This is a genomic window from Subtercola boreus (genome assembly GCF_003399645.1).
In the GTDB taxonomy this organism is placed as follows: Bacteria; Actinomycetota; Actinomycetes; order Actinomycetales; family Microbacteriaceae; genus Subtercola; species Subtercola boreus_A.
The window spans coordinates 55,691-145,146 of sequence record NZ_NBXD01000025.1; the positions used below are offsets into that span (position 1 = coordinate 55,691).

An 89,456-nucleotide genomic window follows, 5' to 3' on the forward strand; every position below is an offset into this window, starting at 1 on the left:
CGTTTCGCGGCGGCGGTGACCGCGGTCCTGCAGAGTCACCGCCTGCTGGCTGCGGCGCAGGCGGAGCACGCGGCGCTGGTCGAGGAGGCACGCCTGGCGGGTGTGGGTCTGCACTCGCACGACACGTTCCGTGGCGGCCCGCAGTGGTCGAGCCAGATGGTCGCAGAGCGCGAAGTCACCACCGAGCTCGCAGTCGCCCTGCACCTCAGCGAGGGCGACGCCCGCCGACTCCTGCACACCAGCGAAGGCCTCACCGGTATCTTCGCGTCGACCATGACCGCTCTCCGCTCCGGTGCGATTCCCTACCGCCACGCTGAGAAGATCGTGCAGCACTCCCACACCCTGCCCGCCGCCTGCCTACCCGCCTACGAGGCCGAACTCCTCCCCGCCGCCAAGAAGGTCTCCGTGCAGCGCCTCGAACGACTCGCGCGCTCAGCGGTCGAGCACGCGCAACCGGATACCGCGATCCAGCGCCACACCGACGCCGCAGCATGCCGGCGCCTCTACCTCGAACCCGCCTCCGACGGTATGGCCTACCTGTCGCTGTATCTCCCCGCGGTCGAAGCGGTCGCGATCCACACCCGCGCAACCGAAATGGGACGTTCCGCGACGAACTCGGGCGACCCCCGCACCCTGAGCCAGTTGCGCGTGGACACCCTCACCGACCTGATGCTCAACGCCGAGACCCAGATCCCCACCGTCACCCCCGGCATCCGCGCCCGCGTCAACATCACCGTGCCCGTCCTCACCCTCCTCACCACCCACCCCGAAGCGCCGGCAGGCCACGGGACGGCACCCGCCGCCCACGGCGTCCTCCCGACCTGCGACCCTTCCTCCGCAATCGCCGAAGGCACCACCCCCACACCAACCACCCCCGCGCCGGGCGCCGCGCCAGCCACTCCTGCGCCAGCCACCCCGCCGGGCACCGCTGCGCCAGCCACTCCTGCGCCCGGCACCGCCGCGCCAGCCACTCCTGCGCCGACCACCCCGAACTCCTCCCCAGATGACAGCGGGACCGATGACCGGTTCGCTGAGCTGATTGCCGGGCTCGATACCGGGCGGTGGGCCGCACTCGAAGGATACGGACCCATCGACCAGCACACCGCACTCATACTCACCCGCGACGCGCCCTCGCTCCGGCGGATCCTCACCGACCCCATCACCGGAACCACCCTCGCCTACGGACGAGAACGCTATAAACCCCCCGCCGACCTCGACGAACTCGTTCGACTCACCCACACCGAATGCAGCTTCCCCCTCGACTGCACACCCTCCACCGCCGCAGACCTCGACCACACCATCGCCTGGAACGACGGCGGCACAACCGAACTCCTCAACCTGAGCCCCCTCTGCACCAGCCACCACACCGCCAAACACCACACCAGCTGGACCATCCGACAAACCGACGACGGCACCATCACCTGGACATCCCCGGCCGGCTTCGAATACACCGTCGAACGCACACCCCTCACCCCACCGACCCGCCCCAGGCCACACTTCGTGGAGAACAGAATCGAAACATCGGTGGCCCGACCACCCTTCTGACCGAACTCAGCGCTGGTCGGCGCGCGCGAGATGCAGCGCCCAGGCGATCAGCGGGAGCTGCAGGGGCAGACGCACCGCCGCGATACGGCGGGCGGCGGGGTTTCGGGCGTCGCGGAACATCTGAACGTTGGCGGGAAAGACGGCGACGAACAGAGCGGCGGCCGCCAGGGCACCGTGCCGGCGCGTGGTGGGGCTCAGCAGGGCCGTTCCGACGAGCAGCTCGGCTGCGCCCGAGACGTACACCCAGCCGCGCCGCGACCCGGGCAGCTGGGGCGGGATGGCCGCCTCGAAGGTGGCCGGTCGCACGAAGTGGATGACTGTCGATCCGAGCACGAGGGCGGCCAGCGCTGTGACAGAGGGTTTCATCGGCCCAGTCAACCACGCGTGGCCGGTCAGCGACCGAGGGTGGGCTGCAGGGCCTCTGCCGCCGCCTCGTGCACGGCGACGGTGAGGGCGTCGAGGAGCCGCGAGTCGAGGTTCCAGCGCTGCCAGAAGAGCGGCACGTCGGTCGGGTCATCCGGTGCCAGCGTGACAAGAGTCCCCTGTGCCAGGTCGTCGAGGCACTGCCGTTCGGGCAGCATTCCCCAGCCGAGGCCCAGGACGACAGCGCGCGCGAAGTCGGCCGATGTCGGAACGACGTTGCGTGGGCTGTCACGGGCATCCATTCCCCGTCGTTCGAGGAAGCCCCGCTGGAGGCCGTCTTTGTGATCGAAGTCCACAAGCGGGGCCGAAGCCAGCCACGACGACAGGATGCCCGCCCCACCCCAGCGTGCGACGAACGCCGGGCTCGCGACGGCGAAGTAGCGCATCGTGCCGAGCCCGGTCACCGAGCATCCCTGCACCGGCTCGGGAATGCTCGTCACCGCCGCCATCACTGTGCCCGACCTCAGTAGCCCCGCCGTGTACTCCTGGTCGTCGGCATGCACGTCGAAGACCACATCCAGTTGCTGGGCCGCCGACGCGAGCGCTCGGAGGAACCAGGTCGCCAGCGAGTCGGAGTTCACGGCCACCGCCACGGTTGCGCGCCCGGCCCCCGTGCCGGACTGGCCGAGTTCGGCGAGCGCCTCGTTCTCGACGAGCTGCACCTGACGCGCGAGCCGCAGCACCACGTCGCCGGCCGCGGTGGGTCGCACGGGATTGGTGCGCTCGACGAGAATCTGCCCGGCCGCCTGCTCCATCGTCTTGATGCGCTGCGAAACGGCCGATGCGGTCACCTGCAGCCGCGCCGCCGCGCGCTCGAAGGTGCCCTCGTCGGCAAGCACGAGCAGAGTGCCGAGATGATCACGAGCAAATCCTGTCATAAGCAGATCTTAGGTCGCTTGAGAATGTTTAGCTGGTCTTATGACTCGATCGGCTCTACCGTCGAACCGTGCCTCTCTCCCAGACTCTCCTCCCCGCTCTGCTCGGACTGCTGACCGGGCTCTCTCTGATCATCGCGATCGGGGCGCAGAATGCCTTCGTGCTCCGACTCGGCATCGATGGGGAGCGCCGGATGATCGCCCTGGTCGTCTCGATCTGCGCCGTCTCCGATGCGGTGCTGATCACCGCGGGGGCACTGGGCATCGGAGCGCTGATCGAGGCGGCTCCTGTGGCGCTCATCGCGATCCGCATCGTGGGGTCAGGGTTTCTCATCGTGTACGGGCTACTCGCGGCACGGCGGGCCTTCCACCCGGCGGCGCTCGTTCCGGCGGCGCTCCCGCCGGCCGCTCCCCCGCAGGCCGGAACGGCGGCGGGCGGCGCTGGGCGCACCGGCACAAGCACAAGCACCGGCACCGGCACCAGCACCAGCAGCAGCAGCAGCAGCAGCAGCTCCATCACCGATACGCGTACCCACACCAGCTCCAGCACCGCTGCGGCAGCCCTGACCGCCGTCGCCCTGACCTGGCTGAACCCCCACGTCTACCTCGACACCGTCGTCTTCCTCGGCTCTGTCGCGAACCAGCAGGGCCCGGCCGAGCGGTGGTGGTGGGTGGGCGGCGCCATCCTCGCCAGCTTCCTGTGGTTCTTCGGATTGGGCTTCGGTGCGAGGCTGCTCCGCCCGGTGTTCGCCCGGCCCCGCTCGTGGCAGGTGCTCGATGCACTGATCGCCGCCGTGATGCTCGTGCTGGGCATCCGTCTCGCCCTCGGCGGGTGAGCCGGATAGCGTGAGACCATGCAGCCGACCAGCCCCGCACAGTTCGCCGCCACCGAGAGCGGCAGCGTGCCGGGCCTCGAGCAGGTCTGCGACGGTGTCTGGGCGCTCGGGCAGCCGATGCCCAACCCGCAGCTCCCCTATACGCTGAGCTACCTCATCGTCGACTCGCACGATGCTGTGCACATCATCGACCCGGCCTGGAACTCCGAGGAGAACTTCGCCATTCTCGAACGCGCCCTGGTCGAGCTGGGCAGTTCGGTCAGCCGCGTCGCCTCGGCCACAATGACCCACCTCCACCTCGACCACACGGGCCTGGCCGGGCGCCTGCGCTCGGCCTCCGGGGCGAGCATCGGCATCAGCCGTATCGACCACGACACGCTCGAGCGTCAGGCGCATGTTCCGAGCACAATCCACACCGATGACGAGGTTCTCGCCTGGGGCGTGCCCGAGCAGCGGGTCGCCGAACTGCAGGAGAGGTTCATGCCCGACATCGGCACGGTGGAGGTCGGGGCCGATGTGCTGCTCGAACCGGGCGACCAGCTCGACATTCCCGGCCGGCGCATCTCGGTGCTCGCCACACCGGGCCACACTGCCGGGAGCGTGTGTTTCCTCGACAGGGATGCCCGGCTGCTGTTCACGGGCGATCACCTGCTGCCGATGATCTTTCCCGGCATCGGGCTCGGCGGCACGACGGTCGAAAACCCCGTCACGACCTACGTCGACTCGCTCGACGCTCTCGCCCCGTTCGACGGGTGGCAGGTGCTGCCCGGCCACGGATACCGCTTCACCGGGCTCGCCGAACGCCGCGCCGCGTCGGCCGAGCACCACAACCGCCGCACCCGGGAGGCCGCGGCGGTGCTGGGCGGGCATCCGGAGGCGACGACCTACGAGATCGCGTCGCAGCTGCACTGGACGGCCGGGTGGGCCGGCCTCGAAGGGCCCTACCTGCGCTCGGCACTCGCCCAGACCTCCATGCACGCGGATCGCGTGCGGCGCGGGGACTGGGCGGAGTATCTGGCCGCGCACGCAGGCTAGGGCCGCACGGCCGCGCGCGCGGTCAGCTCAGAGGTGTCGCTCGTCGACACCGTTGTAGGCGCTCAGCGGTGTCGCTCGTCGACACCGTTGTAGGCGCTCAGCGGACGGATCAGCGAGTTGGCGGCGAGCTGCTCCATGATGTGGGCCGTCCAGCCCGTTATCCGGGCCGCCACGAACAGCGGCGTGAAGGTCGCGGTGTCGAAGCCCATCAGGTGGTAGGCCGGGCCCGAGGGGTAGTCGAGGTTCGGCTTGATGTTCTTGCCACCCGTCATCGCCCGCTCGAGGCTGTCGTAGAGCTCGGCCAGGTCGGGCCGCCCGTAGTACTCCACCAGGGTGTCGAGTGAGGCCTTCATGGTGGGCACCCGGGAGTCGCCGTTCTTGTAGACCCGGTGACCGAAACCCATGATCTTGCGCTTCTCGGCGAGCGCTGACGCAAGCCAGCTCTCTGTGTTCGACGCGGAGCCGATCTCGTCGAAGATGTGCATCACCGCCTCGTTCGCGCCGCCGTGCAGCGGGCCCTTCAGCGCCCCGATGCCACCGACGACCGCCGAGTAGAGGTCGGAGAGTGTCGACGTGATGACGCGGGCCGTGAAGGTCGAGGCGTTGAAGCTGTGCTCGGCGTAGAGGATGAGGGAGACGTTGAACGCGTCGACGACGACCTTCTCGGGCACCTCGCCGAAGGTGATGTAGAGGAAGTTCTCGGCGTAACTCAGCTCGTCGTTGGGCTCGATGATGTCGAGGCCGTGGCGGCGGCGCTGGTCATAGGCGACGACCGCCGGAATCTGCGCGAAGAGCTGCACCGATTTCGCGAGGTTGGCCTCGACGCTGGAGTCGTCGGCACCCGGGTCGAGGGCACCGATGGCGCTCACTGCGGTTCGCAACACATCCATCGGGTGGGCCCCGGTCGGCAGTACGTCGATGATCTGCTTGATCTCGGGGTCGAGCGAGCGGAACGACCGCTCGACGTTCTGCAGCTCCTCGAGCTGGGCGCTCGTCGGCAGCTCGCCCTGCCAGAGCAGGTACGCGACCTGCTCGAATGAACAGTTCGCCGCGAGCTCCTGCACGGGATAGCCCCGGTACAGCAGCGAGTTGGTCTCTGCGTTGACCTTCGAGACGGCGGTGTGGTCGGCGTAGACGCCCGCGAGGCCCTTGCGGATCTCGGGCTCGGCGGCGGGTAAAGCGGTGGTCGGGGTGGTGTCGCCCATGACAGCTCCTTGGTTTTCTCTGGTGCGCTAGCGCGTGATCTGGAAGGTGAAGACCGACGAGTCGAAGGCGTTGTACGCCTCGTAGTCGAGCAGTTCGTAGAGGTCAGCTCGGTGCTGCATCTCACCGACGACGCTGTTCAGCGACCCTTCGGCGTTCAGCACATCGAGCGCCCGGTCCGCCGCACCCATCGCGAGGCGCAACAGCGAGACCGGGTAGATGACGATGTTGATGCCGACGCTCTCGAGCTGGCTGGTGCTGAACAGCTCACTCTTGCCGAACTCCGTCATGTTCGCCAGCACCGGCACGTCGACGACCGCCCTGATCGCCTCGAACTCGGTCAGGTCGGCCATGGCCTCGGGGAAGATGGCGTCGGCGCCGGCGTCGACCAGAGCGCGTGCCCGGTCCTGGGCGGCTGCGAGGCCCTCGATGGCCCGAACATCGGTGCGCGCCATGATGAGCAGGTTCGGGTCGCGCCGGGCGTCGGCGGCCGCGCGGATGCGCTTGAGCGCGACATCCAGCTCGACCACCTGTTTGCCGTCGAGGTGCCCACAGCGTTTCGGGTTGACCTGGTCTTCGATGTGCAGGCCCGCGACGCCGGCGTCTTCGAGGGTCTGGATGCTGCGGGCCACGTTCATGGGTTCACCGAACCCGGTGTCGGCGTCGACCAGTACGGGCAGGTCGGTCATGCGGGCGATCTGCTGGGTACGACCGGCCACCTCGGTGAGCGTGGTGAGCCCGATGTCGGGCAGCCCCAGGTCGGCGGAGAGCACTGCGCCCGAGACGTAGACGCCCTCGAAGCCCTTGGCCTGGATCATCTTGGCCGAGAGGGGGTTGAACGCACCAGGGAGCCGGTGCAACTTTCCGGTGGCCAGCGATGCGCGGAAGTCGGCGCGCTTGGCGGCCGGGGTCTTGGTGGCGTACAGCATCAGAACAGTCCCTTCGGTGTTTCGACGGAGGCCAGGAGACCGGGCTTCGCGACGATGGTGAGCTGGCGCACTTCGTCGGCGGTCAGCTCGTAGGTGCGCTCGGCGAGCGCGAGGAAGCGCTCGATCTCGGTGTCTTCCAGAACGCCCGCCGCGAGGGTGCGGAACTTGTCGACGTAGTCCGCTCTCTGGAACGGCCTCGCGCCCAGCGGGTGCGCATCCGCCACGGCGATCTCATCGACGATGCGTTCGCCGTTCGCGAGCTCGATCTCGACGCGGCCGCCGAACGCCTTCTCGGTGACGTCGTTGGAATGGTAGCGACGGGTCCACTCCGCGTCTTCGACGGTGGTGACCTTGTTCCAGAGGGCGACCGTGTCTTCGCGTGCGGCCCGGGACGGCAGGTACGACGCTTCGTGGTTCCACGATCCATCCTGCAGCGCGACCGTGAAGATGTAGGGAATCGAGTGGTCGAGCGTCTCGCGCGAGGCGGTGGGGTCGTACTTCTGCGGGTCGCCGGCGCCCGATCCGATCACGAAGTGGGTGTGGTGCGACGTGTGCAGCACGATCCTGGTGACGTTCGCCGGGTCGACGAGTTCCGGATGCTCGGAGTGCAGTCTTCGGGCCAGGTCGATCCACGCCTGAGCCTGGTACTCGGCCGAGTGCTCCTTCGTGTAGCTGTCGAGAATGGCGCGCTTGGGCTCGCCCTTCGCGGGCAGGGAGACCTCGTAGACGCGGCCCGGGCCACCGAGCAGCCAGGCGATCACGCCGTCTTCGCCCTCGTAGATGGGCGTCGGGCTGGTCTCGCCGCGCATCGCCCGGTCGACCGCCTCGACGGCCATCTTGCCGGCGAAGGCCGGGGCGTGCGCCTTCCAACTGGAGATCTCGCCCTTGCGGGACTGGCGGGTGGCCGTGGTCACGTGCAGTGCCTGGCCGACGGCCTGGAAGATGGTCTCGATATCCAGGCTCAGCAGGGTGCCGATGCCGGCGGCGGCACTCGGGCCGAGGTGGGCGACATGGTCGATCTTGAACTCGTGCAGGCTGATGGCCTTGACCAGGTCGATCTGGATCTCGTAACCGGTCGCGATGCCGCGCACGAGGTCGGCGCCGGTCTTTCCGGCGTGCTGGGCGACCGCGAGGATCGGCGGGATGTTGTCGCCCGGGTGCGAGTACTCGGCGGCGAGGAAGGTGTCGTGGAAGTCGAGTTCCCGCACGGCGACGCCGTTCGCCCAGGCGGCCCACTCGGGGCTCGAGGCCTGGTCGGCGGGCAGCCCGAACACGGTGGCGCCCGGGGCGTAGGGGTGCGCCTCGGCCTGCGAGCGCGCAGACACGACGGGCCGGCGGGTGAGGGAGGCTGCGGCGACGCTGGCGTTGTCGATGATGCGGTTGATCACCATGTCGATCACCTCGGGGGTGACCTCGACGGGGTCGGCGGCGACACGGGCGATGCGGTGGGCGAGCTGGTTCTCACGGGGCAGGGGTTCGTCGCTCCTGTGGGTTCGCACGTTCAGGGATTCGACCATGGCGGGTCCTCTCGGGTCAGGGCTGGGGCGGGTCAGGGCTGGGCGGGCGCGGCGGCTTCGACGATCGCGTGGAACGACTTGGCGAGGTGCACGTGCGTGGCGTGGGAGGCGAGCTCGGCGTCGCCGTCGTGGATGGCCTGCACGATCATCCGGTGTTCGGCGGCAGCTTCGAGCAGGCGCTCGGGGTTGTCCTTCGACAGACGCCGCACGCGGGCGAGGTGGATGCGGAGGCCGGCGAGGGCGGCAACGAGATAGGAGCTCTGCACGGCTTCGTCGACGGCCCGGTCGAACTCGCGCACCAGGTCGTAGTAGGCATGGCGGCCGGGATCGTCGGCGCCGAGCAGCGCAGGGGCCTCGCGAAAGCCATCGAGCAGCGCCTTGAAGACCTGCGGATCGCGCCGCGCCGCGGCGAGCCGCGCTGCCTGCTGTTCGAGGGCCTGGCGCAGTTCGAACAGCTCTGCGACGTTCTCGGTCGAGACCGCGGTGACGACGAGCCCGCGGCCGGACTCTGCGCTCAGCAGCCCGTCGGCCTGCAGCCGACCGAGCGCCGCGCGAAGCGGAGTTCGCGAGATACCGAGTCGCGCGGCGGTCTCGACCTCGCCCAGAGTCGTGCCGGGCCCGAGCTGCCAGTCGAGGATCTCGTCGCGGAGGAGCTCGTATGCCCGGTCGCTCGCTCGTGACGCCATTCGCACCTCCACCGCCTCGCTGCCTCGCTGCCCCCTCAAATGTACACAAAGGGCGCCCGATAGTGAAGCCGGGTGCCCCCGAGGGCTCGATCGGAGCGTTTGTGTGTACAAAGCCGGTACAGAGATGCCCGCCGGGTAGCGTGTACCTGTGCGCCCTGTCCCCGCCTCACGCTCGTCGTTCCGAACCAGCCGGTGGTTCAGGCTCGTCTGGATCGTGCCGGCCGTGCTGGTCGGTGCCCTTCTCCTCGTGCTGCTCGCTGTGGCGATCCGTTCCTCCGATGGCGGGCAGCGGTTTCTGGCCTCCTACCCCGGCCAGTCGGTGCTGCCCTCGTTCGTGCCCGTCGGCCTTCCCTGGTGGCTGAACGGGCTGCACGCGACCAACACTTTCTTCCTGCTGCTCATCGTGCGCACCGGCTGGGTGCTGCGGGCGAAGAAGCGGCCAGCCGTGCGCTGGGCGCGGCGCGTCGGGCCGTTCCGGCAGAACGGGGTGCAGAAGATCTCGCTCACCTCGTGGTTCCACCTCACCCTGACCGCCCTCTGGGTGCTGAACGGCATCATCCCGTACGTGCTGCTCTTCGCCACGGGGCAGTGGGCCCGCATCGTCCCGACCTCGTGGGACATCGTTCCGAACGCCGTGTCGGCCGCCCTGCAGTACGCCTCGCTGAACTGGCCCACCGAGAACGGCTGGGTCGACTACAACGCCCTGCAGGTTTTGTCGTACTTCGCGATCACGTTCGTCGCCGCTCCGCTGGCGATCATCACAGGGCTTCGGATGTCGCCGGCCTGGGCCACCCGCATGCGACGGTTCGACACGCGGTTCACCCTCCGCACGGCGCGTTCGCTGCACGTGGCCACCATGTACTTCTTCATCGGCTTCGTGATCGTGCACGTCACGCTGGTGCTCGCGACCGGCGCGCTCCGCAACCTGAACCATATGTACGCCGGGCGCGACGATCAGACGTGGGCGGGGTTCTGGCTCTTCGTGCTGTCGATCCTGGTGATGATCGCCGGGTGGATCGCGGCCCGACCTCCGCTGCTGAAACCGGTCGCCGCACTGACCGGAACCCTGTCGCGGTAAAGTCGTCCCTGTTCGATTCGACACTGCTGACGAAAGCGATCCCCCGTGATCCAGAACTCCCCCACCCGCGGTACCGACGCTGTGATCGTCGCCGGAGCCCGCACTCCCTTCGGCCGGCTCCTCGGCCAGCTCGCCTCGCTCAGTGCGGTGCAGCTCGGCGCGGCGGCCATCCGCGGAGCCCTCGACCGCGCCGGAGTCGATGCGGCCGATGTCGACGTCGTCATCATGGGCCAGGTACTGCAGGCCGGCCAGGGCCAGAACCCGGCACGGCAGAGCGCACTCAGCGCCGGCATCGGCTGGAACGTTCCGGCCGTCACCCTGAACAAGGTCTGCCTGTCGGGGCTCGAAGCCATCATCGACGCGGCGCGCCTCATTCAGACGGGCGAGGCATCCGTCGTTGTCGCGGGCGGGCAGGAGTCGATGACCAACGCTCCACACGTGCTGCCCACCGGGCGAACGGGCCAGAAGTTCGGCAACGTGACCCTCATCGACACCGCCGCCTTCGACGGGTTGACGGATGCCTACGACGGCGAGTCGATGGGCCTCTCGACCGAGAAGGGCAACGGCCGGCTCACGATCGAACGACCCGAACAGGACGCCGTGGCGCTGCAGTCGCACCTGCGGGCGGCGGCAGCGCAGGCCTCCGGGGTCTTCGACGACGAGATCGTGCCGGTGGAGGTACCGAGCCGGCGCGGGGCGCCGACCGTGCTGTCGGTCGACGAGGGCGTGCGCGGCGAATCGACGCTGGAGTCGCTGTCGGCGCTGAGGCCGGCGTTCTCGCCCGAGGGCACCATCACCGCAGGAAACTCCTCGCCGCTGAGCGATGGCGCAGCGGCGGTGGTCGTGACCAGCCGTGCGTACGCCGAAGCGCACGGGCTGACGTGGCTCGCGGTCGTCGGCGCAGCGGGCCAGGTCGCGGGACCCGACAACTCACTGCAGTCGCAGCCGTCGAGGGCCATCGCGGCGGCGCTGGCCCGCTCCGCGCGCCTCGCGGCGGAGCGTGGCGGCCAAGGTTCCGCCACTCCCGACGCCGCCCCGTCAGCCACCGAGGTCACCGACCTCGACTTCATCGAAATCAACGAAGCCTTCGCCGCCGTCAGCGTGCAGTCGATGCGCGACCTCGGAATCGACGACACCACCGTCAACCTGCACGGAGGCGCCATCGCCCTCGGCCACCCCATCGGAGCCTCCGGCGCCCGCATCGCCCTGCACGCCGCCCTCGAACTCTCCCGCCGCGGCACCGGCCACGCGGCCGTCGCCATGTGCGGCGGAGGCGGCCAGGGCGACGCCCTCCTCCTCTCCCTCTGACCCGCACCGACAGCCCGCCGGCGCTCATTCCATCTGTCGCCATCGGCGGAGCCTGCCCGCGGCACGCCTCCGCAGTCGGTCGTGCGGCGTGCCGAGCGGATTGTCGGAGACCATGTAGGTCCACGTCGTGGCCGGGCGCCGGAGGCCGAGGTCGTCCAGCGGACGAAGAAGGCCGCCGACCGCCAGGCCCTCGACGGTCGCGGCTGCAGCATCATGCACGACCTTCCAGAAGTGTTCGAACTCGCCGAGGGCAATTCGGTGGAACTCCTCGAACGGCACGTCACCTGACAACGCCCGAAGGTGGATGCCGTCCCGCAGCTCCGTGAGCCGACCCAGGTGATCCTGCCAAGCGACATCGAAATGGAATACCAGGATGTTCCGCAACGCGGCATCGATCACCGCGAGGTCGAGACCACGAGCGATGGTGTCGAGGTGCTGGGCGGTTCGCTCACGCAACAGCAGAACTTCCCCCTCCCCGGCGGCCAGTCCTTCCCTCCGTCGAAGAACCGCAGCCCGTTGCAGGGAGATCGCGCGGTTGTAGTTCCAGGTGGATTGTTGCCTGTCGAGGTGCACGCCCTCGGCGATGTTCTGGCAGTCGTCGACGATGTCGAGCCGTGACCGGGCATCCATTCTCGCCCCCTTCCGCGCGATCCTGTTCTTCACGAAGACAGGCGCGTTGCGCTGCACGAGGTCGTCTTCGAGGCTGGCGAAGATGACGCTGCTGCCGGGATCGCCCTGGCGACCCGCACGACCACGCAGCTGAGCGTCGAGACGCCGGCTCGCGTACCTGCCCGAAGCAACGACCGCCAGGCCACCGATGGCGGCAACATCGTCATCGACACCGTGTGCGCCCAGCACGATGTCGACGCCCCGTCCAGACATCTGGGTCGAGATGGTCACCGCCCCGCGCCGGCCGGCGGCGGCGATGACGTCGGCCTCATCAGCGTCGTTCCGCGCGTTGAGCACGGCCGCCACGATTCCCCTCTCAGCGAGGCGGGCCGCGAGGTCGTCCGACTCCGCGACGCTCTGTGTTCCGACGAGAATGGGCCGCTGTTCCCGGTGGAGCCGTTGGACCTCATCGAGGAGGGCCTCGTTCGCCTCGTGCCTGCTCAGAGAGACAGGTCGGGATTCATCGATGCGGCGGTTCGGCAGACGACGCTCAATGCGTCCCGTCTGCACGCCGTAGAACTCGTGGAGTTCGGCCGCCACCGCTACGGCCGTGCCTGTCATTCCCGACAGCAGTGGGTAGGAGACCAACAGTTCCTGCACCGTGAGGGTGTCGAGCACGATACCCGACGGGCTCGGCTCGAGCTGTTCCTGCGCTTCGATGGCGGCGTGCAGGCCATCGGGCCAACGCTGCGCGTCGGCGACCCGGCCCCTCGCGGTATTGACCAGCTGAACCGCCCCATCGGTGATCAGATAGTCGACGTCGCGCCGAACCAGATGGGCAGCGTGCAGAGCCAGATTGATCTGGATCAGCAGATCGAGGTTCTCTTCGTCGTGCAGATTGATGCCGCCCAGCGTCGACTCAACGAGGTCGTAACCCGCATCGCTGAGGGCGATGGTGGTGCGTTCGGAGTCGATCTCGACGTGTGTCGCCCCATCGAGGCCTGCGACCAGAGCGGCGGCCTGCTTCGCATAGGTGACTACTGTCGCCGACTCGCCGGCGAGCACAAGTGGGGTCGTTGCCTCGTCGATCATCACCGAGTCCGCCTCGTCGACGATCGCCACATCGAATCGCGGAGACACCCGGCCGTCGGGTGCAGTGGCCAGCCGATCGCGCAGGACATCGAAACCCAGCTCGCTCACCGAGACGTAGACGACGTCACGGGTGTAGGCCTCGCGGCGTGCGGGCATCGAGGAGGCCTGACCGATCCAGCCGACGCTGATTCCGAGCAGGGCATAGAGGCTGGACATCCACCGGGCGTCACGCTCGGCGAGGTAGTCGTTGACGGAGAGGACGTGCACATGGCGCCCGCTCAGAACCTGCACCGATGCGGCGAGCGCTCCAGCGAGGGTCTTGCCCTCTCCGGTATCCATTTCGACAATCAGTCCGGAGACGAGGGCGGCCGCCGCGGCCAGCTGGGTATCGTGGGGTGCGATGCACAGCTGCCGACGGGCCGCCTCAGCTGCCCGGGCGAGAAACTCGACCACATCGGGTTGCGGTTCAAATGCCCGGGCCGCGAGGTCCGCATCCGATGACGACCGGTGCCCCTCAGTCGCGATTCGGGCGGCGATCGCTGTGGTCTGATGACGCTCCATCGACACCCAGCCCGGTCGGCCCAACAGGCTGTTGGCACGGGCGAGCAGCCACGGTCTCATCGGAACATCCGAGTATTCATCATTTCACCCTAGCGCCCGCGGGCGGCGCGGGGAAGCGTATTCGCAAGGGGGTTGAGCAGAGTGGGGCTGTGCGGAACAGTCGGAGCATGAGCGAACAGATCGAACGACCGGGTGCCGCCGCGTGGGTGCCGGCGAGGGCGGATGCGGGCCGGCTGCGGGCGGCAGCAGCCGAGTGCCGGGGCTGCGAACTCTGGCATGACGCGACGCAGGTGGTGTTCTCGGCGGGCCCCGCGTCTGCTCCCCTGATGCTCGTGGGCGAGCAGCCCGGCGACCGTGAGGATCTCGAAGGGCGCCCGTTCGTGGGGCCTGCCGGGCGACTGCTCGCCGACGCAGTGACGGAGGCGGGCATCGACCGCAAATCGCTGTACGTGACGAATGCGGTCAAACACTTCCGCTTCGAAGAGCGGGGGCAGCGGCGCATCCACAAGACGCCGGGCGTGGGCCACGTGGTGGCGTGTCACCCCTGGCTCGAGGCGGAGGTCGCCGCTGTGGCTCCGCAGGTCATCCTGTGCCTGGGTGCGACCGCAGCGCGCTCGGTGCTCGGGCGCCCGGCCTCGGTCACGAAGGAGCGCGGGAGGGTACTCGACGCTCCGGCCGCCCTGGGCCCCGGCGTGAAGGTGCTTGTCACGAATCACCCGTCGGCCGTGCTCAGAATGCGTGGCGAAGCGGGCTTCGACGACGCCCTGGCCGGCCTCGTCGCCGACCTCAGGCTCGCCGCCTCACATGTCGGCGAATAGCCACCGCACCCGCGGGTGCGGGAGTGCTACTTGACCGCTGCCAGCACGTCGTCGAGCAACAGTGATGCCTTCTCGTCGGTGAGCGACTGGGCGAGCGCGAGCTCGGAAACGAGGATCTGCCGGGCCTTCTCGAGCATGCGCTTCTCACCGGCGGAGACGCCCTTGTCTTCGTTGCGGCGCCACAGGTCGCGCACGACCTCGCCCACGCGGTTGACGTCACCCGAGGCCATCTTCTCCTGGTTGGCCTTGTAGCGACGCGACCAGTTGCCCGGCTCCTCGACGAACGGGTTCTGCAGCACGTCGTAGACGGCCTGCACACCGGCGTCGTCGATGACGTCGCGCACGCCGACCAGGTCGATGTTGTCGACCGGGATCTTGATGGTCAGCTCGCTGGTGTGCACGTTCAGCGTGATGAACTGCTTTTCGGTGCCCTTGACGTCACGCGACTCGATGGCCGTGATGGTGACCGCGCCGTGGTGGGGGTAGACGAGTGTCTCGCCGACTTCAATCTTCAATTACTACAGCCTCTGTTCAAAAATAGCTTGCGCAGTGAGCACAGAGTGCTATTGTACTCGACCCCGAGCCCACCTCCGGCCGTCGGCGTCAGAGCCGACCATTCGTGGGCGTGGGCTGGGGCTGCCAGCCGTGCTCGCCGAGCATCCGCCAGACCGTCTTCGTCAGATCGGGGTGCTGCAGGGCGATCTGTCGGAGCACCCGGTATTCCCGGGCACTGGATGCCCGTTGTTCGCCGTTCGCGACGATGGCCTCCGCGCGGAGCAGGTAGACGACGAGCTCATCGACGGTCGGAAGCTGCTCCATGAACTCCCACGGGTCTTCACCGCCCAGCAACCGCTCGTGCACGACGGTCTCGAGTTCCTCGCGAGCCTCGGCGCGCAGAACCTCGAGGCTCGCGCGCTGGCGCGGGAACGCGTGTGCTGAATCGGGGCCGGTTGGCGTCAAGCGAAGATCTCGTCGAAGAAGGCGCGCATCGCCACCCAGGAGCGAGCATTGGCCGTGGCGTCGAACTGGGCGCCGAAGTCGGGTGCATTCGCGTCGGGCATGGTGAACGCGTGCATGGCTCCGCTGTAGCTGACGATCTGCCAGTCGGGCGCCTCAGCGTCTCGCAGTTCGTTCTCGAAAGCGATGACCTGGTCGTCGGGCACGACGGGGTCAGCCGCTCCGGTCAGCACGAGCAGCGGAGCCGTGACGGCACCCTTGCCCGCAGGCGCACCCGAGCCGAGAGCACCGTGGAACGACACTGCGCCCGCCAGGTCTGCCCCCGAGCGAGCGAGCTCGAGCGCTCCGGAGCCACCGAAGCAGTAGCCCATCACGGCAATGCGTTCGGGATCGACGCCCGGTTCGGCGCGCAGGCGCTCGAGGTTCGCGGCGAGGTGAGCACGGAAGAGATCGGTGTCGCCGTAGTACTTGCCCGCCATCGTGGGCGCCACATCCTGGGAGACCTCCTCGCCGCCGCCGTACACGTCACCCGCGAGCGCCACGTAGCCGAGCCGGGCGAGCATCTGGGCACGCACCCGGGCGTGGTTGTTGAGCCCCGACCAGTCGCTGATGATCAGCACGGCGGGGCGGAGAGCATCCGTCGCCGGCTTCGCAACGAAACCCCCGAATTCGACGCCGGCGCCTTCGAAGGTGACGGCCTCGGTTTCGACAGGGCCCGTTTCGGGAACGGAGGCGAGCAGGTCGACGAGCGCGTCGCTGAGCGGGGTGGGGTACGTGACAGTCATTTCTCAAGGGTAAGCACGAACAATGGATGCTCGCTGGATTCTTCGCTCCCCCTTGCGCGTCGCCCCGTGCGGGGTCAGACGGCGGCCAGCGTCAGCCCCCGGCCCCGGCCCCGCCCCCGCCCCCGGCCCCGGCAGTGGATGTGGCGTACCCTCGGCCCATGGGCCCCTCCGCATCCGACGCCACCGATTCCGCCACTGCCACCTCCGTCGCCTCCGCGACCGCCGCGAGCGCCGCGACCTCCGCGACCGCTGCGAGCGCCGCGAGCTCCGCTCGAGCGCCGCTGCTGCGTCTGGGAGTGCTGGCGACGTCACGCAAGGTCGACGAGCGGCGGCTGCCGCTTCATCCGGCTCATTTCGAACGCATCGATGATGATCTGCGGGCGAACATGGTGCTGGAGTACGGGTACGGCGAGCGCTTCGGGATCACGGATGACCAGCTCGCCCCGCTCGTGGGGGCACTCGGCACGCGCGCCGACATCATCGCGTCGACCGACGTCGTTCTGCTGCCGAAACCGCAGGCGAGCGATCTCGAAGACCTGCGCGACGGGCAGGTTCTGTGGGGCTGGCCGCACTGCGTGCAAGATCGGGAGATCACCCAGCTGGCAATCGACAAGAGCCTGACGCTGATCGCCTGGGAGGCGATGAACCACTGGAACAGCGACGGGAGCTACGGGCTACACGTGTTCCACAAGAACAACGAGCTCGCCGGGTACTGCTCGGTGCTGCACTCCCTGCAGCTGTGCGGGTCGACGGGTGACTACGGCCGGCGCCTGACCGCCATCGTGATCGGGTTCGGGGCGACCGCGCGGGGTGCAGTGACCGCGCTGAACGCCCACGGCATCCACGATGTGCAGGTGCTGACCAACCGCAGTATCGCGGCGGTGGGGTCTCCGATACCGTCGGTCGACATCATCCAGTTCGAGCACAATGACGAAGCGCCCTTCGAGAGCATCGTGAATACGGAAGACGGCCCTGTGCTGCTCGCGCCGTTCCTCGCCGAGCGTGACGTGGTGGTGAACTGCACGCTGCAGGACCCGAATGCGCCGCTGACGTACCTGCGGGAGTCCGACCTCGACGCGTTCCGCCCCGGCAGCCTGATCGTCGACGTGTCGGTCGACGCGGGCATGGGGTTCAGCTGGGCCCGGCCCACCACCTTCGCCGACCCGATGTTCACGGTCGGCGCGGCGACGAACTACTACGCGGTCGACCACAGTCCGTCGTTCCTCTGGAATTCGACCACCTGGGAGATCAGCGAGGCGCTGATGCCGTTCCTCCGCACCGTGATGGAGGGGCCCTCGTCGTGGGCCGACTCCGACACGATCACCCGCGCCATCGAGATCGACGGCGGCCGCGTGCAGAACGCCGCCATCCTCGAGTTCCAACACCGCTCCCCCGAGTACCCCTACCCGTAGGCAGCCTGACCCGGAACGACACGTTCTGCGGCATCCGCCCCGCTCTGTGGCGAGGATGCCCGCAATCGTGTCCGTTCGAGGGCCCGACGGGCGCGACGGGCGCGGGGGGCCGACGGGCGCGGGGCGCGACGGGGGCGCGGGGGGCGCGGGGCGCGACGGGGGCGCGGGGGGCGCGGGGGCGCGGGGGCGCGGGTCAGACCGCCTGGAGGAAGGGCTCGGGTTCGGTGGCGAAATGGGCGAGGGCGGAGGGGAGCGTGCGGCCCTTCGTGCGCATCGACTGCGCCCAGAGGCGGCCGGCGCGGTACGAGGAGCGCACGAGCGGACCGGCGAGCACCCCGAGGAAGCCGATCTCCTCGGCCTCCTCCTTCAGCTCGACGAACTCCGACGGGTGCACCCAGCGCGAGACCGGCAGGTGCCGGGGCGACGGGCGCAGGTACTGCGTCAGCGTGATGATGTCGGTGCCGGCATCGTGCAGGTCGTGGAGGGCCTGGCTGATCTCCGCCCTCTCTTCCCCCATGCCCAGGATGAGGTTCGACTTCGTGATGAGCGACGCCGCCCGCGCCTGGCTGAGCACGTCGAGCGACCGTTCGTACCGGAACGCCGGTCGAATGCGCTTGAAGATGCGCGGTACCGTCTCGACGTTGTGGGCGAACACTTCGGGGCGCGCGGCGAACACCTCGCCGAGCAGCGCGGGGTTGCCCGAGAAGTCGGTCGCGAGAATCTCGACCCCGGTGCCGGGATTCGAGGCGTGGATCTGCCGAACCGTCTCGGCGTGCAGCCACGCCCCCTCGTCGGGCAGGTCGTCCCGCGCCACCCCGGTCACCGTGGCGTAGCGCAGCTTCATCGAGGCGACGGATGCTGCGACCCGGCGTGGCTCGTCGGTGTCGTAGTCCGCGGGCTTACCGGTGTCGATCTGGCAGAAGTCACAGCGCCGGGTGCACTGCGACCCCCCGATGAGGAAGGTGGCCTCACGGTCCTCCCAGCACTCGAAGATGTTCGGGCAGGCGGCCTCCTGGCACACCGTGTGCAGGTCTTCGCTCTTCACGAGCTCCTGCAGCTGCCGATATTCGGGGCCGAACCGGGCCGTGGTCTTGATCCACTCCGGCTTCTTCTCGATTGGGGTCGAAGCGTTCCGCACCTCGAGTCGCAGGAGCTTCCGGCCCGAGGGCCCCTCGGCGCTCACGCGGCCACCACCCCGACGCGGGCGTGCGGCACGGCCGGGCCCCGGTCATCCGTTCGCCCCTCGAAGAGCTGCGCCAGGCGTTCCTGAACGAAGGGCAGCGCCTCGGCGGGCGTCACCTCGCGGCCGAGCACCGCGCTGACGGTGGTCACCCCTGCATCACGGATGCCGCAGGCCACGATGCGCGCATACGGCTCGAGACTGTTGCTGCAGTTGAGGGCGAAGCCGTGCATGGTGACTCCGTCGGCGACACGGATGCCGATGGCCGCGATCTTCGACTCGAGCCCCGGTTGCCCCACCCACGCTCCCGAACGCCCCACGACCCGGTGTGCGCTCACCCCGAGGTCGGCGAGCGCAGCGATCAACGCGGATTCGAGGTCGCGCACGTAGCGAACGACATCGATCGGCTCGGCGAGCCTGACGATCGGGTAACCCACGAGCTGGCCGGGGCCGTGCCAGGTGATCTTGCCGCCGCGGTCGACGTCGATGACGGGAGTGCCGTCGGCGGGCCGCTCGGAGGGCTCCGTGCGCCGGCCCGCGGTGTAGACCGACGGATGTTCGAGCAGGAGCACGGTGTCGCCCGTCTCCCGCGCCGCCACCCGCGCGTGCATTCTGCGCTGCAGCTCCCAGCCGTCGAGGTATTCCACCATCCGCCGGCCCACACCCTCGTCCCTGAAATCGACCATATCGGCAGCATACCTTTTCTGGACTCAGTTCATCAATTATTGTGCAGCGGTCGGGACGGTCGCCGGTACAGCTCGCGGCTAGCATCGGAGAACAGCTCCGCCCACCCTGAGATTCCGGAGGCCGCATGTCGCTCTCGATGGCCGTCACGCGTCTGCTTCTGCGCCTCCAGCCCACCCGCACGAAAGACGCATCGAGCCTGGTCGCGAGAGTGAGCGCCCGCACGCCGGCCGCTCCGATCAGCAGGGAGATTCTGCGCCTCGCAACGGTCGAGGAACTCCGTGTCGGGGGCCAGCGCGTCATACGACTCACCCCGAGAACGGGCGCGACGGGGGCCCAGCTCGTCTATCTGCACGGCGGCGCATACGTGTACTCCCTGGTCACGCCGCACTGGCAGATCCTCGCCCGGCTGATCGCCTTGAGCGGTGTCACCGTCACCGTGCCGTTCTACGGTCTCGCCCCCGAGCACAGCGCGAAGGACGCGTACGAGCTGCTCGACGAGGTGTGGGCCGATACCGCCCGGCGCTCCGACGGCCCGGTCTTCGTGGGGGGCGACTCGGCCGGGGGCGCGCTTGCGCTCGGGCTCGCGATGCGGCTGCGGGATGCACAGCAGCCGCAGCCCCGGGCTGTCATCCTCTTCTCGCCCTGGCTCGACATCACCCTGGGGAACCCCGAGGTACCCGGGCTCGCGAAGCGCGATCCGATGCTGGCTCGCGCCGGTCTGGTCACGGCAGGCCAGTGGTGGGCCGACGACCTCGACCTCCGCTCGCCGCTCGTGAGCCCCCTGTTCGGCGACCTCACCGGGTTGCCGCCGCTGTTCGTCTACCAGGGTGGGCGAGATCTGCTCGCCGCCGACGCCCAGGAGCTGGCCCGGAAGGTGTCGGCCGCAGGCGGTCGCATCGAGCTGCGGTTCTACACGAACGCCTTCCACGTTTTCGTGGGAGCCCCGTGGACCCCGGAGGCGAAGCGCGCTCTCGCGCACGTCGGCAGCGTGCTGCGCGGCGACAAGGCGCCCCGCGACCGTAAGCTCAGAACCATGACCCCGCCGCCCGCAACGCCCCCGTCTTCACGGCCCCCTTCGTCTTCGTCCGGAGCCTCCGGCGCACCCGCCACCCTCACCCAGCTGTCGGGCGAGAAGTTCGCCTCGCTGACGACGTTCCGCAAGACCGGCGTCGGTGTACCGACCCCGGTCTGGGTGGCGCGCGACGGCGATGCGCTCATCGTCGTGACGCCGTCGGAGAGCGGTAAGGTCAAGCGCCTCCGCAACAACTCCCGCGTCGAACTGGCACCGTGCAACAGAACGGGGAAGGTGCCCGAGGGAGCGCTGCCGACGGAGGGCGTCGCCGAGATCCTCGACGCGCCGGCCGACGTCGAGCGGTTGACCCGGGCGTTCCGCGAGAAGTACGGCCTTGAGTACCGCGTCGTGATGCTCGTCGAGCGCATCGCGGCCCGCCGGCAGAAGCCGCGCGTGATGCTGCGCATCACCCCGCCCGCCGCCTGACCCTCCCCGAGCATCCCGCGCACGCGCCGGGGCGTCAGCCGCGCAGGGCGTCGCGCAGCTTGACGCGGGCGCCCGTACGGAGCAGCGAGTTGCTGTAGATGCGCGACCCGAGCACGATCACGCCCGCCGTCACGATCACGAGCACCACGAGCGCCAGCAGGGGCTCCCACCACTGGGCTGTTCCGAGGAACAGTCGCATGGGCATCCCGACCGGTGCCGAGAACGGTACGTACGACATGATGCCGAGCACCAGCGGATTGTCGTTGAAGAAGATCACCAGGAAGTACGGGATCATCACGAGCATCGTCACGGGTGCGGTGACCGACCCGATGTCCTCCTGGCGGGAGACGAGCGCCGCGGTTGCCGCGTAGAGCGAGGCCAGCAGCACGAAACCGAAGGCGAAGAACACCACGAACCAGATGATCGACGGCCCGAGGCTCGCGAGCAGCGTGCTCTGGCCGGTCGCGAGCAACCCGATGCCGGCGAGCACCGCGATGGCCGCGATCTGCCCGAACGCGAGCAGGCTGTTGCCGAGCACCTTTCCGGCCAGCAGGGCCCGGACGGGGATGGTCGACAGCAGGATCTCGACGACCCGGGTCTGCTTCTCCTCCACCACGCTCTGGGCGATCGTCGACCCGAACGTGATCGCCGACATGAAGAACACCAGCCCGAAGGCGAGCGCCACGAAGTACACGATCAGGGGGTTCTGGTCGCTGGGCTCGAGCAGCTGAACGGTCGGAGCAACGCTGAGCGCCTGAACCACAGCCGTCGGGGCCGAGTCGAGGGCTATGACGGTGTACCCAGAGGGCGCAGAACCGCCCGTACCCGAAGCCCCGTCGGCCCCGAGCACCGCTGCATCGACTGTGCCGTCGCGCACCAGCGCCTCCGCGGCATCCGTCGACGGCGCCAGCCGCACGTCGAGACCCTCGACCGCCTGGACGCTCGCCGCCACCGGCGACCCCTCGACGACGCTGACCTTCGGCAGCGAGCCCATGCCTCCGACGAGACCGCCGATCACGACAGAGGCGAGCACGGCGAGCATCAGGATGCCCGTGGAGATGAGGAATGCCTTGCTGCGCAGCCGCATGGTGATTTCGCGCTGCGCGACGAGCCAGGTGCCGTTCACTGGATGACCTCCTTGAAGATCTGGGCGAGAGAGGGGTGTTCGGGGCTGAACCTCAGCACGCTGCCGCGCCGCAGCCCCTCGGTCAGAACCTGCTGGGCGGCGGCGACACCGGGCGCACCCGGCGTGACGTCGAACCGCGCGTACCCGCCGTCGAAGTCGACCACCGTGATGCCCTCGAGGTCACGGATCCAGCCGGCATCGACCGAGAGCTCGATCTCGTACCGCGACCCGCCGTGCTGCGACTGCAGGGTCGCCTTCGACCCGCTCGCCCGGATCGTTCCGCCCGCGATGACGACGAGGTCGTCGCAGATGCGCTCGACGATGTCGAGCTGGTGCGAGGAGAAGAGCACGGGCACCCCCCGGGCCGCGTGTTCCGCCAGAACGCCCTGCACCGACTCGACGGCCAGCGGATCGAGCCCCGAGAACGGCTCGTCGAGCACGAGCACCTCGGGGTCGTGCACGAGCGCGGCGGCGATCTGCGCACGCTGCTGGTTGCCGAGCGAGAGGCTCTCGACCGTCGTATTGGCGCGTTCGGTGAGGGCCAGTCGTTCGAGCAACCGGTCGGTGCTCGCCTTCGCAGCGGCCGGCGACATGCCGTGCAGCCGGCCGAGGTACACGATCTGTTCGGCGACCTTCATCTTGGGGTAGAGGCCGCGCTCCTCCGGCATGTAGCCGAAGAGGGCCCGGTCGGCGCTCGAGAGCGCCCGGCCATCGAGCGAGACCTGCCCGGAGTCGCTCGAGAGCACCCCGAGAATGATGCGCATGGTGGTCGTCTTGCCGGCTCCGTTGCCGCCGACGAACCCGGTCATCCGACCCGCCCCGACGGTGAAACTGACGTCGTCGAGGGCTTTCAGGCCCCCGAACGACCGGGAGACATGGGCTACGTCGAGCATGGTTCCTCCGATCTCTGCACGGTCTGCGTGCGCGATGACCCCACGCTACGAGAGACTGCAGCGCGCCCGCATCAGCCGCACGGTGGGCCGCTCTCAGCCGGGCGGAGGAGCCCCGGGAACGACGATGCCGTTCTCGTAGCCGAAGACGACGGCCTGGATGCGGTCACGCAGGCCCAGCTTCGCCAGGATCTTCGAGACGTGCGACTTCACGGTGGCCTCGCCGAGGTACAGCACTCGGGCGATCTCGGCGTTCGAGCGACCGGCGGCGAGCAGCCCGAGCACCTCGCGCTCCCGCCCGGTGAGGTCGTCGAGCCCGGGAGCCGGCACGGGCCGCACGCGGGCGTTGTCCGCGGGGTCTGCGGTGCCGGGCGCCGCCATGAGGCGCTCGATCACCGACCGTGTGACGCCGGGCGAGAGCAGCGCCTCACCCCGGGCGATCACCTGCACCGCCTCGACGATTGCTTCGGGGGTCGCGTTCTTCAGCACGAAACCGCTCGCCCCCGCCTTCAGGGCGTCGAACAGGTAGTCGTCGCGGTTGAAGGTCGTCAGAATCAGGATGCCCGAGTGCGAGCCGCTCGCAACAATGCGTCTGGTCGCCTCCAGTCCGTCGGTGCCGGGCATCTGTACGTCCATGCAGATGACGTCGGGCCGAAGCGACGCGGCCATCGTGATCGCCTCAGCCCCATCGACGGCCTCGCCGACCACCTCGATGCCGTCTTCGGTCTCGAGGATCATCCGCAGCCCGACCCGCACGAGCTGCTGGTCGTCGACGAGCAGTACCCGGATGGCGGGCGCAGCCGCCTGCACCCCGGATGCCGCGGCCGTCGTCACTGCGGCACCCTGGCCGGTGTCACCGGGAATCGCGCCCGCACGACATATCCCCCGCGGGCCCTCGGTCCGGCCTCCAGTACGCCTCCAGCGGCATCCACCCGCTCGCGCATACCGAGCTGGCCGAGGCCGCCCGGCTCGACATCCGGGTTCGCGCCCGGGCGCGAACCACCGCCGCGCCCGTTGTCGCTCACCTCGATCTCGACGGCGCCGTCGAGGTAGCGCAGCCGGGCATCCACTCGCGCCGCCGGCCCCGCGTGCTTGCGGGCGTTGGTCAGCGCCTCCTGCGCGATGCGGTAGACGTTGAGGCTGGTGGCGGGTGAGAGCGCCCCCGGAGTTCCGACGACCCAGAAGTCGACCTCCGTGCCGAGCAACCGGGTCTCGTCGATCAGAGCCTCGAGCTGGGGGACCCCCAGGCTGCTGGCGTCGTCGAGAGTGAGGGGTGGGGCTGACTGGCGCAGGGCGCCGAGCAGGTGATGGAGGTCGTTGACGGCGACCCGCGCGTTCTCCTCGATGGCTGCGACGGCGGTCACCGCCTTGTCGAGCAGTTCACCGTCGCTGTCGCTGTCGACCTTCGCCAGCACCCGCCTGGCGGCCCCGGCCTGCACCCCCATCACCGACACGTGGTGAGCGACCACGTCGTGCAGCTCGCGGGCGATGCGGATCCGCTCCAGCACGACAGCCTGGCGCTGGCTGCGCTCGCGCTCGGCCTGCAGTTCTCTGGTGCGCTCCTCGAGCAGCTCGCGGGCACGGGCCGACGACCACGCGCTGTTGCCGAAGTAGTAGGCCGCGGCGAAGTAGAGCAGGTTCTGCAGCACCTGGATGGACGCCAGGGCGATGTACGGATCGAGCGCTCCATGCCCGGCACCCAACTCGCCGAGCCCCGGGCTCGAGGCGTTCACGACCAGGGTCGAGAACAGCCAGAGGAACATCCCGACGATGATCGCGAGCCGCACGAGCTTCGCCACCGTGCGATTCACCCCCCAGGCCCCGAGCGAATACAGGGCGACGAAGAGACAGATGTTGCTGAATAGCACCTCGGGCACGAAGAGCAGCTGGCCCGCGACGAACGCAGCCGCGACGACCAGCGCCACAACGGCGGGAAGACGACGACGAAACGCCAGCGGCGCCGCGATCACAACGGCCCAGAGCGCCGAGACCCACCACGCCGGTGGGGTGAAGCTCGTGATCGACGCGTAGACGAAGGCGCTTCCGACCGTGGCGACAACCAGTACCGCCGCAACCGCGGCATCCCTGCCGAGGGCGGCCGGTGAGGGACGCTGCCGCTGCCAGGCGCCGGCCGTCGGGGTGCTTTCAGCCATGGCCCCACGGTACCAAGCACGGTGGGCCCGGTCATCCCCCGCCAGACGGATACCCGAGTCGTACACTGGGCCTGACGGGATCCGGAGCGCCCATGAGGGCACGGTCCCCCGTCTTCACAGGAGATGACGAGACATGGGCGAGACCCGCAACACCGCGAACATCCGCGCGGCCCGAGACCAGCTCGTCCGACTGGCGAGCGAGTACGACCGCGCCGTCGACGAGTTCCGCTGGCCCGAGATCGGGCCCACCTTCAACTGGGCGACGGAGTGGTTCGACGTCATCGCGGAGAAGAACGACAGACCCGCCCTGCGGATCGTCGAGGAAGACGGCAGCGAGGCGACGTACAGTTTCAGCGACCTGTCGAGTCGTTCCGACGTCGTCGCCGGGCGACTGTCGGCCCACGGCATCCAGCAGGGCGACCGGGTCATGGTGATGCTCGGAAACCAGGTCGAGCTGTGGGAGAGCGTTCTGGCTCTCAGCAAGATCGGGGCGGTGATCGTCCCCGGCGCCGTCGCACTCGGCCCGGCCGAACTCCGGGATCGCATCGCGCGCGCGCGGATCTCCCACGTCATCGCGAACGCTACAGACACCGGCAAGTTCGACTCCGTCGACGGTGACTACACCCGCATCAGCGTGCACGGGACCGAGACGGGCGCGGCGGGCGTCGACGCACCGGCGGGCTGGGCGTCGTACAGCGAGTCGCCGGCGGCTGGAGCGGACTACATCGCCGCCGCCCCGGCGGCCGCCGATCCGCTGCTCGTCTACTTCACCTCGGGCACGACCAACAAGCCCAAGATGGTCGAGCACACCCAGACCTCCTACCCGGTGGGCCACCTCAGCACGATGTACTGGCTGGGCGTACGGCCCGGCGATGTTCACCTGGCGATCAGCTCACCGGGCTGGGCAAAGCACGCGTGGAGCCTGATCTTCGCACCCTGGATCGCCGAGGCCACGGTGTTCGTCTACAACTACACGAAGTTCGATGCGGCGACGCTCGCGCGCGAGCTCGACCGGGCCGGGGTGAACACCTTCTGCGCTCCTCCGACGGTGTGGCGGATGCTCATCCAGGCGCACGATGTCGTGCGGCCCCGCGCGCTTCGCGAAGTACTCTCGGCCGGGGAGCCGCTCAACCCGGAGGTGATCTCGCGCATCGAGGAGATGTGGGGGTTGACCATCCGCGACGGCTACGGACAGACCGAGATGACCGCCTCCGTCGCCAACACGCCCGGCACCGTGGTGAAGCCGGGTTCGATGGGGCGGCCGCTGCCCGGCGTTCCGGTGGTTTTGGTGGATCCGGCGACGGGCGCGCTCGGTGACGAGGGCGAGATCTGTCTCGACCTCGCCGCGCATCCGTTCACCCTGATGACGCAGTACCTCGACGACCCCGAACGGAACGACGAGGTGATGCGCGGCGGGTTCTACCACACGGGCGATCTGGCCTCCCGGGACGAGCGGGGCGACATCACCTACATCGGCCGCACCGACGACGTGTTCAAGTCGTCGGACTACAAGGTCTCGCCGTTCGAGGTCGAGAGCCTGCTGATCGAGCATCCGGCCGTCGTCGAAGCGGCCGTCGTGCCGGCGCCGCACGAGACCCGGCTGACGACGCCCAAAGCGTACATCGTGCTGGCCGAGGGCTGGGCGCCCGACGAGCAGACCGCCAGAGCGCTCTTCGAGCATTCGGCAGCGACCATGCCGTCGTACATGCGTGTGCGACGGATCGAGTTCGCGGAGCTGCCGAAGACGGTCTCGGGAAAGATCCGCCGTGTCGACCTGCGGCTGCGCGAAGAAGCGGCCCATCGCGACGGGATCGTGCGGGACGGTGAATGGCGCGTCGAGCAGATGACCGCCCCGAACGCCGGGGCCGCCGGGCGATGAGTGCAGCGAGGTTTCCGCGCCGGGTCTTCACACAGGGGTCCGAGCCCGACCCGCGCTTCACCCTGGCGAATGAGAGAACGTTCCTGGCGTGGATCCGTACGTCGCTGGCTCTGATCGCCGGCGGAGTCGCCCTCGAGGCGCTGCAGCTGCCTGTGCAACCGGGCCTTCGCCTCGCGGCGGCCCTCGTGCTGGTGCTGGCGGGCATCGCCGCGCCACTCCAGGCCTGGTTCGGCTGGGCGCGGGTGGAGCAGGCGATGCGGGCCGGGCGGGCACTGCCGGGGTCGGTGCTGGCGGCACCCCTGGCGGTGGTGGTCAGCGTGGTGGGCGTGCTGCTGCTTCTCGGGTATGCGCTGAGATGAGCGGTGGCGACGGGAACGACGTCTTCGACCCGGGCCTGCAGGTGGAGCGCACCGCTCTCGCCTGGCAGCGCACCGCACTGGCCCTCATCGCCGGCTCGCTCGTGGGAGCGCGGGTGCTCGCCCCCACGACCGGCTGGGGGGGCATCGGGCTCGGTGTCCTGGGGGCGCTGCTCGGGCTGTTCGTGCTCGCTCGGTCGGGCATCCGCTACCGTCACACCCATGGGGCACTGACGACGAACCGGCGGGCGCCGGGCCCCCTGCCGGGCGCGCTGCTGATGGGCGTGCTCGCCGCGGCGGTGCTCGTGGCCGGCGTGGTTGCGCTGCTCTATGTCGCCCTGCACGCTGGCTGAGCTCGCTTATACCTCTTTGCGGTCGACGCCGCCAACCGCCTCGAAGAAACAGGTGACGACGTGGTTTAGGGTGGTTCACTGTGACCATGAGAGAGCTGCACTACGGATCAGGCGTGATGACGGTCAGCTTCGACGTCTGCTCAGCCGTTTTCGACTATGCCGTCGCGCTGGCCAACGCGGGCAAGACCGACCGCATCACCGTTCCGGTGCTCATCGACGGCCAGCGCGGTTTCTCCAACCTGCTGCTGGGTCCGAACACCCAGCTCTACTGCTCGGCCGTGCCCGATCGAGCGAAGACCGACGACACCGACCTCGACGACGCCGCCCTCGTGGGCGAACTCTCGCGCAAGGGCTCGCTGCTCGGCGCTCACCCGCAGGTGAGGCCCTCCAGCGGTGCACTCGGCATCGATCTGGCCGACCTCGACACCGCCGACCTGGACTGAGGCCGCCCAGCCCGCACCCTGCTCAGCCGAGCGCCCTGCTCTCGGCGATGAGTTCGAGCCCCGAAGAGCTGTTGGCGGCATTCATGAGCACCTCGACCCAGGCCCGGTTGAGCGGGATGCGCTTGGATCCCTGGTAGGTGAACTCCAGGTGCATGTACGGATGCATCCACAGCGTGCTGTGCCCGCTGCCGAAGTCGGATGACCTCTCCCAGCTGAACGAGAAGCTCTCCCCGCGTTTCAGCTTCGCCACCATGACGGCCTGCAGGTGCGCCAGATCACGGTCGTCGATGTTCACAGATTTGGCCGCGGGGCCATAGAGCAGTGTGCCCACAGTGGATACTCGATGTCTCGAAGGCGCGGCACTCGGTGAACGCGCGTGGCCGGGGGAACATCGCGCGACAGAACCGCACCGCTCGACAGGGCGATCCTACGCGACATCCGACAGCCGACACCCGACACCCGCGCCGGTGGCGCGATGACGCCACGTTCACCCCAAAGGGGACTGCCCGGCGCCGTGGCCCGCGCGGGAGAGTTGGCTCCGAGCGGCGCCGAAGACGGGGCATCGCGCCGACGAACAGAGCCGCCCGACCGAAGGATCGCCATGACCCGACACTCTTCCGCTGCTCCCCGGAGGCGCCCGCGGGTCGCCCTGGTGATGGGCGTCGCAGCCGCGCTCGCGACCAGCCTCGTCGGCGGGGTGCTTCTGGCCTCCCCCGCCAGCGCGGCGACCCCGAGCGCAGCGGCATCGGCAGCGGCATCGGCTGCGGCAGCGGCATCGGCATCGGGAGCCGACATCCCGCTGCTCGGCAACCCCGGCAGCGGTGTCAAGATCGAAGTGATGGGCCATCCGGCCGATTCCGTCGACGATGCCGGCTATCCCTCGATCAACATCGGTGTCTACGCCGACGGCCGGGTGAAGCTGATGAGCGGCGGACGGTGCCTCGACACCTGGGCGGCCGGCGGCTTCCAGATTTTCCGCGAGGTCGGCATCTTCGGAGACTGCATCGAAGACCCCTCCCAGGCCTTCTACTTCATTCCCGCGGTCGAGCGTCCCACGGCCGCACCCCATTCCGACTACAACGACCACGTGTTCCACATCGTCTCCGTGTCGGGGAAGAAGTGCCTGAGCAGTTTCAACCACGGCCTCGCACCGGAGGGAGACTTCGGCGCGCGCCTGCAACCCTGCGACGACAACACCAGCTTCCAGCAGTTCCGCATTCTGAACGACCCGCTCGACGCACTCGGCGTCAACCGCCAGTGGGAACACATTCTCGGTCTCTCCCTGAAGTACGCCACCAACCACTGCGCCGGGTACGACGGGCCCGACGAGAACTCCCCCTGTTCCGTCAGCACAGGCACAGATCCGGCCACCGCCACGTTCTCGGCTGCGGGCAGCGAGGCGGCCGCAGCGCTCGGCACCCTCACCACGCGGAGTGCGGGATGTGGCACGACCGTCTCGACCACGCTCCCCTCGATGCACAACGCCAGCAGCACACCGCTGCCGGTCAAGCTGGTCACCGCCGGCAGCTACGCGCACCAGGTGAGCATCTCCGACACCGAGACGACGTCGGCCGAGTACTCCCTCACGGTGGGCGTCAAAGACCTCTTCTCTGAGACGGGCAAGATCGGTTTCACCTGGCAGCACCAGAAGGTCACCGCCAACACCTCGACCGAGACGCGCACGACCGAGGTCGATCCGACGCTTGCGCCCGGCGAGTGGCTGATGGGAACGTGGGAGAGCCAGGTGCTGCAGTTCACCGGCCTCTGGAAGCTCGGCCTCGACGAGCCGACCACGCGCCCGGGGGCGTTCACCTGGTACATGCCGGCCACGAGCATCCTGCCCGCCGCCCTCACGGCCACGGGTTCCAGCCCGTTGACCTACACCGTCGTGCAGTCGTCGACGCAGAAGGACTGCGATGCCGTACCGCCCTCGATCAACGTCGCCCCGCCGACCCTCGCCGGAAGTGCCGCCTGCACCACGGCCGCCTCGGCTCGCGCCGGGAGCACGGTGTACGCATGCCCCGGAACGTGGAACATCCCCGGAGTGAACCCCACCCCGATCTATGCGTACCAGTGGTACACGATCGCCCAGGGCAGCACGACGCCGAGCGCCATCCCGGGAGCGACCGCGCCGAGCTACTCCGTTCCCGACCAGCTCGTTCCGCCGAGCCCCGCCTCCGCGTTCCTCGGCGTCGTCGTTCGGGAGATCGGCCCGGCGACCAGGCGCGAATCGGCCCCGGCCATCACGGTGGCCACCGCACAGCTGCAACCGCGCCTCGCCGGTTCGGCCCAGACGACGGCCACGAACTTCGTGGGCCTGGTACCCGACGCCTCCCTCGGTCAGCAGTACAGCACACCGCTCGTGGCGACCCCCGGAACCGGCATGAGCCTCTCCAGCGACGCCTCCGCGCTCGACGGGCTGAGCATCTCCGCAGATGGCGTGCTGAGCGGGGTTCCGGCCACGCCCGGTGACTACCCGTTCGAGGTGACCGACACCCCTCTGGGCGGAGGCTCCCCGCAGAAGGTGAGCTTCTCACTGCATGTCGCCGGCGAACCGACCACCTGGGCATCGACACCCGATCTGCAGGCGACCGTCGGCCAGGCATTCTCGACGGACACGGTGACATCGGCGCCCGACGGACTCGACCTGTCGATCGCCGGCCTCATTCCGGCAGGCCTCGACTTCGACACGAAGACCGGCGTTCTGAGCGGCACCCCGACTGCCGCGGGTGAGACGACCTTCACCGTCTCCACGGTGTGGTCGGCCCAGACGTTCACCGTGCATGTCGCCGACACGCCCACCGTGCTGAACCCGGATGCACTGCCCTCCGGCACCGTGGGAACACCGTACGACGCCCAGACGGTAACCGCAGCCGGAACGAACATCCAGATCGGCCTGGTGGGAAAGTCGCTGCCCGGCGGGGTGGACTACTCGCCGAACGCTCCGATCAACCAGCTCGGCCTGCCGGATCTGACCGGTGCCGGGCTCACTCTGAACGCCGACACCGGCGCCCTCACCGGAACGCCGACGAAAGCAGGAACGATCACCCTCACCGTGGCGAATCTGAGCGATCCCGCGCAGGCGCCGATGACGAAGACCATAACGATCGCCGATGCCGGATCCGGCACCGTGCCGGCAGAGCCGGGGCAGATCGCTCCGGCGGCGAAGCCCGGCCGCACCGGCCTGGCGGCGACGGGTTCGGACTCGGGACTCTACTTCCCCCTGGCGCTGGTGCTGCTCGCGATCGGGGCCGTGCTGACGATCATCCGTCACCGCCGGATCAGGGGCTGACCCGGGCCGGCCGCGTGCTCGGCGACACATCGACGGTCACCGAGGCGCGGTCGGCACCCAGCACGATGGTGTGGTGCCCGAGGCGGCTGAACAGCGGCCAGACACCGGGGTCGATGCCGCGGCGGCGCGTGCCGGTGATCGAGAACACCACCCGTGACGCGGCGCCCGGCGTGTGGCTGTGCGGAGCGTCGACGAAGGCGATGTCGAGGGCGGGGGCCGTGGCCTGCGCGACCGAGAGCCAGGCCAGGGCCAGAAGGTTCCTGCGCTGCGCGGGCTCGAGCCTCGCCGCGAGAACGGCCGGATCGTCGATCGTGACCGTGCGGCTGAGGTGGTCTGACTCCGCCACGGCGATCTGCAGCCAGGTCTGCTCGTGGTCGGCCACCAGCGCGAGGCGCAGTTCGTCGCTGAGCGTCTCGGCGCGAGCGGCGGTCTCATCGTCGATGGGCTCTGCAGCCGGCAGCTCGGCCACCAGTGAAAGCAACCGTTCGGCATCCCGGTCGAGGCGGCGGAGTTCGGATGCCGCGGCCACCCCGAGACCGAGGGCCGGAGCAGTCACGAGGCTCTCTGTCACCGCCTGGTCGATCTTCCGCGCGAGGTAGCGGTCCGCCGCACCGATCATGGTGATGCCGGCCACCACCGGTGTGAGTCCCAGCAGCAACCCTGTCACCGCCGAAGGAAGACTGGCCGGATCCAGGAGCAGACCCGCGAGCACCGACGCACTGCCGCTCACCGTGAGGGCGATCGAACCGGCGATACCGCGCCGCAGAGGCTGCAGCGGGAGGCAGGCGAACAGACAGGCCCCGAACCCGATCACAGCCGTCGGGTAGAACGGCGTGAGGGCGCCGTCGAGGGCGAACGCAGCGAAGTCCACCGCGACTGCGAGCACACCCGCGACCGTCAGCAGGCGCCAGAAGCGACCCGGGATGATGCCACCGCTCCGGCGCGCGACAACGACCGCCGCGATGAAGGTGGCCACGAGGATCGCCCAGGCGAGAAGCGAGATCCACCGCGACGGGCCGTTCGACCACGACCAGCCGAGGGAGAAGAGGCCGCGCACCATCAGCAGCCCGCCGAGCACCGTGAAACCGAGCCCCAGGTAGCCGGCGCTGACGTTGCGGTCCTGACGGATGCGGGTGCGCAGGCGGCTGATCGCGACCGGCCCGGCCCGGTTGGCCGCCACCAGTTGCGCGAGCGTGCCGAGATGGCTCCGTTCGCCGGCCCGAGGCTCCCGACGAACGCTCACCGCGGCACCTCGAGCAGCACCGTCGTGCCGTGGCCGGGCGAGGAGAAGACCCGCGCCGATCCGCCGACCGACGCAATCCGCGCCTCGATCGACTCCGCCACGCCCAGGCGGCCGCGCGGAATGAGATCGCGATCGAAACCCACGCCGGTGTCGGTCACGACCGCACGCACGAGCCGTGCATCCTGGCTGATCGTGACCTCGGCCCGGCATTCGCCCGAGTGCAGCCTGACGTTCTCCAGGCTCGCCCACACCGCGCGCACCAGGGCATCGAGCTCGGCCGGGGCAGCATCGACATGGTCGTCGCCGTGCCAGGCGATGTCGAAGTCGTGCGCGAAGCTCCAGGCGTCGATCGTGCTGTGCAGCTCACGGTTGGCAGTCACCTCCGCATTTCCCGTGGCATGCGACGGCCTCCCGCCGATGATGCCGCCCGTGCGGAGCTGGGCCAGCATCAGGGCGTCGGCCGCCGCCTGGGCGCGCAGTGACGACGGCAGCACCCCCACTCCCGAATGGGCCACGACCGTGAGCGTGGCGAGCACGGTGTCGTGCAGCACACGTGCGCCGTATCGCAGCTCGGCCTCGGTCTCGGTCGACCGCCGCTCGGCGGCGTAACCCTGACGCAGCCGGTCGAGCCCTGCCTCGGCACGCCGGGAGCTGCGCGCCAGCCACAGACCGGCGAAACTCATCGCCAGCCAGCCGCCGACGATGGCGATCGCCACGAAGACCTCCCGCCCGAACGGCGCAGAGACGACGACACCGAGCACCAGCACCGGAATGAGGGATGCGACGGCGATGACCGGGAGCGAGCGGCGGTGGCCGAACGCCACGAGGAGGGAGGGGATGGCCCATGACGCCAGGGCTGTCACCGTCGCCACCGTCGACGCGTTGTCGGCGCCCGAACCGGGCAGGAGGAATGTCGCGAGGGCACCAAGGCCCGCGCAGTAGGTCACGATCGCCGTGAGCACGCTGTGTCGGCCAGGCAGCAGGGCGAAACCCGTGATGACAGCGGCCATCCCGGCGAGGGCGGGCCCGAACGAGGCGATGCGGGCGAGTTCGGGCACCAGCAGGTTGAGCGCTGCGGAGAGCGCGAAGACAATGCCGAAACCCTGGGCGCAGATGTGTCCGAGCCGCAGGCGATCGGCGGGCAGCTGCGCCAGGCCCTCGGTGGCGGTGTCGAGGCCGTCCGCGACGCCAGAACTGTAGGTCACACCAGAAAGATAGCGCCTGCCTCCCTGTTCGGCGGCTCGAAAGACCCCCGAACGGGGCCGGGAATGACAAAATGGCAGGCATGGCTCCTGCACGCATCCGGCTCGCTGTCGTCGACGATCACCGCATGCTGCTCACCGCCCTCAGCGGATGGATCAGGAACGCGGCCGACGACATCGAGCTCGTCGCTGCCGTCTCGACCTGGCCCGACCTGTTGGCGCATCCGGAGTTCCCGGCCGACGTCGTGCTGCTCGACCTCGACCTGCGCGACGGGCTGCCCATCTCGGTGAAGCTCCGCGCCCTCGGCACCGTCGGTGTGGCGACCGTCGTCATGAGCACCTACTCCGACCCGGGCGTCGTTCGCGAGGCACTCGCCGCGGGAGCGCTGGGGTACATCGTCAAGAGCGAGCGGGCCGAGACCATCGTTCTCGCCGTCCACGCGGCGAGCCGGGGCGTCGGTTTCGTCTCACCGCGGCTGGTACCCCGAGAGGGCGACGGGGCCGAAGGGCCGACCCTGTCGTCACAGGAGGCGCGCATCATGGCCCTCTACAGCATGGGCGAATCGGCCAAACGCATGGCCGCCGTGCTGCACATCAGCGAGCACACCGCGAAGTCGCACCTGAAACGCATCCGCAGCAAGTACCGCCTGGCGGGGATCGACGTGAGCACCAAGGTCGCCATGCGCGACCAGGCCATCCGGAAGGGGCTCATCCTCGTCGACGGGTAGAGTTTCGACGGTGAACAGCTTCAGCCGTCCCTTCGCCACCCGCTGGAACGACAACGACGTCTTCGGCCATCTGAACAACACCGTCTACTACACGGCGATGGACACGACGATCACGGCCTGGCTCATCGGCGGGGGGCACTTCGACATCGAGACGTCTGACACGCTCGCGTTCTGCGTGTCATCCTCGTGCCGGTTCATCGAACCAGCGGCCTTTCCCGACACGGTCGAGGTCGTTCTGCGGGCGGGCCGGGTGGGCACGACGAGTATCGCGTGGCAACTCGAGCTGTTCAGGCAGAGCGACGGGACCCAGATCGCCGCCGGTGAGTTCGTTCATGTCTTCGTCGGGCGAGGCAGCAAACGGCCGGTACCGATCCCCGAAACGCTGAGGGCCGCAGCGCTGGCCGAGCTCACCGGCTGAGGCCGGTCGGCGAGCCGTCAGATGGCGACGGGCTCGTGAAACGCCGAGTTGTGGAAGATGAGCGGTGCGTACGCATCGTTCGTGTTCGTACCCACCACCTGCAGCACGATGATGCGGTGGTCTCCGGCCGGGTAGTCGTGCGCGATGGTGCACTCCAGCCAGACCGGGGCGTCATCCAGCAGGATCGCGCCCGAGGGCAGCACCAGCGTCGGAATGTTGTCCAAGCGCGCGGCCTTGTCTTTCGACGCCAGCTGGCGCACCGACGCTCCATGTCCCTTCGCGAGGATCGAGACGCCGATGCGCTCGGCCCGGGCGAGCTCGGGCCAGGTGGTCGACGTGTTCTGAACGGCGAACATGACCATCGGCGGCTCCATGCTCACGCCCGCCGAGAACGACGAGGCGATGAGAACGGTCGGTTCGCCATCGATCACCGCCGCCAGGGCCGCGACCCCCGACGGGAAGGCGCCGAACGTCTTGCGCAGAAGCATCGAGTCTGCGGTGTAGGGAAGAACTGACATCGGGTTTCCTTCGCGACGAGAAAGTGGTGAGGTTCGTACCCGAATCCTCGCACTGTGCAGATTTCGCCCGAATTGCGCCGCCCGAAACAATTTAAACCGCAGGTCACAGGCCCCGGATGCTCGACAACCGCCACCGGGCGAACACCTTTCGCCACCCCTCCCGCGGGCTCGCACGATGATTTCTGTATGCTCGCGCCATGACGAACCTGCTGACCCGCCTCGACCTGCGCCCCGTCAGGCCCCGCGACAAGGGGGAGCCGCACCGGGTCGCCTCGAGCCTGGAGCTGTTCTTCGACCTGGTCTTCGTGGTCGCGGTGTCGCTCGCCTCCCAGACGCTGCACCATCTCGAGACCGACCAGCAGGTCGCCGTCGGCGCCGGTGCGTACCTCATGGTGTTCTTCGCCATCTGGTGGGCGTGGATGAACTTCACCTGGTTCGCGACGGCCTTCGACAACGACGACTGGCTCTATCGTGTCACCACGATCGCCCAGATGGCCGGCGTCCTCGTTCTCGCCGCCGGAGTATCGGCCGCGATGGAACACGGCGACTTCGCCGCGGTGACGTACGGCTACGTCATCATGCGTCTGGCGATGGTGAGCCAGTGGCTGCGGCTCGCCGCGAACTCGCCGGAGTTCCGGCGCACGGCCCTGCGGTACGCCGGCGGCATCACCGTGGTGCAGGTGGCCTGGGTGCTGCGCCTGCTGCTGCCGGAGTCGCTCGGCGCGCCCAGCTTCGTCGTGCTCGCGATCGCCGAGCTGTGCGTGCCGGTCTGGGCCGAGCACCGACAGACGACGCCCTACCACAACCACCACATCGCCGAACGCTTCGGCCTGTTCACCCTGGTCGTGCTGGGCGAGGGCCTGCTCGGTTCTGCGAACGCCATCATCGACTCGCTGAAGGACTCCGAGCACATCGTTCCACTAGTCGTGCTCGCGATCTGCTCGCTCGCCATCGTGGCCTCGATGTGGTGGGTGTACTTCGCGACGCCGTTGCACAGCCGGTTCGGCAGCCTGCGCCAGTCGCTGACGCTCGGGTACACCCACTACGTGATCTTCGCTGCCGCCGCCGCGATGTCGGCCGGAATCGAGGTACTGGTCGACCTTCACGGCGGCGCGACCGGACTCCCGCCGGTCGTCGCGGCCGCGACCCTCACCGTTCCGGTCGCGGTCTTCGTGCTGGCGGTCTGGCTGCTGGCGATACGACCGACGGGTGCGCGAACGGCGAACACGATCATCCCGCTCGCCAGCCTGGCGATCGCCGCGAGCGCCCTGCTGCCCGCCGCCGAGGTGTTCACAGCGGCGCTGCTGGTCGTGATCGTGGCTACGCTGGTGGTGACGGGGCGTCGTTCGGGCACCGGGGCGAACATCGAGGAGTGACCATGAGGCTCGGCGTCACGATCGACTACTCCGAGGACTTCGCCGGCGCGGCCGCGGAGGCCGTGCACTTCGAGCGGGCGGGAATCGAGGTCGTCGCCGTCTCGGAGGCGTACTCGTTCGACGCGGTCAGCCGTCTCGGCTACCTCGCCGCGATCACCTCGACGGCGACGCTGATGTCGAGCATCCTGCCCCTGTATTCGCGCACCCCCACCCTGCTCGCGATGACCGCGGCGAGCCTCGACTCCCTGTCGGGCGGGCGCTTCGAGCTCGGCCTCGGCAGCTCGGGGCCGCAGGTGATCGAGGGATTCCACGGGGTGCCGTTCGCCCGACCGCTCGGGCACCTGCGCGAGACGGTCGAGATCTGCCGGGCGGTCTGGCGCCGCGAGCGGCTGGAGCACTCGGGGCAGAACTACACCATCCCGCTGCCGGAGGGGCAGGGAACGGGCCTCGGCAAGTCCCTCAAACTGATCAACAGACCCTTTCGTTCGGGGATACCCGTCGCGATAGCAGCTCTCACACCGCGTGCCGTCGAACAGACGGCGGAGATCGCCGACGGCTGGTTTCCGATGTTCTACCACCCCGAACGTGCGGCCGCGGCGTGGGGCGACTCCCTCGCGGCCGGGTCAGCACGGCGCGATCCTTCGCTCGGAGCGCTCGACGCGATCGTGAGCGTTCCCCTCTTCATCGGCGACGACGACGAACGGATGCTCGGGGCCTACCGCGAGCGCATGGCCCTCTACATCGGCGGCATGGGTGCGCCCGGTGCCAACTTCTACAACGAACTCGCCGTGCGCTACGGCTACGGCGGCGAGGCCGAGCGCGTGCAGGAGCTCTATCTGGCGGGCGAGAAGACGGCGGCGGCGGATGCCCTTCCCGACGACCTGGTGCTGGCGACGTCGCTCATCGGCACGGAGGCGCATGTGCGTGAACGCCTGGCGGCGTTCGAAGCCTCGGGCGCCACCACGCTGCTCGTGCAGCCGCTGGCGCCGACGGCGGCCGGCCGGGTGGAGTCGATCGAGGCCGTGCGGGCGATGCTGGGCTGACGCCGCGGGCGTGTCATTCTGCGCTGACGGCGCCGCCGAAGAGGGCGGTGAGCCGGGCATCCACGGTGCCCCGATCGTCGTCGAGGTAGGCGTTCACGGCGGCCCGCGCGTGGGCGGCCGCCGCGTCGAGCGGCACCTGGGCCTCGATGCGTCGCCCGAGGGTGTCGGCGGCGCGCACCCGCTGCACCTGCGAGGGGCTCGACAGGTCGGGCAGGTTCATCAGGTCATCCTGGGCGGTCTGTTCGAAGAGCCAGCACAGATCCCACAACAGGTTGAACGAGGGCTGCCTGAGGGCCTGCCGGATGACCGCCGTCTCGAGGTAGTACGACGAGACCGGAACACGGTTGTCATGCTTCCAGGCGAGCACGAGCCGGATGAGCGTTCTCAGGTGCGCATCACCGTCGTCGATGCGCGCGATGAGCTGCTCGCGGGCGCCCGGACGCGCCAGCACCCACCGTCGGGCGGCATCGGGAATCGCGACGATCGCACTCCCCCCGTCGCCCGGCGCCTCGTACGCGGGGATGAGGCGCAGGCGCGGCGCGACGATGGCGCCCGCGGCACCGTCTGCACCCGCGGCACCGTCCGCGCCCGCAGCGCCGTCCGAGCCCGCGGCGCCGTCTGCACCCGCTGCACCGTCGAGGGGCGTCGCGTCGACCAGCACCGAGTCAGACGTCGTCGTGACGAGCGCGTCGATCCCGGCATCCTGAACCGCCGACCGGATGCCCTGCAGCACCCGCGCGAGCGACTTCGGCCGCCCGCCGTCGAGTACGACGAACGCATCGAACCGGCTCGCGCCCCGAACCGCCGTGCCGTGCCGGAAGGCCCCCGCATCGACGACGCGCAGAACCCCCGCTGCGCCGACGCCTCCACCGCCCGGCGCCGTTGCACCCCCGCCGCATCCGGCACCCCCGCCGCGTCCGGCGCCCCCGCCGCGCATGGCACCCCCGCCGCGTGCCGCGCCACCGCCCGGCGCCGCCAGCGCATCGGCCACCGCATCCCGCAGCGCCACGTGGGCGCGCACCTCCGCCTCGGGCACCCGCGTCATCGCGGCCACCCTCTCGAGAACCTCTTCGTAACTCTCCACGCGTAACTCCCGGTCGTGCTCCCTGCTGAGCCTACGATCCGCACCCTCCCCCGTCACCCCCGGGTTTGGGCTCCCTCCTGCCCGGGCAGCTCACCCGGCGGCCGTCGGCGTGCGGGCAGCCCTGTATCGACACGCTTTCGCTCGTCCTCCGCGCCATCTGCAGCGGAGCGGGCATCCTGTGTCGATTCGGCGGCGCGGGCGTTACATCAGCGCGCCGATGTAGGAGTACTTGACGAAGACCTCGGCCGAGAGGCCGGCCTCGTCGAGCACGCCCTGCACGGCGGTCAGCATGTACTTCGAGTCCCAGCCCATGTAGAGGTAGTGCGACTCGTCGAGGGTGTCCCAGTGGCCGTTCCACGCCTGGGAATCATAGAGCGGGCCCCCGCGCTGGGCGCTGAACGCGACGACGCTCGGGCGGGCATCCGCCCACAGGCGTTTGAAGATGCGGTTGAAGAGATACTTCACGTCGTACACCTCCCAGTGTTCGCCGCGGTACTCGACATACTCGAACTCGCGCTCCCAGCCGCGGGGCCAGCCGCGACGGCGTTGGGCGTCGAGGATGGGGGTCAGGCCGTCGTCGTCGATGGCGGTTCCGGATGCCCGTCTCCACACTCTCAGAAACACGTCGGTCAGCTCGACCGTGCGGCGGGCGATCGCGGCGGTGCCCCACTCGGAGACCCCGGACAGCGCGGTGGTGGTCGGAACGGCACTGGAGGCGTAGAGCGCACGCTTGGCCGGGAACGACAGCCCGACGGCGCGCTCTGCGAGCGGCTGCTCCAGCAGGGCGAGGTTGCCGAGCGTCTGCGCGAGTGCGCGGTGACTGTTCTGCTGGTCGTCGCTGTACTCCGACCACGGGGTGTCGCCGCCGCCGCTCCAGGTGTCGGACGGGGCCAGCGGAAACACGTTCTCGACGTCGAGACCGGCGAGATCGACAGGAGTCTCGACGCCCGCGATGCGCCCCAGCACATACCCGGGGTGAGGGAGGTCGCTGAACTTCAGCGCCACGCGCACCCGCTCGTCTGAGGGGGTGATGCGGGCGATCGCGCGCCGCAGAGCATCCGTCCCCTCCTCGCGCGCCCGACAGAGCCGGGCCACCAGTCGGTCGACACCCACACCGACCACAGTGCGGCGCAGCACGAGCGACTGGATCTGCTCCAGCGTGTCGATCAGCGCCTCCCGCCCCAGCAACTTCTGCGAGTACTCGTGGTAGGCGCGCATGGCCAGGGGATACATCCCGCGCCCGAACGTGTTGAGGTACCCGAGCTGGCGACCGATCTCGGCGTCGGCCTCGCGGGCCGGCTCCAGCAGCATCCGGAAGACGCCCGAGAACTCGCGCCACTCGGTCGCTTGCGCGCGGAGCGTGTCGAGGTCGAGCCGGGGAAAGCGCTGCCGAAAGGCGTCGTACACCCCACGCTCCCCCGCCACGGCGACCTCGCGACCGGTCGTCATGACGAGGTAGTGTCGCCAGAAGCTGGCGATCGACTCCCCCGTGTTCTGCTCGATCGGCACCCAAAAGGTGTCTTCGATCTCGCTCTGCTCGGCGTGCGAGAGCCCCATCAGCACGTAGTTGTGAATGAGCTCGTGATCGCGAAGCGGCTCGCCGGTCGAGTTCAGGCTCTCGAAGATCTGCTGCGCGTTCGCGTCGGCGCCGAGCGTGATCGCGACGTGCTCGAGCTTCTGCAGTCCGCGCCAGACGCGGGCGACTTCGTTCGGCAGCACCTGGCTTCGAAAGAACGCGTAGTTGTCGTCGAAGCGCGAGTCGCGCGCCTCGTCGCCCGGCCCGCGGCGGTTCAGAACGACGCTCTCGAACACGTCGGCCCACGCCCGGTGCGGGCGGAGCTTCGTGCGGTTCGGGTCGGCCGAGCGCACGAGTACCTGCGCCAGTTCGGTGGCAAGGGAGGCGTGGGCGTCATCCTGCAGCACAGTGTGGTGCAGAGCCGCGATCAGCAGCATCAGCGTCGTGATGCGCTGCTGCCCGTCGATCAGCACGAGCTCGCCGGAGTCGTCGTCTGAGTCGTCACCGGAGTCGTCGCCGAAGCTCGTCGTCGAGAGGATGGAGCCGATGAAATGCCTCTGCCGATCATCCGAATCGGCCGCCGCACGGATGTCGCCCAGCAGTTGTTCGCAGCCGCCGATGTCCCACCGGTACTGGCGCTGGTACACCGGAACGACGATGGTGCTCGAGGGACGGGCCAGCCACTGGATGGTGTTGACAGCGGTCGCATCGACGTTCGTGGCAGAGACCATGGCTTCGATCGTACAGACACGCAGCCGTCTCCCCGCTCAGCAGAGAGCCGGATGTTAGGCTGTCCTAACCTGGACCTGTTAAAACGTGCTGGTCCAAGACGAAAGGGCATGATTCCACCATGGGATACATAAAATCTGCCGCTCTGGAAGAAACTGGCTACGTAGTGCTCGACCGCTACAACCAGGAGCTCGACCCCACAGAGTGGCTCGACATCGAGTACAACGACTGGAAGTCCTCCGGCGACACCCGCTTCGCGCCGCTGGCCAGCGCGTTCGGCGACATCGAGTGCAACGGCTTCTGGAACCACAAGCCGCCGCGCACCGACAAAGACGGTGTGTTCATCGACTCCCAGGTGGAGAAGGCCCCGAACCTGACGCGTCGCGCCCAGGAGCCGGGCGCCAACGTCGGCCGCTGCCGGGTCATCGAGCTGCAGCCGAACGAGTACGCAGACACCCTCTACAACCTGCACCAGGACGACAACAACCGCCTGAACCCCGACGGCACCGGGTGGGTCGTTCGCGGCTTCTTCAACCTGACCGACGACAAAGACAGCTACTTCGTGCTGCGGGAGAACCGCACCGACCCCATGGGCGAGACGCGTATCGCGCTGCCGGCCGGCGCGCAGCTCATCGTCGACACCCAGCGGCTCTGGCACGCGGCGACCCACCCGGGTGCCGAAGCGCGCTACTGCCTCATCACCTCGTGGACCTCGGGCCCCGAGCTCGACGCCTACATCGAGAAGTACAACGGCGTGAACCACGTCGAGAGCGTCGAGGTACCCCAGGATGTGCTCGACGCCGGCCAGGCCGAGCAGGCCCGTCGCCTCGCCGCCCGTGCCGCCGCCCTCGCCGCCCGCGGCCAGGCCGAGCAGCTCGTGATGAGCGAGGCCTGATCCTCGTTCCGTGAACGGAAGGCGCCCCGGTCGATTCGGCCGGGGCGCCTTCCGTTCGTTCGGGCTCCGGAAGGATCGTGGTCGTGGGTGGCGTTGGCGGCATCCGTCGGCCGTTTCGACGCCGCTCTCGAGGTGGAGGGCCCGCCCGAACTCGCGGCCGCCGTCAGCGAACTCGCCGTGCGCTTCAGCGCCGCGGCGGGCCGATAACGCTTCAGCGCTGCGGCAGGCCGATAAGGAGGGGGCACAGAACCGGGCATGCAGGGATGTGGGATGATCAGGTATGTTGCTCCCCTCGCCCGTGGCCCCCGATGCTCAGGCGATCGTGGTGCGCAACAACGTCACCGTGCACGGGCTCGTCGGTGCGCCGGTGATTGTGTTCGCACACGGATTCGGCTGCGACCAGGGAATGTTCCGCCGGATGTTGCCGTTCTTCGTCGACTCGTACTGCGTCGTGCTCTTCGATCACGTCGGCTCCGGCGGCTCGTCGCTCGCGTCGTACGACCCCGTCGAATACAGCTCGCTCGACCGCTACGCCGCCGATCTGGCCGAGCTCGTCGACGTGCTGGAGCTGGAGGATGTCACCATCGTGGCGCACAGCGTCTCGGCGATGATGGCCATAGCCGCCGCGGCTCGGAGACCGGCGCTGTTCAGCCGGCTGGTGCTCCTCGCCCCCTCTCCGTCGTACCTCGACGACCCAACGACCGGTTACGTCGGGGGTCTCTCGAAACCCGACGTGGCCGACCTCCTCCAGTCGCTCGACGAGAACCACATGGCCTGGTCGGCGGCCATGGCGCCGGTCGTCATGGGAAACACCGCCGAGCCGGTGTATGCCGACGAGCTCGAACGGAGCTTCTGCCTGGTCGACCCGATCGTGATCCGAACGTTCGCCCGGGTGTCCTTCCTCTCTGATGTGCGCGGACTGCTGGGCTCCGTCTCGGTGCCCAGCCTCATTCTGCAGTGCTCCGACGACGCACTCGCGCCGCCGGGCGTCGGGGAGTACCTTCACGAACGACTGTCGGGCAGCGAGCTGGTCGTGCTGAAGGCAACCGGCCACGTTCCGCACGTGAGCGCACCCGAAGAGACCTCGCAGGCCATTCTCCGATACCTCCGTGCACCGTGAACGCGCCAGACCTCGACTACGAGGCGCTGTTCCTCGGATCGCCTGCCGGAACCATCGTCACCGACGGTGAGGGCACGATCGTCGCGGTCAACGACGGGTTTCTCCTCTGGACCGGGTGGCAGCGCGAAGCTCTCGTCGGCACGCCGTTTCGGGCGTTGCTCCCCATCGGAGACCGTATTCTGTTCTCCACCCGCACGGCAGCCCAGCTCGATCTCTCGGGGCAGGTTCCGTACACCGTGATGACCATCTTCGGGCCCGACCGACAGCCGATTGCTGCCGCGATGATGGCCTCCCGCGTGAAGACAGATCCGCCCCTGTCGATGTTCACGATGGGTCAGCGCCGCCAGCAGTCCGCCGAGCAGACGCAGTTGATCTCTGCGGTTCGCCACGCCGAAGCGGCCATCGTCAGGAGCAAGGAGGCCGAGCAGGGTTTGGAGCAGCTCGCCCGGCATGACTCGCTCACCGGGCTTCTCAACCGTGACGGGTTCCTCGCCGATCTGACCGACCTCGTCTCGGCCAGCGGTCCGAATGACGACCTTGCGGTGTGCCAGCTGGGGCTCGACCACTTCCGCGCGATAAACGAAAGCCTCGGCACGGGGGCCGGCGACGTCATTCTGCGCACAGCGGCCGACCGCCTGCGGCACCTGCACCCCGACGCTCTGATGGCGCGGGTCGGCGAAGACAGTTTCGCCGTCGCCGTCCCCCGGGCCAGCCAGGGCCCGGGATTCGAAGACGACCTCCTGGCATCCGTCGCCGAACCGCTGACCGTCGAAGGCCTCGAGATTGTCATCACAGCCAGCCTCGGGGTCGATGTTCTCGATGCTCCGACCGTCTCCGGTGGGGAGTCGCCCACCTGGCCCTCCGAACAGGCCGGGTCGCTGCTTCGGAATGCAGGAACGGCGATGTACAACGCCAAGTCGGCGGGCCGCAACCGGTGGCGGCGGTTCACCACGAACGGCGCCTCGTCGGCGATCGACGAGATCAGGCTGCTGGGTGAGATCCGCGCCGGGATCGCCAAACGGGAGTTCCGCCTCGACTACCAGCCCCAGCTGAACCTCGCCACCGGGCGGCCTCTCGGCGTCGAAGCCCTGATCCGCTGGGATCATCCCCACCACGGCACGATCGCGCCCGGCAGGTTCATCGACATCGCCGAAAGGTCGGGCCTGATCAGCCATCTGGGGGCATGGGTCTGCGAGACGGCGATCGCGCACTGCGCCCATCTCAACGAAGACCCCACCCATGGCCCCTTCACGATGTCGGTCAACGTCTCGGCGCGGCAGTTCAGCGACTCCGACTTCGCGGGATCCGTCGCGGCGATGCTCCGCATCCAGAAGCTCGACCCGGCGCTCCTGACCGTCGAGCTGACCGAGACCGCCCTGATCACCGACACCGAACAGGCCCTCACGACGGTCAGAGCGCTCAAAGAACTGGGCGTTCGGCTCTCGATCGACGACTTCGGCACGGGCCACGCCGGGTTCGCCTACCTGCGGGACTTCCCGATCGACGAGATCAAGATCGACCGCTCGTACATCGCGCAACTCGACGTCACGGCCGAGGACACCGCGATCGTCGTGAGCTGCATCGAGCTCGCCCATGCGGTCGGTATCGTCGTCGTGGCGGAGGGTGTCGAGACGGCCGAGCAGCTTGCCCGTCTCACCGACCTCGGCTGCGACTACGTTCAGGGGTTCTACTACGCACGTCCGCTGAACGAGGGCATGCTGGAAACCTGGCTCTCGTCCCACCGCGCAGGCGGCTGACCCGGCGCGACTCGTCTCGCCGCGTCTCGTCCCGCCGCGTCTCGTCCGGCCGCGTCTCGTCTCGCCTGCGCTTCAGAGCCAGGGCACCGGCAGAGCAGAAACCCGCTCGCCGGCTGCGGCCCCCGCCTCGGGACAGATCAGGATGCCGTCGGCCTCGGCCAGGCCGCGCATCATGGCCGAGCCGCTCCAGTCGTTCAGAACAGCCCGGCCGTCGACGAGACGGTAGGGGCTGAGCAGAACGGCACCCGGGCGCCCGCTGAGCACGTCGCGGGTGATGACGGAGGTCTCAAGCGGAGCCGTGAGCCCGGCGAATGCCGCGAGGAGCGGGGGCCCGAATGAGAGGAGCCCCACCATCGCAGCAAGGGGGTTGCCGGGGAGCCCGAGCAGCAGACGACCGTCGGGCAGCCGCGCGAGCAACGACGGGCCGCCCGGCCGCATTGCGACACGGTCGACCAGCAGTTCGGCGCCGAGGGCCTCGAGCGCCGCGTGCAGGTGGTCGACCTGTGAGGTGCCGGTGCTGCCGGTCGTGATGATGAGGTCGGCGGATGTCGCGGCGGAGGGCAGCGCGGCGGGTATGGCACCGAGCGCAGCCACGAACGCCGCCAGCGTGTCGGGCACGCGGAGCGTGGCGATCACGTCGCCGCCGAGCGATGCGACCAGCGTCGGCAGGGTGACGCCGAAGCTGTCCCGCACGAAACCGGGCAGCGGAATGCCCGCGAGCTGCACCTCGTCGCCGGTCAGCACCAGCGCGACCCGCGCCCGGGCGACGACTGGCAGTGTGTCGTGTCCGCTCGCGGCGGCCACGGCGACGTGGGCCGGGTTCAGAACGGTGTGCGCCCGGAGCACAGTGGCGCCGAGGCGCGCCTCCTCCCCCGACGGCCGGATGTGACCGCGTCGGCGAGCCTGGTCGCCGACGGCATCCGGGGTCTCGGTCAGGAGCAGGCGCACCCCATCCTTCGTCGCACCGGTGGCCGATCCGGCGCTGGGCTCTGGGGTGGGCGCGGTGTGCACGCTGCCCTGCTCGCTGCGGACGACGCGGGTCGCGCCGGGGGGCACGAGTCCGCCGGTGACGATGACCTGCGCCTGTCCCGCCGTGAGGGGTTGGGCTGCGGAGGCGGCCGGAACGAGCATCCACGGTCCGTCGCCGGCGACCGCCCAGCCGTCCATCGCCGAGGAGGCGTAGTGGGGCACGTCGCTCAGGGCGACGACGTCGCGGGCGAGAGTGCGTCCTGCGGCGTGAAGCAACGGTACGTCGACCGACACGAGCGGTTCGGCCGCCTCCCAGGCGCGCTGTCGGGCCGCCGACCAGTCGGGTCTGACGAGGCGGTCGGTCACTCTCCGGCCGCTGGCGGGATGTCGGCGCGGTTCGAGTCTCCGGCCGAGGGCGCAGAGCGTGCGGCATCTCCGGCCGCAGGCGGGATGTCGGCGCCGACCGGGTGCGCAGGGCGGGCGGCCTCGCCGTACTCGCCGATCAGCGTCTGCGCGGTCTGGATGGCCTCCGCCACCGCGAGCTCCGGCGGGGCGGACGACGAGGACGCTCCGACCGCGCGCCCGGCCGCGAACCCGACGATGAACGTGGTGAGGGGCGCGGCCGGGCGCAGCACCGTGTGCGCGGCGTCGCCCGCCAGCGCGAGGATCGCGTCCACCTCGACCTCGACACCCACCTCCAGCCCCGCCAGGCGGAGCGCATCCGCCAGATCGGCACTCCAGTCGTCGAGTGTCTCGCGCTGGGCTTCGTCGTCGGTGCGGTTCATGGGTGCTCCAGGGGATGGCGGGCGTGGCTCCGGTCGGCGCCTGCGAGACGCACGGACGGATGATTCACGGTAACCCGATTCCGAACCGCGCGGCGTCGTCGGGGGTGTCGATGTCGTCGGTCGAACCCTCGGGAACGGTGACGAATTGCGTGTCGAGGGTCTCCAGCAGGGCGCGCACCGAGAGCCCGGCGAGCCTGCCGGCACGGCGATGCGGTTCTATGGCCTCACCGAGCGAGTGCGTTCGGTAGAGGGCGGCGAGGATCTGGCGCCGCCCGTCCACGCTCCGGGCCACGACGCCGTCTTCGCCGGCCACCCCGCCATCGGCGGAGACCATGCCTCCCGCACTGCCGGCATCCCACCCGGCCCGGGCCGCCAGCAGCGCAGTGACGGCAAACGCAACCCGCGGCATGTCGCAGGCGAGCACCAGCACGAAGTCGCTGGGAGCAGCGGACGCATCAGCCGCGCCGCGCGCCCCACCCGCAGCCGCACCCGCGTCCCCCTGCAGCGCGGCGTAGCCTGCCGCGATCCCCGCCGCCGGTCCCGCGAACGGCGGCTCCTCGCGGGCGAACAGCGGTGCGCGACCGCCCAGGGCTGAGCCGCCCAGGGCAGAGCCGCAGACGGCGGCGTCGCCGACGATCACCCTTCGCCGGGCATCCTGAACCGCGTCGAGGGAACGCTCGAGAAGGGTCCTGCCGTCGTACACCAGCAGCGCCTTCGGCACGCCCGACAGCCTCGAACTGCGCCCCCCGGCAAGAACGATGGCGTCGAAGATCATTCGGCAAGCCTAGGAGAGCACACACCGCAAGCCCGAGCACCCGCGTTGTAAACACAGGGTTTCGGTGATAGTCCTGAGCACATGGGAAGAATCACCGTGAGACGTCGGATCAAACGAGTGACGATCGGTGAACCCTCCCGGGCGCGGGAAGACCTTCTCGCCGCAGAGGAGCCACTCGAGATCCGCGTCGGTGGCACCGCACTCGCCATCACGATGCGAACGCCCGGCCACGATTTCGATCTCGCGGCAGGCTTCCTGGTCTCGGAGGGTGTCATCTCCCGCGCCGACGACTTCGCCACGGCCCGGTACTGCGCGGGCGCGACCGACGAGGGACTCAACACCTACAACGTGCTCGATGTCGTGCTCGCCGCCGGAGTCGCTCCACCCGACCCGAGTCTGGAACGGAACTTCTTCACCACCAGTTCCTGCGGCATCTGCGGCAAAGCGAGCATCGATGCCGTGCGAACGCTCTCGAAGTTCGAGACGGCGAGCGATGACGTGGTGGTGGATGCGGCCCTGCTCGCGACCCTCCCCGACCGGCTGCGGGCCGGCCAGGACGTTTTCGAGAAGACGGGTGGACTGCACGCCGCCGGACTGTTCGACGCCGCGACGGGCGAACTGCTGGTGCTTCGCGAAGACGTCGGCCGGCACAACGCTGTCGACAAAGTCATCGGCTGGGCGCTCACGGCTGGCCTGCTCCCTCTTCGGGGAATGGTGCTCATGGTGTCGGGGCGCGCCAGCTTCGAGCTGGTGCAGAAGGCTTCGATGGCCGGCATTCCCGTGCTCGCCGCTGTTTCGGCCCCGTCGTCGCTCGCCGCCGAACTCGCCGCCGAGGTGGGCATCACCCTCGTCGGGTTCCTCCGCGGGTCGTCGATGAACGTCTACACCCGCACAGAACGGGTGGATGACACGTTCGTCCTCGCCCCGACCCCCGCCCTCGAGAAAGAGACCGCCCGATGAGCCGCAAACCCCCCGTCGTCGACCCGAACTACGACGGTCTCACCGTGCATCCGCCCGAGAAGTGGGCCGTCGGGCTGCCCGCCATCTACTCGGCGAGCGAACCGGCCATCATCGAGATGGGCGTCGGTCGCAGCCTGAAGCTGCTCACCTCGGTGAACCAGAAAGACGGCTTCGACTGCATGAGCTGCGCCTGGCCCGACCCCGACCACCGCAAGGTGGCCGAGTTCTGCGAGAACGGTGCCCGGGCGATCACCTGGGAGGCCACTCCGGTCACTGTGCCCACCTCGTTCTGGGCCGAGCACTCCGTGACCGATCTGCTCGACAAGTCGGAGTACTGGCTGGGCATGCAGGGGCGACTCGTCGAGCCCGTCTACAAGCCGGCGGGGAGCGACCACTACGAGCCGGTCAGCTGGCAGAAGGCCTTCACGCTGATCGCCGACAAGCTGAAGGGGCTCGATTCGCCCGACGAAGCAGCGTTCTACACGAGTGGGCGTGCGGCGAACGAGACAGCCTTCGTCTACCAGCTCTTCGTGCGCGCCTTCGGCACGAACAATCTGCCCGACTGCTCGAACATGTGCCACGAATCCACCGGAACGGCTCTGAGCGAGACCATCGGTGTGGGCAAGTCGACGATCGCCTACGACGACTTCCTGGCCACCGACCTGATCATCATCATGGGCCAGAACCCGGGCACGAATCATCCGCGCATGTTGACCGCCCTCGAAGACGCCAAACGCAAAGGCGCGAAGATCGTTGCAGTGAACCCGCTGCCCGAGGCCGGGCTGCTGCGCTACAAGAACCCTCAGAATGCGCGCGGCATCGTGGGCCGCGGTACCGCCATCGCCGACCAGTTTCTGAAGATCCGGCTCGGGGGCGACATGGCGCTGCTGCAGGCCCTCTCGAAGCGCGTGCTCGAGGCCGAAGACGCACACCCCGGTACTGTGCTCGACCACGAGTTCCTGTCGACCTACACGGTCGGGCTGGATGCTCCGCGCACCCACCTCTCAACCCTCTCCGAAGACACCGTGCTTGAGGCCACTGGGTTGACCTCCGCCGAGATCGACGAGCTCGCCGCGCGTTACATCGCCTCGGAGCGCACGATCATCACCTGGGCGATGGGACTGACGCAGCACCGCAAGTCGGTCGACACCCTGCGCGACCTCATCAACCTGCTGCTGTTGCGCGGCAACATCGGCAAGCCGGGGGCCGGCGCCTCGCCGATCCGCGGTCACAGCAACGTGCAGGGCGACCGCACGATGGGCGTCTGGGAGCAGATGTCCGACACGTTCCTCGACGCGCTCGATGCGGAGTTCGGCATCACCTCGCCGCGCGAACACGGGGTGGACTCGGTCAAGGGCATCGAGGCCATGCAGCGCGGGGAGATCAAGTTCTGGTTCGGTCTCGGCGGCAACCTGGTCGCCGCCATCTCCGACACCGCCGCCGCAGAGGCGGCGATGCGCGGCACCGAGATGACGGTGCAGGTCTCGACGAAGCTCAACCGCTCGCACGCGGTGATCGGTGAGGAGGCGCTGATCCTGCCGACGATGGGGCGCACGGAGGTCGACCTGCAGAAGGCCGGTCCGCAGTTCCTCTCGGTCGAAGACACGGTCTGCGCCGTGCACGCGACGCACGGGGCGGTGCCCCCGGTCTCGACGAACCTCCTCTCAGAGGTGTCGATCGTGACGCGGCTCGCACGGGCCGTGCTGGGCGACGACGGGCCCATCGACTGGGAGGCCTTCGAGAGCGACTACGACACCATCCGCGACTCGATCTCGCGCGTCGTTCCGGGATTCGAGAACTTCAACACCGACGTTCGAAAGAAGGGTGGATTCGTTCTCCCCAACGGTCCCCGAGACTCCCGCACGTTCGATACGGCGACGGGCAAGGCGATGCTGACGGTCAACGAGCTCGAGCTGATCGAGCGGCCCGCGGGGCGGCTCATCCTGCAGACGATGCGCTCGCACGACCAGTTCAACACGACGATCTACAGCCTCAACGACCGCTATCGCGGAATCAAGAAGGGCCGCAACGTCGTCTTCGTGAACCCTGACGACCTCACCGAACTCGGACTGGCCGACGGTGACACGGTCGACATCTTCAGCGAGTGGAAAGACGAGCCCGACCGGGAGCTTCGCGGCTACCGGGTCGTGTCGTACCCGACAGCGAAGGGGTGCGCCGCGGCGTACTTCCCCGAGGCCAATGTGCTGATTCCGCTCGCCAGCGCCGCGCTCGAGAGCAACACGCCCGTGTCCAAAGCGGTCGTGGTGCGACTCGAGAAGGTGGCCGCGGGTGCGGCGTGACCACGATGGGCTGCGCGTGGGCGCGGCGTGACCGTGGTGGGCGGGATGTGCGCGCGGTATGACCGCGATGGGCGCGGCGTGACCGCGATGGGCGCCGTGGGCGGGGTTTGACGGTGGCGCGCGACCGCGGTGCGCGGGACGAGACCACCGTAGCCGCCGTCGACGCGGCAGGGCGACGCCTGGCCGCCGTCGCCGGAGTGCTGCTCGCCGTCGAGGCGGTCGTACTGACCGCTCTTCTGCAAACCGCGCACACCACGGTCGTGTTGCCGGTGACTGCCGCGTTCGCGGGTGGCGGCGCGCATGCAGCCGGGGAGCCCGTGCGGGTGACTCTGGCGCAGGTGGATGTCGGTTCCGCGGTCGTGGTGCTCTGTGCGCTGGTCGCGGTGGCCCGACTGGTTGCGGCTGGCCCGGCCCCTTCGGCAGCCGGCAGCTCGGGTCGCCCGCACACTGCCCGGTGGGTCGAATACTCCCTGACCGCGTCGATCACCGTCTTCCTCGTCGCGCAGCTGAACGGCGTCACCGACGTCGGAGCACTCGTCCTCAGCTACGCCGCGACCAGCGGAATGGTGCTCTTCACCCTGCTGGAGGAGCGGTCTGCAGTGGGGGCCGGGCATCCGAAGCTCGCGCTGTGCTTCGGCGCGGCCCTCGGAATCGTGCCGTGGGGCATCATCGCCTTCCAACAGATCGGAGCCGGCGTGGTGGGTGACCCACCGTCGGCGATCGTGCGGGTCATCACCCTCGTCATGCTCGCGTTCGCCGCCGCGTTCGCCATCATCCAGTGGCGCGGGTACGGCGAACGGATGCACACCCTGCTCAGCCTCGCCAGCACCTCCGTCTTCGCCTGGCTGGTCGTGCTCGCCGTCGTGCTCCCTGCCTGACCCGATCGCCCCTCTCCCTTTCGCCTCTCCCCCCTCCGCCTGTCTCCCTTTCGCCTTTCCCCTCTCCGCCTGTCTCCCTCCGCCCAGGAAGCGTGATCGATGGGCGCAGCGCGTCAGGGTGTGCGGCGCGCGCGGCGGCGATCGCGCCAGGAGAGGGCGCGGAATGCGGCCTCGTCTGCCGCGCGCTGTTCCTGAGCCGCGCGATAGCGCTCGTTGCGACGCTCGTGCCAGCGCTGCACTTCCGCCTCGACATCCCGAGGTGGCGTCACCACCGGTGGCCCGCCCTTGAGTTGCCGACGCGCCTCGACCACCCGTGCATTGAAGTCGGCCAGAAGCTCCCGCACCCGCTTCTCCGACGGAGCCGCATCGAGTCTTCCGTCAAGCTCGGCGTTCTCGCTCCGCAGCGTCAGGGCAGGGGGCCCGAGCCCGGTGATGTTCTCGCGCTCGATCTTCTGCTTGATCCACCAGTTCGGATCGTAGGCATCGTGCAGGTTACGAAGCGGCTTGCCCGCGCCCGGCAGGTTGTCGAACTCGCCTCGCCGCATCGCCTGCTGGATCGAGATCTCGACGAACTGCGCCCGGGCCTCCATGGACCGCTGGCCGGCGAGCGCGGTGTCGTCGTCGGCCGCTTCTGCGGACTCCGCGCCCTGTTCCCCGGCGGGCAGCGAACCATCGACACGGTACCGGGCCACGTTGAGGCGGGCGTCGCTCCGCTTCTTTCTCTCGCTCACAGTTTCCAGCCTAAGTTTCGGCACACCGATCGTCGAGACGCTTGACGACGAACGGCGAGTGGATGACCGGCTCCCGCCCAGCGGGTGCAGCCGGTCATCCACTCGCCGCCGGCTGCGTTCAGTAGAGCGTCGACTCGTGGCCCTTCTCGTACGCGCGGATGTCGGCGGCTCGACCCGTACGGATCTTCCCGGTGAACTCCGGGTCGGACATCACCGAACGGCCGAGGGCCACGAGATCGAACTCGCCCTGTTCGAACAGCTCGACGAGCGGGGCGATGCTGAGGGTCGACTGCGATTCTTCGTCGCCGCCGAGGAACGGTGCCGAGACACCGATGGAGCCGAGGGCGATAGTGGGCAGGCCGGTGAGGTGCTTCGTCCAGCCGGCGAGGGTGCGGGTCGAATCGTCGAACTCGGGCAGCCAGTAGCGGCGGGTCGAGGCGTGCAGCATCGAGACGCCGGCGTCGACGAGGGGGACGAGGATCTGGTCGAGCTCCTCGGGGGTCGAGGCGATGCGGGCGCCGTAGTCGTTGCCCTTCCACTGCGAGAAACGGAAGTCGATGGGAAAGTGGGGGCCCACCTCGGAGCGGATCGCCGAGACGACCTCGGCCGCGAGCTGCGAGCGGTTCGAAGTCGATCCGCCGAAACGGTCGCCGCGACGGTTCGTCTTCGACCAGAGGAACTGGTCGAGCAGGTAGCCGTGCGCTCCGTGCAGCTCGATACCGTCGAAGCCGATGCGCTGTGCGTCCAGAGCACCCTGCACGAACGCCGCGATGATGTCGTCGATGTCCTTCGTCGACGCGGCCTCGCCCTTGGCCGAACCATCGGAGCGCAGACCGGAGGGGCTGATCACGGGAGCCTCCGGATGCGGAGCGGCTCCCTCCGACCGCGTCACGCCCAGGTGCCAGAGCTGCGGAAAGATGCGCCCTCCCTCGGCGTGCACTGCGTCGACGACCCTCTTCCAGCCCGCAAGCGCCGCGTCGCCGTAGAAGAGCGGGATGCGGTCGCTCGATCCGGCGGACGGATGATCGATGTAGGTTCCCTCGGTGACGATCAGCCCGAGGCCGGCGGCCCGGCGCGCATAGTAGTCGCGCACATCGTCGCCCGGAACGCCGTCGGGTGAGAACGCCCGGGTCATCGGCGCCATCACGAACCTGTTCGACAGAGTCAGCTCGCCCGCGGTGAAGGGTGTGAAGAGAGGCGCGGGGTCGATGCCGTCGAGGAGGGTGCCGATGAGAGGGTCGGTGGTGGTGGTGGTCGCGTTCGTCATAGGGGGTCGAACGCGAGAGGGTTGCGGATGATTCCCCGGGCTGCAGGCGGCGGATGCGGGATCAAGGCTCGCGGGGGCGGGGCGGGCGGAGTGCGGGGCGGGTGCGGGGCGGCACTGCGGACGGGGTGCGGGGAGGGCGGGATACGGGCAGGGTGCGGGGGGTGCGGGGTGGGCGGGTCAGGCGGGCTGGCAGTGCGGGCACCACCAGGTCCGGCGCTGCTCGGGGTCGGCGCGCACCTCCTCCCTGACCCGGATGATCGTGCCGCAGCGCAGGCACGGCCGGCCGGCCCGACCCGCCACCCAGTGGCTCTCTCCGCGCACCTGTCGCCCGGTGGTGACCTGGTACATGCCCGGCACGGTCGCCGAGATGCGCAGGGCGCGCGCCGCCAGCGCGACCAGCGCATCGAGGTCGACATCACGGACGGGGGCGAACGGATGCACGCCCCGGAGGAACGCGACCTCGTTCACCCAGAGGTTTCCGAGCCCGGCGAGGTTTCGCTGATCGAGCAGCGCGACGACGAGTGCCCGGTCGGGCTCGCGTGCCAGTCGCCGGACGGCCTCCCGGGCATCCCAGTCGGCCCGCAGCGGATCAGGCCCCAGATGACCGATGACGTCACCCTCCCGCCGGGTGGGGAACAGCTCGACCACGGGCATGTCGATACCCCAGGCGGTGCGACCGTCTGCGAATCGCAGGCGCACGCGCACGGTCGCGACCACGTTCCGCGGGAGGGTGCGGCCGGGCCGCGTGATGCTCCAGCTGCCCTGCATGCGCAGATGGGTGTGCAGGGTGGTCGCGTCGTCGAAACGGGTGAGCAGATGCTTGCCGTGCGTATCGATCTCGGTCACCGTGACGCCTGTGAGGCGGTGGCCGGCCTGCGGGCCCGACCTCAGCTCTCCCTCGACGACCTGCCCGCCGACCAGGGCCGTGCGCAGCCGCGCGGCGAGGCGGTGAACGCTGTCTCCCTCGGGCACCCGAGAACCGTAACACCGGGCGCCGACACCGGATGCTGCGGGCCGCCGTCAGAGCGTACGGGGGTTGCCGTACTCGTAGAAACCGCCGCGCGTGACCGATTGCGTCAGCAGCTCCCAGGCCTCCCCCTGGAAGCGGAGGATGCGTTCGGGCTCACCGTCGCTGCCCCGGGGCAGCGCCACCTGCACGCCGTGCGCCGCGGTGTTCGTCCCCCGCAGCAGGAGCGCGTACGGCGCGGTGCCCGGGTCGCCGGAGGAATCGGGTCCCGGGGTGTCGGGCGGAAAGTCGGTCGCTGCAGTGTCGGTCATCGCGCCCACCCTACGCCGCACCGCTGGGCGCCAGGGCGGTCACTGCAGGTAGGCGTTCACGAACAGGTCGCCGCGGAGTTCCCGCAGCGTCTCGATGATGCGCTCGATCAGTGTTGCGGTCACTCCCCCGGCGACCAGATCATGGTCGCCGAGCGGTTGCAGCTTGCCGCAGCGCACCCGGATCACCTCCCACCCGACCTCCCGCAGCAAACGGTCCTTGCGGCGGTCGGCAGCCTCCCGGGTACCCACGTGTTCCAGACCGAACTTTCCGATCGTGTCGTACTCGATCGCTACCCGCAGCTCGGGCATGACGATGTCGGGCCAGACCTCGCTGTGCGTGAAGAACGCCCGCCGAACCTTCACCGCGTTGAACGCCCGGAGGTCGAGATCGAGCCGCGCTGCGAGCCGCTGCCGCAGCTCTCCCTCTGCTGCGGAGGCGGGTCGGGGCGCACGTCCGCTGTGGAATGCCTCACCCGGCGCCGGCGACCTCACCGCGCACGAACCGGCCGGCGCGGACGCGTGCGGCGGGGCCGGGTCGACCCTGCTCGGGCGTTCTGCCGCGACCGCGGAACGCGGCATCCCGTCAGCTGCCTGCCGGGACGACGCCGGTCTTGTCGCCACACGCCCGGGCGCTGCCTGCCCGGCGGCGGGGGCATCAGCGCGGGTCACGATGCGCTTCGGGGCTGCCAGCGCGAGGCACTCCGGGCACCAGGATGACCGGCGGCGCACCCGCCCGGGGCGATGGCGTTGCTCGTCGGGCGTCGCTACGAAGAGGTGGCCGGCGTCGCACTGCCAGGTGAGGTAGACCTCGGCGGCCGGCGGAATCTGCGTCAGCGTGATGTTGCGGTTGAGATCGGGGTGGAACTGCCGCGCGAGCACGGGGTACCGTTCCCACTCCGAGCGGTAGGCGCCGATCGGATAGGGCACCGCCAGTCCCTTGGAACGCTGCCGCCTCGACCACCACGCCTCGATGTTCTCCGGCATCCGGCCCCCTCTCCGCGGCGAACGTATCCGCACCCTCCGACATCGGCTCGCGGCACGGCGGGTGGAGGAGCGGCGGAGCGGCGGGGGGTACGGATGGGCGGTGGGGTGGGAGGTGGGGTGGGAGGGCGGCCAGCGCGCGGCGGGCCGGACCGCCGGTGGGGATGGGAGGGCGGCCAGCGCGCGACGGGCCGGACCGCCGGTTGGGGGTGGGAGGGCGGCCAGCGCGCGGCGGGCCGGGCCGCCGGTCAGGCGTTGCCGAGGGCAGCCAGCGCGCGGCGGGCAGTGCTGCCGAGACCCCAGGTCGACGCGAAGTCGGCTGCGGCGCCCAGGCGGGATTGCGAGAGGGGGCTGATGCGGGCATCCACGTCGCCGAAATCGAGGTCGCGAACGACTTCGACGACGCGCGGGGCCACCTCGAGGTAGGCGGATGCCGCGCTGAGCTTCGAGCGCACCGATGCGCTCACGGTCGAACGGGCATCCTGGGCCGCGTCGATGATGCCGGCGAGGTCGCCGTGCTCGCCCAGCAGAGTGCTCGCCGTCTTCTCTCCGATGCCGGCCACACCCGGAAGCCCGTCGGAGGCGTCGCCGCGCAGCACAGCGAAGTCCACGTACTGCCGGGGGGTGATGCCGTACTTCTTCTGGATCACGCTGTCGGTCACCACCTCGAGCCGGCTCATGCCGCGGGCGGTGTAGATGACGCGAACGCCTTTCGCATCGTCCACCAGCTGGAACAGGTCTCGGTCGCCGGTGACGACATCGACAGGGCCGGATGCCTGGCTCGCGAAACTCCCGATGATGTCGTCGGCCTCATGGTCGGCCACTCCCACGATCGGTACGCCGTAGACCTCGAGCATCTGCCGAATGAGAGGGAGCTGCTGGGTGAGTTGCTCGGGAACCTCCTCGACGTCGACCCCGCCGTCGACCTCCTCGGCCACACGGTGCTGCTTGTAGCTCGGAATGAGGTCGACCCGCCACTGGGGGCGCCAGGCGTCATCCCAGCAGGCGATCAGCGAAGTGGGCCCGAACTCGGACACCAGCTTGGTGATCATGTCGAGCAGGCCGCGCACGGCGTTGATCGGTGATCCGTCGGGCGCACGGACCGTGTCGGGCACTCCGTAGAAGGCGCGAAAGTAGAGGGAGGCGGTATCCAGGAGCATCAGTCGCTCAGTCACCCCCCGATCATCCCACGCCCCGCCCGCCTCGTAGGATGAAACCCTCCGCGCCGAACTCCCCGGCCGGCCGTTCGAGAGGCGCACCGATGCGAGTTGTCGCATACATCCTGACCATCGTCATTGCGACCGCCCTGATGCTCGGCGGCACCCTGGTGGTCGCGTTCAACACCCCGCGGCCCCTCACCGGCAGCACACTCGCCATCGCGCTCGCGGTCGGCGCGATCTCGGTCTTCATCTATGGCCCGGTGCTGCTCGGCTCTCTCACCGCCTACTGGAACGTACGGAGGTCCGACGACGCCAAGCGGTACTTCCGCCGCTTCACGCTCGTCGTACTGGGTCTGGATGTGCTCGGGGTCGCAGCGATCATCCTGTACAGCGTGATCACGGGCGCACCCCTCTGGATTCCCGTGCTCTTCATCGTCGTGGCCGCCGTTCTGATGGTCGCGGCGCGGCTGGTCGGTCCCTGGTTGCTGCGGCGCGATGAGGCCAGGCCGCATCCGAAAGACGACTGGCGCCCCATCGAGCACCGCGAGATCATGCGCAAGATCGTCATCATCGCCGCGACCTTCGCCGGGTTCCTGGTGATCGGCCTGGTCGTCTTCGGGGCGGTGCTGCAGGCCCGTGCCGACCTCTCGGGGTTCGGCCGCGCGCTGCTGACGTCTGCGCAGTTCGCCAGCATCGCCTCGGCGTTCGCCGGCATCATCGTCTCGCTCCCGCTGAACAGGCAGCTCCGCAGCATCACCGACCGCGACCTGGGGCTGACGCGCAAATTCGGCATGGTCGTGCTGCGTCGGAAGAGTATCGAGTTGGATGATCGGGAGACAACCCTGGCGACGAAATACGCCGCGGTGATGAGCGTCATCCTGTCCTTCCAGATCGGCTATTTCGTGCTGCTCTATCTCGGGCTGGGACTCGGGCAGGTGCAGTCGATCGCGTCGGGGCGCACCTCGCCCTTCGCCATCGGGCTTCCCCTGTTCCTCGTCGTCGCGCTGCTCGTTCTGGTGCCGCTGTTGGTCGTGCGCATCCGCCGCGCCCGCCGGTATGCGGCGGAGCATGCGCACCTTCTGACCGACGCACCGGGCCCGGTGGCATCGTGACCAGCTCCCGCCCGCTCACCAGGCTCGGCTTCCTCACCATCGGGTTCTTCGACGAGCATGACCCGTACGGTGGCCACGAGGGCACCCTGCAGATCATCGAGCTGGGCGAGCAACTCGGCTACGACAGCGCCTGGCTGCGGGACCGCCACCTGCAGTTCGGCATCTCCTCCCCCGTCGCCGTGCTCGCGGCCGCCTCCCAGCGCACCCGCCACATCGAGCTGGGCACGGCGGTCATCCCGCTCGGCTTCGAGAACCCCTTCCGCCTCGCCGAAGACCTCGCCACCGTGGATGTGCTGAGCCGCGGCCGCCTCAACCCGGGCTTCAGCGTGGGACCTCCCACCCACTTCGATGCGATCAGGGAGCATCTCTTCCCCGACTCGTTCGACACCGAGAACTTCGGCCGCGAACGCCTCGAACGGTTGCTCGCGAACCTCCGCGGCGAGTCGGTGAGCACGTTCGCCGGCACCGAGGGCATCGAGGCGTACTCCCCGCGCATCCAGCCGTTCGCACAGGGTCTCGCCGAGCGCATCTGGTACGGGGCCGCCGGGCTCGAGTCCGCCGGGTGGGCCGGCGAGCAGGGCCTCAACCTGCTCAGCAGCAGCGTGGTCCGGGCCGAGGAAGACGACGACTTCGCCCGCATCCAACGGGCGCAGATCGACCTGTTCCGTTCGAAGCATCCGCTCGGCGACGCGGCCAGGGCCTCGCAGGGGCTCGTCGTGATCCCGACAGACAGCGCGACGCCCGACCAGCGCGCGAGGTATCACGCCTACGCTGAGAGCCGCTTCGCGAGAACCCTCACCCCGCAGGGCCCCGGGCGCATCCTGTTCACCCCCGACATCGTCGGAACGTCGGAGGAGATCGCGGATGCCCTGCGAGCGCATGCCGGATTCCAGGCGGTCGACGAGGTGGTGTTCGCCCTGCCGTTCTCGTTCGAGCACGAGGACTATGTGCAGATCGTGACCGACATCGCCCAGCACCTCGCGCCGCTCCTGGGTTGGGCGCCCGCAGCGCGCTAGCGGCACCCTTTCGCGGTGTCGGCCGTGCGTGCCAAGCTGGGCGCATGACCGCTGACATCCCCACCGACTACCTCCACCTGCTCGAAGACCCGAACTACGGCTCACTCGGAACGGTGCGACCCGACAACACCGTGCAGGTGAGCCCGATGTGGTACCTGTTCGACGCCGGGGCCCAGACACTGCGCTTCACCCACACGACGAAGCGGGCGAAGTTCCGCAACCTGCAGCAGAACCCGTCGATGAGTCTCGCCGTGTTCGACCCGTCGAACCCGTTCCGCTACCTGGAGGTGCGCGGCAGCCTCAGTGAGGTCATCCCCGACCCCACCGGTGCGTTCTACGTCGTGCTCGGCAAGCGCTACGGCAACCCCGAGCAGACCCCGCCGCCCGACTCCGCCGACCGCGTCATCCTCGTGATGAGCCTCGAACACAGCGTTCACCAGTAGGGCCCCACGGCCGTGAGAAGTCGTCGAGCCGGTCTCGCACGGTGGATGCTCGTGGTTGCCGTTCTGGGTACGGCCGGCTGTTCACCGCTCGCGCCCCTCGGCCCGCCCGCACCCTCTCCCGCTCCGCCGTCCGTCGTCTCGACACGGGCCGTCACCGGGTTCGTCCCGCTGCCTCTCACCGACCTCACGCAGGCCGACGTCGACCGTCTGCAGAACTCGTACATGACCGGCGAGTTCGCGTGTGAAGCCCGCGGGGCCTTCGCAGACGTCAGCGCAGGTTCTGAGGTACAGCTCCTCGACACCCGGGGCACCGTGCTGGCCAGCACGACCCTCGGTGACGGCACGGTCGAACCGCTCTTCGGCAGCGTCGACACGAGCCAGGGGCTGTGCTTCTTTCCGTTCACCTTCCCCTCTGTGACCATCGACCAGGCTCTCTTCCGTATTCACGTCGGCGACGCGGGCCGCGCCTCCTTCGGGTTCGCCGAATCGGCGATCAGGCGCGGGCCGATCATCGAGATCAGGTAGGCCGACGTTCAAGCCCCGTCGGTTGACGGGGGGCATCCGGGTGCGGCACCGTGTAGTGCACGCCGCACCACACCCGGGGGACCCATGGACGCACACGACATCCGCACCGCCTATCTGCGGTTCCAGCGCGACCGGGGCCACGTCGCCATCGCGCGGGCGAACCTCGTTCCGCAGGGCGACGGCAGCACGCTGTTCACCGGCAGCGGCATGCAGGCCCTGCTGCCGTACCTCCTCGGCGAACACCACCCGGAGGGCATCAGGCTCGCCGACAGCCAGCCGTGCCTCCGTGCCCAGGACATCGAGGAGGTCGGCGACAACCGCCACACCACCTTCTTCGAGATGCTCGGCAACTGGAGCCTCGGCGACTACTTCAAAGAGCAGCAGATCCGCGCGTTCTTCACGTTCCTGGTGGATGTCGTCGGCCTCGACCCGACGAAGCTCGCGGTCAGCTGCTTCCTCGGCGACGACAAGTACGGCATCCCCCGCGACGACGAGGCGGCGTCGATCTGGCAGTCGGTGTTCGCCGAGCGGCTCCCCTCCCGCGGCGGCCTCCCCGCCGCGCGCCCGCCGCGCTCCGCAACGGACACGACTCCGGGGATCTTCGGCAGATACGGCGGCAGATCGCCGAAACTGAGTCCGTTGCGCTCCGAGGGGGAAGGGACGGGGCGCCGCGCGCCCGCCGCGCTCCGCAACGGACACGATTCCGGCGGCCCCCGGCAGATACAGCGGCGGATCGCCGGAATGGCGCCCATTGCGCGCGGGTGTGCGACGCGCAGTCGCGTGGCGCGGCGCGGCGCGGCGCGCGGTCGCGTGGCGCGGCGCGGCGCGGCGCGCGGGCGCAGCGGGCGGAGCGCGGAGCGGGGGGGGCGGGGTCAGTCCGCGAAGACGCCGCGCAGCGGGGTGTTCGCGGCTGTGTTCCGCAGCGACGCCAGGGGGTGGGCGTACACCGTCTGTTTGATCGCTCGGAGGGTGGCCGTATCCTTCCCCACGAGGGCCGCGGCAACCGTGATCGCGCGGTCGACCGCGGCGTCGGCCGGAGCCACGTCGTCGACAATGCCGGCCCGCCGGGCATCCGGAGCCGCGTAGCGCGTGCCGAACAGCATCGCGTCGCGAGCGGTCTGCGGGCTGAGCTTGCCGCTGACGAGGTCGGCCATGCCCGGCGTGAACGGAATGCGGATGTCGATCTCGGGAAGGCAGATGAACCCCCGGTCTTCACGCATGACACGAAAGTCGTGAGCGATCGCGAGCATCGCGCCTGCGGCGTAACAGTGCCCCTGCACCGCGGCGACCGTCGGCAGGCTCGACTCCAGCACCCGTGCGAGCAGCTCGTGCACATCCGCGAGCAGGGCGCCGGACTCGGCGCGGTGCGCGGTGATCCACTCGAGGTCGAGCCCGTTCGAGAAGAACTTGCCGGTGCCCGCGGTGACCAGCGCGGCAGCATCCGTCGCCGCCTCGGCCTCGTCGAGCAGCCGCAGGTAGTCGCCGACCCAGCCCGGGTCGAACCGGTTTTCACCCTCGTCGAGACGAATCACGAAGACCTCTCCGATGCGATCCAACTCCATGCGGTTCCTCCGTGTCGACTGCGGTGTCCTTTCCTCCACCGTACCCACTCGGCGGCGGATCCGGATGCCCGGCAGGGTGGGCGCGGACGGCGGCGATCCGGCGCAGGTCGCGGCGGCGATCCGGCGCGGGCGCGGCGCCCGGGGTTCGCTGGCTCAGGCCTTCGCGAACTGCTCCGCGTCGAAGGCGGCCTGACCGTCGCCCGCACCCGGCTCCGCACTCTTCTCCGACCGCACGAACCCGATGCCGACGAGAATGAGCGCCCCACCGACGAGCTGCCCCACGGAGAGCTGCTCGCCGAGCAGCAGCCACGCGTAGAACGTCGCCGCCACCACCTCGAGCAGCCCGACGAACGAGGCGAGGCGTGACCCGAGCATCTCACTCGCGGCGATGCTCGTCGCGTAGGCGATCGCCGTGCTCACCACGCCCACGATCAGCAGCGGAAGCCACCACGGGGCCTGCCCGCCGAACAGCGACACCTCACCGAACGTCGCGGTGAAGGGCAGTACGCCCGTCAGCCCGACGAGACCGAGCACGACTCCGCCCAGCACCAGCCCGAACCCGGCGAGCGCCACGGCGGGCAACCCGTCGCTCGGCCGCGCCGCGATGACGTAGTAGAGGGCACAGCCGACCATCGCGACCAGCGCGAAGACGAGGCCCAGGGCATCCATCGACCCGCCACCGCCCGGAGACACGACCAGCACCAGACCGACGAGCGCCACGCCCGACCCGACGAGCACTACGACCTTCGGTCGGCGCCGGCTGATCGCCCAGACGCTCGCGACGAGCAGCAGCGGCGCCATGTATTCGATCAGGATGCCCGTTCCCACCGGTATGCGCTGGATCGCGGCGAAGTACACCACCTGCGTGCCGGCCACCCCCACCAGTGCCATCGCGAGTACGCGCCAGCGCGCCCGCCAGAGCGCATCCCACCGCCCGCGGAGCGAGAACACCGCGAACGGCAGCAGCACCACGCCGCCGACGAGGGCGCGAACCGTGACGGCGGCGGCCGGGCTCCAACCGGCCTCGAGCAACGGCTTGATGAAGGCCCCCGAGGCACCGAACGTGGCGGCGGCCAGCACGGCGATGACCAGGCCGGTCGACGTCGATGGCTTCATGGAGGGCTCCTCGCGGTGTGTGTTGCGGCTGTCTGGTAGTGACGCTAGTGTGTCCGGGAGTAAGGAGTCAATTTGCATTTCACCCCTGACACCGAGGACGCTCTGGGCTTCACCGTCGATCTGCTGAACACCGTCGCCGGTGCCACCAGGAGCGGCCTCGACGAATTGTCGACGACCGAACAGCTCGGCGTGATGCTGGCGTCGTGGCAGTACTCCGGCCGCATCGATCACGACGGGGCCGAGCTCGCCGAGGTGCGGCTCACACGTGAGCGCCTGCGCCGCATCTGGCTGCTCGACCGTGACGACGCCGTGCCCGAAGTCAACGCAATGCTCTCCGACGCGGGCGCTCTGCCCCACCTTGTTCGACACGACAACCTCGACTGGCACCTGCACGCCACCGACCCTGAAGCTCCGCTGGCCGAGCGCATCCGGGTCGAGGTCGCCCTCGCGATCGTCGATGTGATCCGCAGCGATGAGAACTCCCGGCTGCGCGCCTGCGACGCCTTCGACTGCGACGGGCTGCTGCTCGACCTCTCCCGCAACGGGTCGAAGCGCTTCTGCAGCGTGCGCTGCGGCAACCGGATGAACATGGTGGCGTTCCGCGAACGCGCCGCCCGGGCGTGACACCGCCCGAAAACGAGGGTCGGCTCAGAGCCCCAGCTCGCTCAACCCCGGGTGATCGACCGGGCGGGGCCCCGGCGCCTCCCAGCGGAAGAGCCGCTCCGACCCGTCGATAGCTCGATCGTTGATGCTGGCGTGCCGGATGCTCATCAGCCCCTGCTCGCTGAACTCCCAGTTCTCGTTGCCGTGCGACCGAAACCACTGCCCAGCCGCGTCGTGCCACTCATAGACGAAGCGCACCGCGATGCGGTGGTCACCGAAAGCCCAGACCTCCTTGATCAGGCGGTAGTCGTTCTCGCGCGCCCATTTCGCCGTGAGGAACTCGACGATCTCGCCGCGTCCGTCGAGGAAGACGTCGCGGTTGCGCCAGCGGCTGTCTTCGGTGTACGCCAGCGAGACCCGGGCCGGGTCACGGGAATTCCACGCATCCTCGGCCTTGCGGGCTTTCTCGATCGCGGTCTGCAGGGTGAAAGGCGGAACGGGGGGCCGGGTTTCCATGTGGCCATTGTGACTCACCGGCAGGGCAGCCTGATAGCGCCCGGCAACCTCAGGCCCGCAGCGCGCTCCGCACGAGCTCGAGCGCCTCGTCGTCGCCCAGCTGCAACTGGCGCACCCGCTCCACGAACGCGAGCGCGGCCGCGTGCCCCTGGCGCGTACGCCCGTCGCCGCTCGCCGCAATGAACGAGCCGTTGCGGCCGCGGGTCTCGATGACCTCATCGCGCTCCAGCTCGCGGTAGCTGCGGGCGACGGTGTTGGTGGCCACGGCCAGCTGGTCGGCGAGCGCTCGTACGGTGGGCAGCTTCGTTCCGGGAACCAGGATGCCCGCCAGAACCGCCTCGACGACCTGCAGTCGCACCTGCTCGTAGGGCGCCTCGGGTGCCGACGGGTTGATGTGCAGATCGAGCCCGGGATTCTGCGCGGAGGGGGTGGATGCGGCCATGCCGCCACGCTACCGCGCCGCCCTCCCGCAACCCTCACTCAACCCTCCTGCAACCCTCCGGCAACCCTCCGGATCGCTGGAAGCCGGAATATCCGCACGACCTCCGACCGTTGCTTACTTCATGACAACTATTGGAATCATCGGAGCAGGACACATCGGCAGCCAGGTCGCACGCGCGGCGATCACGGCGGGCTACGACGTCGTCATCAGCAACTCGCGGGGCCCCGAGACCCTCGCCGACCTCGTCGCCGACCTCGGACCAAAAGCCCGCGCGGCCACCGCCACAGAGGCTGCGGAAGCCGCCGACTTCGCCGTCGTGACGGTTCCCCTGAAGGCCTACGAGGCCGTGCCCGTCGAGCCCCTCGCCGGCAAGATCGTGATCGACACCAACAACTACTACTTCGAGCGCGACGGCCAGATCCCCGCCCTCGACAACGGACTCGACACCGTCTCGGGCATGCTGCAGCGTCACCTCCCCGACAGCAGGGTCGCCAAGGGCTTCAACCACATCATGGCGAAGGACATCACGACCGACGGCAAGCCCGCCGGCAGTGACGACCGCCGCGCCCTCGCCACATCGAGCGACTTCGAAGATGCCGCCGAGCTCGTGAACACCCTCTACGACGAGATCGGTTTCGACACCGTCAACGTGGGCCCGCTCTCAGAGAGCTGGCGCGTCGAGCGCGACCAGCCCGCCTACGTCGTGCGCCAGAACAAGCACGAGCTGGTCGAGAACCTCACGAAGGCCGTGCGCGCCACCCCGACCGCCGAGTAACACCCCGCGACCCGGCGCGACTCTTCGTGAAGCGTCGCTAGTCGTTTTGCGCAAAAGCACCCACAACCTACGGTTTGGGTGCTTTTGCGCAAAACGGGCGGGCGCGGGGGCGCTTGTGCGGGGGCGTGCGCGGGCTGTCAGCGAGTGACACGTGGGGTTGCGGCAGGGGCATCCTGAAGCCGCAACCCCACTGTCGACTAGTGCTCCGTGTGTGAGCGTCGCTTGCGACGGATCAGGAGCAGCCCGCTTCCGGCGAGCAGCACCACTGCGGCCAGCGGCCCGAGCCAGAGGTCACCCAGGCCTGTGTGGGCGAGGCTGCCTCCGCTGGAGGTGTAGCCCGATCCGTACCCCGAGTACCCCGAGGTGCCGCTCCCCGTCGATGTGGTCGATGAGGTCGATGAGGTCGAGGCGACGATCGCGAAGGTCGTGGCGGCACTGGTGCTGTCGACGCCGACCGTCTGCGTGGCTGTCGCGGTGTACGACCCGATCTGAACGTCGGCGAACGTCACACTCCACGTGCCATCGGCTCCGACCGTGGTCGTCAGCGTCGTGTCACCGATGACGACAGCCACGGATGCGCCCGGGTCACCCGACCCGGTCACGGTGACCGTCTGGGTGCCCCCCGGGTCGACCGTGAACACCGAACCCGGCGCCGGCGCCGTGATGGTCACCGGGGTCACCCCCGGCGTCGTGGTACCCGGCGTCGTCGTTCCGGGAGTGGTCGTCCCGGGAGTCGTCGTACCTGGCGTGGTGGTCCCCGGCGTCGTCGTACCCGGCGTCGTGGTCCCAGCAGTCGTCGTACCCGCGGTGGTCGTACCCGCGGTCGTCGTCCCCGGAGTGGTCGTGCCCGGCGTCGTGGTCCCGGGAGTGGTGGTCCCGGGAGTCGTCGTACCTGCCGTCGTTGTACCCGGCGTCGTGGTCCCGGGAGTGGTGGTCCCGGGAGTCGTCGTACCTGCCGTCGTTGTACCCGGCGTCGTGGTCCCGGGAGTGGTGGTCCCTGGAGTCGTCGTACCCGGGGTAGTCGTACCCGGGGTAGTTGTACCCGGGGTAGTTGTACCCGGCGTGGTGGTCCCGGGGGTAGTCGTACCGGGAGTTGTGGTCCCAGCAGTCGTCGTACCTGCCGTCGTTGTACCCGGCGTGGTGGTCCCGGGTGTGGTGGTCCCTGGGGTCGTCGTACCGGGAGTCGTGGTCCCAGCAGTCGTCGTACCCGCGGTCGTCGTACCCGGAGTGGTCGTACCCGCCGTCGTGGTCCCCGGCGTGGTGGTCCCTGGGGTCGTCGTACCGGGAGTCGTGGTCCCAGCAGTCGTCGTACCGGGAGTCGTGGTCCCAGCAGTCGTCGTACCCGCGGTGGTTGTACCCGGCGTAGTGGTACCCGGCGTAGTTGTACCCGGCGTAGTGGTCCCCGGAGTCGTCGTACCCGCTGTCGTGGTCCCGGGGGTGGTCGTACCCGGCGTCGTCGTCCCCGGAGTCGTCGTACCCGCTGTCGTGGTCCCGGGGGTGGTCGTACCCGGCGTCGTCGTACCCGGCGTCGTCGTTCCCGCGGTGGTCGTCCCCGGAGTCGTGGTGCCCGGCGTGGTCGTACCCGTCGTGGTCGTGCCCGGAGTCGTGGTGCCCGGCGTGGTCGTACCCGGAGTCGTCGTACCCGCTGTCGTGGTCCCCGGCGTGGTGGTCCCGGGGGTGGTGGTCCCTGGGGTCGTCGTACCCGGCGTCGTCGTACCGGCAGTGGTCGTACCCGCCGTCGTCGTGCCCGGCGTGGTGGTCCCCGGAGTAGTCGTACCCGCGGTCGTGGTCCCGGGGGTGGTCGTACCCGGAGTCGTCGTCCCGGGAGTAGTCGTACCCGGAGTCGTCGTCCCCGCAGTGGTCGTTCCCGCGGTGGTCGTCCCGGGAGTGGTGGTCCCCGCCGTCGTCGTACCCGCCGTCGTCGTACCCGCCGTCGTCGTACCCGCCGTCGTCGTACCCGCCGTCGTCGTACCAGCCGTCGTCGTACCCGGCGTGGTGGTGGTCGCCGAGACGGCCACCGAGAAGGTCGTGCTGTCGGTGGAGGTGTTCGTCCCGATGGTCTGGGTGGCGGTCGCGGTGTAGTCGCCGACCGGAACGGCCGGGAAGGTGATCGACCAGGTTCCGTCGGTGACCGTCGTCGTCTGGGTCTCGCCGTCGGAGAGAACGACCTCGATCGCCCCGCCGGTCTGGCCGGTTCCGGTCACGGTCACGGTCTGGGTGCCGTCGACGTTGGGTACCGTGTAGGTGGTTCCGGCTGCGGGCGAGGTGATGTCGACCGGCGCTATGACGATCGCCGATGAGCGCACGGTCGCCGAAGCGAGATCGACGACAGCGAGCGGCGTACCGAGAACCGGCAGCACCCGCACCCTCAGGGCCCGCTGCGTGAACGAATCGGCTGAGCTGGCACCGGCAACGGTGAACGAACCCGGCGTCTCCTGCACGTTGGCCGTGATCGAGACGAGGCCGTCGACCGTGTCGAGCAGCGGCGAGAGCGCAGTGGTTGCCACTGCGACGGTGGGCTGGAAGAGCCCGTCGCCCACGCCGACACCGGTGATGCCGTTCTCGAGGGGGGTGACGATGGCCGGCAGCAGGTTCGCTGTCACGGCGTTCACGATCGGGGTGAGCAGATCGCCGACGGGGATGAGGCCGAGCGCCGTCGTCCCGCTGGCGTCGACGACGGGCGGGGTGGAGCCAGCTGCACCGAGGAAGCCACCGACCGTACCGGTGATGACGGCGTCGATGTTCGCCAGGGGGACGGTGGTCAGCCCGAGGTCGAGACCGGCATCCGCTGTGAGGTGCAGGGTGAGGGTGGCGTTGTCGATCGTGTTGTTCACGGTCGTGACGAGGAGCGCGGGAATCTGGTTCAGAGCGCTGTTGATCGAGTCGTTGAGGGCATTCCGGATGACCGTTCCGGAGAGCAGCTCGGTGTTGGGAGCCAGATCGTTCAAGGTTCCATCGGTATGGCCGTGCAGTTCGGCGAGGTCGATGGTGATCGTGCCGGTGCTGAGATCAATGGTCGTTGCGCCGTCGGTGCTGACCAGCGGCGCCGTTGTGACCGCGCTGAGCGCCGCCTGCAGGTCGACGGTGAGACCCGCGGTGAGCGAGACGTTGTCGACCGTCACGAGCCCGCCGCTCACGCCGCCGAGCGCCGTACCGAGCGGAGCCACGACACCGTCTGCCACCCCGCTGAGGGCAGAACCGAGCGAACCGGTCGGGCCCGCAATGCCGTTGACATTGGTGCTGAGCGTGCCGAGGTCGGTGTTGAGGCTGTCGGTGAGCGTCGCGAGCACGGGGCTCTTCACGATGAGCTTGCCACCGGCGATCTGGTAGTCGCTGGACGGGGCCGCCCCGGGCGCCTGGGTCGCAGACGCCGAGACCGCGCCGAGCTCGACCCTGAGCTGGGAGATGAGGTCGCCGGTGGCGGGCGAGAGCCCGGCGTTCGCCAGCAGCTGGGTCACGTCGATGAAGCCGTCAGCAGTCGATCCGGATGGCCCGACCGCGATGCTCCCATCGGAGGCGATGGCACCCGATGACGCGTAGGCGGTTCCGTCGGCGGTGTCTTTCGCATACTGGCCGGCGGCGCCGACCCCGATGACACCGTTGGGGCCGAACAGCTGCACACCGCCACCGAGGTCGACGTTCAGCGCGTTCAGCACGGTCGCATCCAGAGGGTTCGACTGGGTACCGGGCTGGCTCGGGTTGGCGCGGTAGGCCGGTGCGAGCGAGGCGATGTCGTTCAGGTTCACGGTGCCACCGCCACTCAGCAGCCGACCCTCGGATTCAGACTGGTCTGAGGCCAGGGCCGAGGCTGGAATCGCAAAGCTCGCGAGCCCGAGAACCAGGGCACCGGCGAGCGCCGTGAAGCCCACCACTCTCGATTTTCTGGTGAATCCGTGCTTGCTCATGAACTACTCCCCCGACGCGCTCATCTGTGTACCCACGTCGTCGTCGACCTCGGTGTCGACGCTGGCTGTGACGCTAGCCGCCGCCCTGAGGCCCTACAAGGAGGGGCGTCAAACGTGTCGCGCGAGGTCATTACGGCGCAGGCGCGCGACCAGCGGGACTGCTTTCCGGCGAACCCAGGTCTCCGCCCGCTGCCACGTGACGTCGCGAATGAAGATGCCGTCGGCCGCCATCATCGAGAACGAGAAGAACGGCAGGCCCATCAGCACGGCGATTCCGAGGTGCATGCCCGCGATGCCGATCAGCGCCAGGATGCGCGTCCAGCGGGTCAGCAGCAGAAAAGCGAAGAACACCTCGACGTACACCGACACATAGGTGGCGACGTTCACCGCCAGCGCGTTCGCGGTGACCAGCTGAGCCAACCACGGCCAGGGATTCAGGGAATCGAGCTGCAGCGGGTAGTACACGGCCGTTCCGTCTGCCCATTGCGATCCGGCGACCTTCGCCAGCCCGGCGATGCCGTAGATGATGAACAGCTGCAGAGCGACCGCGATGACACCGCCGTTGTGCAGCACCACCGTGACCCACGACGGAATGCGTCGTCGCGGGGCACTCAGCCGACGCCCCGAACCCGAGCCCGAACGCGGGCCGGATGCCGCGCGAGACCTCCGCCGCGCGTCGAGCGACCAGTGGCCCGACAGGTCGGTGAAGCAGAAATAGAACAGCAGGATGCGGAAGGCATTGTCGGTCTGGTCGTAGGCGACCGGGTTCGTCGACACGAGACTGATGTACAGGAACAGGGTGACGATCGCACTGATGCGCGAGTGCCAGCCCAGCATCAGCGCAAGCCCGGCAAGCCCGAGCAGCAGGAATTTCAGTGTGAACAGCCACTCCGGGTCTGCCGAGCTGAAGAACACGAACGGGAACGGCCACGCCGTCTGGTGCTCGATCGGGCTCACCCACGACGATCCCGGTCCCCAGAGAAAGTCGCGGACGCCGAAGTTCGCCGCCACGAAGCCGACCACGACGGCGCCGTAGACGACCCTTGCCGCAGAGACGCCGTAGGTCGCGTGCTTCTGGCCCAGCATCCATTCTTCGCCGCGACGGTAGAGTGCACCGACGGCGGTCACCGTCGAGCCGACGAGGGTCATTTCTTCGTTCCGTAGAAGTCGGCGATCGCGCTCGTGTCGAGCCCGGGAACATCCAGCGGCGAGCGCCACCCCTCGATGAAGTACGACGGTTGTTCTGTCACCGGAGGGCTCTGCAGTCGCTGGTCGAAGGGCACAGCCGGCGTCGAGACGGTGCGCACCTGCACGGCCGTGATGTCGTCGCCCCAGCGGGCGCGGGCGATGGCCGTGGCCAGCCCGGTGACCGACCCTTCGTACTCGAGGTAGTTCGCCGCCCACGGATCGGGTTGCTTCGTCAGATCGGCGCGCAGCCGGTCGAGCCAGCCTTCGCCGTAGTAGTCATTGCCCACGAGTTCCCGAACGTTCGGGTTCATAGCGAGGAAGGCCCCGTGGAACCGGTCGCCCAGAATGTAGTTGTTCAGGTACATGCGGCTCGGAGCGGCGTGATTTCTCACGAACTGTTCGGTGTCGGCGCCCGTGATGCTGAACCAGTCGGTTGCGACGGGCTGGTCGGCCCCCGCCGCCGGCAGCAGTGCCCGCACCTCGAGGCTCGAATTCGTCGAACCCGGGTTGGGGGCGAAGACGGCCCAGCCCTGCTGGAACATCGGTGTCATGTACGAGTTCAGCAGGTTCGTGCCGATCAGCTCCCGAAGCGCTATGGACGATGTGCCCCAGGTGTAGGTCAGAAAGAAGTGCCAGCCCAGAAGGAGCACCACCAGGATCACCAGTACGCGCGGCGCGCGCCCGTACCGCCCCGCGCCGGGCGCCGGTCGCCCACGTGTACCCGTCATGCCTGCACCTTCCCCCGGCCGGTTCGGGCAGCACCGCCCGAAGAGCACATACTATGCCGGAGACGACGGATGCCACCTGCCCGGCAGAGACGGCAGGTGACCTGAAGCGACAGCCGACCGCGCGCCTCCTCCCGCGTGTCGCCGGCGGGCGCGGGATAGGCTCGCAGCATGACGAACCTCGAGGGTGCGGTTGTGCTGGTGCTGGGTGCCTCGGGCGGGCTGGGGTCGCGCATTGCGACCCGTCTGGCAGACGCCGGGGCCACGGTCATTCGGGCGGCTCGCAACCCCCAGACGCTCTCGGGCCCCGACGCCTACCTCGCCGACCTCCGCGCGCCCGAGTCGGCAGACGCTCTGCTGCTCGCGGCCGCCGCAGCCCACCCCGACCGGCTCGACGGCATCGTGGTCGCGGCGGGCGCTGTCGCGTTCGGTCCTCTCGGAGAGGTCGCCGACAGCACCCTCGACGAGCTCTTCGCGATCAACACGCTCACGCCCATCCGGGTGATCCGCGGTGCGCTCCCGCGCCTCGCCGAGTCGGCCGCCGCCGGCCGCAAGCCGTTCATCGTCACACTCAGCGGCATCGTCGCCGAGTCCCCCACGGCCGGAATGGCCGCCTACTCCGCCTCCAAGGCCGGGCTCGCGGCCTTCGTGCAGGCGGCGTCGCGCGAGCTGCGTCGGTCGGGGATCCGGGTTCTGGATGCACGGCCGGGCCACACCGAGACCGCGCTGTCGCAGCATCCGCTCGCCGGCGTCGCGCCGAACTTCCCGGCGGGCCTCGACCCCGACCACGTGGCCGACCGCATCGTCGCCGCGATCGCCGCCGATGAGAAGGATCTGCCTAGCACGGCCTTCGTCACCCCGGCCTAACGCGCTCCGGTGGCGCCGGGGGCGCCGCACCCACTACTGTCGTCTCACCCGGAAGACGCAAGACAGAGACAGGTGCGCAGCATGACCACAGCCCCCTCGCGTGATGGCCGCACAACCGACGTCGAGAGCAAAGGGCTGAAGGGCGGCGCGCTCGGGCTCGTGGGCAGTGTGGTGGTCGGTATCGCCTCGACCGCTCCGGCCTACTCGCTGGCGGCGAGCCTCGGGTTCATCGTGGCCTCGGGCGGGTCGCTGCTGGCGGGGGTGAAGTCGCCGGGGATCATTCTGCTGGCATTCGTTCCGATGTACTTCATCGCTGTGGCGTACCAGGAGTTGAACAAAGCCGAACCCGACTGCGGCACGACGTTCACCTGGGCCTCGCGGGCATTCGGGCCGAAGACCGGCTGGATGGGCGGCTGGGGCATCATCGCGGCCGATGTCATCGTGATGGCGAACCTGGCGCAGATCGCCGGGTCGTACTCCTTCACGCTCGTCGGATTCTTCACGGGCAATGCCGACATCACCGCGCTCGCCACCGACACCTTCTGGTCGACCGTCGCCGGGCTGGCGTGGATCGCGCTCATGACCTACATCTGCTACCGCGGCATCGAGGTCTCGGCGCGGCTGCAGTACGCCCTGCTGAGCGTCGAGGTGGTCATTCTGGTGGCCTTCGCCATCTTCGCGCTGGTGCGCGTATACTCCGGAACCGCCGAGAGCTACTCCCTCATGCCCGACATCTCGTGGTTCAACCCGTTCGATCTGGACTTCGGCACCGTCATCGCCCCGGCCGTGCTCACCGCTGTCTTCATCTACTGGGGCTGGGACACGGCCGTCGCCGTCAACGAGGAGAGCGACGACCCGGGTCGTACGCCGGGCCGCGCGGCCGTCATCTCGACGCTGCTGCTGCTCGTCACCTACGCGCTGGTGGCGGTGGCGACCATCGCCTTCGCCGGGGTCGGCACCGACGGGGTGGGCCTCGGCAACCCCGACAACGCGAGTGACGTGTTCAGCGCGATCGGGCCCGACCTGTTCGGCGACTCGGCGTTCGGCGGCGTGATGCTGGCGCTGCTCTACATCTCCATCCTGACCTCCGCGTCGGCCTCCACGCAGACCACGATCCTGCCGACCGCGCGCACGTCGCTCTCCATGGCGGTCTACCGGGCTGTGCCGTCGAGCTTCGCGAAGATCCATCCGAAGTTCCTCACCCCGACCTGGTCGACGGTGGGCATGGGCATCATCTCGGCCGCGTTCTACCTGCTCTTCACGCTGATCTCGCCCACCCTGCTCAGCGCCCTGATCGGTTCGGTCGGGCTGCTGATCGCGTTCTACTACGGTCTCACCGGCTTCGCCTGCGTCTGGTACTACCGTCGCACGCTCACGGCCAGCTTCCGCGACTTCGTCATGCGCGGCGTCATTCCCCTGCTCGGCGGCCTGATGCTCACCGCGGTGTTCATCTTCGGGCTCATCCAGTACGCCCTGCCGGACTGGCTCACCGACGAGAACGACGAGAACGTGACCATCTTCGGCATCGGGGCGGTCGCCGTGGTGGGTGTCGGCTCGCTGGTGCTGGGGGTCATCCTGATGCTCATCATGCGCTGGCGGAGCCCGGCGTTCTTCAAGGGCCAGACGCTCGAGCGCCGCTCCGACCTGATTCTCGCGGGCGAGCACTATCCCGTCGGCATCCGCCTGCCCGACTCCGAGGAGACGACCGTCATCGCGCGCGACCTGTCGAACCTGCCGACGGGCCTCATCGCGGTCGACCTGAAGACGGGCGAGAAGTACGCGAAGAAGAAGAAGAAGGCCCCGGATGCCCGACCCGACGACCCCGCTGGGCAGGCGTAGCCCGTGGCTGAGCTCATCGCCCGGTTCTCGGTGACCGGCTGGGAGCCCCAGGTGCTCCCCGGTATCGAGGGTGACGGCAGCAGCACGGGTGACGGCGACTGGGTCGGCGCCATCGTGATGCGCAAGACGTACACCTCGGGGCTCATCGGCGAGAGTGTCGCCGAGTTCCTGTCCTCCGGCTCCGAAGAGGCGGGCCGGGGCTATCTGGCGGCCGAACGGATCACCGGCACCCTCGACGACGGCCGCACCGGCTCGTTCACCGTGCACCACGGGGCGCTGCAGCATCCGGGCGACCCTTCGGCTTTCGGCTACATCGTTCCCGGCACCGGAACCGCCGACTTCGCCGGCTTCACGGGCTCAGCGCGAATCGTGCACGACGCCGACGGTGCGTTCTTCGTGTTCACCCTGGGCGCCTGACCGCGGGCGGCTACGCCGGCGGGGCGACCAGGCGGGCGTCGAGGCCGGCGCGCACGGTCGGCCATTCCGTATCGAGAACGGAGAAGTAGGCGGTGTCGCCGCGGGAACCGTCGGGCGACGAACGGTGTGAGCGCAGAACCCCTTCGGGCACGGCGCCGAGGCGCTCGATGGCTGCCGCGCTCCGCGTGTTGCGAGCGTCGCAGCGGAGCGCCACGCGGGCCACGCCCAGCTCGTCGAAGGCGTGGCCGAAGAGCAGCCGCTTGGCGGCCGGGTTGGTGCGGCCACCCCAGAACGCCCGTGCGTACCAGGTGCTGCCGATCTCGATCCGGCGCTGCCGAGGCGCGTACTCGTAGAAGCTCGTGGTGCCGCGAACCTCGCCGTCGTCACCGAGCACGACGAACGCCAGGGTGCCCAGAGTGCCCACCTGGGTGTCGATGTGTGCGGCGTAGCCGGCGGCATCCGTCGGCCGAGGCGCGGTCATACCCGCCCACAGTGCGTCATCGGTGAGCGCCTGCAGCGCCGCGGCGTATCGCGTGTCGACGGGTTCGAGGCGGATGCCGTACCCCGCCAACCGGATGTCGTGCTGCACGCCAGCGCCCTCGTCTCTCGCCGTTCTCGTTCTCGTTCCAGGCCGCCCCCAGCCTACGGCTTCGCCCGCACCGCGCCTGGCTACCGGCCGGGGCGACGGGCGTCAGCCCGCGAGGTGCTCGCGCAGCGCGGCGAGGTGGGGGGCGACGTCGAAGCCCTGGGCCGCCACCCAGGCCGGGTCGTAGTACGTGTCGGAGTAGCGGTCACCGCCGTCGCACAGGAGGGTGACGATGCTGCCCCGCTCTCCGGCGGCGACCATCTGGCGCGCGAGGTCGAGCGCGACCACGAGGTTGGTGCCCGTCGAGGGCCCGGGAGCCCGCCCGAGCGACTCGGCGACGACGGTCATCGCGGCGATCGACGCCGCATCCGGAACCGTCTGCACCCAGTCGATGACCGAGGGCAGGAACGAGAGCTCGACGCGGGGGCGCCCGATGCCCTCGATGCGGGAGCCCCGGCCCGTGACATCCGTTCGCCCGGTGCGCCAGGCCTCCTCGAAGACGGAGCCCTCCGGGTCGCCGACCGCGATCTGCGTGCCGACCCCGGCGTATCGCGCGTACCGGGCGATCGTCGCCGACGTTCCACCCGTGCCGGCGCCCGCGACGATCCAGGTGGGTTCCGGATGCTTCTCCCCCGCCATCTGCTCGAAGATCGAGCACGCGATGTTGTTGTTGCCGCGCCAGTCGGTCGCGACGGCCGCGTTCGTGAACTGGTCGAGATAGTAGCCGCCGGTCTCGCGCGCGATGCGCTCTGCCTCGTCGTGGACCTCGCCCGCCGTCGGAACGAGCACGCACCGACCGCCGTACCCCTCGATCAGCTCGATCTTTCGCCGACTTGTCGTGGCCGCCATCACGGCGACGAACTGCAGGCCGAGCATGCGGGCGAAAAAGGCTTCCGAGACGGCTGTCGACCCGCTCGACGCCTCGACGACGGTGGTGCCCTGGTCGATGTGGCCACCGACGAGGCCGTAGATGAAGAGGGACTTCGCGAGGCGGTGCTTCAGGGAGCCGGTCGGATGCGACGACTCGTCTTTGAAGTACAGATCGACCCCCCAGGCGCCCGGCACGGGGAATCGCAGGAGGTGGGTGTCGGCGCTGCGGGTGCTGTCGGCTTTCAGCTCACGGATCGCCTCGGTGATCCAGCGCCGGGTCGGTGTCATGGGCTGCATCCTTCGGGTCGGTGAGGAGTGGAGGGTGGGAGCGGGGCGTGGGGGCGGGGTATGAGGTGTGGGGGCACCTTCGCGCGCTGCCAGTATCCCAGCCCGGTCGCGGTCGTGTCGCTACGGAGTCTCCCCGGCGTCGACGCTGTGTCTCCCCAGTGTCGTCACAGTGTCTCCCCAGTGTCGCCCCAGCGTCGCTACAGTGGTGGGCACAACCGACGACAGGAACCCCCGCTATGAGCTTCCACATTCAGGAGGAGAACGCACGTGTCAGGGTCACGCGATGGACGCTGGAGCCCGGTGAGAGCACGGGGCACCACACGCACGAGCTCGACTACGTCGTCGTTCCGGTGGTGTCGGGGGTGCAGATCGTGACCGTACCCTCGGGCGATGAGATCACGCGGGCCATCACTGCGGGCGAGGCCTACTTCCGCGAGGCGGGTGCGACGCACTCGGTGCGAAACGGCGGAACCGAGACGCTCGTGTTCGTCGAGACCGAGCTGTTCCCCACCGCCGGGTAGGGCCCGTCAGGCAGCGGCCCGGGGGCCTCCACACTGCCGCGCAAAACGTTTGGTACTGTTCAGGCACCCCTCTTCGAAAGGTGCTGACATGGCCCGTGTTCTGCTGCTCGGCGAATCGTGGTTCGTCTACTCCGTGCATCAGAAGGGTTTCGACGCATTCCACACCTCCGAGTTCACCCTGGGCGGCACCGAATTCGTCGCGGCACTCACCGAACACGGCCACAGCGTCACCCACATCCCCGCGCACGAGATCACCACCCGCCTCCCCAGCACCCCGGAGGGTCTGGCGGCCATCGCCGATGTGATCGTCGTGTCCGACGTCGGTGCGAACACCTTCCAGGTTCCCCCGGCGACGTTCACCCATTCCCTTCCCGAGCCCGACCGCACCGAGGCCCTCCGCGCGTTCACCGAGGCGGGCGGAGGCCTGCTGATGATCGGCGGCTACCTGACGTTCTCGGGCATCGACGCGAAGGCCCGGTGGGGGCGCACACCCCTCGCAGAGGCACTCGCCGTGACCGTGCTCGACCGGGATGACCGGGTCGAGCTGCCCGCCGGGGCCACCCCGCGCACCACGACGGCACATCCGATCACCGAGGGGCTCGACGCCTCATGGCCGAAGCTGCTCGGACTCAACGAGGTCACCCCGAAGACCGGCTCCCTGGTGCTGGCGGAGTGCGCCGGGCATCCGCTTCTCGTCGTGGGCGAGTACGGCCGGGGCCGGAGCGCCGCCTTCACCTCCGATCTGGCGCCGCACTGGGCTCCCCCGCCCTTTCTCGAGTGGGCCGGTTACGGCCGTCTCTTCGACCGCACCGTGCGCTGGCTGGCCGGGGAGCGACTCGGATGATCGAAGCCTACGGTTCGACCGCCGCCGACGTCGCGGCGCACCTCGCCGCGGGCGCGGGTCTCGCCTTTCTGCCGTTCGGTGCTCTGGAGCAGCACGGCCCGCACCTGCCGCTCGGCACCGACACGGCCACCGCCGCGGAGGTTGCGTCGAGGCTCGCCGACGCCTTCGACGCGGTGCTGCTGCCCCCCATCCACTACGGCGACACCTGGAACAACGCGGGCTATCCCGGCACTGTCTCGCTCTCGAGTGCCACCGTGACCGCGATCGCGGTCGACATCGGCCACTCGCTCGCCGCCTCGGGCGCCCGTGGCCTCGTGATCGTGAACGGCGACTGGGGCAACCGGATGCCGCTGCAGGCCGCCGCGCGCCAGCTCGCCACGGCTCCCGGCCTGAGTTCGGCTTCGGGCCTGGCAGCCATCGTGCTCGACTACCCGGGCATGGACGAGGCGATCGCTGCGGTGCGCGAGAGCCCGGCCGCCGCCCCCGGCCTGAACCACGCCGAAGAGATCGAGACGTCGATCATGCTCGCGATCGACCCTTCCCTCGTGCACACCGACCGCTACGTGTCGGCCTACCCGACCTTTCCGTCGGACTTCGGCACACGCCCGATGCAGCTGCACCCCTTCTCACCGTCGGGGGTGTTCGGCGACCCGTCGTCGGCCACCGCCGCCAAGGGCGAACAGATCCTGCAGGCGACGGTCGAGGCATCCCTCACCGTGCTCGCCGACTTCGTCGCCGCCCTCCCGCCCCGCTGAGGCGCGTTCTGCGTTCGGCATAAATGAAGTAAGCTCGAGTAATGTCGAGATTTGATCGCAACCTGTCTGCTATCGCTGCCACCGGACTTGCTCTGCTTCTGGCCTTGAGTGGCACAGCGCTGCTGACTCCCGCCAGCGCCTCAGCTACGGAATACGATCTCGTGAGCGTGGGGTCGAATCCGGTCCGGGTCGCTGTCGACCCGGGTAGCGGTAAAGTCTTCGTGACAAACCGAGACGACGGCACTGTCTCGGTATTCAACGGCGGGGAACTTCATCCAACCGTGCAGACGTTCAGCGTCGGCTCGCAACCCTTTGGTGTTGCGATAGATCCTACAAATCACCAGGTGTTCGTCACCAGCTACGACACCGGCACAATCCGGTCCTTCGACGGCAACGATCTCGCTTCGCTTCCGCGGGTGATCAAGGTCGGAAAAGGAGCGAGCGGGGTCGCGGTCGACCCGACCACTCACTTCGTCTACGTCGCAAATGAACTCGACGGTACGGTCTCCGAATTCGACCCCGCAGAGCCCGGCGTTCCGACACCACACACCGTCCCAGTCAGCAATGCGCCGGTCGATATCGCCGTCGACCCGTCGACTCACACCGTGTTCACCGCCGATCAAGGCGACGGAACGGTCTCCTTCTTCTCCGGATCGTTGGCGGCTAAACCCGATATCTCAACGGTCGCGGTTGGCAAGTCACCCGTCCACGTCGCAATCGAGCCGTCATCCCATACTGTCTACGTATCAGACAACGGAGATGACACGGTGGCTTCTTTCGTCTACACCGACAAGAAGCCCTCCGTCACCTTGACCCGCACCGGCAAGCATCCGGCCGGCGTAGCTGTAGACCCACTCACCCTGACGGTCTACGCAACAAATGTCTCAGACAACACCGTCTCCCAGTTCGGCGGCCCGACGGCAGCTCGGCTCATCACCGTCGGAACCAACCCCGTCAGTGTTGCTATCGACGGCGCTGCCCGTCTCGTCTTCGTCGTCAACAGCGTCGATGGAACCATCAGCCGTTTCGACACGCTTTCTGCGCCACGCATCACTTCGTCGGCCGTGCTGCCGGCGGTGGTACGGGGCACCGAGCTGAACTTCACCGTGCGGGCCACGGGAACACCCGCAGCAGTCTTCTTCTTGCGGCAATCCAGTGGAGTCGCTCTCCCCGACGGCATCCGGATCGACCAATCTACCGGCCTGATCTCAGGCACCATCACGGCGGGCCCGGGTGACTACGCCTTCGATGTTGTTGCCTCGAACGGCGTCGAGCCATCGGCCAGCCAACGCGTGAGTCTCACCGTGAAGGCCGCACCGATCAGTCCAACCGCCACGGCTACGCCGAGTGCGACGGCCACGCCGAGTGCGACGGCCGGAACCGGCAGCAGCAGCACCGGCCGTGGAGCGAAGAGCGCTTTGGCCAGCACCGGCATCCCTGCCGGTAACGCTCTCATCGTGGCTGTGAGTCTGTTGGCGATGGGCGCGCTGACACGCCTAGGCCTCGCGTCCAGGCGGCGCACGGCCACTCGCACATAAGGATCACGCTCGGGCCCGCTCGCGGAGAAGCAGCGGGCCCGCGTCAGGCCGTGAACGCCTCGATCCCCGCCAGCAGCTCCGCACGGAGCGCCACGCGCTCGGCACCCGACACGAAGGCCGCGTCGACGCCCGCGAGCTCAGCCACGGTGAACTCGGGAACGCCCCAGCCGAACTGCTCCTCGATGCGCCGGAACTCCTGGCTGATCGATGTCTTCGACATCACCCGGTTGTCAGGGTTGATGGTGAGGGTGAAACCGAGCTCCCGCAGCAGGTCGATGGGGTGGTTCTCCCGCCCCGTCACGACACCGCCCTGGGAGTTCGATGTGACGCACTGCTCGAGCGGGATGCGGCGATCCACGACCCACTGCGCCGTTTGCCCGAGAACGAGGACGGCTGTTCCCGCCGCGCGGGCGGCCGCGACATCCTGAACCGCTGTGCGCACGGCGAGCGGACGACCGTTCAGCGTGACGTCTTCGATGATCCGGGTACCGTGACCGAGACGCAGGGTGTGCGCGAGGTGCACGGTCTCCCAGACACTGTGCGCGCCGTCCGCCTCGCCCGTGTGCAGGGTGTACGGCACACCCGAACGGTGCAGCAGCTCGGTCGCGTCGAGGTGGTCGCGAATGGGAAAGCCGTCTTCGGGTCCGGCGATGTCGAAGCCGGCCACGCTGCCACCCCACTTGCCGTACATCGCCACCGCGAGGCGTGCGATCTCGAAGCTGAGGGTGGAGCTGCGCATTCCGCAGATCAGCTGGCGTGCACGGATGTGACCACCCGCCGCCGCAACCTCCGCCTCGCCCTCGGCGAGACCTGTCGCAACGGCCTCGACCGTCACCTCGAGCGGCAGCCCGCCGAGGATGTGCTTCTCGGGCGCCCAGCGGGTCTCGCCGTAGATGACTCCGTCGGCGGCGGCTTCGATCACCCACTCGCGGGCGACCCGCACGATCGCGTCCTCGGTCTGCATGACCCGAGTGGTGAGGCCGAACTTCTCGTCCCAGTGGTCGATCTTCGGCTCGGTGATCTCGCCGGTGAACCACGACGCCATCTTCTCCGGGTCGGTGTAGGGCAACTCCACACCGCTCTGGGCGGCGAGGTCGATGAGGGTCTCGGGCCGCAGTGAGCCGTCGAGATGGTCGTGCAGCGTGATCTTCGGAAAGGCCGCGTAGGGCTCATTCGGCTGCGACCAGCGGGGGTATCCCGAGAAGCTGGGGAGGCTCATGCGAGTGCCGCCAATCCGAACGCGACCATGTCGGCGAAAGTGGTCTCCCGCTGCTCGGCCGTGGTCTCCTCGCCCGGCAGGTCGCTGATCGTGCCGACCATGAGGGCCTCGAACCGCTCCTTCAAAGCCGTGGCGTAGAGGCCGGCCGCCTCCATCTCCACCGCGAGGGTGCCGTATTCGAGCAGCTTCGGCACCACGGAGGTGTCGGGGTTGTAGAACGAGTCGGTGGTGAACACCGGGCCGACATGGATGACCTTCCCGGTCGTCTCGCCGTATTCGACGGCCTTTCGCAGCAGAGCGAAGCTGGGCGCGTGGCTGAGGCTCACGCTGGGTACCCAGTGCGAGGTCATGGCGGAGTTCGTGTGCGCGCTCGACGCGGCGATCACATCGCCGATGCGCAGGTGCGGGGCGATACCGCCCAGCGTTCCGACGCGCACGATGCGCTTGACGTCGAAGTTGCGCACGAGCTCGGTGGCATAGATCGCCAGGGAGGGCATGCCCATGCCGGAGGCCAGCACCGAGATCGGCCTGCCCTCGAAGGTTCCGGTGTACCCCAGGATGCCGCGCACCTCGGTGACGAGGCGGGGAGAGTCGAAGAAGGTCTCGGCGATCAGCTTCGCCCGGCGCGGGTCGCCCGGCATCAGCACATCGGGGGCGAAATCGCCGTTCTCGGCGTTGATGTGGGGTGTGGCCATGGGCTGGCGGTCCTTTCCGGGGCGGGTTGATGCGGGTGTTGCAGTGGTGCGCGTGGCGCGGATGGTGCGGGGCGGTGCGCCGGTCAGCCGAGCTGCGAGGGCGCGTAGCGCGCCAGCACCCGGCGCTCGGCCCAGCTCACCAGGCTGTAGAAGATCAGCGACACCGCGGTGAGAACAGCGGCGGCCGCCCAGACCCCGGTGTAGTCGCTGTGGGCGCGGGCGTTCACGATGGCGTGACCGAGCCCGTCGCCGGTCGCGAGCCACTCGGCCAGGGTCGAGGCGAGAACGGCGGTCGGTGCCGCAATGCGGGCGGAGGCGAAGATCGCCGGCAGCGTGTACGGAACCTGCAACCGCCAGAGCGTGCTCTGGGCCGACGAGTCGTAGCTGCGCATCAGAGTGAGGGCATCCGTCGGCACCCTCTTGAGCCCGGCCTGCGTGTTGGCGAGCGTGGGGAAGAAGGTCACGATCGCCGTGATCGCGACGACACCACCGAGGCCCCGGCCGAGCGCGAGGATCAGCACCGGAATGAGCACGATGATCGGCACTGACCGCAGGGCGACCGCGAGCGGCGTGAGCACCCGTTCCGACACCGGGTAGAGCACGAACAGGATGGCGGCGGCCACACCCACGACGAGACCGGCAACGTAACCGATTCCCGAGTGCACCAGAGTGACGCCGAGCGCCTCGAGGATCGCCGACCGGTTGGCCGGGGACTTCGGTGCAGTGAAAAGATACGCGAACACATCCACCGGGGATTTGCCGACGAACGGTGACATCTGAAAGAGGAAGAGGTACGCATACCAGGCGAGCAGGATGACGGCGATGGATCCGACCGTCCAGGCAAGGGCCCGGCCGCTCCGCGAGGCCAACGACCGACGCGGGGCTGGGGCCAGCTGCTGGGCAGCGGAGATTCCGGCCGACCAGGGGGTGAGCCAGCGGCGCAGCAGTCCGAAGAAGCCGTAGGGAATCGCGGCCATCAGCGTCGCCAGCACGGCCACCGACCAGACCCGCCCGAGATTCAGCGACATCAGCCCGTTGATCAGCAGCACGCCGAGCCCCGCCTTGGCGCCGATGAACTCGCCGAAGATCGCACCCAGGGTCGCTGCGGCCGCACCGATCTGCAGGCCGGTAAGGATGGCCGGGATGCCCGAGGGCAGCCGCACGAACCACAGCGATGACAGCGAACCGCCACCCCAGGCCTTGACCATCGTCATCGGGCTGCCGTCGGCGCTTCGGAGCCCCAGCATGGTTCCGATAAGGGTGACGAAGAACACCGACATGCTCGCCAGCACCACCTTCGCCGTGTCGGGGTCGAACGTCAGCTGCAGCAGCGGGTTCACCGCCACCAGCGGCAGACAGAACAACGCCAGGGCGAGACGCAGGAAGAGGGACTCCAGCGCGGCGAACTGCACGAACAGCACCGCGACCACGATCGCCGCGAGGTTGCCGAAGAACCACCCGCGCATCGCCACCCAGGCCGTCGCGGAGACCGCGTTCACATACAGGCCTGAGTCGGTGACGAGGCTCTGGATGATCGCGGTCGGCGAGGCGAGCACGCCCAGCTTGGTCAACCACAGATCGGCTGCCACCTCCCACAGCACGAGCAGGGCCACGCTCACCAGCACGGTCGTGACCCAGCCGTTCAGAAGCGTCCGGCGCGCTTCGGTTCGGGCGTTCAGGCGCGCCGACGCGATGGCCGCGGCGCGAGCCTCCTCCCGACCCGCCGAACTGCGGCCGCTCGTAGCCGGAGCAGAGGGAGTGGCCGGCGTCGTGGTTGTCACGCGGCATCCTGTTCGTCGTGCCCGGAGTGCAGCATCGTGCTCAGGTCGTCGCACACCGCGTGAAACTCCGGGCTCGACAGCAGTTCGCGCCGGCGTGGCCGGGGGAAGTCGATTGTGACGTCGCCCACGATGCGCCCCGGTCGAGGCGACATCACGATGACGCGGTCGGCGAGGAACGCCGCTTCAGAGATCGAGTGCGTCACCAGGAGCGCCGTGGCCGAGGTCGCACTCCACAGTTTCTGCAGCTCCTCGTTCATGCGCTGGCGCGTGATCTCATCGAGCGCACCGAACGGTTCGTCGAGCAGCAGGATCTCCGGCTCGGCAACGATCGCCCGGGCGATGGCCACGCGCTGGCGCATCCCGCCCGACAACTGTGCGGGACGAGCATCCGCGAACCCGTCGAGGCCGACCAGCCTGATGAGGTCGTCGATGCGGGACGAGGGGATGCCGATTCCCATGACCTGGCCGGGGAGCCGGATGTTGTCGCGCACCGACCGCCAGGGCAGCAGCGACGGGTCCTGCAGGGCGAGCCCGAGGCGATGCGCCCTGCGGATGCTCGCCGGGCTCTCACCGTGGATCGTCACCTCCCCGGAAGAGTGCGTCTCCAGATCGGCGAGGATGCGCAGGATGGTCGACTTGCCACAGCCGGAGGGCCCGAGCAACGCCGTGAAGGAGCCCTCCGGTACAGCGAGCGACACGTCGTCGAGGGCGAGCACATCGCGCTTGTTCGACGAGTAGACCTTGGTCAGATTGGTGAGCGTGAAGCCGGATCCGTTCATACCGGGCCTCAGCCGATGCTCGACTTGCCCTGGTAGATGTCGGTCAGCAGCGAGGTGTCGAAGAGCGACTTGTCGGCGCCGGTGATGCCGAGGGACTCGAGCGTGGCGAGGTTCTTCGTGATGCCGTCGTCAGAGATCCACAGCAGGCCGTTGGCCTTTGTCTCGTCGGTGACGAGCAGGTCCATCTGCAGAGCCGCCTGCTTGGTCTGCTCCTCGATCGTCAGGCCGCCGTCTTTCGCGTAATCGTTGACGGTCAGCTCCACAGCCTCGGTGGGGTCTTTGACGTAGTTCTGCCAGCCCTCGATCTCACCCTTGAGGAAGCCCTCGATGGCGGTCTTCTTCGTGGCATCCTCGAGCGTCGAACGCTTCACGGCGTAGACCTGCGCATAGACGTCGAGGCCGTAGTCCGCCGTCAGCATCGTGACGCCGGGCTTGCCGGCCGCCGCCTCGTAGGCGATCGGCTGCTCGCTGTAGAACACCCAGAGGCCGTCGACCTCGCCGCTCACCAGCGGAGCCACGTCGAACCCGACCGGAACCGAGATGATCTTCGACGCGTCGAGGTTGTTGGCCTTCACGACGGCATCCTGGGCGGCCTGGTCGCCGGTGGGCACCCCGATCTTCTTACCCTCCATGTCGGCGGGAGTGGTGATCGGCTTGTCGGAGGTAGAGAGGATGGCGAGGGGGTTCTTCTGAAAGCCCGCTGCGACGATCACGAGGTCGGCGCCGTTCGCGTTGGCCTGGGCGACGGTGTCGGCGTTGCCCATTCCGATGTCGGCCTGGCCGGACTCGACGGCGGCCATCGAATCGACATCGGGTCCTCCGGGGAGGATCGTGACGTCGACGCCGTTGTTCGTGTAATAGCCCTCCTTCTCGGCCACGTAGCTGCCACCGAACTGCACCAGCGGAATCCAGGAGGTCTGCAGCGTCAGCGGGGTGGTTCCCCCACTGGAGGCGGCCGGCGTTCCCGAGCTCGACGAGCAGGCGGTGGCGACGGCGAGCACACTCGCGATTCCGAGGGCGACAGTGGCGGCACGAAGGGCGCGGCGGCCGCCGAATGGGGCGAGGTTCATCTGGTCTCCAAGGGCTGGTCGGGAGGGGGAAAGCGCGCAAAGCGTTTTGCAATCGTCGCTTTCTCGACCGTACGGCCTCACTGTTTCCATTGGATTTCGCGCGGTGTCGCGCGTGTAAAACCCCGTCGCGACCATCGGCGACACAGGGCGCAACACCCTGAGGCCACCCATATGACCCGGTCGCGATCTCGACTACTCTTGCTGCGTGACCGAGCCGAACGGCAAGCCGTGGACGATGCAGCAGATCGCCGACGCAGCCGGCGTCAGCGTGACGACCGTTTCGCACACCATTTCGGGCAAACGCCCGGTCAGCCCGCAGACCGCCCAGCGCATCAAAGGGCTCATCGACGAGTTCGGCTATGTGCCCGACGCGGGTGCCCGACGCCTCCAGTCGGGGCGGAGCAGGATGATCGGGTTGGCCGTTCCCGACATCTCGAACTGGTTCTTCGGCCGAATCGCCCGCGGTGTCGAAGAGATGGCGAACGAGTTGGACTACGGACTCATCGTCTGCAGCACAGCCAATTCCGACCCGAGGCGCGAACAGCGGTACTTCAACATGATCCGCACGCGCCTGATCGACGGCCTCATCTATACGGCCGGCCGGCAGATGCCCCAGACGAACGAATTGCAGAAGGTCGCTGCATCCGCACCCGTGGTGCTGGCCGATGAGGGGATCGACTCGTTCGCCTCGATCCCCTGGGTGACGTCGGCGAACCTCGACGGGGCCAGGCAGCTGGCCCGCCACGTGCGTGAGCTCGGGCACACCCGAGCCGTCGTCATCGCCGGTTTCGCCGGACTGAACTCGACCATCGAACGCGTGGCGGGCATCCGTGAGTCCTTTCCGAACGCCCTCGTGCTCTACGGCGACTTCGACATCGACGCGGGGTACGACAGCATCGACGACCTGCTGGCGAACGACGTCTCGTTCACCGCGGTCTTCGGCGGCAACGACCTCATCGCGGTGGGGGCCATCAAGCGACTGCGCGAGCAGGGCCTCACAGTGCCCGCAGACGTCACCGTCGTGGGGTTCGACGACATCGACATCGCCTCCGTCATCACCCCCGGGCTGACCACGGTGCGCCAGGATGCCTCGGGCCTGGGCCGAAACTCCGCCCGCCTGCTGATCGAGGGGCTGGAGGCCGGGAGCTTCGAGGCGGTCGCTTCGGTGGTTCTCCCGGTGGAACTGATCGTGCGGGGAACGAGTGCGGCGCCGCCTACAGCATGACCACGAGTTTCTGCGCCGAGACGCCCCGCCGCAGGGTGTCGATCGCCACCTGCACCTGATCGAGTCCTTCGCCGATCACGCGCGGCTCGGGCGCCGCCGCATAGCGCCCCTCCGCGAGGGCCGCCGGCAGGAACCTCTCCCAGAGCATCGGCCCCACCTCGTTGTTCATCAGCGAACTGCCCCACACGAACCGCGCGCGAATGCCGTGCACCCGGCAGCGCGCCTGCAGCGCGGTGTTGCCGCCCACGAGCCCAAGACCCGACTTCACCAGGGCCAGGCTCAGCCCCCGGCGGCGGGGCAACGACTCGAGCGACACTGACGGGCTCGCCAGCGCCACCCGCTTCGCACCCGTCGCGACCGCGATTGCGACGGCCGGTTCGGCGGATCCGGTGCCGACAGCGAGTACGCCGGCGACCGGGATGCCCGCCAGCAGTGCCGCGATGTCGCGCACGACCGTCGGGCTGGCGTAGTCGAAGACGTCGCTCGCTCCGAGGTGTCGCACCCGCTCGTGGTTGCGCGGTGACGCGGTCGAGATGACGCGGTATCCGGCGGCGACCGCGAGCTGGACGGCGTTGCTGCCGACGCTCGTCGATCCACCCCAGACCACCACCGTCGCGCCCTCCGCGAGCGGCGCCGCGCTCACGCCTGTAGCCGAACCGACCGGATGGCGCAGCCCCAGCTGGTCATCCTGGAACAGGGCGGACGCGGCGGTCGAGATCGCCAACGGCAGCACAGCGGCCTCCACGAAGGAGAGACTCGCGGGAATCGGCGCGGCGAGCTGGTCGCTCACCACCGTGAACAGCTGGAATGCACCCTCCGACTCGTGGTTGCGCTCCTTCTCCATGCCGACGGCATAGGCGACCACGCGGTCGCCCACCCGGAAGCGCGTGACGTCGCTGCCGACCTCGACGACCTCGCCCGCGACATCCTCCCCCAGAACGCTGGGGTACGGCAGCCAGCGGAACATGAGATCGCCCGTCGACTGCTTGATTGCGTCGAGCGGATTGACCGCGACAGCGCGGTTGCGAACGACGAGTTCGTGCGGGCCGGGCGGGGTGTAGCGGGCTGGCTGAACGATGAAATCGGCGTGGTGGGCGGGCAGAACGGCGGCGGAATTGATGGGCATCGGGTGTCTTGTCTCTCTGGAGGGAAGTGATGGCATGATGTGTCATCACATTACACCCTGATGGCATTGCATGTCATCACTCTCGTCCCGAACAGTAGAATGAAGACATGAGCAGATGGGAGCCGAACGCGCGTGACCGCCTCGAGCGGGCGGCTCTCGAGCTGTTTGACGAGCAGGGCTTTGCGGAGACGACCGTTCCGCAGATCACGGCCCGCGCTGGCCTGACGACGCGCACGTTCTTTCGTCACTTCTCTGACAAACGCGAAGTGCTGTTCGGTGGAGAGGTGGATGTTCCCTCCCTCGCCGCCCGCATGATCACCGAGGCCCCGGCCTTTCTCACCCCTCTTCAGATCATCGCCGGCGGGTTCGACGCGGTCGCCGCAGCCCAGTTCACCGGCGGGATGGAACGCTTTGTCGCTCGCAAGAAGATCATCGAGCAGGACGCTGGGCTGCGCGAACGAGAGCTGCAGAAGCAGGCCGCGCTCTCCGACGCGATCCAGCAGAGCTTTCGCGACCGGGGTGTCGACGACCTCACGGCGGCGCTCGTGGCTCACACAACGGTGACCGTCTTCAGCGTCTCGATCGGTCGGTGGATGAGCCTGGGGGGCGAGACTCCGCTGCCCGATCTGCTGCGGGAGACGCTCGATTCGCTCCGGTCGATCATGGTCGAACCGGTCTGGCCCTAGAGGATTCACGCTCTGCTTAAAACTCTCAGAAAGTATTTTGGAAACTGGTCTGTTTCGGGGTGTTTTTGCTGAGGTAATGTCAGTGGTTGGTGTTTGACTGGAGTCATGACCAAGGCACCCACACCACCTCCGCCGACTGATGTCGCGTCGGCGATTGTGGGGTGCGTGGATGCTCTTCTGAGCCTGGGCGTTTTGGATCCGTCTTCGGGTGCCGGGGCTGCCGCGCCCACCGGGCTTGCCACTGGTGAGTTGATGGCTGGTGTGGTGCAGGTGGAGTACCTGGAACGGTTGGTCACATCGTTGCGTCTGCGCCTGGCGGGGGAGGTGGCTGAGAGGTGCAGACCCGAGCTCGGCGAAGAGGGGTTGTCGAAGGCGTCGAACTTCACTACCCCTGCCGGGTTTTTGGCCGCGAATACGGGTACGAGTGAGCACACGGCGAAGAAGCTGATGAAGGTCGGTGGGGAGCTTCGTGTCACGATGTCGCTGTGTGGCCTGCCGAACCTCCCGGCGTTCTCTCACGTCGCCGAAGCGGTCGGGCTCGGAGCGATCGGTCTCGACGTGGCGACGGTGATCACGACCCGGCTCGGCCGGGTGGCGAAAAGTACGGGGTTCACGGATGCCCTGATCGAGGCCGAAGCCCAGTTGGTGTCTCTGGCGCAAGAGTCGTTGGGGGGCCAGTGCTATTCCGCAGACGTCATCGACTGTTTCGCGGTACGGATGATCGCGCATCTCGACCCCGACGGCACAGAGCCCACCGAGGCGCAACTGCACGACAGACGCCACCTGACCTTGGTCACGGAGAAGACCGGGATGACGAAACTTACCGGGCTGCTGCCACCTACGGCGGCCGGTCACCTCCGGGCGGCGTTGGAGCCGTTCACGAGCCCTCGCATCCCCACCTTCACTTCCGACCCGACCCAGCCCGGCGCCCCCGACCCGGCCGATGATGACGAAGTCGACCCGCTGCTCCGTGACACCCGCACCAGGGGTCAGAAGCTCGCCGACGGTCTCCTGCAACTCGTCACCACCGCGGCAGGGCTCCCGTCGATGCCGCGCCTGAACGGGGCCGCACCCACCGTCAACGTGCACGCCACCCTCGACGACATCATCTCCGGCCGGGGTGTCGGCTGGATCGACGGTCTCACCGAACCCGTGCCTGCGAGCACGATCGAAACCCTCCTCT

The 89,456-nt window shown here is 68.9% G+C and carries 84 protein-coding genes and 2 pseudogenes (1 of these 86 cut by a window edge); 40 read left to right on the plus strand and 46 right to left on the minus strand.

Translation table 11 applies throughout. The features are described 5' to 3' along the window. A protein-coding gene (locus tag B7R24_RS13020; RefSeq protein ID WP_172582819.1) for an HNH endonuclease signature motif containing protein crosses the window boundary here: on the plus strand, positions 1 to 1,545 show its 3' portion. The gene continues 27 nt to the left of window position 1, outside the view; the window shows 1,545 of its 1,572 coding nt (coding positions 28-1,572); its start codon lies beyond the left edge, outside the window; the stop codon is at positions 1,543 to 1,545. Positions 1,546 to 1,551: 6 nt separating this feature from the next. Here the strand turns inward: B7R24_RS13020 and B7R24_RS13025 are convergent, their stop codons facing one another. Continuing rightward, on the minus strand, positions 1,552 to 1,911 hold the full coding sequence (locus B7R24_RS13025; protein WP_116419402.1) for a DoxX family protein: 360 nt from the start codon (positions 1,909 to 1,911) through the stop codon (positions 1,552 to 1,554). 26 nt (positions 1,912 to 1,937) lie between these two features. Further along, positions 1,938 to 2,846, minus strand: coding sequence for a LysR family transcriptional regulator ArgP (locus B7R24_RS13030; RefSeq protein ID WP_116419403.1), 909 nt, complete (start codon positions 2,844 to 2,846; stop codon positions 1,938 to 1,940). A gap of 68 nt (positions 2,847 to 2,914) precedes the next feature. Between B7R24_RS13030 and B7R24_RS13035 the strand changes: the two genes are divergently transcribed. Together B7R24_RS13035 and B7R24_RS13040 are read left to right on the plus strand one after the other, a co-directional pair. Then, positions 2,915 to 3,679 (plus strand): LysE/ArgO family amino acid transporter, encoded by a 765-nt coding sequence (locus B7R24_RS13035; protein WP_172582820.1) that lies wholly within the window; start codon positions 2,915 to 2,917, stop codon positions 3,677 to 3,679. A gap of 18 nt (positions 3,680 to 3,697) precedes the next feature. Next, entirely contained in the window at positions 3,698 to 4,714 is a 1,017-nt protein-coding gene (locus tag B7R24_RS13040) for an MBL fold metallo-hydrolase (protein ID WP_116419404.1), read from the plus strand. A 62-nt stretch (positions 4,715 to 4,776) separates the two neighbouring features. Here the strand turns inward: B7R24_RS13040 and B7R24_RS13045 are convergent, their stop codons facing one another. Genes B7R24_RS13045 through B7R24_RS13060 form a run of 4 tightly spaced genes read right to left on the minus strand, consistent with a single transcriptional unit; the run spans position 4,777 to position 9,049 of the window. Further along, complete coding sequence (locus B7R24_RS13045) at positions 4,777 to 5,919, minus strand: bifunctional 2-methylcitrate synthase/citrate synthase (RefSeq protein WP_116419405.1); 1,143 nt, start codon at positions 5,917 to 5,919, stop codon at positions 4,777 to 4,779. A gap of 27 nt (positions 5,920 to 5,946) precedes the next feature. Further along, entirely contained in the window at positions 5,947 to 6,846 is a 900-nt protein-coding gene (prpB, locus tag B7R24_RS13050; RefSeq protein WP_116419406.1) for a methylisocitrate lyase, read from the minus strand. Beyond that, positions 6,846 to 8,363 carry an MmgE/PrpD family protein gene (locus B7R24_RS13055; protein ID WP_116419407.1) on the minus strand — a complete coding sequence of 506 codons (1,518 nt, stop codon included), beginning with the start codon at positions 8,361 to 8,363 and terminating at the stop codon, positions 6,846 to 6,848. Before B7R24_RS13055 ends, prpB begins: the two co-directional genes overlap by 1 nt. A gap of 32 nt (positions 8,364 to 8,395) precedes the next feature. After that, the gene (locus B7R24_RS13060) at positions 8,396 to 9,049 is read right to left on the minus strand and encodes a GntR family transcriptional regulator (RefSeq protein WP_116419408.1); all 654 of its coding nucleotides are present in this window, start codon (positions 9,047 to 9,049) and stop codon (positions 8,396 to 8,398) included. Positions 9,050 to 9,197: 148 nt separating this feature from the next. Between B7R24_RS13060 and B7R24_RS13065 the strand changes: the two genes are divergently transcribed. Further along, on the plus strand, positions 9,198 to 10,127 hold the full coding sequence (locus tag B7R24_RS13065) for a cytochrome b/b6 domain-containing protein (RefSeq protein ID WP_116419409.1): 930 nt from the start codon (positions 9,198 to 9,200) through the stop codon (positions 10,125 to 10,127). Between the two features lie 48 nt (positions 10,128 to 10,175). Further along, complete coding sequence (locus tag B7R24_RS13070; protein WP_116419468.1) at positions 10,176 to 11,435, plus strand: acetyl-CoA C-acetyltransferase; 1,260 nt, start codon at positions 10,176 to 10,178, stop codon at positions 11,433 to 11,435. A gap of 24 nt (positions 11,436 to 11,459) precedes the next feature. Here B7R24_RS13070 and secA2 read toward each other — a convergent pair whose 3' ends face one another. After that, a complete protein-coding gene (gene secA2, locus B7R24_RS13075) occupies positions 11,460 to 13,757 on the minus strand; it encodes an accessory Sec system translocase SecA2 (protein ID WP_116419410.1) in 2,298 nt (765 codons plus the stop codon). Between the two features lie 59 nt (positions 13,758 to 13,816). Here secA2 and B7R24_RS13080 point away from each other — a divergent pair, with 59 nt between their 5' ends. Next, entirely contained in the window at positions 13,817 to 14,515 is a 699-nt protein-coding gene (locus B7R24_RS13080) for a UdgX family uracil-DNA binding protein (RefSeq protein ID WP_301182489.1), read from the plus strand. A 26-nt stretch (positions 14,516 to 14,541) separates the two neighbouring features. Here the strand turns inward: B7R24_RS13080 and B7R24_RS13085 are convergent, their stop codons facing one another. From B7R24_RS13085 to B7R24_RS13095, 3 genes are all read right to left on the minus strand, one after another. After that, positions 14,542 to 15,030 carry a CarD family transcriptional regulator gene (locus B7R24_RS13085; RefSeq protein ID WP_116419411.1) on the minus strand — a complete coding sequence of 163 codons (489 nt, stop codon included), beginning with the start codon at positions 15,028 to 15,030 and terminating at the stop codon, positions 14,542 to 14,544. Positions 15,031 to 15,118: 88 nt separating this feature from the next. After that, entirely contained in the window at positions 15,119 to 15,475 is a 357-nt protein-coding gene (locus B7R24_RS13090) for a tryptophan synthase subunit alpha (protein ID WP_116419412.1), read from the minus strand. After that, positions 15,472 to 16,257 (minus strand): dienelactone hydrolase family protein, encoded by a 786-nt coding sequence (locus tag B7R24_RS13095; protein ID WP_116419413.1) that lies wholly within the window; start codon positions 16,255 to 16,257, stop codon positions 15,472 to 15,474. Before B7R24_RS13095 ends, B7R24_RS13090 begins: the two co-directional genes overlap by 4 nt. Positions 16,258 to 16,415: 158 nt before the next feature. On the opposite strand from B7R24_RS13095, the gene B7R24_RS13100 reads away from it, so the two are divergent. Next, positions 16,416 to 17,669, plus strand: a complete 1,254-nt coding sequence (locus B7R24_RS13100; RefSeq protein WP_116419414.1) for a N(5)-(carboxyethyl)ornithine synthase — start codon at positions 16,416 to 16,418, stop codon at positions 17,667 to 17,669. A gap of 193 nt (positions 17,670 to 17,862) precedes the next feature. Here the strand turns inward: B7R24_RS13100 and lipA are convergent, their stop codons facing one another. Further along, positions 17,863 to 18,852 carry a lipoyl synthase gene (gene lipA, locus B7R24_RS13105; RefSeq protein ID WP_116419415.1) on the minus strand — a complete coding sequence of 330 codons (990 nt, stop codon included), beginning with the start codon at positions 18,850 to 18,852 and terminating at the stop codon, positions 17,863 to 17,865. Beyond that, a pseudogene (gene lipB, locus B7R24_RS13110) lies at positions 18,849 to 19,538 on the minus strand (lipoyl(octanoyl) transferase LipB); the annotation flags it as partial. The pseudogene lipB and the gene lipA, both read right to left, overlap by 4 nt. 122 nt (positions 19,539 to 19,660) lie before the next feature. On the opposite strand from lipB, the gene B7R24_RS13115 reads away from it, so the two are divergent. Continuing rightward, entirely contained in the window at positions 19,661 to 21,034 is a 1,374-nt protein-coding gene (locus B7R24_RS13115; RefSeq protein WP_116419417.1) for a PPOX class F420-dependent oxidoreductase, read from the plus strand. A 34-nt stretch (positions 21,035 to 21,068) separates the two neighbouring features. Here B7R24_RS13115 and B7R24_RS13120 read toward each other — a convergent pair whose 3' ends face one another. The 4 genes from B7R24_RS13120 to B7R24_RS13135 form a co-directional block, all read right to left on the minus strand. Further along, positions 21,069 to 22,121 (minus strand): ABC transporter permease, encoded by a 1,053-nt coding sequence (locus tag B7R24_RS13120; protein ID WP_116419470.1) that lies wholly within the window; start codon positions 22,119 to 22,121, stop codon positions 21,069 to 21,071. 35 nt (positions 22,122 to 22,156) lie between these two features. Beyond that, complete coding sequence (locus tag B7R24_RS13125; RefSeq protein ID WP_116419418.1) at positions 22,157 to 23,053, minus strand: ABC transporter ATP-binding protein; 897 nt, start codon at positions 23,051 to 23,053, stop codon at positions 22,157 to 22,159. A 93-nt stretch (positions 23,054 to 23,146) separates the two neighbouring features. Next, positions 23,147 to 23,788, minus strand: coding sequence for a response regulator transcription factor (locus B7R24_RS13130; protein WP_216363699.1), 642 nt, complete (start codon positions 23,786 to 23,788; stop codon positions 23,147 to 23,149). 92 nt (positions 23,789 to 23,880) lie between these two features. Then, positions 23,881 to 25,203: a sensor histidine kinase gene (locus B7R24_RS13135; RefSeq protein ID WP_116419420.1), complete on the minus strand. Its 1,323-nt coding sequence runs from the start codon at positions 25,201 to 25,203 to the stop codon at positions 23,881 to 23,883. Between the two features lie 133 nt (positions 25,204 to 25,336). On the opposite strand from B7R24_RS13135, the gene B7R24_RS13140 reads away from it, so the two are divergent. The 4 genes from B7R24_RS13140 to B7R24_RS13155 all read left to right on the plus strand — a co-directional run bounded on the left by B7R24_RS13140 (position 25,337) and on the right by B7R24_RS13155 (position 28,234). Beyond that, complete coding sequence (locus tag B7R24_RS13140; RefSeq protein ID WP_116419421.1) at positions 25,337 to 27,082, plus strand: AMP-binding protein; 1,746 nt, start codon at positions 25,337 to 25,339, stop codon at positions 27,080 to 27,082. Then, the gene (locus tag B7R24_RS13145; protein ID WP_116419422.1) at positions 27,079 to 27,441 is read left to right on the plus strand and encodes a YidH family protein; all 363 of its coding nucleotides are present in this window, start codon (positions 27,079 to 27,081) and stop codon (positions 27,439 to 27,441) included. Before B7R24_RS13140 ends, B7R24_RS13145 begins: the two co-directional genes overlap by 4 nt. Then, positions 27,438 to 27,791, plus strand: a complete 354-nt coding sequence (locus B7R24_RS13150) for a DUF202 domain-containing protein (RefSeq protein ID WP_116419423.1) — start codon at positions 27,438 to 27,440, stop codon at positions 27,789 to 27,791. The genes B7R24_RS13145 and B7R24_RS13150 overlap by 4 nt, the downstream gene beginning before the upstream one ends. 80 nt (positions 27,792 to 27,871) lie before the next feature. Next, complete coding sequence (locus tag B7R24_RS13155; RefSeq protein ID WP_116419424.1) at positions 27,872 to 28,234, plus strand: hypothetical protein; 363 nt, start codon at positions 27,872 to 27,874, stop codon at positions 28,232 to 28,234. A 22-nt stretch (positions 28,235 to 28,256) separates the two neighbouring features. Here the strand turns inward: B7R24_RS13155 and B7R24_RS13160 are convergent, their stop codons facing one another. Continuing rightward, positions 28,257 to 28,565 (minus strand): DUF7882 family protein, encoded by a 309-nt coding sequence (locus B7R24_RS13160; RefSeq protein ID WP_147304036.1) that lies wholly within the window; start codon positions 28,563 to 28,565, stop codon positions 28,257 to 28,259. A gap of 270 nt (positions 28,566 to 28,835) precedes the next feature. Between B7R24_RS13160 and B7R24_RS13165 the strand changes: the two genes are divergently transcribed. Next, positions 28,836 to 31,526 (plus strand): putative Ig domain-containing protein, encoded by a 2,691-nt coding sequence (locus tag B7R24_RS13165; protein ID WP_147304037.1) that lies wholly within the window; start codon positions 28,836 to 28,838, stop codon positions 31,524 to 31,526. Here B7R24_RS13165 and B7R24_RS13170 read toward each other — a convergent pair. After that, on the minus strand, positions 31,516 to 32,769 hold the full coding sequence (locus B7R24_RS13170) for a hypothetical protein (protein WP_147304038.1): 1,254 nt from the start codon (positions 32,767 to 32,769) through the stop codon (positions 31,516 to 31,518). The genes B7R24_RS13165 and B7R24_RS13170 overlap by 11 nt on opposite strands. Continuing rightward, the gene (locus B7R24_RS13175) at positions 32,766 to 33,974 is read right to left on the minus strand and encodes a sensor histidine kinase (protein WP_116419428.1); all 1,209 of its coding nucleotides are present in this window, start codon (positions 33,972 to 33,974) and stop codon (positions 32,766 to 32,768) included. Before B7R24_RS13175 ends, B7R24_RS13170 begins: the two co-directional genes overlap by 4 nt. A gap of 80 nt (positions 33,975 to 34,054) precedes the next feature. Here B7R24_RS13175 and B7R24_RS13180 point away from each other — a divergent pair, with 80 nt between their 5' ends. Continuing rightward, a complete protein-coding gene (locus B7R24_RS13180; protein WP_116419471.1) occupies positions 34,055 to 34,699 on the plus strand; it encodes a response regulator in 645 nt (214 codons plus the stop codon). Between the two features lie 10 nt (positions 34,700 to 34,709). Then, positions 34,710 to 35,117 (plus strand): acyl-CoA thioesterase, encoded by a 408-nt coding sequence (locus B7R24_RS13185; RefSeq protein WP_116419429.1) that lies wholly within the window; start codon positions 34,710 to 34,712, stop codon positions 35,115 to 35,117. 17 nt (positions 35,118 to 35,134) lie between these two features. Here the strand turns inward: B7R24_RS13185 and B7R24_RS13190 are convergent, their stop codons facing one another. Beyond that, positions 35,135 to 35,635 carry a flavin reductase family protein gene (locus B7R24_RS13190; RefSeq protein WP_116419430.1) on the minus strand — a complete coding sequence of 167 codons (501 nt, stop codon included), beginning with the start codon at positions 35,633 to 35,635 and terminating at the stop codon, positions 35,135 to 35,137. A gap of 197 nt (positions 35,636 to 35,832) precedes the next feature. Between B7R24_RS13190 and B7R24_RS13195 the strand changes: the two genes are divergently transcribed. Continuing rightward, positions 35,833 to 37,011 carry a low temperature requirement protein A gene (locus tag B7R24_RS13195; RefSeq protein WP_116419431.1) on the plus strand — a complete coding sequence of 393 codons (1,179 nt, stop codon included), beginning with the start codon at positions 35,833 to 35,835 and terminating at the stop codon, positions 37,009 to 37,011. Between the two features lie 2 nt (positions 37,012 to 37,013). Then, positions 37,014 to 38,054 (plus strand): LLM class F420-dependent oxidoreductase, encoded by a 1,041-nt coding sequence (locus B7R24_RS13200; protein ID WP_116419432.1) that lies wholly within the window; start codon positions 37,014 to 37,016, stop codon positions 38,052 to 38,054. A gap of 13 nt (positions 38,055 to 38,067) precedes the next feature. Here the strand turns inward: B7R24_RS13200 and B7R24_RS17635 are convergent, their stop codons facing one another. Both B7R24_RS17635 and B7R24_RS13215 read right to left on the minus strand, forming a co-directional pair. Next, on the minus strand, positions 38,068 to 39,138 hold the full coding sequence (locus B7R24_RS17635) for a hypothetical protein (protein ID WP_172582814.1): 1,071 nt from the start codon (positions 39,136 to 39,138) through the stop codon (positions 38,068 to 38,070). Positions 39,139 to 39,339: 201 nt separating this feature from the next. Continuing rightward, positions 39,340 to 41,385: a DUF262 domain-containing protein gene (locus B7R24_RS13215; protein ID WP_116419435.1), complete on the minus strand. Its 2,046-nt coding sequence runs from the start codon at positions 41,383 to 41,385 to the stop codon at positions 39,340 to 39,342. Between the two features lie 119 nt (positions 41,386 to 41,504). Between B7R24_RS13215 and B7R24_RS13220 the strand changes: the two genes are divergently transcribed. From B7R24_RS13220 to B7R24_RS13235, 3 genes are all read left to right on the plus strand, one after another. After that, complete coding sequence (locus tag B7R24_RS13220; protein WP_116419436.1) at positions 41,505 to 42,278, plus strand: hypothetical protein; 774 nt, start codon at positions 41,505 to 41,507, stop codon at positions 42,276 to 42,278. Between the two features lie 280 nt (positions 42,279 to 42,558). Next, positions 42,559 to 43,398: an alpha/beta fold hydrolase gene (locus B7R24_RS13230; RefSeq protein WP_116419472.1), complete on the plus strand. Its 840-nt coding sequence runs from the start codon at positions 42,559 to 42,561 to the stop codon at positions 43,396 to 43,398. After that, on the plus strand, positions 43,395 to 45,155 hold the full coding sequence (locus B7R24_RS13235; protein ID WP_172582823.1) for a sensor domain-containing protein: 1,761 nt from the start codon (positions 43,395 to 43,397) through the stop codon (positions 45,153 to 45,155). Before B7R24_RS13230 ends, B7R24_RS13235 begins: the two co-directional genes overlap by 4 nt. A 72-nt stretch (positions 45,156 to 45,227) precedes the next feature. Here the strand turns inward: B7R24_RS13235 and B7R24_RS13240 are convergent, their stop codons facing one another. From B7R24_RS13240 to mobA, 3 genes are all read right to left on the minus strand, one after another. Further along, a complete protein-coding gene (locus B7R24_RS13240) occupies positions 45,228 to 46,490 on the minus strand; it encodes a molybdopterin molybdotransferase MoeA (RefSeq protein ID WP_116419438.1) in 1,263 nt (420 codons plus the stop codon). Next, positions 46,487 to 46,909 (minus strand): DUF6457 domain-containing protein, encoded by a 423-nt coding sequence (locus tag B7R24_RS13245; RefSeq protein ID WP_216363696.1) that lies wholly within the window; start codon positions 46,907 to 46,909, stop codon positions 46,487 to 46,489. Before B7R24_RS13245 ends, B7R24_RS13240 begins: the two co-directional genes overlap by 4 nt. 64 nt (positions 46,910 to 46,973) lie before the next feature. Then, complete coding sequence (mobA, locus tag B7R24_RS13250; RefSeq protein ID WP_116419439.1) at positions 46,974 to 47,684, minus strand: molybdenum cofactor guanylyltransferase; 711 nt, start codon at positions 47,682 to 47,684, stop codon at positions 46,974 to 46,976. Positions 47,685 to 47,765: 81 nt separating this feature from the next. Here mobA and fdhD point away from each other — a divergent pair, with 81 nt between their 5' ends. The 3 genes from fdhD to heR all read left to right on the plus strand — a co-directional run bounded on the left by fdhD (position 47,766) and on the right by heR (position 51,822). Next, positions 47,766 to 48,644: a formate dehydrogenase accessory sulfurtransferase FdhD gene (gene fdhD / locus B7R24_RS13255; protein ID WP_116419440.1), complete on the plus strand. Its 879-nt coding sequence runs from the start codon at positions 47,766 to 47,768 to the stop codon at positions 48,642 to 48,644. Then, entirely contained in the window at positions 48,641 to 50,944 is a 2,304-nt protein-coding gene (locus B7R24_RS13260; RefSeq protein WP_116419441.1) for an FdhF/YdeP family oxidoreductase, read from the plus strand. The genes fdhD and B7R24_RS13260 overlap by 4 nt, the downstream gene beginning before the upstream one ends. A 113-nt stretch (positions 50,945 to 51,057) precedes the next feature. Beyond that, positions 51,058 to 51,822, plus strand: a complete 765-nt coding sequence (heR, locus tag B7R24_RS13265; protein WP_147304040.1) for a heliorhodopsin HeR — start codon at positions 51,058 to 51,060, stop codon at positions 51,820 to 51,822. A gap of 113 nt (positions 51,823 to 51,935) precedes the next feature. Here the strand turns inward: heR and B7R24_RS13270 are convergent, their stop codons facing one another. From B7R24_RS13270 to B7R24_RS13295, 6 genes are all read right to left on the minus strand, one after another. After that, positions 51,936 to 52,553, minus strand: coding sequence for a DUF1992 domain-containing protein (locus B7R24_RS13270; protein ID WP_253259461.1), 618 nt, complete (start codon positions 52,551 to 52,553; stop codon positions 51,936 to 51,938). A gap of 118 nt (positions 52,554 to 52,671) precedes the next feature. Then, positions 52,672 to 53,820: an NADH:flavin oxidoreductase gene (locus B7R24_RS13275; protein ID WP_116419443.1), complete on the minus strand. Its 1,149-nt coding sequence runs from the start codon at positions 53,818 to 53,820 to the stop codon at positions 52,672 to 52,674. A gap of 177 nt (positions 53,821 to 53,997) precedes the next feature. Further along, positions 53,998 to 54,792: a DNA-formamidopyrimidine glycosylase family protein gene (locus tag B7R24_RS13280; RefSeq protein WP_116419444.1), complete on the minus strand. Its 795-nt coding sequence runs from the start codon at positions 54,790 to 54,792 to the stop codon at positions 53,998 to 54,000. A gap of 48 nt (positions 54,793 to 54,840) precedes the next feature. After that, complete coding sequence (locus tag B7R24_RS13285) at positions 54,841 to 55,098, minus strand: hypothetical protein (RefSeq protein ID WP_116419445.1); 258 nt, start codon at positions 55,096 to 55,098, stop codon at positions 54,841 to 54,843. Between the two features lie 39 nt (positions 55,099 to 55,137). Continuing rightward, positions 55,138 to 56,082 carry a zinc-ribbon domain-containing protein gene (locus tag B7R24_RS13290; protein ID WP_116419446.1) on the minus strand — a complete coding sequence of 315 codons (945 nt, stop codon included), beginning with the start codon at positions 56,080 to 56,082 and terminating at the stop codon, positions 55,138 to 55,140. Between the two features lie 245 nt (positions 56,083 to 56,327). After that, positions 56,328 to 57,254, minus strand: coding sequence for a 5'-3' exonuclease (locus tag B7R24_RS13295; protein ID WP_116419447.1), 927 nt, complete (start codon positions 57,252 to 57,254; stop codon positions 56,328 to 56,330). Positions 57,255 to 57,340: 86 nt separating this feature from the next. Here B7R24_RS13295 and B7R24_RS13300 point away from each other — a divergent pair, with 86 nt between their 5' ends. The 5 genes and pseudogenes from B7R24_RS13300 to B7R24_RS18135 form a co-directional block, all read left to right on the plus strand. Continuing rightward, complete coding sequence (locus tag B7R24_RS13300) at positions 57,341 to 58,351, plus strand: hypothetical protein (RefSeq protein ID WP_116419448.1); 1,011 nt, start codon at positions 57,341 to 57,343, stop codon at positions 58,349 to 58,351. Continuing rightward, positions 58,345 to 59,367 (plus strand): LLM class flavin-dependent oxidoreductase, encoded by a 1,023-nt coding sequence (locus B7R24_RS13305; protein WP_116419449.1) that lies wholly within the window; start codon positions 58,345 to 58,347, stop codon positions 59,365 to 59,367. Before B7R24_RS13300 ends, B7R24_RS13305 begins: the two co-directional genes overlap by 7 nt. A 44-nt stretch (positions 59,368 to 59,411) precedes the next feature. Beyond that, a complete protein-coding gene (locus B7R24_RS13310) occupies positions 59,412 to 59,810 on the plus strand; it encodes a PPOX class F420-dependent oxidoreductase (protein ID WP_116419450.1) in 399 nt (132 codons plus the stop codon). A 12-nt stretch (positions 59,811 to 59,822) separates the two neighbouring features. Further along, positions 59,823 to 60,335, plus strand: a complete 513-nt coding sequence (locus B7R24_RS13315) for a hypothetical protein (protein WP_147304041.1) — start codon at positions 59,823 to 59,825, stop codon at positions 60,333 to 60,335. Positions 60,336 to 60,419: 84 nt separating this feature from the next. Beyond that, positions 60,420 to 60,845: pseudogene (locus B7R24_RS18135) on the plus strand (alanine--tRNA ligase-related protein); the annotation flags it as partial. A gap of 362 nt (positions 60,846 to 61,207) precedes the next feature. Here the strand turns inward: B7R24_RS18135 and B7R24_RS18140 are convergent. Then, entirely contained in the window at positions 61,208 to 61,897 is a 690-nt protein-coding gene (locus B7R24_RS18140; protein ID WP_116419452.1) for an enoyl-CoA hydratase/isomerase family protein, read from the minus strand. 153 nt (positions 61,898 to 62,050) lie between these two features. Next, positions 62,051 to 63,013 carry an EamA family transporter gene (locus tag B7R24_RS13330; protein ID WP_116419453.1) on the minus strand — a complete coding sequence of 321 codons (963 nt, stop codon included), beginning with the start codon at positions 63,011 to 63,013 and terminating at the stop codon, positions 62,051 to 62,053. A gap of 72 nt (positions 63,014 to 63,085) precedes the next feature. On the opposite strand from B7R24_RS13330, the gene B7R24_RS13335 reads away from it, so the two are divergent. After that, a complete protein-coding gene (locus B7R24_RS13335; protein ID WP_116419454.1) occupies positions 63,086 to 63,637 on the plus strand; it encodes a CGNR zinc finger domain-containing protein in 552 nt (183 codons plus the stop codon). Between the two features lie 24 nt (positions 63,638 to 63,661). Here B7R24_RS13335 and B7R24_RS13340 read toward each other — a convergent pair whose 3' ends face one another. Beyond that, positions 63,662 to 64,132, minus strand: coding sequence for a DUF1348 family protein (locus B7R24_RS13340; protein ID WP_116419455.1), 471 nt, complete (start codon positions 64,130 to 64,132; stop codon positions 63,662 to 63,664). 49 nt (positions 64,133 to 64,181) lie between these two features. Beyond that, positions 64,182 to 64,574: a GntR family transcriptional regulator gene (locus B7R24_RS13345; RefSeq protein WP_116419456.1), complete on the minus strand. Its 393-nt coding sequence runs from the start codon at positions 64,572 to 64,574 to the stop codon at positions 64,182 to 64,184. Positions 64,575 to 64,695: 121 nt separating this feature from the next. Between B7R24_RS13345 and B7R24_RS13350 the strand changes: the two genes are divergently transcribed. Next, the gene (locus B7R24_RS13350) at positions 64,696 to 65,349 is read left to right on the plus strand and encodes an NADPH-dependent F420 reductase (protein ID WP_116419457.1); all 654 of its coding nucleotides are present in this window, start codon (positions 64,696 to 64,698) and stop codon (positions 65,347 to 65,349) included. A 197-nt stretch (positions 65,350 to 65,546) separates the two neighbouring features. On the opposite strand, the gene B7R24_RS13355 is transcribed toward B7R24_RS13350, so the two are convergent. The 3 genes from B7R24_RS13355 to B7R24_RS13365 form a co-directional block, all read right to left on the minus strand. Next, positions 65,547 to 69,254, minus strand: a complete 3,708-nt coding sequence (locus B7R24_RS13355; RefSeq protein ID WP_147304042.1) for a choice-of-anchor G family protein — start codon at positions 69,252 to 69,254, stop codon at positions 65,547 to 65,549. A 108-nt stretch (positions 69,255 to 69,362) separates the two neighbouring features. Continuing rightward, positions 69,363 to 70,403 (minus strand): HTTM domain-containing protein, encoded by a 1,041-nt coding sequence (locus B7R24_RS13360; RefSeq protein ID WP_116419474.1) that lies wholly within the window; start codon positions 70,401 to 70,403, stop codon positions 69,363 to 69,365. After that, entirely contained in the window at positions 70,400 to 71,170 is a 771-nt protein-coding gene (locus tag B7R24_RS13365) for a DUF5819 family protein (protein ID WP_147304043.1), read from the minus strand. Before B7R24_RS13365 ends, B7R24_RS13360 begins: the two co-directional genes overlap by 4 nt. 168 nt (positions 71,171 to 71,338) lie before the next feature. On the opposite strand from B7R24_RS13365, the gene B7R24_RS13370 reads away from it, so the two are divergent. The 3 genes from B7R24_RS13370 (at position 71,339) to B7R24_RS13380 (ending at position 74,290) form a co-directional block, all read left to right on the plus strand. Beyond that, complete coding sequence (locus B7R24_RS13370) at positions 71,339 to 72,034, plus strand: SDR family NAD(P)-dependent oxidoreductase (RefSeq protein WP_116419476.1); 696 nt, start codon at positions 71,339 to 71,341, stop codon at positions 72,032 to 72,034. 81 nt (positions 72,035 to 72,115) lie between these two features. Further along, positions 72,116 to 73,873: an APC family permease gene (locus B7R24_RS13375; RefSeq protein WP_116419493.1), complete on the plus strand. Its 1,758-nt coding sequence runs from the start codon at positions 72,116 to 72,118 to the stop codon at positions 73,871 to 73,873. 3 nt (positions 73,874 to 73,876) lie between these two features. Further along, a complete protein-coding gene (locus tag B7R24_RS13380) occupies positions 73,877 to 74,290 on the plus strand; it encodes a DUF3224 domain-containing protein (protein WP_116419477.1) in 414 nt (137 codons plus the stop codon). Positions 74,291 to 74,300: 10 nt separating this feature from the next. On the opposite strand, the gene B7R24_RS13385 is transcribed toward B7R24_RS13380, so the two are convergent. Both B7R24_RS13385 and B7R24_RS13390 read right to left on the minus strand, forming a co-directional pair. After that, positions 74,301 to 74,879: a GNAT family N-acetyltransferase gene (locus B7R24_RS13385; protein ID WP_116419478.1), complete on the minus strand. Its 579-nt coding sequence runs from the start codon at positions 74,877 to 74,879 to the stop codon at positions 74,301 to 74,303. Positions 74,880 to 74,981: 102 nt separating this feature from the next. Further along, positions 74,982 to 76,043 (minus strand): PLP-dependent cysteine synthase family protein, encoded by a 1,062-nt coding sequence (locus tag B7R24_RS13390; RefSeq protein WP_116419479.1) that lies wholly within the window; start codon positions 76,041 to 76,043, stop codon positions 74,982 to 74,984. A 227-nt stretch (positions 76,044 to 76,270) separates the two neighbouring features. On the opposite strand from B7R24_RS13390, the gene B7R24_RS13395 reads away from it, so the two are divergent. The 4 genes from B7R24_RS13395 (at position 76,271) to B7R24_RS13410 (ending at position 79,692) form a co-directional block, all read left to right on the plus strand. Then, complete coding sequence (locus B7R24_RS13395; protein WP_116419480.1) at positions 76,271 to 76,555, plus strand: cupin domain-containing protein; 285 nt, start codon at positions 76,271 to 76,273, stop codon at positions 76,553 to 76,555. A gap of 88 nt (positions 76,556 to 76,643) precedes the next feature. Further along, entirely contained in the window at positions 76,644 to 77,399 is a 756-nt protein-coding gene (locus B7R24_RS13400; RefSeq protein ID WP_116419481.1) for a glutamine amidotransferase, read from the plus strand. Continuing rightward, entirely contained in the window at positions 77,396 to 78,154 is a 759-nt protein-coding gene (locus B7R24_RS13405) for a creatininase family protein (protein ID WP_116419482.1), read from the plus strand. The genes B7R24_RS13400 and B7R24_RS13405 overlap by 4 nt, the downstream gene beginning before the upstream one ends. A gap of 41 nt (positions 78,155 to 78,195) precedes the next feature. Next, positions 78,196 to 79,692, plus strand: a complete 1,497-nt coding sequence (locus B7R24_RS13410; protein ID WP_116419483.1) for a lactonase family protein — start codon at positions 78,196 to 78,198, stop codon at positions 79,690 to 79,692. Between the two features lie 43 nt (positions 79,693 to 79,735). Here the strand turns inward: B7R24_RS13410 and B7R24_RS13415 are convergent, their stop codons facing one another. The 5 genes from B7R24_RS13415 to B7R24_RS13435 all read right to left on the minus strand — a co-directional run bounded on the left by B7R24_RS13415 (position 79,736) and on the right by B7R24_RS13435 (position 85,236). After that, a complete protein-coding gene (locus tag B7R24_RS13415) occupies positions 79,736 to 80,911 on the minus strand; it encodes an adenosine deaminase family protein (protein ID WP_116419484.1) in 1,176 nt (391 codons plus the stop codon). Then, positions 80,908 to 81,606 (minus strand): purine-nucleoside phosphorylase, encoded by a 699-nt coding sequence (gene deoD / locus B7R24_RS13420; RefSeq protein ID WP_116419485.1) that lies wholly within the window; start codon positions 81,604 to 81,606, stop codon positions 80,908 to 80,910. The genes B7R24_RS13415 and deoD overlap by 4 nt, the downstream gene beginning before the upstream one ends. Before the next feature lie 83 nt (positions 81,607 to 81,689). Then, entirely contained in the window at positions 81,690 to 83,387 is a 1,698-nt protein-coding gene (locus B7R24_RS13425; protein ID WP_116419486.1) for an ABC transporter permease, read from the minus strand. After that, the gene (locus tag B7R24_RS13430; RefSeq protein ID WP_116419487.1) at positions 83,384 to 84,166 is read right to left on the minus strand and encodes an ABC transporter ATP-binding protein; all 783 of its coding nucleotides are present in this window, start codon (positions 84,164 to 84,166) and stop codon (positions 83,384 to 83,386) included. Before B7R24_RS13430 ends, B7R24_RS13425 begins: the two co-directional genes overlap by 4 nt. Before the next feature lie 8 nt (positions 84,167 to 84,174). Continuing rightward, a complete protein-coding gene (locus B7R24_RS13435) occupies positions 84,175 to 85,236 on the minus strand; it encodes an ABC transporter substrate-binding protein (protein ID WP_172582825.1) in 1,062 nt (353 codons plus the stop codon). 205 nt (positions 85,237 to 85,441) lie between these two features. Between B7R24_RS13435 and B7R24_RS13440 the strand changes: the two genes are divergently transcribed. After that, a complete protein-coding gene (locus tag B7R24_RS13440) occupies positions 85,442 to 86,461 on the plus strand; it encodes a LacI family DNA-binding transcriptional regulator (protein ID WP_116419489.1) in 1,020 nt (339 codons plus the stop codon). Here the strand turns inward: B7R24_RS13440 and B7R24_RS13445 are convergent. Next, entirely contained in the window at positions 86,451 to 87,587 is a 1,137-nt protein-coding gene (locus B7R24_RS13445; protein ID WP_116419490.1) for a zinc-binding alcohol dehydrogenase family protein, read from the minus strand. The genes B7R24_RS13440 and B7R24_RS13445 overlap by 11 nt on opposite strands. A 107-nt stretch (positions 87,588 to 87,694) precedes the next feature. On the opposite strand from B7R24_RS13445, the gene B7R24_RS13450 reads away from it, so the two are divergent. Together B7R24_RS13450 and B7R24_RS13455 are read left to right on the plus strand one after the other, a co-directional pair. Then, positions 87,695 to 88,273: a TetR/AcrR family transcriptional regulator gene (locus tag B7R24_RS13450; protein WP_116419491.1), complete on the plus strand. Its 579-nt coding sequence runs from the start codon at positions 87,695 to 87,697 to the stop codon at positions 88,271 to 88,273. A gap of 105 nt (positions 88,274 to 88,378) precedes the next feature. Then, positions 88,379 to 89,456: DUF222 domain-containing protein (locus B7R24_RS13455; protein ID WP_147304044.1), on the plus strand; the 1,078-nt coding region annotated here is incomplete at its 3' end.

Bases quoted from the DNA above. Each gene is read 5' to 3' on its own strand.
- B7R24_RS13030 (WP_116419403.1), bottom strand. From the start codon at position 2,846: ATGACAGGATTTGCTCGTGATCATCTCGGCACTCTGCTCGTGCTTGCC.
- B7R24_RS13195 (WP_116419431.1), top strand. From the start codon at position 35,833: ATGACGAACCTGCTGACCCGCCTCGACCTGCGCCCCGTCAGGCCCCGC.
- B7R24_RS13345 (WP_116419456.1), bottom strand. From the start codon at position 64,574: ATGGCCGCATCCACCCCCTCCGCGCAGAATCCCGGGCTCGATCTGCAC.
- B7R24_RS13285 (WP_116419445.1), bottom strand. From the start codon at position 55,098: ATGACCGACACTGCAGCGACCGACTTTCCGCCCGACACCCCGGGACCC.
- B7R24_RS13450 (WP_116419491.1), top strand. From the start codon at position 87,695: ATGAGCAGATGGGAGCCGAACGCGCGTGACCGCCTCGAGCGGGCGGCT.
- deoD (WP_116419485.1), bottom strand. From the start codon at position 81,606: ATGGCCACACCCCACATCAACGCCGAGAACGGCGATTTCGCCCCCGAT.
- B7R24_RS13150 (WP_116419423.1), top strand. From the start codon at position 27,438: ATGAGCGGTGGCGACGGGAACGACGTCTTCGACCCGGGCCTGCAGGTG.
- B7R24_RS13215 (WP_116419435.1), bottom strand. From the start codon at position 41,385: ATGGTCTCTGCCACGAACGTCGATGCGACCGCTGTCAACACCATCCAG.
- B7R24_RS13310 (WP_116419450.1), top strand. From the start codon at position 59,412: ATGACCGCTGACATCCCCACCGACTACCTCCACCTGCTCGAAGACCCG.
- B7R24_RS13410 (WP_116419483.1), top strand. From the start codon at position 78,196: ATGTCGAGATTTGATCGCAACCTGTCTGCTATCGCTGCCACCGGACTT.
- B7R24_RS13245 (WP_216363696.1), bottom strand. From the start codon at position 46,909: ATGAACCGCACCGACGACGAAGCCCAGCGCGAGACACTCGACGACTGG.
- B7R24_RS13055 (WP_116419407.1), bottom strand. From the start codon at position 8,363: ATGGTCGAATCCCTGAACGTGCGAACCCACAGGAGCGACGAACCCCTG.
- mobA (WP_116419439.1), bottom strand. From the start codon at position 47,684: ATGATCTTCGACGCCATCGTTCTTGCCGGGGGGCGCAGTTCGAGGCTG.
- B7R24_RS13120 (WP_116419470.1), bottom strand. From the start codon at position 22,121: ATGCGGCTGCGCAGCAAGGCATTCCTCATCTCCACGGGCATCCTGATG.
- B7R24_RS13045 (WP_116419405.1), bottom strand. From the start codon at position 5,919: ATGGGCGACACCACCCCGACCACCGCTTTACCCGCCGCCGAGCCCGAG.
- B7R24_RS13095 (WP_116419413.1), bottom strand. From the start codon at position 16,257: ATGACTGTCACGTACCCCACCCCGCTCAGCGACGCGCTCGTCGACCTG.
- B7R24_RS13200 (WP_116419432.1), top strand. From the start codon at position 37,014: ATGAGGCTCGGCGTCACGATCGACTACTCCGAGGACTTCGCCGGCGCG.
- B7R24_RS13115 (WP_116419417.1), top strand. From the start codon at position 19,661: ATGTCGCTCTCGATGGCCGTCACGCGTCTGCTTCTGCGCCTCCAGCCC.
- B7R24_RS13370 (WP_116419476.1), top strand. From the start codon at position 71,339: ATGACGAACCTCGAGGGTGCGGTTGTGCTGGTGCTGGGTGCCTCGGGC.
- B7R24_RS13415 (WP_116419484.1), bottom strand. From the start codon at position 80,911: ATGAGCCTCCCCAGCTTCTCGGGATACCCCCGCTGGTCGCAGCCGAAT.
- B7R24_RS13025 (WP_116419402.1), bottom strand. From the start codon at position 1,911: ATGAAACCCTCTGTCACAGCGCTGGCCGCCCTCGTGCTCGGATCGACA.
- B7R24_RS13340 (WP_116419455.1), bottom strand. From the start codon at position 64,132: ATGGAAACCCGGCCCCCCGTTCCGCCTTTCACCCTGCAGACCGCGATC.
- B7R24_RS13040 (WP_116419404.1), top strand. From the start codon at position 3,698: ATGCAGCCGACCAGCCCCGCACAGTTCGCCGCCACCGAGAGCGGCAGC.
- B7R24_RS13400 (WP_116419481.1), top strand. From the start codon at position 76,644: ATGGCCCGTGTTCTGCTGCTCGGCGAATCGTGGTTCGTCTACTCCGTG.
- B7R24_RS13445 (WP_116419490.1), bottom strand. From the start codon at position 87,587: ATGCCCATCAATTCCGCCGCCGTTCTGCCCGCCCACCACGCCGATTTC.
- B7R24_RS13125 (WP_116419418.1), bottom strand. From the start codon at position 23,053: ATGCTCGACGTAGCCCATGTCTCCCGGTCGTTCGGGGGCCTGAAAGCC.
- B7R24_RS18140 (WP_116419452.1), bottom strand. From the start codon at position 61,897: ATGGAGTTGGATCGCATCGGAGAGGTCTTCGTGATTCGTCTCGACGAG.
- B7R24_RS13100 (WP_116419414.1), top strand. From the start codon at position 16,416: ATGGGCCCCTCCGCATCCGACGCCACCGATTCCGCCACTGCCACCTCC.
- B7R24_RS13230 (WP_116419472.1), top strand. From the start codon at position 42,559: ATGTTGCTCCCCTCGCCCGTGGCCCCCGATGCTCAGGCGATCGTGGTG.
- B7R24_RS13365 (WP_147304043.1), bottom strand. From the start codon at position 71,170: ATGACGGGTACACGTGGGCGACCGGCGCCCGGCGCGGGGCGGTACGGG.
- B7R24_RS13390 (WP_116419479.1), bottom strand. From the start codon at position 76,043: ATGCAGCCCATGACACCGACCCGGCGCTGGATCACCGAGGCGATCCGT.
- B7R24_RS13180 (WP_116419471.1), top strand. From the start codon at position 34,055: ATGGCTCCTGCACGCATCCGGCTCGCTGTCGTCGACGATCACCGCATG.
- fdhD (WP_116419440.1), top strand. From the start codon at position 47,766: ATGGGAAGAATCACCGTGAGACGTCGGATCAAACGAGTGACGATCGGT.
- prpB (WP_116419406.1), bottom strand. From the start codon at position 6,846: ATGCTGTACGCCACCAAGACCCCGGCCGCCAAGCGCGCCGACTTCCGC.
- B7R24_RS13375 (WP_116419493.1), top strand. From the start codon at position 72,116: ATGACCACAGCCCCCTCGCGTGATGGCCGCACAACCGACGTCGAGAGC.
- B7R24_RS13260 (WP_116419441.1), top strand. From the start codon at position 48,641: ATGAGCCGCAAACCCCCCGTCGTCGACCCGAACTACGACGGTCTCACC.
- B7R24_RS13135 (WP_116419420.1), bottom strand. From the start codon at position 25,203: ATGGCTGAAAGCACCCCGACGGCCGGCGCCTGGCAGCGGCAGCGTCCC.
- B7R24_RS13290 (WP_116419446.1), bottom strand. From the start codon at position 56,082: ATGCCGGAGAACATCGAGGCGTGGTGGTCGAGGCGGCAGCGTTCCAAG.
- B7R24_RS13220 (WP_116419436.1), top strand. From the start codon at position 41,505: ATGGGATACATAAAATCTGCCGCTCTGGAAGAAACTGGCTACGTAGTG.
- B7R24_RS13145 (WP_116419422.1), top strand. From the start codon at position 27,079: ATGAGTGCAGCGAGGTTTCCGCGCCGGGTCTTCACACAGGGGTCCGAG.
- B7R24_RS13430 (WP_116419487.1), bottom strand. From the start codon at position 84,166: ATGAACGGATCCGGCTTCACGCTCACCAATCTGACCAAGGTCTACTCG.
- B7R24_RS13190 (WP_116419430.1), bottom strand. From the start codon at position 35,635: ATGTCAGTTCTTCCCTACACCGCAGACTCGATGCTTCTGCGCAAGACG.
- B7R24_RS13165 (WP_147304037.1), top strand. From the start codon at position 28,836: ATGACCCGACACTCTTCCGCTGCTCCCCGGAGGCGCCCGCGGGTCGCC.
- secA2 (WP_116419410.1), bottom strand. From the start codon at position 13,757: ATGAGACCGTGGCTGCTCGCCCGTGCCAACAGCCTGTTGGGCCGACCG.
- B7R24_RS13405 (WP_116419482.1), top strand. From the start codon at position 77,396: ATGATCGAAGCCTACGGTTCGACCGCCGCCGACGTCGCGGCGCACCTC.
- B7R24_RS13360 (WP_116419474.1), bottom strand. From the start codon at position 70,403: ATGACCCTCGTCGGCTCGACGGTGACCGCCGTCGGTGCACTCTACCGT.
- B7R24_RS13350 (WP_116419457.1), top strand. From the start codon at position 64,696: ATGACAACTATTGGAATCATCGGAGCAGGACACATCGGCAGCCAGGTC.
- B7R24_RS13300 (WP_116419448.1), top strand. From the start codon at position 57,341: ATGCGAGTTGTCGCATACATCCTGACCATCGTCATTGCGACCGCCCTG.
- B7R24_RS13395 (WP_116419480.1), top strand. From the start codon at position 76,271: ATGAGCTTCCACATTCAGGAGGAGAACGCACGTGTCAGGGTCACGCGA.
- B7R24_RS13355 (WP_147304042.1), bottom strand. From the start codon at position 69,254: ATGAGCAAGCACGGATTCACCAGAAAATCGAGAGTGGTGGGCTTCACG.
- B7R24_RS13140 (WP_116419421.1), top strand. From the start codon at position 25,337: ATGGGCGAGACCCGCAACACCGCGAACATCCGCGCGGCCCGAGACCAG.
- B7R24_RS13130 (WP_216363699.1), bottom strand. From the start codon at position 23,788: ATGATCCTCGAGACCGAAGACGGCATCGAGGTGGTCGGCGAGGCCGTC.
- B7R24_RS13060 (WP_116419408.1), bottom strand. From the start codon at position 9,049: ATGGCGTCACGAGCGAGCGACCGGGCATACGAGCTCCTCCGCGACGAG.
- B7R24_RS13275 (WP_116419443.1), bottom strand. From the start codon at position 53,820: ATGACGAACGCGACCACCACCACCACCGACCCTCTCATCGGCACCCTC.
- B7R24_RS13435 (WP_172582825.1), bottom strand. From the start codon at position 85,236: ATGAACCTCGCCCCATTCGGCGGCCGCCGCGCCCTTCGTGCCGCCACT.
- B7R24_RS13330 (WP_116419453.1), bottom strand. From the start codon at position 63,013: ATGAAGCCATCGACGTCGACCGGCCTGGTCATCGCCGTGCTGGCCGCC.